General features: G+C 70.9%; 96 protein-coding genes, 1 tRNA gene and 1 pseudogene (1 of these 98 running past the window's edge). 53 read left to right on the forward strand and 45 right to left on the reverse strand.

What is annotated here, in order from left to right:
* The 3 genes from ACFQV6_RS13580 to ACFQV6_RS13590 all read left to right on the forward strand — a co-directional run.
* The coding region (locus ACFQV6_RS13580) for a sensor histidine kinase (RefSeq protein WP_378027796.1) at positions 1 to 576 on the forward strand (576 nt) is incomplete at its 5' end.
* On the forward strand, positions 573 to 1226 hold the full coding sequence (locus ACFQV6_RS13585) for a response regulator (RefSeq protein WP_378027797.1): 654 nt from the start codon (positions 573 to 575) through the stop codon (positions 1224 to 1226). The genes ACFQV6_RS13580 and ACFQV6_RS13585, both read left to right, overlap by 4 nt.
* A gap of 8 nt (positions 1227 to 1234) precedes the next feature.
* The gene (locus ACFQV6_RS13590; RefSeq protein ID WP_378027798.1) at positions 1235 to 2134 is read left to right on the forward strand and encodes an aminotransferase class IV; all 900 of its coding nucleotides are present in this window, start codon (positions 1235 to 1237) and stop codon (positions 2132 to 2134) included.
* Positions 2135 to 2284: 150 nt separating this feature from the next.
* Here the strand turns inward: ACFQV6_RS13590 and ACFQV6_RS13595 are convergent, their stop codons facing one another.
* Positions 2285 to 2929: an HAD family hydrolase gene (locus ACFQV6_RS13595; protein ID WP_378027799.1), complete on the reverse strand. Its 645-nt coding sequence runs from the start codon at positions 2927 to 2929 to the stop codon at positions 2285 to 2287.
* A 10-nt stretch (positions 2930 to 2939) separates the two neighbouring features.
* Here ACFQV6_RS13595 and lexA point away from each other — a divergent pair, with 10 nt between their 5' ends.
* The 4 genes from lexA to ACFQV6_RS13615 are packed head-to-tail and all read left to right on the forward strand — an operon-like array spanning position 2940 to position 6889.
* The gene (gene lexA, locus ACFQV6_RS13600) at positions 2940 to 3701 is read left to right on the forward strand and encodes a transcriptional repressor LexA (protein WP_378027906.1); all 762 of its coding nucleotides are present in this window, start codon (positions 2940 to 2942) and stop codon (positions 3699 to 3701) included.
* 47 nt (positions 3702 to 3748) lie between these two features.
* Positions 3749 to 4903, forward strand: a complete 1155-nt coding sequence (locus tag ACFQV6_RS13605; protein ID WP_378027800.1) for a TetR family transcriptional regulator — start codon at positions 3749 to 3751, stop codon at positions 4901 to 4903.
* Positions 4896 to 5465, forward strand: a complete 570-nt coding sequence (locus ACFQV6_RS13610) for a transcriptional regulator (protein WP_378027801.1) — start codon at positions 4896 to 4898, stop codon at positions 5463 to 5465. The genes ACFQV6_RS13605 and ACFQV6_RS13610 overlap by 8 nt, the downstream gene beginning before the upstream one ends.
* Positions 5462 to 6889 carry a PEP/pyruvate-binding domain-containing protein gene (locus ACFQV6_RS13615; RefSeq protein WP_378027802.1) on the forward strand — a complete coding sequence of 476 codons (1428 nt, stop codon included), beginning with the start codon at positions 5462 to 5464 and terminating at the stop codon, positions 6887 to 6889. The genes ACFQV6_RS13610 and ACFQV6_RS13615 overlap by 4 nt, the downstream gene beginning before the upstream one ends.
* Before the next feature lie 2 nt (positions 6890 to 6891).
* Here ACFQV6_RS13615 and ACFQV6_RS13620 read toward each other — a convergent pair whose 3' ends face one another.
* Together ACFQV6_RS13620 and ACFQV6_RS13625 are read right to left on the reverse strand one after the other, a co-directional pair.
* Positions 6892 to 7551 (reverse strand): response regulator, encoded by a 660-nt coding sequence (locus ACFQV6_RS13620; RefSeq protein WP_378027803.1) that lies wholly within the window; start codon positions 7549 to 7551, stop codon positions 6892 to 6894.
* Between the two features lie 155 nt (positions 7552 to 7706).
* Entirely contained in the window at positions 7707 to 8942 is a 1236-nt protein-coding gene (locus tag ACFQV6_RS13625; RefSeq protein WP_378027804.1) for a sensor histidine kinase, read from the reverse strand.
* Between the two features lie 120 nt (positions 8943 to 9062).
* Between ACFQV6_RS13625 and ACFQV6_RS13630 the strand changes: the two genes are divergently transcribed.
* Positions 9063 to 9779, forward strand: coding sequence for a GAP family protein (locus tag ACFQV6_RS13630; protein ID WP_378027805.1), 717 nt, complete (start codon positions 9063 to 9065; stop codon positions 9777 to 9779).
* Between the two features lie 297 nt (positions 9780 to 10076).
* On the opposite strand, the gene ACFQV6_RS13635 is transcribed toward ACFQV6_RS13630, so the two are convergent.
* Positions 10077 to 10484 carry a VOC family protein gene (locus ACFQV6_RS13635; RefSeq protein WP_378027806.1) on the reverse strand — a complete coding sequence of 136 codons (408 nt, stop codon included), beginning with the start codon at positions 10482 to 10484 and terminating at the stop codon, positions 10077 to 10079.
* 17 nt (positions 10485 to 10501) lie between these two features.
* On the opposite strand from ACFQV6_RS13635, the gene ACFQV6_RS13640 reads away from it, so the two are divergent.
* Positions 10502 to 10879 (forward strand): VOC family protein, encoded by a 378-nt coding sequence (locus tag ACFQV6_RS13640; RefSeq protein WP_378027807.1) that lies wholly within the window; start codon positions 10502 to 10504, stop codon positions 10877 to 10879.
* Positions 10880 to 11295: 416 nt separating this feature from the next.
* Here ACFQV6_RS13640 and ACFQV6_RS13645 read toward each other — a convergent pair whose 3' ends face one another.
* Positions 11296 to 11538 carry a hypothetical protein gene (locus tag ACFQV6_RS13645; protein ID WP_378027808.1) on the reverse strand — a complete coding sequence of 81 codons (243 nt, stop codon included), beginning with the start codon at positions 11536 to 11538 and terminating at the stop codon, positions 11296 to 11298.
* Between ACFQV6_RS13645 and ACFQV6_RS13650 the strand changes: the two genes are divergently transcribed.
* On the forward strand, positions 11537 to 14590 hold the full coding sequence (locus ACFQV6_RS13650; RefSeq protein WP_378027809.1) for a discoidin domain-containing protein: 3054 nt from the start codon (positions 11537 to 11539) through the stop codon (positions 14588 to 14590). The genes ACFQV6_RS13645 and ACFQV6_RS13650 overlap by 2 nt on opposite strands.
* On the opposite strand, the gene ACFQV6_RS13655 is transcribed toward ACFQV6_RS13650, so the two are convergent.
* Positions 14587 to 15561: a DUF5937 family protein gene (locus ACFQV6_RS13655; RefSeq protein WP_378027810.1), complete on the reverse strand. Its 975-nt coding sequence runs from the start codon at positions 15559 to 15561 to the stop codon at positions 14587 to 14589. The two genes, ACFQV6_RS13650 and ACFQV6_RS13655, sit on opposite strands and share 4 nt — an antisense overlap.
* Positions 15562 to 15637: 76 nt before the next feature.
* Between ACFQV6_RS13655 and ACFQV6_RS13660 the strand changes: the two genes are divergently transcribed.
* A complete protein-coding gene (locus ACFQV6_RS13660; protein ID WP_378027811.1) occupies positions 15638 to 16936 on the forward strand; it encodes an MFS transporter in 1299 nt (432 codons plus the stop codon).
* Positions 16937 to 17063: 127 nt separating this feature from the next.
* Here the strand turns inward: ACFQV6_RS13660 and ACFQV6_RS13665 are convergent.
* Both ACFQV6_RS13665 and ACFQV6_RS13670 read right to left on the reverse strand, forming a co-directional pair.
* A pseudogene (locus ACFQV6_RS13665) lies at positions 17064 to 17429 on the reverse strand (NAD(P)H-dependent oxidoreductase); the annotation flags it as partial.
* Positions 17430 to 17469: 40 nt separating this feature from the next.
* The gene (locus ACFQV6_RS13670; RefSeq protein ID WP_378027812.1) at positions 17470 to 17625 is read right to left on the reverse strand and encodes an NAD(P)H-dependent oxidoreductase; all 156 of its coding nucleotides are present in this window, start codon (positions 17623 to 17625) and stop codon (positions 17470 to 17472) included.
* An 819-nt stretch (positions 17626 to 18444) separates the two neighbouring features.
* Here ACFQV6_RS13670 and ACFQV6_RS13675 point away from each other — a divergent pair.
* Positions 18445 to 18846 carry a hypothetical protein gene (locus ACFQV6_RS13675; protein ID WP_378027813.1) on the forward strand — a complete coding sequence of 134 codons (402 nt, stop codon included), beginning with the start codon at positions 18445 to 18447 and terminating at the stop codon, positions 18844 to 18846.
* Between the two features lie 113 nt (positions 18847 to 18959).
* Here ACFQV6_RS13675 and ACFQV6_RS13680 read toward each other — a convergent pair whose 3' ends face one another.
* On the reverse strand, positions 18960 to 22784 hold the full coding sequence (locus ACFQV6_RS13680; RefSeq protein ID WP_378027814.1) for a SpoIIE family protein phosphatase: 3825 nt from the start codon (positions 22782 to 22784) through the stop codon (positions 18960 to 18962).
* Between the two features lie 149 nt (positions 22785 to 22933).
* Between ACFQV6_RS13680 and ACFQV6_RS13685 the strand changes: the two genes are divergently transcribed.
* Positions 22934 to 24718 carry a GAF domain-containing SpoIIE family protein phosphatase gene (locus ACFQV6_RS13685; RefSeq protein ID WP_378027815.1) on the forward strand — a complete coding sequence of 595 codons (1785 nt, stop codon included), beginning with the start codon at positions 22934 to 22936 and terminating at the stop codon, positions 24716 to 24718.
* Positions 24719 to 25317: 599 nt separating this feature from the next.
* Here the strand turns inward: ACFQV6_RS13685 and ACFQV6_RS13690 are convergent.
* The 4 genes from ACFQV6_RS13690 to ACFQV6_RS13705 are packed head-to-tail and all read right to left on the reverse strand — an operon-like array spanning position 25318 to position 29227.
* Entirely contained in the window at positions 25318 to 26130 is an 813-nt protein-coding gene (locus ACFQV6_RS13690; RefSeq protein WP_378027816.1) for an ABC transporter permease, read from the reverse strand.
* A gap of 28 nt (positions 26131 to 26158) precedes the next feature.
* Positions 26159 to 27007, reverse strand: a complete 849-nt coding sequence (locus ACFQV6_RS13695; protein ID WP_378027817.1) for an ABC transporter permease — start codon at positions 27005 to 27007, stop codon at positions 26159 to 26161.
* A complete protein-coding gene (locus ACFQV6_RS13700) occupies positions 27004 to 28206 on the reverse strand; it encodes an ABC transporter substrate-binding protein (protein ID WP_378027818.1) in 1203 nt (400 codons plus the stop codon). The genes ACFQV6_RS13695 and ACFQV6_RS13700 overlap by 4 nt, the downstream gene beginning before the upstream one ends.
* Positions 28199 to 29227 carry an ABC transporter ATP-binding protein gene (locus ACFQV6_RS13705; protein ID WP_378027819.1) on the reverse strand — a complete coding sequence of 343 codons (1029 nt, stop codon included), beginning with the start codon at positions 29225 to 29227 and terminating at the stop codon, positions 28199 to 28201. Before ACFQV6_RS13705 ends, ACFQV6_RS13700 begins: the two co-directional genes overlap by 8 nt.
* 84 nt (positions 29228 to 29311) lie before the next feature.
* Between ACFQV6_RS13705 and ACFQV6_RS13710 the strand changes: the two genes are divergently transcribed.
* Genes ACFQV6_RS13710 through nrfD form a run of 6 tightly spaced genes read left to right on the forward strand, consistent with a single transcriptional unit; the run spans position 29312 to position 37353 of the window.
* Entirely contained in the window at positions 29312 to 30043 is a 732-nt protein-coding gene (locus ACFQV6_RS13710; protein ID WP_378027820.1) for a FadR/GntR family transcriptional regulator, read from the forward strand.
* A gap of 31 nt (positions 30044 to 30074) precedes the next feature.
* Positions 30075 to 30851 (forward strand): cache domain-containing protein, encoded by a 777-nt coding sequence (locus ACFQV6_RS13715; protein ID WP_378027821.1) that lies wholly within the window; start codon positions 30075 to 30077, stop codon positions 30849 to 30851.
* Between the two features lie 33 nt (positions 30852 to 30884).
* Positions 30885 to 32102, forward strand: a complete 1218-nt coding sequence (locus ACFQV6_RS13720) for an MFS transporter (protein WP_378027822.1) — start codon at positions 30885 to 30887, stop codon at positions 32100 to 32102.
* Positions 32103 to 32112: 10 nt separating this feature from the next.
* Complete coding sequence (fdh, locus tag ACFQV6_RS13725; RefSeq protein ID WP_378027823.1) at positions 32113 to 35319, forward strand: formate dehydrogenase; 3207 nt, start codon at positions 32113 to 32115, stop codon at positions 35317 to 35319.
* A complete protein-coding gene (locus ACFQV6_RS13730) occupies positions 35306 to 36361 on the forward strand; it encodes a 4Fe-4S dicluster domain-containing protein (protein WP_378027824.1) in 1056 nt (351 codons plus the stop codon). The genes fdh and ACFQV6_RS13730 overlap by 14 nt, the downstream gene beginning before the upstream one ends.
* On the forward strand, positions 36361 to 37353 hold the full coding sequence (gene nrfD, locus ACFQV6_RS13735; RefSeq protein ID WP_378027825.1) for an NrfD/PsrC family molybdoenzyme membrane anchor subunit: 993 nt from the start codon (positions 36361 to 36363) through the stop codon (positions 37351 to 37353). Before ACFQV6_RS13730 ends, nrfD begins: the two co-directional genes overlap by 1 nt.
* Here nrfD and ACFQV6_RS13740 read toward each other — a convergent pair.
* The 5 genes from ACFQV6_RS13740 to ACFQV6_RS13760 form a co-directional block, all read right to left on the reverse strand.
* A complete protein-coding gene (locus tag ACFQV6_RS13740; RefSeq protein ID WP_378027826.1) occupies positions 37337 to 38281 on the reverse strand; it encodes a hypothetical protein in 945 nt (314 codons plus the stop codon). The two genes, nrfD and ACFQV6_RS13740, sit on opposite strands and share 17 nt — an antisense overlap.
* A gap of 159 nt (positions 38282 to 38440) precedes the next feature.
* A complete protein-coding gene (selD, locus tag ACFQV6_RS13745; protein WP_378027827.1) occupies positions 38441 to 39433 on the reverse strand; it encodes a selenide, water dikinase SelD in 993 nt (330 codons plus the stop codon).
* Positions 39430 to 40689, reverse strand: coding sequence for an RNA polymerase sigma factor (locus tag ACFQV6_RS13750; RefSeq protein WP_378027828.1), 1260 nt, complete (start codon positions 40687 to 40689; stop codon positions 39430 to 39432). The genes selD and ACFQV6_RS13750 overlap by 4 nt, the downstream gene beginning before the upstream one ends.
* On the reverse strand, positions 40686 to 41054 hold the full coding sequence (locus tag ACFQV6_RS13755) for a YciI family protein (RefSeq protein ID WP_378027829.1): 369 nt from the start codon (positions 41052 to 41054) through the stop codon (positions 40686 to 40688). Before ACFQV6_RS13755 ends, ACFQV6_RS13750 begins: the two co-directional genes overlap by 4 nt.
* Position 41055: 1 nt before the next feature.
* Complete coding sequence (locus ACFQV6_RS13760; protein WP_378027830.1) at positions 41056 to 41664, reverse strand: DUF998 domain-containing protein; 609 nt, start codon at positions 41662 to 41664, stop codon at positions 41056 to 41058.
* 114 nt (positions 41665 to 41778) lie between these two features.
* Here ACFQV6_RS13760 and ACFQV6_RS13765 point away from each other — a divergent pair.
* From ACFQV6_RS13765 to ACFQV6_RS13780, 4 genes are all read left to right on the forward strand, one after another.
* Positions 41779 to 41874, forward strand: a tRNA-Sec gene (locus ACFQV6_RS13765).
* Between the two features lie 31 nt (positions 41875 to 41905).
* Complete coding sequence (selA, locus tag ACFQV6_RS13770; RefSeq protein WP_378027831.1) at positions 41906 to 43246, forward strand: L-seryl-tRNA(Sec) selenium transferase; 1341 nt, start codon at positions 41906 to 41908, stop codon at positions 43244 to 43246.
* Between the two features lies 1 nt (position 43247).
* Entirely contained in the window at positions 43248 to 44996 is a 1749-nt protein-coding gene (selB, locus tag ACFQV6_RS13775) for a selenocysteine-specific translation elongation factor (RefSeq protein ID WP_378027832.1), read from the forward strand.
* Positions 44997 to 45269: 273 nt separating this feature from the next.
* Complete coding sequence (locus ACFQV6_RS13780) at positions 45270 to 47156, forward strand: acyl-CoA dehydrogenase family protein (protein ID WP_378027833.1); 1887 nt, start codon at positions 45270 to 45272, stop codon at positions 47154 to 47156.
* A 41-nt stretch (positions 47157 to 47197) separates the two neighbouring features.
* On the opposite strand, the gene ACFQV6_RS13785 is transcribed toward ACFQV6_RS13780, so the two are convergent.
* Positions 47198 to 49663, reverse strand: coding sequence for an NACHT domain-containing protein (locus ACFQV6_RS13785; protein ID WP_378027834.1), 2466 nt, complete (start codon positions 49661 to 49663; stop codon positions 47198 to 47200).
* Positions 49664 to 49733: 70 nt separating this feature from the next.
* A complete protein-coding gene (locus ACFQV6_RS13790; RefSeq protein WP_378027835.1) occupies positions 49734 to 50189 on the reverse strand; it encodes a hypothetical protein in 456 nt (151 codons plus the stop codon).
* Positions 50190 to 50377: 188 nt separating this feature from the next.
* On the opposite strand from ACFQV6_RS13790, the gene uppS reads away from it, so the two are divergent.
* Complete coding sequence (uppS, locus tag ACFQV6_RS13795; protein ID WP_378027836.1) at positions 50378 to 51145, forward strand: polyprenyl diphosphate synthase; 768 nt, start codon at positions 50378 to 50380, stop codon at positions 51143 to 51145.
* Between the two features lie 4 nt (positions 51146 to 51149).
* On the opposite strand, the gene ACFQV6_RS13800 is transcribed toward uppS, so the two are convergent.
* Positions 51150 to 52277, reverse strand: coding sequence for an oxygenase MpaB family protein (locus tag ACFQV6_RS13800; RefSeq protein WP_378027837.1), 1128 nt, complete (start codon positions 52275 to 52277; stop codon positions 51150 to 51152).
* Positions 52278 to 52306: 29 nt separating this feature from the next.
* On the opposite strand from ACFQV6_RS13800, the gene ACFQV6_RS13805 reads away from it, so the two are divergent.
* Positions 52307 to 53488: a cytochrome P450 gene (locus ACFQV6_RS13805; RefSeq protein WP_378027838.1), complete on the forward strand. Its 1182-nt coding sequence runs from the start codon at positions 52307 to 52309 to the stop codon at positions 53486 to 53488.
* Positions 53489 to 53506: 18 nt separating this feature from the next.
* On the opposite strand, the gene ACFQV6_RS13810 is transcribed toward ACFQV6_RS13805, so the two are convergent.
* Positions 53507 to 54268 (reverse strand): TetR/AcrR family transcriptional regulator, encoded by a 762-nt coding sequence (locus ACFQV6_RS13810; RefSeq protein WP_378027907.1) that lies wholly within the window; start codon positions 54266 to 54268, stop codon positions 53507 to 53509.
* A gap of 69 nt (positions 54269 to 54337) precedes the next feature.
* Between ACFQV6_RS13810 and ACFQV6_RS13815 the strand changes: the two genes are divergently transcribed.
* Positions 54338 to 55297, forward strand: a complete 960-nt coding sequence (locus ACFQV6_RS13815; protein WP_378027839.1) for an ATP-binding cassette domain-containing protein — start codon at positions 54338 to 54340, stop codon at positions 55295 to 55297.
* Entirely contained in the window at positions 55294 to 56073 is a 780-nt protein-coding gene (locus ACFQV6_RS13820) for an ABC transporter permease (RefSeq protein ID WP_378027840.1), read from the forward strand. Before ACFQV6_RS13815 ends, ACFQV6_RS13820 begins: the two co-directional genes overlap by 4 nt.
* A gap of 446 nt (positions 56074 to 56519) precedes the next feature.
* Here ACFQV6_RS13820 and ACFQV6_RS13825 read toward each other — a convergent pair whose 3' ends face one another.
* Entirely contained in the window at positions 56520 to 56885 is a 366-nt protein-coding gene (locus tag ACFQV6_RS13825) for a DoxX family protein (RefSeq protein WP_378027841.1), read from the reverse strand.
* Positions 56886 to 56997: 112 nt separating this feature from the next.
* On the opposite strand from ACFQV6_RS13825, the gene ACFQV6_RS13830 reads away from it, so the two are divergent.
* The 3 genes from ACFQV6_RS13830 (at position 56998) to ACFQV6_RS13840 (ending at position 59770) form a co-directional block, all read left to right on the forward strand.
* Positions 56998 to 57393, forward strand: a complete 396-nt coding sequence (locus tag ACFQV6_RS13830; protein ID WP_378027842.1) for a winged helix-turn-helix transcriptional regulator — start codon at positions 56998 to 57000, stop codon at positions 57391 to 57393.
* A gap of 82 nt (positions 57394 to 57475) precedes the next feature.
* Positions 57476 to 58363, forward strand: a complete 888-nt coding sequence (locus ACFQV6_RS13835) for an RNA polymerase sigma-70 factor (RefSeq protein WP_378027843.1) — start codon at positions 57476 to 57478, stop codon at positions 58361 to 58363.
* Between the two features lie 21 nt (positions 58364 to 58384).
* Positions 58385 to 59770: an NAD(P)/FAD-dependent oxidoreductase gene (locus tag ACFQV6_RS13840; protein WP_378027844.1), complete on the forward strand. Its 1386-nt coding sequence runs from the start codon at positions 58385 to 58387 to the stop codon at positions 59768 to 59770.
* A gap of 56 nt (positions 59771 to 59826) precedes the next feature.
* On the opposite strand, the gene ACFQV6_RS13845 is transcribed toward ACFQV6_RS13840, so the two are convergent.
* The 4 genes from ACFQV6_RS13845 to ACFQV6_RS13860 all read right to left on the reverse strand — a co-directional run bounded on the left by ACFQV6_RS13845 (position 59827) and on the right by ACFQV6_RS13860 (position 63985).
* Complete coding sequence (locus ACFQV6_RS13845) at positions 59827 to 60510, reverse strand: hypothetical protein (RefSeq protein WP_378027845.1); 684 nt, start codon at positions 60508 to 60510, stop codon at positions 59827 to 59829.
* Positions 60511 to 60582: 72 nt separating this feature from the next.
* On the reverse strand, positions 60583 to 61317 hold the full coding sequence (locus ACFQV6_RS13850; protein ID WP_378027846.1) for an SDR family oxidoreductase: 735 nt from the start codon (positions 61315 to 61317) through the stop codon (positions 60583 to 60585).
* 100 nt (positions 61318 to 61417) lie between these two features.
* The gene (locus ACFQV6_RS13855) at positions 61418 to 63217 is read right to left on the reverse strand and encodes a flavin-containing monooxygenase (RefSeq protein ID WP_378027847.1); all 1800 of its coding nucleotides are present in this window, start codon (positions 63215 to 63217) and stop codon (positions 61418 to 61420) included.
* A 120-nt stretch (positions 63218 to 63337) separates the two neighbouring features.
* Entirely contained in the window at positions 63338 to 63985 is a 648-nt protein-coding gene (locus tag ACFQV6_RS13860) for a TetR family transcriptional regulator (protein ID WP_378027848.1), read from the reverse strand.
* A 292-nt stretch (positions 63986 to 64277) separates the two neighbouring features.
* On the opposite strand from ACFQV6_RS13860, the gene ACFQV6_RS13865 reads away from it, so the two are divergent.
* Positions 64278 to 67235, forward strand: a complete 2958-nt coding sequence (locus ACFQV6_RS13865) for a glycosyl hydrolase (RefSeq protein WP_378027849.1) — start codon at positions 64278 to 64280, stop codon at positions 67233 to 67235.
* A gap of 174 nt (positions 67236 to 67409) precedes the next feature.
* On the opposite strand, the gene ACFQV6_RS13870 is transcribed toward ACFQV6_RS13865, so the two are convergent.
* Entirely contained in the window at positions 67410 to 68069 is a 660-nt protein-coding gene (locus ACFQV6_RS13870) for a Bax inhibitor-1 family protein (RefSeq protein WP_378027850.1), read from the reverse strand.
* 157 nt (positions 68070 to 68226) lie between these two features.
* On the opposite strand from ACFQV6_RS13870, the gene ACFQV6_RS13875 reads away from it, so the two are divergent.
* The 10 genes from ACFQV6_RS13875 (at position 68227) to ACFQV6_RS13920 (ending at position 77395) form a co-directional block, all read left to right on the forward strand.
* The gene (locus ACFQV6_RS13875) at positions 68227 to 68925 is read left to right on the forward strand and encodes a Crp/Fnr family transcriptional regulator (protein WP_378027851.1); all 699 of its coding nucleotides are present in this window, start codon (positions 68227 to 68229) and stop codon (positions 68923 to 68925) included.
* 75 nt (positions 68926 to 69000) lie between these two features.
* Entirely contained in the window at positions 69001 to 69567 is a 567-nt protein-coding gene (locus ACFQV6_RS13880; protein WP_378027852.1) for a Pycsar system effector family protein, read from the forward strand.
* Positions 69564 to 69830, forward strand: a complete 267-nt coding sequence (locus tag ACFQV6_RS13885) for a helix-turn-helix domain-containing protein (RefSeq protein ID WP_378027853.1) — start codon at positions 69564 to 69566, stop codon at positions 69828 to 69830. The genes ACFQV6_RS13880 and ACFQV6_RS13885 overlap by 4 nt, the downstream gene beginning before the upstream one ends.
* A gap of 91 nt (positions 69831 to 69921) precedes the next feature.
* Positions 69922 to 70998: a hypothetical protein gene (locus ACFQV6_RS13890; protein WP_378027854.1), complete on the forward strand. Its 1077-nt coding sequence runs from the start codon at positions 69922 to 69924 to the stop codon at positions 70996 to 70998.
* Positions 70992 to 74507 carry a CHAT domain-containing protein gene (locus tag ACFQV6_RS13895; RefSeq protein WP_378027855.1) on the forward strand — a complete coding sequence of 1172 codons (3516 nt, stop codon included), beginning with the start codon at positions 70992 to 70994 and terminating at the stop codon, positions 74505 to 74507. Before ACFQV6_RS13890 ends, ACFQV6_RS13895 begins: the two co-directional genes overlap by 7 nt.
* 22 nt (positions 74508 to 74529) lie before the next feature.
* Positions 74530 to 75096, forward strand: coding sequence for a hypothetical protein (locus ACFQV6_RS13900; RefSeq protein ID WP_378027856.1), 567 nt, complete (start codon positions 74530 to 74532; stop codon positions 75094 to 75096).
* Positions 75096 to 75569 carry a hypothetical protein gene (locus ACFQV6_RS13905; protein ID WP_378027857.1) on the forward strand — a complete coding sequence of 158 codons (474 nt, stop codon included), beginning with the start codon at positions 75096 to 75098 and terminating at the stop codon, positions 75567 to 75569. The genes ACFQV6_RS13900 and ACFQV6_RS13905 overlap by 1 nt, the downstream gene beginning before the upstream one ends.
* Positions 75570 to 75579: 10 nt before the next feature.
* Positions 75580 to 76038, forward strand: coding sequence for a hypothetical protein (locus ACFQV6_RS13910; RefSeq protein ID WP_378027858.1), 459 nt, complete (start codon positions 75580 to 75582; stop codon positions 76036 to 76038).
* On the forward strand, positions 76035 to 76376 hold the full coding sequence (locus tag ACFQV6_RS13915) for a hypothetical protein (protein WP_378027859.1): 342 nt from the start codon (positions 76035 to 76037) through the stop codon (positions 76374 to 76376). The genes ACFQV6_RS13910 and ACFQV6_RS13915 overlap by 4 nt, the downstream gene beginning before the upstream one ends.
* 26 nt (positions 76377 to 76402) lie before the next feature.
* The gene (locus ACFQV6_RS13920) at positions 76403 to 77395 is read left to right on the forward strand and encodes an ATP-binding protein (protein WP_378027860.1); all 993 of its coding nucleotides are present in this window, start codon (positions 76403 to 76405) and stop codon (positions 77393 to 77395) included.
* A 336-nt stretch (positions 77396 to 77731) separates the two neighbouring features.
* Here ACFQV6_RS13920 and ACFQV6_RS13925 read toward each other — a convergent pair whose 3' ends face one another.
* Positions 77732 to 78337, reverse strand: a complete 606-nt coding sequence (locus ACFQV6_RS13925) for a TetR/AcrR family transcriptional regulator (protein WP_378027861.1) — start codon at positions 78335 to 78337, stop codon at positions 77732 to 77734.
* 97 nt (positions 78338 to 78434) lie between these two features.
* On the opposite strand from ACFQV6_RS13925, the gene ACFQV6_RS13930 reads away from it, so the two are divergent.
* Positions 78435 to 78830, forward strand: a complete 396-nt coding sequence (locus ACFQV6_RS13930; RefSeq protein ID WP_378027862.1) for a hypothetical protein — start codon at positions 78435 to 78437, stop codon at positions 78828 to 78830.
* Positions 78831 to 78832: 2 nt separating this feature from the next.
* Here the strand turns inward: ACFQV6_RS13930 and ACFQV6_RS13935 are convergent, their stop codons facing one another.
* Positions 78833 to 79027: a hypothetical protein gene (locus ACFQV6_RS13935; protein WP_378027863.1), complete on the reverse strand. Its 195-nt coding sequence runs from the start codon at positions 79025 to 79027 to the stop codon at positions 78833 to 78835.
* A 193-nt stretch (positions 79028 to 79220) separates the two neighbouring features.
* Between ACFQV6_RS13935 and ACFQV6_RS13940 the strand changes: the two genes are divergently transcribed.
* Both ACFQV6_RS13940 and ACFQV6_RS13945 read left to right on the forward strand, forming a co-directional pair.
* Positions 79221 to 80078: an RNA polymerase sigma factor gene (locus ACFQV6_RS13940; protein WP_378027864.1), complete on the forward strand. Its 858-nt coding sequence runs from the start codon at positions 79221 to 79223 to the stop codon at positions 80076 to 80078.
* Positions 80071 to 81138: an ATP-binding protein gene (locus ACFQV6_RS13945; RefSeq protein WP_378027865.1), complete on the forward strand. Its 1068-nt coding sequence runs from the start codon at positions 80071 to 80073 to the stop codon at positions 81136 to 81138. Before ACFQV6_RS13940 ends, ACFQV6_RS13945 begins: the two co-directional genes overlap by 8 nt.
* Positions 81139 to 81160: 22 nt before the next feature.
* Here ACFQV6_RS13945 and ACFQV6_RS13950 read toward each other — a convergent pair whose 3' ends face one another.
* Complete coding sequence (locus tag ACFQV6_RS13950; protein ID WP_378027866.1) at positions 81161 to 82192, reverse strand: LacI family DNA-binding transcriptional regulator; 1032 nt, start codon at positions 82190 to 82192, stop codon at positions 81161 to 81163.
* Between the two features lie 232 nt (positions 82193 to 82424).
* On the opposite strand from ACFQV6_RS13950, the gene ACFQV6_RS13955 reads away from it, so the two are divergent.
* On the forward strand, positions 82425 to 83825 hold the full coding sequence (locus tag ACFQV6_RS13955; protein WP_378027867.1) for a DUF1996 domain-containing protein: 1401 nt from the start codon (positions 82425 to 82427) through the stop codon (positions 83823 to 83825).
* A 55-nt stretch (positions 83826 to 83880) separates the two neighbouring features.
* Here the strand turns inward: ACFQV6_RS13955 and ACFQV6_RS13960 are convergent, their stop codons facing one another.
* On the reverse strand, positions 83881 to 84444 hold the full coding sequence (locus tag ACFQV6_RS13960) for a DUF305 domain-containing protein (protein ID WP_378027868.1): 564 nt from the start codon (positions 84442 to 84444) through the stop codon (positions 83881 to 83883).
* Positions 84445 to 84569: 125 nt separating this feature from the next.
* On the opposite strand from ACFQV6_RS13960, the gene ACFQV6_RS13965 reads away from it, so the two are divergent.
* A complete protein-coding gene (locus ACFQV6_RS13965; protein WP_378027869.1) occupies positions 84570 to 87557 on the forward strand; it encodes a discoidin domain-containing protein in 2988 nt (995 codons plus the stop codon).
* Between the two features lie 87 nt (positions 87558 to 87644).
* On the opposite strand, the gene ACFQV6_RS13970 is transcribed toward ACFQV6_RS13965, so the two are convergent.
* Complete coding sequence (locus ACFQV6_RS13970) at positions 87645 to 90929, reverse strand: hypothetical protein (RefSeq protein WP_378027870.1); 3285 nt, start codon at positions 90927 to 90929, stop codon at positions 87645 to 87647.
* Between the two features lie 268 nt (positions 90930 to 91197).
* On the opposite strand from ACFQV6_RS13970, the gene ACFQV6_RS13975 reads away from it, so the two are divergent.
* The 4 genes from ACFQV6_RS13975 (at position 91198) to ACFQV6_RS13990 (ending at position 95817) form a co-directional block, all read left to right on the forward strand.
* Complete coding sequence (locus tag ACFQV6_RS13975) at positions 91198 to 92466, forward strand: DUF1996 domain-containing protein (RefSeq protein WP_378027871.1); 1269 nt, start codon at positions 91198 to 91200, stop codon at positions 92464 to 92466.
* Positions 92467 to 92604: 138 nt separating this feature from the next.
* Positions 92605 to 93711 (forward strand): sensor histidine kinase, encoded by a 1107-nt coding sequence (locus tag ACFQV6_RS13980; protein WP_378027872.1) that lies wholly within the window; start codon positions 92605 to 92607, stop codon positions 93709 to 93711.
* A 22-nt stretch (positions 93712 to 93733) separates the two neighbouring features.
* Positions 93734 to 94771, forward strand: a complete 1038-nt coding sequence (locus ACFQV6_RS13985; protein WP_378027873.1) for a LacI family DNA-binding transcriptional regulator — start codon at positions 93734 to 93736, stop codon at positions 94769 to 94771.
* Between the two features lie 20 nt (positions 94772 to 94791).
* Positions 94792 to 95817: a hypothetical protein gene (locus ACFQV6_RS13990; protein WP_378027874.1), complete on the forward strand. Its 1026-nt coding sequence runs from the start codon at positions 94792 to 94794 to the stop codon at positions 95815 to 95817.
* Here the strand turns inward: ACFQV6_RS13990 and ACFQV6_RS13995 are convergent.
* The 4 genes from ACFQV6_RS13995 to ACFQV6_RS14010 form a co-directional block, all read right to left on the reverse strand.
* Entirely contained in the window at positions 95774 to 97054 is a 1281-nt protein-coding gene (locus tag ACFQV6_RS13995; protein WP_378027875.1) for a lactate 2-monooxygenase, read from the reverse strand. The two genes, ACFQV6_RS13990 and ACFQV6_RS13995, sit on opposite strands and share 44 nt — an antisense overlap.
* A 62-nt stretch (positions 97055 to 97116) precedes the next feature.
* On the reverse strand, positions 97117 to 98301 hold the full coding sequence (locus ACFQV6_RS14000; RefSeq protein ID WP_378027876.1) for a CehA/McbA family metallohydrolase: 1185 nt from the start codon (positions 98299 to 98301) through the stop codon (positions 97117 to 97119).
* A 258-nt stretch (positions 98302 to 98559) separates the two neighbouring features.
* Positions 98560 to 98952 (reverse strand): GNAT family N-acetyltransferase, encoded by a 393-nt coding sequence (locus tag ACFQV6_RS14005; protein ID WP_378027877.1) that lies wholly within the window; start codon positions 98950 to 98952, stop codon positions 98560 to 98562.
* Positions 98949 to 100985: a prolyl oligopeptidase family serine peptidase gene (locus tag ACFQV6_RS14010; protein ID WP_378027878.1), complete on the reverse strand. Its 2037-nt coding sequence runs from the start codon at positions 100983 to 100985 to the stop codon at positions 98949 to 98951. Before ACFQV6_RS14010 ends, ACFQV6_RS14005 begins: the two co-directional genes overlap by 4 nt.
* Between ACFQV6_RS14010 and ACFQV6_RS14015 the strand changes: the two genes are divergently transcribed.
* A complete protein-coding gene (locus ACFQV6_RS14015) occupies positions 100984 to 102198 on the forward strand; it encodes a lycopene cyclase family protein (protein ID WP_378027879.1) in 1215 nt (404 codons plus the stop codon). The genes ACFQV6_RS14010 and ACFQV6_RS14015 overlap by 2 nt on opposite strands.
* A gap of 296 nt (positions 102199 to 102494) precedes the next feature.
* On the opposite strand, the gene ACFQV6_RS14020 is transcribed toward ACFQV6_RS14015, so the two are convergent.
* From ACFQV6_RS14020 to ACFQV6_RS14050, 7 genes are all read right to left on the reverse strand, one after another.
* Positions 102495 to 103874, reverse strand: a complete 1380-nt coding sequence (locus ACFQV6_RS14020) for a glycoside hydrolase family 6 protein (RefSeq protein ID WP_378027880.1) — start codon at positions 103872 to 103874, stop codon at positions 102495 to 102497.
* Positions 103875 to 103950: 76 nt separating this feature from the next.
* A complete protein-coding gene (locus tag ACFQV6_RS14025; protein WP_378027881.1) occupies positions 103951 to 104760 on the reverse strand; it encodes a carbohydrate ABC transporter permease in 810 nt (269 codons plus the stop codon).
* Positions 104757 to 105650: a carbohydrate ABC transporter permease gene (locus ACFQV6_RS14030; protein WP_378027882.1), complete on the reverse strand. Its 894-nt coding sequence runs from the start codon at positions 105648 to 105650 to the stop codon at positions 104757 to 104759. Before ACFQV6_RS14030 ends, ACFQV6_RS14025 begins: the two co-directional genes overlap by 4 nt.
* Positions 105651 to 106967, reverse strand: coding sequence for an ABC transporter substrate-binding protein (locus tag ACFQV6_RS14035; RefSeq protein ID WP_378027883.1), 1317 nt, complete (start codon positions 106965 to 106967; stop codon positions 105651 to 105653).
* 8 nt (positions 106968 to 106975) lie between these two features.
* Positions 106976 to 109048, reverse strand: coding sequence for a glycoside hydrolase family 36 protein (locus ACFQV6_RS14040; protein ID WP_378027884.1), 2073 nt, complete (start codon positions 109046 to 109048; stop codon positions 106976 to 106978).
* Positions 109049 to 109059: 11 nt separating this feature from the next.
* Positions 109060 to 111192, reverse strand: coding sequence for a carbohydrate-binding protein (locus ACFQV6_RS14045; RefSeq protein WP_378027885.1), 2133 nt, complete (start codon positions 111190 to 111192; stop codon positions 109060 to 109062).
* 110 nt (positions 111193 to 111302) lie between these two features.
* Positions 111303 to 112304, reverse strand: coding sequence for a LacI family DNA-binding transcriptional regulator (locus ACFQV6_RS14050; protein ID WP_378027886.1), 1002 nt, complete (start codon positions 112302 to 112304; stop codon positions 111303 to 111305).
* 153 nt (positions 112305 to 112457) lie between these two features.
* Between ACFQV6_RS14050 and ACFQV6_RS14055 the strand changes: the two genes are divergently transcribed.
* Positions 112458 to 113600 (forward strand): alpha/beta hydrolase family protein, encoded by a 1143-nt coding sequence (locus tag ACFQV6_RS14055; RefSeq protein WP_378027887.1) that lies wholly within the window; start codon positions 112458 to 112460, stop codon positions 113598 to 113600.
* A 32-nt stretch (positions 113601 to 113632) separates the two neighbouring features.
* Complete coding sequence (locus ACFQV6_RS14060; RefSeq protein WP_378027888.1) at positions 113633 to 114127, forward strand: hypothetical protein; 495 nt, start codon at positions 113633 to 113635, stop codon at positions 114125 to 114127.
* Between the two features lie 67 nt (positions 114128 to 114194).
* Here the strand turns inward: ACFQV6_RS14060 and ACFQV6_RS14065 are convergent, their stop codons facing one another.
* Positions 114195 to 115343: the 3' portion of a hypothetical protein gene (locus ACFQV6_RS14065; RefSeq protein ID WP_378027889.1), read on the reverse strand. Its footprint extends 1038 nt past the window's final position; the window shows 1149 of its 2187 coding nt (coding positions 1039-2187); its start codon lies beyond the right edge, outside the window — the gene reads right to left on this strand; it ends in the stop codon at positions 114195 to 114197.

Raw genomic sequence — 115343 nt, forward strand, 5'->3', positions numbered from 1 at the left:
AGCGCGCCACCACGCGACTCCGAGAGCGCGCCACCACGCGACTCCGAGAGCGCGCCACCACGCGACTCCGAGAGCGCGCCACCACGCGACTCCGAGAGCGCGTCGCTGGATCGGCCCGAAGGCGCACCACCGAACCGATCCGACGACGCGCCGCTGCGCCAGCCGGCTGACGAGCGGCTGCGCCCCACACCCAGCCTCGCCGACCTGGACGACCTGATCCAGACCACCACGGCAGCCGGCGTTGCCGTCGATATGCGGTGGCTCGGTCACCGCCGATCGCTGCCCGCTGACGTGGAACTCTCCGCATATCGGATCGTCCAGGAATCGCTCACCAACGTGTTGCGGCACGCCGGTGCCGGGGCCTGCCAGGTGTCGGTCGGCTACGGCCCGGGTGAGCTGGCGATCGAGGTGGTCGACTACGGCCACGGGACCACAGCGACCGGGAGCGGGTTCGGCCTGATCGGCCTGCAGGAGCGGGTCGCTCTGCTGAACGGGACGATGACTGCCGGGCCGCGTGACGACGGCGGCTTCCAGGTGGCGGCGCGGCTGCCGGTTGAGCCCGGAGCCGGCGAATGACCGTCCGTGTGCTCCTTGTCGACGATCATGCCCTGATCCGCAGCGCCCTGCACATGGTCCTCACCGACGCGGCCGGCATCGAGGTGGCGGGGGAGGCGGAGACCGGGATCGACGCCGTACGGCTGACTCGCGAACTGCATCCCGACGTGGTCCTGATGGATATCCGGATGCCCGGGCTGGACGGCATCGAGGCCACCCGCCAGATCCTCGCCGAACCCGAGCCACCTCGCGTTCTCGTCCTGACCACATTCCCCGACGACGACTATGTCTACGGAGCCCTGAGTGCCGGCGCCTCGGGTTTCCTGGTCAAGGACATGGCCCTGGAGGACATCGTCTCCGCGATCCGGGTCGTCGCGGCCGGGAACGCCCTGATCGCCCCGAGCGTAACCCGGCGCCTCATCTCCATGGTCATCAAGCAGCCCGCGCCGTCCTCCGATTGCCCGGCGCTGAACGGGGTGACCGGCCGGGAGCGGGAAGTGCTGATCCTGATCGGTCAAGGTGCCACCAACGCCGAGATCGCGGAGCGGCTGCGGATCACGTCCGGCACCGTGAAGAGCTACGTGAACCGGCTGATGACCAAACTCGGGGCTCGTGACCGGGTGCAGCTGGTTATCGTCGCGTACCGGGCCGGGCTGGTGACGCCCTTATGATCGACGGCATGCTCCAGACGTACGACGAGCGCAACGCCGCCATCAAGTACTGGGTGAACGGCCGGTTGCTCGATCGCGACCAGCCCGGGCTCTCGCCTTTCGACTCGGTGGTGCAGGGCGGTGACGGGGTGTGGGAGGGCCTGCGCGTCTACCGCGGAGCCATCTTCGGGCTCACTGCGCACCTTGCCCGGCTGCGCCGCTCGGCGCTGGCGCTGAACTTCGCCGAGATCCCGGGCGACGGCATGATCGTCGAGGCGATAAGGGCCACGCTGCTGGCGAACGACATGCACGACGGGGTGCACATCCGGCTGACGCTGACCCGCGGCGTCAAGGTGACGAGCGGCATGGATCCGCGCCTCAACCAGGCCGGTCCGACTTTGATCGTGCTGGCCGAGTACAAGGCTCCGGTCTACGACACCGGCGGGCTGCGGCTGGCCACGGCGAGCGTGCGGCGGCCGGCGCCCGACGTGCTCGATCCGAAGATCCACCACAACAACCTGCTGAACTCGATCCTCGCCAAGATCGAGGCGAACATGGCCGGTGCCGACGATGCGCTGATGCTGGACCAGCGCGGATTCGTGGCGGAGACCAATGCCACCCATCTGTTCGCGGTGATCGGCGGCGCGCTGGTCACGCCGACCACCGCCGCCTGTCCAGAGGGCATCACCCGGCAGACAGTCCTGGACCTGGCCGCTTTCCATCAGATTCCGGCAGTGGTGCGGGACGTGTCGCTCACCGAGATGTACGCGGCGGACGAGGTCTTCTGCACCGGCACGATGGGCGAGATCGCCGGCGTTACGGAGATCGATGGCCGGACGATCGGAACCGGTCAGGTCGGGCCGTTGACATCCCGGCTCGCCAAGATCTATCAGGAACACGCCGCAGACAAGGGGGTGCCCGTTCTGTAGCTGTCGCAGGGCCCGGTGCATTTGAGGATGGGGGTGCTCGGCCAGCCCTTTCGAAGGCAGTGGTTCCCGGCCGGGCGCGATTCGAGCCAAGCGCGAAAACCGCGCGAACCGGAATCGGCGGATTGGTGGGTGGTACACGGCCCGGCTTGTTCAAAGGCGATGGGCGGCCAGCTCCTCGTAATACGGCTGAGCAGCATCGACCAGCGATTGCAGATGGTCCGGCACCTCGGCAGGCGACGGGTCGTAGGGGGCGAATCCAACAGATGAGTGCACTTCGGCGTACCAGAAAGGTGCCCACACGCCGTCGGTCCTTCTCGGGCCCGGCGCCCAGGAAAGCATTGCCGGCTCGAAGGCTAAGCCGAGAGCGGTGCAGAGGCGGCGCAGCGTGTCCTCGGGGTCCTGCAGTACGTCCGCCGAGTCCACCACCGGCCCGCCGAAGGTTCGGAAGATCTCCAACTGCTGGGGGTAGCCGAGATCCTCCAGCGTCGGTTCGCCGCGGACTCGGGCGTAGGAGGCGACCACGTGTGCCGGGTCGCGGATCAGGAAGGCGTGGGTGAGCGCGCCGAGCCAGTCCCGGCCGATCTCCGGAAGCAGGTGGTGCGCCATGTGCTTCTGATAGTGCACGCCCGTCGCCGGAGCGGTCAGCGCAGCGGCCACATCTTGCCAGCGAGTCGATTGGGAGGCGAGGATCTCGGCCCGTCCTGGATGGTCAAGACCGGTCACCGCGAGGTAGTGGGCGTAGAGCGGCTCGTCGACCACCACGGTGTCCGGCCGGGAGCCGAAGCTGCGCATCATTGCGGTCGAGATGTTGCGCGGCCCCGACCACATCGCCACTCGCACGGTTGTGCTCACCCGGGTGATACTGCCGCAGAGGGGCGCGCCGGATCAGCCCCGTGGCGAATCGGTCTGGCAAGATCCTCAAGTGCCATGGCCTGAGGAACTCGATACGTCCGTCCTGACTCCGCGACAGCGGGGCATTCTCACCGTGATCCGCGACTGGGCGGTGAAACACGGTCACGCCCCTTCGGCCCGCGAGATCGGCGACGCGGTCGGGCTGGCGTCGTCCTCGTCGGTCAGCCGTCACCTGCGCATTCTTGAGGATCTCGGGTTTGTGCGCCGGGGCCGCACGGTGACGCGCCCGATCGACGTGCGGATGTATCTGGAGCCGGCCACGCGCGACACCGGCAACGGTTCGTCCGTCGGTGTGCCGCTGGTCGGGACGATCGCCGCCGGCGCCCCGATCCTCGCCGACGAGGTCACCGACGAGATGCTGACCCTGCCGCGCGATCTCGTCGGGCGCGGCACGCTGTTCTGCCTGCGGGTTCAGGGCGATTCGATGATCGACGCGGCGATCTGCGACGGCGACATCGTGGTGGTCCGTCAGCAGCCGGATGCCTACAACGGCGACATCGTCGCGGCGATGATCGACGAGGAGGCGACGGTCAAGGTGTTCCGCCGGCGCGGCGGGCATTTGCTGCTCGAACCGCGGAACCCGGCCTACGAACCGATCGACGGGGACCGCGCCGTCGTACTCGGCAAGGTCGTCTCAGTGCTGCGCCGGATGTAGCCATTCAGATGTTCTGAACATTCGGATGGTGCGAGTATCCTGATGCGGTGAGGTTGACCCGTGCGCAACAGCAGGAGCGAACCCGCGCGTCGGTGCTTGTCGCCGCCGCCGCGGAGTTCGCCGAGCATGGTTATGCGGAAGCGAAGATTGACCGCATCGCCGAGCGGGCCGAGCTGACCCGCGGTGCGGTGTACTCGAACTTTCCTGGCAAACGCTCGCTCTACCTGGCCGTCCTCCTCGACGCGTTACCAAGCCGAGCCGCCTTCCCGAGCCGCGCCGCCTTTCCGAGTCATGCCCCCTTTCCGAACCGTGCCGCCCTACCGGGTCAGGCCTCCGCGCCGCCGGCCGACGTCGCCGAGGCGGCCGAGGCCTTCGCCCGCATCTGGCTCGAGCGCCTTCCGCTGACCGGCGACTCGGCCGCTGCGGCCCGATTCCGATCACTCTCCGTGACTGGCGTATTCGACGATCAAGCTGGACGTGCCGTCCAATCCGAGCTTCTGCGGCTGGAGACCTTGCTGCTGGCGTTGCGGTTGGAGGGTTCACGACCTCGAGCAGATCGTCGGGTACGCCTCGCCGAGCTCATCCTGACGTTACTCAACGGAGCCGACCACCTGGCGCAGACGGCAGCCGGTTTCGGTGACCCGTTCGAGGTCGCCCGCGCCTGCCGCTACCTGGCGGCGATGGAGGGCGCCGACGAGTGGGATCCGCCGCACCTGCCGTACATTCCGCCGGCGCAACCGTGCCAGGAGGAGTGGTCGCCGCCCGCCGAGATGACCGACGCGATCATCGACGGACCGGTCAGTATGCACGGCGACGGCATCGTGGTGATCCTCGGCTCGCGCCGGTTGGGCGCGGCAGAGGAAGCCGTCCGCGCCGCCCGGCCCGGCGACCTGATCACCGTGGCGGCCGTGACCGCCGACCCCGCCGAGACCGGTGCGCTGGTCCGGCTGCGAGTGACCGATCTTGCCGGCTGCCTGCAGCGGGTGTTCGGCCCCGCCGGGATGCCGGTGCGGGTCATCCTCGATGAGAACGGGCTGCTCGCCGCCTCGGCCGGGGTGAACGCCGCGGAGGACACCGAGGCCGCGGTCCGCATCCGCGCCGGGAAGATCATCGCGAGGGCGATCGGGCGGGGCGCCGGCCATGCGGCCGCTGTCGCATCCCGGCCCGGTCTCGCTCCCACGGAGGAAGACGTCAATGAGTGACACCACGGTCCTGCACACTTTGCGCTGCATCGGGTATGCCGAACTCGCCCGCCTCGCCGGCATCAGCGAACTTCCCGAGGACGAGACGGAGTCGCACCTGATCGATCTTGCCGTCGACGGCTTCGTCCACCGGACGCCGCCGCCGTTTCCCACCTGGGGCCTGACCGAGGCGGGGAAGGCCGAGGACGCTCGCCGGATCACCGCCGAACTCGAGGACGCCGGCGCCCGCACGGCCGTGACCAGCGCCTATGACCGCTTCATGGTGCTGAACCCGGAGCTGCTCGACCTCTGCTCGGCCGCGCTCGACGACCACGCCGATGCCGCGCGCGACGCCCGCGTCCTGGCCCGATTCGTCAACCTCGACGAGCGCGCCGGCCCCGTCTGTGCAGATCTAGGAGCGGCGCTTCCGCGTTTCAACCGCTATCGGGTACGCCTGACGAGCGCTTTGGATCAAGCAAAGTCGGGTTCCCGGGACCACCTGGCCACGACCACCGACTCGTACCACGGGGTCTGGTTCCAACTCCACGAAGACCTGCTGGCAACCCTCGGCATACCGCGATGACCCACGTCCACCGGTTGTCCGCGACTCTCGACGAACCCGCCTCTGTGATCGGCGGCAAGGCACATGGCCTGGTCACGCTGATGCGCCTCGGCCTGCCGGTACCGCCAGGCTTCGTGATCGACACCGCGGCGTGCCGCACCTTTCTGCACACCGGCCGGTTTCCGTCCAGCGTGGACCAGGCTCTGCGCGAACTGGGTGTGGTGGCCGTATCGGTGCGCTCGGGCGCGGCCGTGTCGATGCCGGGCATGATGGACACCGTCCTGAATGTCGGGCCGCCCGCTGATGCCCGTGACGCAGCTGATGCCCGTGACGCAGCTGATGTCGGTGACGCAGCTGATGTCGGTGACGCAGCTCATGTGCCTGACGCAGCCGATGTGCGCGCGGCCGTCGAGAGGGTTTTCGTCTCGTGGAACACACCGCGAGCCGTCACCTACCGCGAACTGCACGACATCCCGCACGACCTCGGAACCGCCGTGATCGTCCAAACCATGGTCTTCGGCAACCGCGACGACCAGCGAAGCGCGTCCGGCGTCGCCTTCAGCCGTGACCCCGGCACCGGGGAGAAGGTCCTCTTCGGCGAGGTGCTGTTCGGTCAGCAGGGCGATGCCGTCGTCTCCGGTTCGTCGGTAACTCAGCCGCTCGCGGCCCTCGCCGACCGTGAACCCACGGTATGGGCTGACCTGACGGACGCCCTGAACATCCTCGAACAGCACTACCACGACGTCTGCCACGTCGAATTCACTGTCGAATCCGGCCGGCTGTGGTTCCTCCAGGTACGCCCGGGCGGCCTGACCGGACGAGCCGCCGTCCGAGCCGCCGTCGACCTGGCAGACGAAGGCCTCATCGATCGCCGCACCGCCGTCTCCCGGGTCTCGGCGCGCGATGTGCACCTGGCCCGTACGCCAAGAATCTCCCTGACAACCGCCCCAGACACGCTCGGTGACGGCTTGGGCCCGCCCGACGGCGGGTCGGACGTGATCGCCAGCGGCTCCCAAGTGCTCGCCCGGGGTCAGGGTGCCAGCCCCGGCGTGGCCGCCGGCCGCCTCGCTGTCACTGCCGACCGTGCCGCGCGCATGGCCGCCGCAGGTCCGGTCGTGCTGGTCCGCCCTCACACCTCCCCGCTCGACATGCACGGCCTCGCCGCCGCGGCCGGCGTGGTCGCCACCCGAGGCGGACCCACCAGCCACGCCGCCGTGGTCGCCCGCTCCATGGGCAAACCCGCCGTCGTGTCAGCGACCACCCTTCTGGTCGACGAGGCCGCAGCCTGCGTCCGGGTCGGCGATCGGCTGATCCCCGAAGGCACGTTCCTCACCATCGACGGCACCGGGGGAGACGTGGTACTCGGCGCTCCCGGCACCATCCCCGGCGCGGACGACCCCCACCTGATCCGCCTGCTCGAGTGGGGTTCGGCGGCGGACGTCTAGTCTCAAGCCATACCCGCCTCCTTGGCCAGGATTGCCGCCTGGACGCGTGACGTGCAGCGGAGCTTGGCGAGGACCCTGCTGACGTGCGTCTTCGCGGTCGCCTCGGTGATGCTCAGCGTCGACGCCAGCTCCGCGTTGGAGAGGCCGCGACCCAGTGCGGCGAGCACGTCGCGTTCCCGGTCGGTGAGGTTGTCGAGCACCGTGGAAGCCGGCGGCGCTGCGGATGCGGCATCAGCGGCGACGAAGGCTGTGAGCAACCGCCGGGTAACCTCGGGCGCCAGGAAACCGTCGCCGGCGGCAACCCGGCGCACCGCGTCGACAAGCGCGGAAGGCTCGACCGACTTGAGCAGGAAACCCGCCGCACCGGCGCGCAGGGCACCGAACAGGTAGTCGTCGAAGTCGAACGTCGTGAGGATCAGAACGTCGGCCAGGCCCGCCGAAGTGATCTCCCTGGTCGCGCTGATCCCGTCGGTCCCGGGCATCCGGATGTCCATGAGAACCACGTCGGGCCGCAGAGCCGTTGCCTGCTGAACCGCCACCGCCCCGTCGGAGGCCTCACCCACCACAGCGATGTCAGGTGCCTGTTCCAACATCAGCCGCATCCCGGCCCGGATCGCAGCGTGATCATCCGCAACCAGGACGCGGATCTGTTGATCAGTCACGGCCGGCTCCAGGCGCTTGGCGTGGCCGAGTCGCTGGTGCGTGGGACGGTGACGCTCGGCCTCGGACGCTTGATGTGATCGGGCGGTGGGTGCGTTGGACGGTCACGATCGGCCTCGGACGCTCGGCATGGGTGAGGCGTGGGCTCGTTGGTCAGTCACGGTTGGCTCCGGGTGGAGGTGGAGGTGGAGGTGGACGTAGAGGTGGAGGTGGACGTAGAGGTGGGGGCGGCTGGGTGCAGGGGCAGTGTCGCGCGGACTCGGAAGTGATCGTTGTCGGTGTCGGCGGTGAGGTCGCCGCCCAAGAGGGTGGCTCGCTCACGCAGCGAAACCAGGCCGGTGCCGGAGCTGAGCGCGTGATGGTCGAGGCCATGGCGGTGGGTCAGGGTGTTGGCGACCGTCACCGTCAGCCTGTCGCCGAGATGTACGAGGTCGAGGTTGACCTTCGAGCCGGGCGCATGTTTACCGGCGTTGGTCAGGGCTTCCCGGACTATCCGGTAGACCGTGTGGGACACGACTGCCGGCACCCCCGGGACCTCGGCGGTGTTCGTCTCGATCCGCAGGCCGCCGGCCGAAGCCTCGGCGACCAGGTCGGACAGCCGGTCGAGGCCGCCGGGGAGCGTGGGGTCAGCCGCGCCCGGGTCGTCGGCCCGCAGCAGCATGATCATGGCGCGCATCTCCTCGAGGGCGGCCAGGCTGCTCGTGCGGACGGCCCGGAGGGTGGCCCGGTCACGGTCGGCGTCGGGTGGCATGGACAGCGCCGCACCCGAGTGAATCGCGGTGGTGGACAGGTGGGCGGCGATCACGTCGTGCAGGTCGCCGGCCATTGCCGCACGCTCGGCCAGGACGGCCTCCCGGGCGGTCCGCTCGGCGTCGAGAATGCCCAGCTGACGCTGCTGGCGTATGTTTGCCGCCCACCACAACGGCACGAACAGCAGGGTTGTCAGCTGTAGGCCGATGAAGACGCCGAGCCGCAGCTCGCCGAGTGCGAGGCCACCGACGACGCTCGCCGTGCAGACGATCACGAACACCAGTGTCGTCACCGCGGCCCGGGCCCGGGCGGAGGCGAACAGCCCGGCCGAGAAGAGCAGATCGAACAGAACCAGCACCACGGCGACGCTGCCGCCGAGTGCCAGATCGGCAGCGCCCACGATCACACCGACGCCGAGCGCTGACATCGGGCGACGGCGCTTGAAGAGCATGGCCAGGCAGCCGAACGTCAGCAGGATCGAGTGCCACCACGGTGGCGCCCCGGCGAGGCTGTCGATCTCCGGGGTCGTCCAGACGTCGGTCAGGCCGATGAGGTTGAACGCCAGGCCGGCCGCGAAGGTCCCCGCCGCGGTGGCGACGTCCTGGAAACGTGTGCTGGCCCGCCAGCGTGCTCTCACCTCCATGCCTCACATCCCATCACGGACGGGCGGGGGCGGCGTCAGTCGAAAGATGTATGCGCCGCACAATCCCTGACATCCTTTGGCCGACGCGCTCCGGGCACCTCGTCCCGCACAGTCGTCGGCATGGACATCGCCCTCCTGGGATCGCTCGCCGTTCTGGCGTTGATCGACTCCACCAGCTTCGGGACCCTGCTGATCCCGATCTGGCTGCTGCTGCACCCCGGCCGGCTGCGACCCGGACGCATCCTGGTCTTCCTGGGGACTGTCGCCACCTTCTACTTCGCCGTCGGCATGACCGTGGCGCTGGGCGCCGATGCCTTCATGCCGCAGATCACCAAGATCCTCGACACCCGCGCCGCGATGTGGACCCAGCTGATCATCGGCGTCGCACTCTTCTTCTGGAGCTTTCGCCTCGACCGCAAGAACAAGTCGGCGTCCGGAGGCGGCCGATTGCTCCGCTGGCGCGAACGCGCTCTCTCCGACGACGGCGGCGCTGTGGGCCTCGCCGGTCTCGCCCTCGCCGCGGCAGCCGCCGAGGTGACCACGATGCTGCCCTATCTCGCCGCGATCGGCCTGCTCACCACAGCCGAGCTGCCAGTCGCCCAGGTCGCGCTGGTAATGGTGGGCTACTGCCTACTGATGATCGTCCCGGCGCTGCTCCTGCTGGCGTTACGCCTGGTCGCCGGGACCAGCATCGAACCCCTGCTCACCCGCGTCAGCACGTGGATGGCAAACAGCAACGCCCTCTCCTGGATCGTCGGCATCGTCGGCTTCCTCCTGGCCCGCGACGCCGCCTTCCGCCTGGACCTCCTCAACCTCTGCTTCGGAGACAAATGCTGATGCTTCGGAGACAAATGCTGAACGTTGGACGTTCAAGATTCGGGCGCACGTCCACCGCCGAATCCGCCTGCCGGTGACATCGGCAGTGCCTGCCGCCGGCGGGGAAACTCATTGTGGCGGGTGGCGTGCGCCGGCGGGTGGCGTGATCTGGCGGGCGGCGTGCGCCAGCGGGGTGGCGTGCGCCGGCGGGTGGCGTGATCTGGCGGGCGGCGTGCGCCAGCGGGGTGGCGTGCGCCGGCGGGTGGCGTGATCTGGCGGTTGGTCCCGAGGGGTGCTCGGGGAGGGAGGGCGACTGGATTACTGGAGGCGTTCGGCGGGGGGTTGGAGGATGCAGAACTCGTTGTTGTCGGGGTCGGTGAGTACGTGCCAGACCCAGCCCTCCTCTTTGACGGGAGTGTCCGTCAGGAGGCGGGCACCTGCGGCGACGACGCGGGAGACTTCGGCTTCCAGGTCTGGCACGCGTAGGTCCAGGTGCAGGCGGTTCTTCGAGGTGTCCTTGGGTTCGGGGACTTGCTGGAGGAGCAGTTCGACGCCGTTGCCGCCGGGTGGGAGGAGGCGGCGGTAGGGGCCTGGGCCGGTCGCGGGTGGGTGGTAGCCGAGCACTTCGCACCAGAAGGCTGCGGAGCGGTCGAGGTCGGCGCAGTCGAGCACTACCGCGAGGACTACGTTGTCTCGGCCGCCGAAGCGGGCAGGTCCATCGATCACGGCAGTAGGGTAGTCCGATGCCCGAGGACGTGCGGATGACTTTGGCGGCGACGACGATCAGTTCGCCTGATCCCCGGCGGCTGGCCGGCTTCTACGGGAGGTTGCTGGGCTGGCCGGTCGACGAGGACGCGGACGGGTGGGTCACGCTCAAGGCGCCGGCGGGTGCTGGTCTTTCCTTTCACATGGAGGACGACTACGAGGCGCCGGTCTGGCCGGGGCGTGCGGGGCAGCCACAGATGCAGTCGCATCTGGACATCGAGGTCAGCGATCTGGAGCACGGGGCCGCTCTGGTGGTCGAGCTCGGTGCGACGGTGGCTGAGTTTCAACCCCAGGACGATGTACGGGTGTGCCTCGATCCTGATGGCCACCCGTTCTGCCTCTTCGTGCGGACCTGACGGAGCCGCTTCGGGGTGGGAGCGCACGAAGCCGCTTCGGGGTGGGAGCGCACGAAGCCGCCTCGGGGTGGGAACGCACGAAGCCGCCTCGGGGTGGGAGCGCACAGCGCCGCCTCGGGGTGGGAGCGCACGAAGCCGCCTCGGGGCGGGAGCGCACAGCGCCGCCTCCGGTGGGAGCGGACGGAGCCGCCTCGGGGTGGGAGCCACGAGAAGAACCGTCGATAAAAGCATGGCCGAAAGCGGGCACCGGGAAAACAATTCTGTACCCGGCGCGGGCCGTGGAGATCGAGTCGCCGAGACAGGCATCGATCGGCGTCAGAATTTGCGTTGGGCCTGGTGAGGCTTATGCGAGTCACTTCGAATAAGTCGGATTGGACGGCATCAGCAGAAGTTAATTCCAGGTAAACCACCGTCCTCTATGGCGTGTTGTCATCCCCCTTCGAGAGCCCTAGGGGGAAGGGGACGCCGATGGCGGGTCGGCGGTTCGTGTGCAGGGCAGCCAGGGCAGCCGGGGCAGCCAGGGCAGCCAGGGCAGCCAGGGCAGCCAGGGCAGCGAGGGCGGTCAGCGCGGCCGCGGCGAGGGCGGCCAGGGCAAGGGCAGTCAGCACGGCCAGAGCGGGCACGGCCGGCGTCGCGGTGGGGCTGCTCGTGGGAGTCATGCTTGCCGTCGTCGGGCCGCAGGCGGCGCAGGCGGCGGTTCTGCCCGCCGGGTTTCGGGAGCAGACCGTGCTCACCGGGCTGGACCTGCCGATGAACCTGGAGTTTGCCTCCGACGGGCGGATCTTCGTGGCGGAGAAGGCCGGGCGGATCAAGGTGTTCGACTCGATTGCGGACACCACGCCGACGATCTTCGCCGATCTGCGTACGAATGTGCACAACCAGAACGACCGGGGGCTGCTCGGCCTCGCGCTGCACCCCGACTTCCCCGCCCAGCCGTACGTCTACGTGCTCTACACCTACGACGCTCCGCCGGGGCAGACCGCGCCGGTGTGGAACGACGACTGCTCCTCCGTCGGTGGCGCCAACGCCGGCCGGTGCGTCGTGACGGCGAGGCTGTCCCGGCTCGACGCCGCCGGGAACGAGACGGTCCTGCTGCACGACTGGTGCCAGCAGTATCCGTCCCACTCGATCGGTGACCTGCGGTTCGGCACCGACGGCATGCTGTATCTGAGTGCGGGTGACGGTGCCAGCTACAACACCGTCGACTACGGGCAGCTCGGCAATCCGGTCAACCCGTGCGCCGACCCGCCCGGTGGGTCGATGGCGCCGCCGGGGGCGCAGGGTGGCGCGCTGCGGTCGCAGGATGTGCGCAGCGCCGCCGACCCGACCGGCCTGAGCGGCGCGATCCTGCGGCTCGACCCGGTCACCGGTGCGGCCGCGCCGGGCAACCCGGCGATCGGCTCGACCGACGCGAACACCAGGCGGATCATCGCGTACGGGATGCGGAACCCCTACCGGTTCGCGCTGCGGCCGAACAGCGCGGACATCTGGGTGGCCGACGTCGGGTGGAACACGTGGGAGGAGGTCAATCGGCTGACCGACAGCGCTTCGACCGTACGCAATCTGGGGTGGCCTTGTTTTGAAGGGGCTGATCGGCAGAGCGGTTATGACGGGGCAAACCTGGACCTTTGCGAAAGTCTCTACACCGCGGGTGGGCAGACCGGGCCGCACTATGCCTACAAGCACTCGGATCCGGTGGTGTCAGGAGAGAGCTGCCCGACCGGTGGGTCGAGCATTTCCGGCATGGCGTTCGCGCCGTCGGCCGGTGGGGACTACCCGGCGGCATACCGTGGTGCGCTGTTCTTCGCCGACTACACCCGGGACTGCATCTGGGCGATGATGCCCGCCTCGCCCGGCGGTGTCCCGGTGGCCTCCGACCGGATCACCTTCGTCGCCGGCGCGTCCAATCCGGTTGATCTTGCCATCGGCCCTGGTGGCGACCTCTATTACGCGGACGCGGGCGGCACCGTCAAGCGGATTCGGTACTTCGCCGGTAACCAGCCGCCGACCGCCGCCCTGACCGCGTCACCGACCACCGGGCCGTCGCCGCTGACGGTGAATTTCGACGCGACCCAGTCGAGCGACCCGGATCCGGCCGACGCGGGGCTGCTGAAGTACGAGTGGGACTTCACCAACGACGGCAGCGTTGACGCGCGCACCGCCACGGCGAGTTTCACCTATCCGCCCGGCGGGCCCTACACGGCGCGGCTGCGAGTGCTGGACAGCCTCGACGCGGCCGACACGCAGACCGTGGAGATCCAGTCGGGGAACAGCCCGCCGGTGGCGACGATCGACAGCCCGGGGGCCTCGACGACGTTCACCGTCGGTGAGAACATCACGTTCGGCGGCGGGGCGACCGACCCTGAGCAGGGCAACCTTCCGGCGTCGGCGCTGCGGTGGCGGCTGCTGCAGTACCACTGCTACACGCCCGACAACTGCCACACCCACACCGCGCAGGAGTGGAACGGGGTGGCCGGTGCGACGTTCCCGGCGCCCGACCACGAGTACCCGTCCCATCTGGAACTGGTGCTGACGGCCACCGACGCGGGCGGCCTGTCGACGACCACGACGCGCCGGATCGATCCGCGGACGGTCCAGCTCACCTTCGAGGGCAACCCGGCCGGCACCCAGGTGACGGTGGGCGGGACCATGCAGACAACACCATTCACGCGTACGGTCATCCAAGGCTCGTCGAATTCGGTCAGCGGGGTCACGCCGCAGACCGCCGGTGGGGTTCCGTACGTCTTCGCCGCCTGGTCCGACGCCGGTGCGCAGACGCACACGGTGACCGCGCCCACCGACAACCGCAGCTATACCGCGACGTTCGTCCGGCAGCGGCTGGTGCAGAGCCAGATGACGGTCCGCTCGGTCGACTCGCAGGAGACCGTCAGCCAGAACGGCCGGGGCACCAACGTGCTCGACGGCAACACGGCGACCATGTGGCACACCGTGTGGACCGGCAGCGCCGACCCGAAGCACCCGCACGAGATCCAGCTCGACCTGCGCGGCCAGTACGACGTGACCGGTGTGCACTATCGGCCGCGCCTGGACTCCTACGTGAACGGCCGGATCGCCCGGTACGAGGTCTACGTCTCCGCCGACGGCACGAACTGGGGGAGTGCGGTCGCGACCGGCGCGTGGATCGACAGCACGGCGGAGCAGTCCGCGACGTTCGGCGCGAAGGCCGGCCGGTACGTGAGGTTGCGTGCCCTGTCCGAGGTGAAGGGCCAGGCGTACACGTCCATCGCGGAGCTGAACGTGTCGGTCGCGCCCAAGCTGCCACGGACCGCCCTGACCCTGCGCTCGGTCGACTCGGCGGAGACGGTGAGCCAGCCGGCGCCCGGCAAGAACGCCATCGACGGCAACAACGCCACCATCTGGCACACCCCGTGGACACCGGCGACCGACCCGCCGCACCCGCATGAGATCCAGCTCGACCTGGGCCGGAACCTGAGCGTGAGCTGCGTCTACCAGCAGCCGCGGACGGACTCGTACGTGAACGGGCGGATCGCCCGGTACGAGGTCTACACGTCCACTGACGGGTCGAACTGGGGATCGGCGGCGGCGAGCGGGACCTGGCCCAACACCGCGGCCGAGCAGAACGCCTGCTTCAGCGCGCGGACCGCCCGGTACGTGCGGGTCAGGGCGCTGTCCGAGGTGGCCGGCCAGCCGTGGACGAGCATCGCCGAGATCCGGGTGGGGGGACGTTAGCCTTTGACGAGGGCGTCACCGAGTGCCGTACGCCGGTAGAGCACCGACCGCCCGGACCGCGCCCGGCTCACCAGCCCGGACGCGTGCAGCACGGCGAGATGGTCGCCGACGGCCCCGGTCGCCATGCCGAACGCGCGGGCCAGCTGGCTGGTGCTGGCCGGATCGGCGAGGGTGACGAGCAGCTGTGCCCGGGACCGTCCGACAAGCGCCGCCAGGTGTTCCGGGGCGCCGGGCGGGCCGTGTTCGAGCAGGGTGGCGACGCCGCGCGCCGGGTAGACGATCGCTTTCGGCCACGGGTTGTCGGCGTAGACGGCGAACTCCGGCCAGACGAACACCGACGGCACGAGCAGGAGCCCGGTGCCGCCCAGGGGGATCGTCTCGCCCGTACGCCCGGCCAGGTCGATGCCGCCGGCGCGCCACCGGACCTTGCGATGCAGCCCGGCGAGCGCGGCGGACCAGCCCGACCGGCCCAGCTCACCGGACCGGTGGACCACGTCGCGCTCGCACAGCAGCCGCAGCCGGGGCCAGTCGCCGGCGAGCAGTGCCGTCCACGCGGCGGCGAGGAAGACGGCGAGCCGGTCGAGGACGTCCGGCGAGGTCAGCACGGCGCGGGCGGCGGCGGTGGCGTCCGGGCGCCGCCGCAGGTAGAAGTCGATTTCTTCGCGAGCGACGCTCAACGGTGTCGCGCGCAGGGCGGCGAGGTCGTCCTCGATGGTCTGGCCGAGCCCGTGGGGTGGCGGGCACAGGAAGGTGGCGCCTGATCGAGGCAGGGTCAGCGCGAGGACGGCGTCGAGTGCGGGCTCGGTGAGCAGCGGCTCGAACCGCGGACGGAGCCTGGCCAGCCAGGGCTCGGGAACACCCTGGCGGTCGGGGCCGGTGAGGGCGCGGATCAGGTGCTGCAGTTCGAACAGCGGCGAGAGCGCGAAGCGGGTGCGCAGCAGGTCTTCGGCGCCTACCTCGAACCGCAACACCCCCCGACCCTACCCTGGCCTTACGTTTGAGGGCGTAACATTCGAGTGCCGCGGCGAACCCGGGCACGCTGCTGGCATGACCGTCACCGATCGTCCGGCCTCGTACCGTGAGGTGTTCGCGGAACCGACCTTCCGCACGCTGTTCGTCGCGCGGACCCTCGCGATCGGTGCCAACGCGCTGCAGATCTTCGCGCTGTCCGTGCTGGTCTACGCCGGAACAGGGTCGCCGCTGCTGAGCGCGCTCGCGTTCGGCGCCGGGTTCCTGCCGCAGTTCGTCGGCGGGCTGCTGCTCGGCTCGCTCACCGACCGGCTCCGGGCCCGCCCGCTGATCTCGATCGGCTACGGCATCGAGGCGATCCTCGCCGCCGCACTCGGCCTGCTCGTCCTCCCGGTGTGGGTCAGCCTCGCCCTGGTCGCGGTGGTCGCCTGCTTCACCCCGGTCTTCGCCGGCTCCGCCGCCCGCGTCATCGCCGAACGGCTCAGCGGCGACGCGTACGTCCTCGGCCGCTCCGTCTCCAGCATGTCCTCCTCCGCCGCCCAACTACTCGGCCTCGCCGGCGGCGGCGTCGCTGTCGCAGCCCTCGGCCCCCGCCACGCCCTCCTCTTCGCCGCCGCCTGCCACATCGTGGCTGCCCTGGCCGTCCGCTTCGGCCTCCCCGCCGAACAATCCTCCCCGCAGCCCGTCTCCCCGCAGCCCGTCTCCCCGCAGCCCGTCTCCCCGCAGCCCGTCTCCCCGCAGCCCGTCTCCCCGCCGCCCGCCGCGTCAAAGCTCTCCAGGAAAGGAGGAACCGTCCGCGACAGCTGGGCCGGTGCCACCTTCCTGCTCCGCGACCGCACCATCCGACGCCTGCTCCTCGCCCAATGGCTGCCCTCCGCCTTCGTCGCGGGCGCCGAAGCCCTCCTCGTCGCCTACTCCGCTGTCCGAAACTTCCCCACCGGAGCCGGAGCCCTCCTCATGGGCGCCCCCGCCGCAGGCATGTTCCTCGGCAACTTCGTCGCAGGCCGCTTCCTGCGTCCCTCTCTGCGCGAGCGCTCCACCGCCGCGTTCGTCCTCCTCATGGGTATCCCGCTCCTGCTCCTCCTGACCGCACCACCACTCCCCGTAGTCACCGCCCTCCTCGTCCTCACCGGCATCGGCTTCGCCTACAACCTCGGCCTGCAACGCGAATTCCTCGAGGCCGCCCCCGACGGCCGCACCGGCCAGCTCTTCGCTCTTCTCTCCACCGGCCTGATGGCTCTCCAGGGCCTCGGCCCACTGCTACTCGGCGCCTTCGCGGAGATCACCTCACCCTTGGCGGCCATCGCCGCGGCAGGCGCCGCAACCGTCCTGGTCACCCCACTGGTCCGCCGCCGGCCTCCTCTTCCGTACGGGTAACCGCGCCCCTCGCCGGATCCCCGTCGCGGCCGGCCCTCGTCACGCCGGGCCCTCACTACGCCCGGCCTCACAACGCCCGGCCTCACTACGCCCGGCCTCACTACGCCCGGCCTCACTACGCCCGGCCTCACAGCGCCCGGGCCAGACCGGTGACAAGGGTGAGGTGCCGTGTGCCCGCCTCATCGACCTGGCCTCCGAGGACGTGGAACTCCGCCTCCTCCGCACGTGATCCGATCCGGTCAACCAGCATCGTCGTCCGCATGGCCGCGTAACGCTCCTCCATCTGCTCGACGCCGTACCCCGCCGTGCACAGCACCAGAACCTTCCGCGCCGGGCGCACAGTCATCGGCTTGTAGGCGAAACCGGCCGTCCACACCCGGTCGAACCAGCCCTTGAGTACGGCCGGGCAGTCGTTCCACCACACCGGATAGACGAACGCCCACGCCTGGGCGGCGGCGAGCCGCGCATGCTCATCCGCCACGTCGCCGGGAACCGGAGTGTCCGGGGCGCGTCCGGACTCGCGGTCGTACTCCTCAGCGGTGAGCTCCGGCCGGAAACTTCATGGCATAGAGGTCGGAGACTGTCGCCGTGTGCCCGGCATCGGCGAGCCCGCTCAGAAACGCATCAAGGACCTCGTGCGTGAAGCTGTTCGGACTCGGATGGGCGTAGACGACATGAACCTGGGTCATGCGCCCATTGTGGTCGGCCAGGCTCGGACGATGGCATGCCACGGGTGACAACCAGCCCAGGACCTCTTATCCGCGTGTTAAGAATTGGTCTTCGAGAAATCCGTTGCTCAGTTGATGAAGGAAGCGATTCAGGACTTCCTCGCCGAATTCCGGAAAACCGATCAGCATTGGTGTGCAAGGTTAAGGGGCGTTCCGCAGTTGGGAGCCTGGCCGCCTTCTCGACTACGTTCACGGCAGCCTCGACTGAGCCCGCGGCAGCCTTGGCGGCGACCGGCTCGGTTGTCTCCGTGACCATCGGCTCGGTTGCCTCCACGATCGTCGGCCGGGCTGAGTCCACAGGCTTCGAAACAACATCGCTTGGCGGTCCTGAGCTGGCAATAAACTGGGATCCGATCGCACGCTGTTCTGAGGCCGCCTCTACGCCGCGCGAGGCGCACGAGGCACCGCGGATGTGACGCAAGCGCTCGGCGTGGCGGCGCTTCAATCCCCACGCGCGGCGGCGCTCGTGATCCCGGCGAAACTCCTCGCGCTCGGGAGAATAATCGCGGCGAGCGGTGCGGTCACGCATTTCCGCCAATTTTGCCGAGGTGAACATCTGTAGCTGTCGCATACAGAAATTGTCCCACCGGCCGAACCCGCCCGCTAATGGTCGATCATGCCAGAATCGAGCAAGATTCTATCCTGAGAATACACGGGCGAAGGGCTGAGAATTTCCTGAGACGCGGCATTTCCGTGTGGCATTGGTGTCGACGACACCTATCGGACTGCGTTGGGCTCGGCCTTCTCCGGCTGGGCCAGGCGCGAGGCGCCGAGCGGCAGGTGCCGTTCCTCGCGGCCATGACCGGTCAGCTCGCGGGTTTCGCCGCGACGGTGGACGCCGGTTCGTACGAGGGGGAGGGGCAGAGCCTGCGCTTCACCGAGACCGCGCTGGCCGCGCTGATCACGGCCACCACGGATCAGGGTGTCACCGCCGAAACTCTGCGGCCGATCCACAACCTCGTGCGCCGCCAGATCGCCACCGGCCACGGCGACCAGGGCACGGCCCGAATCTACAAAGAACTCAGAGGAGCCGAAGAGCTGAAGAACGCCGAAGAGCTGAAGAACGCCGAAGAGCTGAAGAACGCCGAGGAGCTGAAGAACGCCGAAGAGCTGAAGAACGCCGAAGAGCTGAAGAACGCCGAAGAGCTGAAAAACGCCGCAGACCTGAGGAGCACCCGCTGACAGCCACCCCCGCCACCGTCATCGGAATCGAGCCGATGGGCCAGGCAATGGCCACCGCCCTCTACGAAGTGATCGCCCAACAGCAAAGAAAGCAAGAGTGAAAGAACGAGCGATCAGGACCAGCGCCGCTCGATCGTGACCAACGTCCCGGTAGAGGTCGCGGTGACACGCACATCGCCGTACGCGTTCATCAGAATCGCGCCGCGCCCCCGGTCCCGGGCCGGCGGCCGGGCACGCCAGCCCCCGAAATCCTGCACCTCTACACGAACCAGCCCGCCGGTCACCCGCAGATGTACCCGGACCTCGGGACGACTGGGCCGCTGCGCGTGCTCGACCGCGTTGTTGATCGCCTCGGTGGCGGCGACCTGGAGGTCGTAGAGCAGGTCCGGGTCGACGGGCTCACCCTGCTGGAGTACGGCTTTCAGGTCGCGCCGGGCCGACGCCGCCGCGCCGGGTTCGAGGGGATAGGCCCAGGTGGCGGACACGTCGACCGGGTCGATGGCGGCCGGGGCCTCGGGCAGCGGCAGGCGGCGGACCGCGACCACCGCGATGTCGTCGCGCTGCGGCTGGGGCACGTCGGCCAGCACGGCGTCGACGATCGCCCCGGCCGGTGCCCCGGCGGAGAACTCGTCGTCGCAGCGCTGCTGGACCCGGTCGAGGCCGACGTCGATCGACTCGGGGAAGTCCTCCACGAGCCCGTCGGTGTAGAGCAGGAGCTGGTCGCCGTGCCCGAGGACGCCCTCGTTCTGCCGGTACCGCGCGCTGGTCAGGCCGAGTGGCGGGCTCACCGCGCCGGTGAGCAGCCGGGAGGGCAGGCCGGGGGCGGAGTGCACCGGGGTGGGATGGCCGGCGCTGCACCACTCGTACCGGCCGGTGCGCGGGTCGAGGCCGATCACCAGCAGGGTGGCCACGAACGGGGTGTGCAGCCGGCCGACGAGCGTGGCGACCCGGCTCACGATGTGTGCGGGCACCGCGTCCTCGACGGCGTACGCCCGGACCGCGTTGCGCACCTGCCCCGCCGTGACCGCCGCGCCCAGGCCGTGCCCGGCCACGTCACCGATACTGATCACCAGGGTGCCGCCGGGCCCCTCCTCGACGTCGTACCAGTCACCGCCGACCCGCCCCGACGCCGGCCGGTACGCCGCGTGCAGGTTCCACCCGTCGATCACCGGCAGGCTCTCCGGCAGCACACCCTGCTGGAGGGTGAGCGTCATCTGCTTCTCGTGCTCCAGCTGCCAGTTGCTCTCCGCCAGCGACGCGAGCATGTCGGTCATCGGGATCAGGATGGCGCGGGCCTGGTCGGTCGGCGGGCGTTCGGGATCGGTGAACACCGTGATGCTCCCGAGCCGCCTGCCATGCCGGCCGAGAATCTCCGCCTCGACAGCACCGCCCTCAAAGCCGCCGCCGGAAGGGCCAGCGGAAGGGCCAGCGGAAGGGCCAGCGGAAGGGCCAGCGGCAGAGCCAGCGGTAGGCGACGTGCTGAACCGCAGCGCCGCCCGCTGACCACCCCCATCCAAAACGGTCATCGCCGAGATGCCACCCAGCAGCGCCCTCGCCTGATCGGTGGCAACCTGAAACGCCTCCTCCAGCGCACGACCGGAAGCGATCACCGCAGCCGTGTCCGCGAGCACTGTCAGCTGGCGGGTGTGCGTAGCCCGTACCCGAGAAAGCTCCAAGGTGTTGCGCACCCTGGCAATCAGCTCGCCGGCGCTGAAGGGCTTGACGACATAGTCGTCGGCGCCCGCCGCCAGACCCTCGACGCCCGACTCCTGACCGGCGCGGGCGGAGAGCATCACGATCGGCAGGCCACGCGTCTCCTCGTCACCGCGCAGCGTGCGAACCAGGGCAAAACCGTCAAGGCGCGGCATCATCACGTCGGTGACCAGCAGGTCCGGCAGGCTGCGGCGAACCGACTGCAGCGCGGCCTCGCCGTCGGCCACGGTCTCCACCCGCCAGCCCTCATCGGTCAGCAGCCGGGCCAGGTAGGCGCGCATGTCACCGTTGTCGTCCGCGACCAGGATGCGGGCACCGGAAAGGGCAGCCCGCGGCGGGACGGACGCGTCGTTCCAGCCGGCGGTCACGGCCGCGGCACCCTGGGCCGCGGACAGATCATCGGGTACGGAATCCCGCACGACCTCCCCGGATGGCCGCACCACGGCCCACGGCAGCACGACGGTGAACGTCGTCCCCCGCCCGGGAACGCTGCTCACCTCGACGTCGCCACCCTCCAGCCGGGCCAGTTCACGGACCAGCGCGAGGCCGATGCCGGTGCCCTCGTGTGTCCGCGATCGCACACCGCGCACCCGGTGGAACCGGTCGAAGAGCCGCGGCAACTCCGCCTCGTCGATGCCGATGCCGTCGTCGGAAACGGTCAGCCGGATCGCCGTGCTGTCGGACTCCAGCCGCACCCGGATCTCACCGACGAAGGTGAACTTCAGCGCGTTGGAGATCAGGTTGGTGACGATCTTCTCCCAGTTGCGCGGGTCCACCGCCGCCGGGCCGGGCAGCGGCGGGCAGTCCACCACCAGGCGCAGGCCGGTGCGCTCGATCGCCGCGCGGAACACCCCGGCGAGTTCCGTGGTGAACTGGGCGAGGTCCAGCGATCGAGGTGCCGTCGCGGCCGTGCCCGCGCCCAGGCTGGAGAACGTCAGCAGCTCGTTGACCAGGGTCAGCAGGCGGGTGGCGTTGCGCCAGGCGGTGTCGACCCGGGCTCGCTGCGCCTCGCCCAGAGGCTGCGCGCGGTCGGCCAGGGCGTCCGACAACGGGCCCAACATCAAGGTCAATGGGGTACGGAACTCGTGGCTGACGTTCGTGAAGAAGTCCGTCTTCACCCGGTCGAGTTCGGCCAGCGCCGCCGCACGGTCACGTTCCTCCTGGTACGCCTGCGCGTTCCGCACCGCCACCCCGGCCTGCTGCGCCAGCAGTTGCAGGAACGATCGGTAGGTCTCGTCGAGCGCCCGGCTCGGGCTGACCCCGGTGAGCAGGACTCCGCCCGGCAGCGGCTGGACCATCGCGGTGTGCACCGGATCGCCCCACGGGCCGCCGGTCAGCTTCAGCCGCGCGCCGACATCGCCGATCTCGGCGGTGTCGCCGCCGGCCGCCACCCGCAGCCGCCACGGGTCCTCACCGGTCGTGTCGAGGGTGACCTCCGCCGGCAGGGCGGTCGCGTCGGCGCCCACTGTGGCGCACCGCCGGAGAAGGCCGCCGTCGCGCAGGTAGACGGCGGCGAACGGCACGTCCAGGGGGTGCTCGCCGATGACCTCGGCCAGCCGGGTGCACGTCTGCTCCACACCGGCCGGACGGCTTCCGCCGGGCATACCCAGGTCCCGCAACAACCGTAGCCGCCGCTCGCCGACGATCTGGTCCGTCACCTCACTGCACACGGTGAGCACTCCCACCGTGACGCCGTCGTCGTCGCGGGCGGGCGCGTGCGAGACGCTGAAGTAGGCCTCCTCGCGGTAGCCGGAGCGGTCCAGGAGCAGCTGGAGGGCGGGCACCCAGCTGGCTACGCCGGTCGCCATCGCGTCCTCGATCAGCGGGCGCAGCACGTCCCAGCCCTCGGCGAGCGTGATCCGCACGTCCAGGCCGAGCGCCGCGGGATGCTTGTCGCCGATCAGGGCCGAGTACGCGTCGTTGTAGAGCTGGATCAGGTCCGGGCCCCACAGGAGCAGCATCGGGTAGCGGGAGGACAGCACGATTCGTACCGCTGCCTTGAGGCTCTGAGGCCAGTCACGCACCGGGCCGAGACCGGTGGCAGCCCAGTCCAGGTCGGCCATCAGGCGCCCGGTCCCGCTGCCCGCCGCCGGCCCGCCGCTGCCCGCCGCTGTCCCGCTGCCCGCCGCTGTCCCGCTGCCTGCCGCTGTCCCGCTGCCTGCCGCTGTCTCGCCGCCCGCGGCCTTCCCGCCGCCGGCCGCAAAAAGGTCATCTGGGTGTGCCACTCATCTCCCGCCCGAGACGATGTCGGAAACACCGTGCCGATACCCAGCAGATGAGTCTTTGCACATCGTGAGGTTTCCTGGGTATGACATCGTCGCCTGTTCGCTTAGGGTGGCCCCGGCACACGAGCAGAACACATCGAGAGGCGCGGATGACGCAGGGCGGTACCGGAATCGGCGGCGAGGGACAGCGCCTGGCTGCCCTGCTGCGCACCGGTCTGGACGCGGTCGCCGATCCGATGTTCGACAGGTTCGCCGCCATGGTCCGCACCGTCCTCGGCGTGCCGGTGGCGCTGGTCTCGCTGGTCGACGCCGACCGGCAGTTCTTCCCCGGCGCCTGCGGGCTCGGCGACCCGTGGCAGCAGCAGCGGCAGACCCCACTGAGTCACTCGTTCTGCAAGCACGTCGTCGACACCGCCCAGCCGCTGATCGTCACCGACGCCCGCGAGGACCTCCGGGTCCGCGGCAACCTCGCCATCGAGGAGCTCGGCGTGATCGGCTACGCGGGCATGCCGGTCCACGACGCCGACGGCCGGGTCCTCGGCTCGCTCTGCGCGATCGACAACGAGCCGCGCCACTGGAGCGAGCAGGAGATCTCGCTGCTGACCGACCTGGCGGCCGCCTGCTCGGACAGCCTTCAGCTGCGGATCGCCACGCATCACGCCGAGCAGAGGCGGCAGGCGGAGTCCGACCGGGCCCAGCTGGCGGCCGAGCGCAACCTGCTGCTGCTGCGCGCCAGTGCCGCGCTGGGTGGGGCGTCCACCTCCGACGACGTCATCGACACGGTTCGGGACCTGGTCATCGGCAACCTCGACCCGGCGTACGTGGGTGTGTCCCGGGTGGGGGCGGAGGGCATGATCCAGCTGGCCTCGGGGCGGTTGCTGCCGCCGCATCTCGCCGAGCACTGGGCCACCTACGGCGGGGACGTCCGTACGCCGTCGGGGCTGGCGGCGCGCACCGGCCGTACGGTGATCCTGCCCGACCTGGCCGCGGTGACCGAGGAGACACCCGACGCGCTGGCCACCTTCCACGAGATGAACTGGCAGGCGGCGGTGAGCGTGCCGCTGCCCGGGCCGCACGGGCCGATCGGGGCGCTGACGTTCTGCTGGAAGCAGCGGTACTCGCCGGGCGAGGCGGAGCAGGCGGTGCTGACCGCGCTCTCCGGATATGTCGCGCAGGCACTGCTGCGGGCCGGTGCGTACGACGATCGGCGTACCGCCGCCGAGACCATGCAGAAAGCCCTGCTCAGCCCGCTCCCCGAGACCGGCCACGTGCGCATGACCGCCCGTTACGCCCCGGCGGTCCGCGCCGACCTGGTCGGCGGTGACTGGTACGACGCCGTTCGCCTCGACGACACCCGGCTGGCCGTGGTGATCGGCGACGTGGCCGGCCACGGCGTCACCTCCGCCGCGACGATGGGCCACTACCGCAGCATGCTCCGGGCCCTGCTCGTCGACCGCTACGACTACCCTTCGGCGCTGCTGGCCCGCTTCGAGCGGGCCGCCCGGGTCCTCGGCATCTCCGACGTGGCCACCGTCCTGGTCGCCTACCTCACCGCCGACCCCACCGGCGGCCACACCCTGACCTGGGCGAACGCCGGCCACATGCCACCCGCCCTGCTCCTTCCGGACGGCACGATCCAGCAGTTGCCCGGCGGCGGCCCGCTGCTCGGCGCCCTGCGTGGCGTCACTCGGCGCACCCACGTCCGCAAGATCCCGGTCGGCAGCCGCCTGGCCCTCTACACCGACGGCCTCATCGAGACCCGCACCTGCCCGATCGACGACGGGATCGACCGCCTCCACAGTGTCCTCGTCGACAACCCCGGCGCGCCCCTGGACGCCCTCGCGGACCTTCTGATGGAGATCACCCCCGCTGCCGCCCGCGAAGACGACGCCACCCTCCTCCTGCTCGACACCCTCCCCACCCCACCCCCTTAACCCCCGCAGCGATCCCGTGAAGTTCCGGCCCCCCACCCCGAGCTGAGTCCCCAAGATCGCGGAGGGTGCCCGGCGGGCGAGGGCCGCCCCGCGCGAGGGCCGCCTCGGGCGAGGGCCGCCTCGGGCGAGGGCCGCCTCGGGCGAGGGCCGCCCCGGGCGAGGGCCGCCCCGCGCGAGGGCGTCGGGTCGACTGCTGGCCGGGGTCCCGCGATCTTGTGGACTTCGGGCCTACCGTTCTTGGGCAACTTCACAAGATCGCGGGTAGGGCCGTCGGAGCGAGGCCGCTCGGGGCGTCTGTCGGCGAGAGTCCGCGATCTTGTGGACTTCGCGCTCACCGTTCCGGGGCAACTTCACAAGATCGCGGACGCAGCGGGGCGCGCGGGCAGCGGGGCGCGCGGCGGCGGGCCGCGGGGCGCGCGGCGGCGGGCCGCGGGGCGCGCGGCGGCGGGCCGCAGGCCGCGGGGCGCGAGGCGGCGGGGCGCGGGGCGGCGGGCGCGGGCGGCGGGGCGCAGGCCGCGGGGCGCGAGGCGGCGGGGCGCGGGGCGGCGGCGTGCGGGCAGTGAGGTGCCGGGCAGCGGGCCGGGGCGGATCGCGGCCGATCAGGTGCGGGTGGCGGCTTCGGGGCCGGCGAGGCGCTGGGCGAGCCAGACGGGGAGGACGGAGAGGACGATCAGGACGGCGGCCACGACGTTGACGATGGGGGCCTGGTTGGGGCGGAAGAGGTTGTTGAAGATCCAGATGGGGAGCGTGGTGACGCCGGGGCCCGCCGTGAAGGTGGTGACGATGATCTCGTCGAAGGAGAGGGCGAAGGCGAGCAGGCCGCCGGCGAGCAGGGCGGAGCGGATCATCGGGAACGTGATGAAGCGGAAGGTCTGCCAGGGTGAGGCGCCGAGGTCGGAGGAGGCGTCCTCGAGGTTGGTGCCGGTGCGGCGGATCCGGGCGAGCACGTTGTTGTAGACGGTGACCACGCAGAACGTGGCGTGCCCGACGATCACCGAGAACAGGCCCTTGCTGATGCCGAGGTCGCCCATCACCGAGCGCCAGGCGCTGTCCAGGGCGATGCCGGTGACGATGCCGGGCAGAGCGATCGGCAGGATGATCAGCAGCGAGACGGTGTCGCGGCCGAAGAAGGCGAACCGCTGCACGGCGAACGCCACCATCGTGCCCAGGACCAGGGCGATCGCCGTCGCGCCGAGGGCCGCCTGTACCGAGGTGATCAGCGCTTGGCGGGCTCCGTCGTTGGCCCAGGCGGCCGCCCACCAGCGGGTGGTGAGGTCGCGCGGCGGCCAGGCGAAGGTGCGGTCGCCGTTGAAGGAGTTGACCAGCACGAGCAGCAGCGGCACGTAGATGAAGGTCAGGCCGAGCCCCATGGCGGCACGCAACGCCCACCGCGCCGGTGCGGACAGCGTCACAACGCCTCCAAGACGGAGCCAACAGCGGTCACAACTCCTCCAAAGCGCCGGAGCGCCGCACCGCGAGCAGGTAGATGACCATGACGACGACCGGGATGGTGGCGACCGCGGCGGCGAACGGCAGGTTGTTCGCGGCGCCGATGTTGGCGTAGACGACGTTGCCGAGGAGCTGGGTCTTGCCGCCGACGATCTGGACGGTGATGTAGTCGCCGAGCGACAGCGAGAACGTGAAGATCGAGCCGGCGAAGATCGACGGGACCAGGATCGGGAGGACAATCGATCGAAACGTACGGCCGGCGCGCGCGCCGAGGTCCGCGGAGGCTTCGAGGAACGAGTCCGGCAGGCGTTCCAGCCCGGCGTAGATCGGCAGGATCATGTACGGCAGCCACAGGTAGGACAGGACGAGGACGGTCGCGAACAACCCGTAGCCCGGACCGTTTCCCGGGCCGCCGAGCAGCGTGTCGACCGGCCCGCCGTTGGCCAGCAGGATCCGCCAGGCGTAGGCCTTGACGAGGTAGCTGGCCCACAGCGGGGTGAGGATCGCGATGACCAGCCAATGCCGCGAGCCCGCCGACGCCACCTTGGCCATGAAGAAGGCCATCGGCAGCGCCAGCACCACGCAGATCACGGTGACCGCCGCCGCCACCCCGAGGCTGCGCAGGGTGACGGCACGGTAGACCTCCTCGGTGAGGATGGTCCGGAAGTTCGCCAGGGAGAACTCCCGAACCGTCTCGCCGGTGAACCCGTTGACGGTCCAGAACGCTGACACCAGCAGCACCGCGAGCGCACCGAGGTAGGCGACGACCAGCCAGAGCAGCGGTGCGGAGAGCAGCCCGGCCAGGCGCAGGCGCGGGTGCCGGTACAGGAAGGAGCTCATCCCTTGATGCTGGTCCAGGCCTGGGTCCAGGCCGCGTAGTCCTTGCACGTCACGTCGGTACGCCCGTCGATGCACTGGGCGAGGGGAGTGGTCCAGTACCAGACCTGGTCGAAGTAGGACTCGTCCTCGGCGTGGAACGTGGTGCAGTGCTGCGGGTCCTTGGTCTCGGCGCAGGACAGCCTGTTCGACGGTGCCTCACCGAACCACTCGGCCACTCCGGCGTTGGCGGCCGGGCTGATGATGTGGTTCATCCAGAGGTACGCGCAGTTCGGGTGCTTGGACTTGGCCGAGATCATCCAGGTGTCGGACCAGCCGGTTGCGCCCTCGCTCGGCAGGACCACCTCGACCGGTGCCTTGTCGGCCTTGGTGAGGTTGGCGATGACCTGCCAGGTGGTGCCGAGCACCGAGTTGCCGGCCTTGAACGCCTGCACCTCCTTGGTGTAGTCGGACCAGTACTCGCCGATCAGCTCGTTCTGCTGCTTGAGCAGGCCGACCGCCGCCTGGAACTGGGTGTCGTCAAGCGCGTACGGATTCTTGATGCCCAGGTCCGGCTTGGTCTTCATCAGGTAGAGAGCCGCGTCCGCGATGTAGATCGGCGAGTCGTACGCCGTGATCTTGCCCTTGTACGGCGAAGCCGGGTCGAACACCGCCGCCCACGACGTGGGTGCCGGGGTCACGACGTCGGTCCGGTACATCAGCAGGTTCGCACCACGCCCGTGCGGCACCCCGTACGCCGCACCGCCGACCGAGTTCCACGTCTTGTTCTTCAGTCCCTCGAAGACGTCCTTGTAGTTGGCGATCAGCGAGGTGTTGACCGGCGCCACGTCCCCGCCGTAGATCAGCCGCAGCGACGCGTCCCCGGAGGCGGACACCACGTCATACTCCCCGGTCTTCATCAGGGTGACCATCTCGTCGGAGGTGCCGGCCACCTTGTTGTTGACCTGACAGCCGGTCTCCTTCTCGAAGCCGGTCACCCAGTCGACGGTCTTGTCGGTGGAGCCGTCCTCGACATATCCCGCCCACGAGACGACGTTGACCTCGCCCTCACCGGCACCGATCGACGCCAGCTGGTCGATTTTCGGAACGGTGAGCCCGCCCGGCCCGGAACCGGTGCCCCCGCTGTCCCCGCCGCCGCACCCGGCGAGCGTGAGCACACCCGCCGCCAGCGCCGCCGTCACCATTTTGCCGCTGTTACGCATCCGCGGTCTCCTTTGCCGAGGTGGGAATCTCGACGACGTGCTCGTCGCGCCAGCTCAGGTGGACCCGGTGGGCACGTTCGACGAGGGCGGCGCCGCTGTGGCGGTTGGGTGCGACGACGACCACGCGGTTGCCCGCGTCGAGGTCGACCACGTATCGGGTGACGGGGCCCGCGTAGATCACCTCGGCCACGGTGCCGGGCACCCCGGCGGGACCGATCTCGATCTTCTCGGGGCGCACCGAGAAGGTGCCGGCGCGACCGAACACGGTCCGGGCGGCGTCACCGGTGAACAGGTTGGACGTGCCGACGAAACCGGCGACGAACGGGCTGGCCGGTCTCTCGTACACCTGCTCGGGGGTGCCGACCTGGGCGATGCGCCCGGCGTCGAAGACGGCGACGCGATCACTCATGGTGAGTGCCTCGTCCTGATCGTGGGTGACGAAGACGAAGGTGATCCCGACCTCGCGCTGGATGGCCTTGAGCTCGACCTGCATCTGCTCGCGCAGCTTGAGGTCGAGCGCGCCGAGGGGCTCGTCGAGCAGCAGCACCTTGGGGCGGTTGACCAGGGCGCGGGCCAGGGCGACGCGCTGCCGCTGACCGCCGGACATCGCCGCCGGCCGGCGGTCGCCGAAGCCCTCCAGCCGGACCGAGGCGAGTGCCTGCTCGGTACGCTCGCGGCGCTCCCCGCGCGGGACCCCGCGGACCCTCAGCCCGTATTCCACGTTCTGCTGGACGCTCAGGTGAGGGAACAGCGCGTAGTCCTGGAAGACGGTGTTGACGTCGCGCTCGAACGGGGCGAGGCGGGTCACGTCGCGGTCGCCGAGCTCGACGGTGCCGGCGCTCGGCAGGTCGAAGCCGGCGATCATCCGCAGCACCGTGGTCTTGCCGGAGCCGGACGGGCCGAGCATCGAGAAGAACTCGCCGTCGGCGATCTCCAGGCCGATCCCGGCGACCGCCTCGACGGCGCCGAACGACTTGCGCAGGCCGGTGAGCCGGATCGCCGGAGCGGAGTGGTCAGCCACGCAAAAAACGTATGGCGTCAGACTTTAAAGGTCAAGGCCGCCCGGCGACCGCTCGGCGAACTGTCGTGAGGAAGAATCCCGGTCATGGGGACGGAGCGAGCCAGCGCGCGATCCGTGGTGTTCGCACCACTCGACCCGCACAGCCGTGCCGAGACGGTGGTCCGGCGGCTCACCGACGCCATCATGTTCGGGCTGTTCAGCGACGACGAGCAGCTCCCGAGCGAGGCCGACCTGGCGACACAGTTCGGCGTCTCCCGGGTCACCGTGCGGGAGGCGCTCGTCGCCCTGCGCCAGCAGAACCTGCTGGAGACCCGGCGCGGCCGTGGCGGCGGCAGCTTCGTCCGGGCACCGGCCGGTCACGCCGACTCCTCGCTGCGCGACCGGCTCTCCGAGCTGAGCCTGCCCAACCTGCGGGACAGCGCCGACCACTATGCGGCCATCGCGGGCGCCGCCGCCCGGCTGGCCGCCCAGCGCGCCACCGCCGAGGACGCCGAGCGGATCGCCGAGGAGGCCGCCGACCGGGGCCGGCCGCTGCACCGGGTCGAGCGCGCTTTCCACCTGGAGGTCGCGGCGGTCGCGCAGTCCGCCCGGCTGGCCCGCGAAGAAATACGATTCGGTATCGATCTGGGGACCCTGCTCTGGTCGCCGATGGTGCCCGCCACCGCCGTGACCTGCGATCCTCACGCCGAGCACCGGGCCATCACGGCCGCCATCGCGGCGGGCGACGGCGACACCGCCCGCAGGCTCACCGAGGAACACATTGAGAAGGCCGTGGACCGGCTGGTAAACCTGCATCTGACGCTGGTCGACCCGTGACCACGCGCGTCGTAGGAGCCGAGGTGGGTCCGTGGGACAGACGACTACCCGCACCGCAGCACCGAGCGGCACAGCACCGGGCACGGCAGTCGCCGTCCACGTCACCGGCCTCATCGAGCAGACCTTCACTCTCGTGGAGCGGCTGCGCCATGCCGCTGAGACGAGCCTGAGGACCGTACAGGACAAAGAGAAACAGGCCCTCGCAGCCCTCGCCCCGCAGGTTTCTGCCGCTTTGGGCGGCCTCATCACCGGCGCCGGCGTCATCACCACGCCGCTCGCTGACGGTCTCGCCGCCGTGGAATGGTGGATGGTCACCGGCCCCGGCGCGCGCACCCGCCTCGACCTGGATCTCGACCCCGCCAGCGACTCGTTCGTCGACGTCGGGCGCCAGACCTGGTTCGCCGTGCCGCGGGAGACCGGGAAGCGGCACGTCACCGGCCCTTACGTCGACTACGTCTGCGCCGAGCAGTACACGCTGACCTTCAGCGTGCCGCTCATCCGCGACGGCGTTTTCGCCGGGATAGCCGGCGCCGACGTCTTCGTCGGTGACTTCGAGCGGGCGATCAGGCCGATGCTCCGCTCAGCGGGCGTTCCGCTCGCGCTGGTCAACACCCAGGGCCGGATCGTCGCCGGCAACACCGCCCACCACATCACCGGCTCGCTGATCCGCGAGCCGCACATCCGGACCGCCCTTCAGGAAGCCGCCGTGCGGCAGCCCGTCGCGCAAACGCTGACCGGCGGCGTGATCCTCACCCCTTGTGAGAATCTGCCACTGGCCGTCCTCGAGTGGCCGGTGCAAACCCGTTAGAACCGGATCGCGACCCGTGAGAGGCTGACCGCCGTGCCCTCGCGATTCGGTAGTGCCAAGGCCATCCTGATGCTCGCGGCGCTGTCGCTCTCCACCTTCCTCTACGTCACCACCGAGACCCTGCCGATCGGCCTGCTGCCGCTGATCGCCGAGGACCTCGACCGCTCCGCGTCCGCGATCGGCCTGCTGGTGACCGTTTACGGTCTGGTCGTCGTGATCGCCTCGGTGCCGCTCACCAAGCTCACCCAGCGGGTACCGCGCCGCCTCGTGCTGTCGGTCCTGATGGTCGTCTTCGTGCTGGCCACCGCCGGGTCCGCGCTCTCCGACGACTACTGGGTGCTGATGGGCGCCAGGGTGGTCACCGCCCTCGCGCAGGCGCTCTTCTGGTCCGTCGTCACACCCGCGACGGCGGCACTCTTCGCGCCGGAGGTCCGGCCACGTGCACTGTCCTTCCTGTACGCGGGAAGTTCGCTCTCCGCCGTCGTCGGAGTGCCGGCCGGCACCTGGCTCGGTCAGCAGACCGACTGGCGGGTGGCCTTCCTGGCGATCGCCGGGCTCGGCCTGGTGGTGCTCGTCGCCATCCTCGTGCTGCTGCCGAACACCCCGCCGGGCGGCAGCGACGCCGACCGTGGCTGGGCGCCCGACTCGGGCCGGTTCTGGGCGCTGCTCGTCTACATCTCGTTCACGGTCACCGCCTCGTTCTGCGCCTTCACCTACATCGTCCCGTTCCTCACCGACGTCAGCGGCTTCTCGGAGGCCGCCACCGGCCCGCTGCTCGCCGTCCGCGGCGTCTTCGGCCTGGCCGGTGTGGTGCTGGTCGGTGCGCTGATCGGCCGCAACGGCTGGCTCACGATGACCGGTTTCGTCGGTCTGCAACTGGTGGCGCTCACCCTTCAGTGGGCGTTCGGCCCGTCGCAGGCCGTCACGATCATCGCGATCTCGCTCTCCGGCCTGGCGCTCTCCGGTGTCGCCTCCGGTCTCGGCGTCCGCATCCTGGAGGTGGCGCCGCGCGGCTCGGACATGGCCCTGGCCGGCGCCTCGACCGCCTTCAACGTCGGCATCACGGTCGGCGCGCTGCTCGGCGGCGTCCTGCTCCCGGCGACCGGGGTCCGCAGTACCGCTCTGGCCGCCGCCGGCCTGTCCCTGATCGCCTTCGCGGTGGCCCTGCTCGAACCGCGCCTGGCGTCCCGCAAGGGCCACTCCGGCGAAACGGCCGATCCCAGCCCTGCGACTTCCGCCGATCGGGTCTAGGGTCGTTGGCATGGGCGTCCGGACGTGGATCGAGGGGTGGCCGGTCTACCGGCAGCTCACCGGTACCGATCCCCTCGGGCGTGGCGCCGCCGTGCAGTCGGAGCGGTCCCGCAGCCTGGAGGCCCGGACCGAGCACGCCGACTCGATGGCCCGCTCGGTCTGCCCCTACTGTGCCGTCGGCTGCGGCCAGCGGATCTTCGTCAAGGACGGCGAGGTCGTCCAGATCGAGGGTGACCCGGACAGCCCGATCTCCAAGGGCCGGCTGTGCCCGAAGGGCTCGGCGAGCAAGAGCCTGGTGACCAGCCCGCGCCGGGTGCGCACGGTCCTCTACCGCCCGCCCTACGCGGCCGACTGGGAAGAGCTCGACCTCGAGACGGCGATGGACATGATCGCCGACCGGGTGATCGCCGCCCGGGAGCAGACCTGGGAGGACGCCGACGAGCAGGGCCGCCCGCTGAACCGGACGCTCGGCATCTCCAGCCTCGGCGGCGCGACGCTGGACAACGAAGAGAACTACCTGATCAAGAAGTTGTTCACCGCGATGGGCGCCATCCAGATCGAGAACCAGGCGCGTATTTGACACTCCGCCACCGTTCCCGGTCTGGGAACCAGCTTCGGCCGTGGCGGGGCCACCGGATTCCTCCAGGATCTGGCTAACGCGGACTGCATCATCATCCAGGGCTCCAACATGGCCGAGGCGCACCCGGTGGGCTTCCAGTACGTGGTGGAGGCGAAGAACCGCGGCGCGAAGGTGATCCACGTCGACCCGCGCTTCACCCGGACCAGCGCGCTCGCGCACTCCTACGTGCCGGTGCGGGCCGGTGCCGACATCGCGTTCCTGGGTGGCGTGGTCAACTACATCCTCAGCAACGAGAAGGACTTCCGGGAGTACGTGGTCGCGTACACCAACGCGTCCATGATCGTCAGCGAGGACTTCCAGGACACCGAGGACCTCGACGGCCTGTTCTCCGGCTTCGACCCCGAGCTGAACGTGTACGACCAGTCCAGCTGGCAGTACGCGGGACAGCAGGACGAGGGCCAGGAGGAGGGCGAGGCGCACGTCGACCGGGAGACCGCGTCCGGCCTGGAGCAGGAGTCGCACGGTCCGCCGATCCCCGCCGACGTGCCCCGTGACCCGACCCTGCAGGACCCGCGCTGCGTCTACCAGGTGCTCAAGCGGCACTACGCCCGCTACACCCCGGAGGTCGTCGAGCGCGTCTGCGGCGTGCCGCGGGACAAGTTCCTCGAAGTCTGCGAGGCGTGGACCGCCAACTCGGGCCGGGAGCGCACCACCGCGCTGGTCTACTCGGTCGGCTGGACCCAGCACAGCGTCGGCGTGCAATACATCCGGACCGGCGCGATCATCCAGCTGCTGCTGGGCAACATGGGCCGGCCCGGCGGCGGCGTGATGGCGCTGCGCGGGCACGCCAGCATCCAGGGCTCCACCGACATCCCGACCCTGTTCAACCTGCTCCCCGGCTACCTCCCGATGCCGCACCACCAGCAGCACGAGACGTTCCGGCAGTGGATCGACGCGATCCGGCACCCGGAGCAGTCGGGATTCTGGGCCAACGCCGAGGCGTACGCGGTGAGCCTGCTCAAGGCGTACTGGGGTGACGCCGCGACCGCCGAGAACGACTGGGGTTACGGCTGGCTGCCCCGCCTCACCGGCGACCACGGCACCTACCAGCAGGTCCTCAACATGATCGACGGCAAGGTCAAGGGCTACTTCCTCCTCGGCCAGAACCCGGCGGTCGGCTCGGCGCACGGCAAGGCACAGCGGCTCGGCATGGCCAACCTGGACTGGCTGGTGGTCCGCGACCTGTTCATGATCGAGAGCGCCACGTTCTGGAAGGACGGGCCGGAGGTAGCCACCGGCGAGATCGTGCCGGACCAGTGCCGTACCGAAGTCTTCTTCATGCCCGCGGCCTCGCACGCGGAGAAGGAGGGCACGTTCACCCAGACCCAGCGGATGCTCCAGTGGCGCGAGAAGGCCCTCGACCCGCCGGGCGACTGCCGCTCCGAGCTGTGGTTCTTCAACCAGCTCGGCCTGCGGATCCGGGAGAAGCTGGCCGGCTCGACGCTGCCCCGCGACCAGGGCCTGCTCAAGCTCGCCTGGGACTACCCGGTGCACGGTGACGAGCCGAGCGGCGAGGACGTGCTCAAGGAGATCAACGGGTACGACGTGGCCACCGGCGCGCCGCTGCCGAACTTCACCGCGCTCAAGGCCGACGGCAGCACCGCCTGCGGCTGCTGGATCTACTCCGGCGTCTTCAAGGACGGCGTGAACCAGGCGGCCCGCCGCAAACCCGGATCCGAGCAGGACTGGGTGGCCCGCGAGTGGGGCTGGGCGTGGCCGTCGGACCGCCGCACCCTCTACAACCGCGCCTCCGCCGATCCCGAGGGCCGGCCGTGGTCGGAGCGGAAGAAGTACGTGTGGTGGGACGACGAGGCGGGGGAGTGGACCGGGTACGACGTCCCCGACTTCGAGAAGACCAAGCCGCCCTCCTACCGCCCGCCGGACGGCGCGACGGGTGTCGACGCGATCTCCGGCGACGACCCGTTCATCATGCAGGGCGACGGGAAGGGCTGGCTCTACGCGCCGAGCGGGCTGATCGACGGGCCGATGCCGACCCACTACGAGCCGGCCGAGTCGCCGGTCCGCAACCCGCTCTACGGGCAGCAGGCCAACCCGACCCGCAAGACGTACGACCGCCCGGACAACCCCACCAATCCGTCCGGGAGCGAGGTCTACCCGTACGTGTTCAGCACCAGCCGGCTCACCGAGCATCACACCGCCGGCGGCATGAGCCGGCAGCTCGCGTACCTCTCGGAGTTGCAGCCCGAGATGTTCGTCGAGGTCTCACCGGAGGTGGCGGCGGAACGCGGCCTGGAGCACATGGGCTGGGCGCACGTGATCACCAGCCGGGCCGCCATCGAGGCACGGGTGATGGTCACCGACCGGCTCACCCCGCTGCGCATCGACGGCCGGGTGGTGCACCAGATCTGGATGCCCTATCACTGGGGCAGCTCGGGGCTGGTCACCGGCGACTCGGCGAACGACCTGATCGGCATCATCCTCGACCCGAACGTGCTGATCCAGGAGAGCAAAGTCGGTACCTGCGACATCCGGCCCGGCCGCCGGCCGACCGGTCAGGCGCTGCTGGAGTACGTTGCCGGGTACCGGAAGCGAGCGGAGGAAAATGGGCACCAATAGCCTCTACGGCCCGCTCGACCCGGCGCCCGACGCGGGATACACCGGCGCGCCGCCGCGGATGGGCTTCTTCACCGACACCAGCGTCTGCATCGGCTGCAAGGCGTGCGAGGTGGCGTGCAAGGAGTGGAACGCGGTTCCCGACGACGGGTTCAACCTGCTCGGTACGTCGTACGACAACACCGGCGGGCTGACCGCGAACTCGTGGCGGCACGTGGCGTTCATCGAGCAGCCGGTGGCCGGCCGGGGCGGCGGCACCGACACGCCGGGCGCCTTCGCGGGGGTGCCCGCCGGCCCGTCCGCGAGCGCGGACACCGCCGTGACGGCCGCACGGACCGGTGCGGACACCGGCACCTCGCCCGGCATCGAGCCGGCCGTCGACGCGCTGGCGGCCGCGGCGACCATCGGGGCCGGCGGCACGCAGTTCCTCGGTATGCCGGGGCATGACCTGCCCGGCCGTACTATCGACGCGCCCCGCACCGACTTCCGCTGGCTGATGATGTCCAACGTGTGCAAGCACTGCACGCACGCCGGGTGCCTGGACGTGTGCCCGACCGGCGCGCTCTTCCGCACCGAGTTCGGCACCGTCGTCGTGCAGGAGGACATCTGCAACGGCTGCGGTTACTGCATCCCGGCCTGCCCGTACGGTGTCATCGATCAGCGCCAGGACGACGGCCGGGCCTGGAAGTGCACGATGTGTTACGACCGCATCGGCGACGGCCTGACCCCCGCCTGCGCGCAGGCCTGCCCCACCCAGTCCATCCAGTACGGCGAACTCGACGAGCTGCGCGGCCGCGCCCAGCACCGCCTGGAGAACCTGCGGCAGCAGGGTGTCACCGAGGCCCGCCTCTACGGCAACGACCCCGAGGACGGCGTGGGCGGTGACGGCGCGTTCTTCCTGCTGCTCGACGAGCCCGAGGTGTACGGTCTGCCACCCGACCCGGTGGTGCCCACCCGGCACCTGACGGACATGTGGAAGCGTGCCGGGCTGGCCGGCGCCGCGATGGCCGCCGCGGTCGTCGTCTCGTTCCTCGGAGGACGCTGATGGCCCGCGGAGGCAAGGGCAGGGGCGGCGGCGACCGCTCGATGGTGCCGCCCGCCGACTTCCGGTCGTACTACGGCCGCCCGATCGTCCGCCCGCCGGTCTGGCACCACGACATCGCCGCCTACCTGTTCACCGGCGGTCTCGCCGCCGGCTCCGCCCTGCTGGCCGCCGGCGGTGACGCCACCGGCCGCCCCGCGCTGCGCCGGGCCGGGCGCACCACGGCCCTCGGCGCCCTGATCGCCAGCACGTACTTCCTGGTCAACGATCTGGGCAGACCGGACCGCTTCCACCACATGCTCCGGGTGGCCAAGCCGACCTCGCCGATGTCGATGGGCACCTGGATCCTCAGCGCCTTCGGCGGTGCCGCCGGCGTCGCCGCGGTGGCCGAGGCCGCCCCGCTGCTGCCGTCACCGCTCCGCAAGCTGGTCACGCCGCTCGGCACCGCCGGCCAGTACGGCGCCGCCGCTCTCGCTCCGGCACTCGCCACCTACACCGCTGTGCTCCTCGCTGACACGGCGACACCGAGCTGGCACGCGGCGTACCCCGAACTGCCCTTCGTCTTCGCCGGAAGCGCCCTGGCCAGCGGCGCCGGTGTCGGCCTCCTGGCCGCGCCCACCGCCCAGGCCGGGCCCGCGCGGCGGATGGCCGTCCTCGGTGCGGCCATGGAGCTCTACGGCGCGCACCGGGTGGAGACCAGCAAGGGCATCCTGAGCGAGCCTTACACCCAGGGGCGGCCCGGCAGGCTGCTGCGGGCCGGCCGGGCGCTGACCGTCGCCGGGGTGGCGGGTGCGCTGGTCGGGCGCCGCAGCCGGGTGGTTTCCGGGCTCTCCGGGATATCGCTGCTGGCCGCGTCGCTGGCCACCCGCTTCGGCATCTTCGAAGGCGGCGTCGCCTCGGCGAAGGACCCGAAGTACACGGTCGTGCCGCAGCGCGAGCGACTGGCCCGGCGTGAACCGGGCCAGTCGCAGGATCCGCTCAGCAGCTCAGCTTGACCCAGCCCCGGTCACCGTCGGGCTCGTTCTCGCTGTGGTGGTCGAGCTCCAGGAAGGCCGCCTTGTCGTTCAGGCCGACCACCTGCGCCCAGTCGACCCGGACCCGCATGCGGTACGAGTCGACACCCTTGCGGCAGGCGCCCGTCAGGGTCTGGTTGCGGACGCCGCTCGACGGGAGCCGCTCCTTGTCCGTCCTGGCGATGGTCCGCGCCTTGCAGAGGTGACCGAAGCGGTTGCAGACCTTCGTCTCCAGGACGAACTGGACGGTCGCGCTGCAGTTGATCCGGGAGACGACGCTGACGGCAGCCGACCCCTCGATCCGGCGCTGCCCGTTGACCTTCGGCTCGTGCGTGGAGGCCACGTAAGCGGGACTGCCGATGATGCCGCCGGCGAACTTCCCTGGTGAACAGCCGGTGGACCGGACGGACGCGGGGTCGATGACACCCGCACCGCTGAGGAAGATGTTCGAGTTCCCCTTGATGTCGCCGCACTGGTCCCGCAGGGCGAAACTCACCGTGTTCAGCCCGGAATAGAGCCACTTGTTCACGTCGAGGAACGTCCGCGGTCTCGGCGCCGGCAGCGTACATTTGTTGCCGAAGTCGATCTTGACCGACTTCCGTTGTCCCTTCGAGCCGGTGATCGTCATGATCAGTAGGTCGTCGACGACGAACGGGCCGTTGGCGTCACGGAACCCGCTCAGGAACGAGTTGGTGACGCCGCTGCGCCACACCGCGAACTCGGGGGACCGGTGAAAGGTCTCACCCTGCTGCCCGACGCGCGTGCTGGCGAGGGCGGACGCCACCTGCAGGCTGGGCAGGGCTGCTGCCCGGGCCGACGCGGGCGGTGCGGGAGCTGCCGCGGCGGCTGGTGAGATCGGTGGACCGACGATGACCGCGAAGGCCATGGTGAGAAGCGCAGTACGGCGCATGAGACGACTCCGATGAACGGGATCCGGAAGTGCTGGGGTGGCGCGCCGGAAATGACGTTACGGAGGCGGCTTTCGTCTGACCATTACGCGGATGGGCCGACCGAAAGGGTCATCGGGTAATAAGACCGGCGGACCGGCCTAATCCGTACGAGGAGCTCGTTATCGGACGAGAACGGTGACACCCTCCCGGCCGGGCAACAGCTCGCCGATCACCGGATAGCCCGGGACCTCACCGGCCACCAGCAGGCCGCCGGAGGTCTGCGCGTCCGCGAGCAGCAGCAACTCGTCCTCGTCGACGCTGCCGGTGTCGGCGTGCGGGCGGACCCAGTCCAGGTTGCGGCGGGTGCCGCCACTGACGTACCCGTCGGCGAGGGCCTTGCGGGCACCCTCCAGATAGGGCACCGCGGCGGCCTCGATCCTGGCCGTCACGCCGCTGGCCCGGGCCAGCTTGTGCAGGTGGCCGAGCAGCCCGAAGCCCGTCACGTCGGTGGCGCAGACCGCGCCGGCGGCGAGCGCGGCCTCGGCGGCGGCCCGGTTCAGCGTGGTCATCGCCTCGACGGCCTGCGGGAACACCTCGGCGGTGTTCTTGTGCCGGCTGTTGAGCACGCCGATGCCGAGCGGCTTGGTCAGCGTCAGCGGGACACCGGCGGTGCCGGCGTCGTTGCGCATCAGGCGGGCCGGGTCGGCGACGCCGGTGACCGCCATGCCGTACTTGGGCTCCGGGTCGTCGACGCTGTGCCCGCCCGCGACGTGGCAGCCGGCCTCCCGGGCGACGTCGAGGCCGCCGCGCAGCACCTCGGCGGCCAGCTCCATCGGGAGCACGTCGCGGGGCCAGCCGAGCAGGTTGACCGCGACGACGGGGGCGCCGCCCATCGCGTAGACGTCGGACAGCGCGTTCGCCGCGGCGATCCGGCCCCAGTCGTAGGCGTCGTCGACCACCGGCGTGAAGAAGTCCGCGGTGGCCACGATCGCGGTGCCGGCGGCGATCCGCACGACCGCGGCGTCGTCACCGTCGTCCAGGCCGACCAGCAACTCGCCCGGCCCGGCCGGCAGCGACTCACCGACCAGCCCGGCGACCATCTGCTCGAGCTCGCCGGGCGGGATCTTGCAGGCGCAGCCGCCGCCGTGCGCGTACTGGGTGAGTCGGATCATTCCAGCACTCTCGCACGAGCCTGGAACAGCTGCCTCTCGGCGTCGTTGCGGGTGAGCCCGGCGGCCCGCCCGAACTCCGCCCGGGCCTCGTCCACCCGGCCCAGTTGCGCCAGCAGCTCACCGCGTACCGCCGGAAGCTGCGGATAGTCGCGCAGCGAGCGTTCCGCGCCGAGCGCGTCGGTGATGGCCAGCCCGCGGACCGGGTCACCCGCCTTGCCGACCGCGACCGCCTGGTTGAGCCGGACCACCGGCGACGGCTGGAGGTAGGCGAGGACCTCGTAGAGCGCCGCGATCCGGGTCCAGTCCGTCTCCGCGGCGGTGTGCGCGCGGGCGTGGCAGGCCGCGATGGCCGCCTGGATCGTGTACGGCCCGCCGCCCAGCTCCTCCGCACGCTCCAGAGCGGCCAGCCCGTGCCGGATCAGCAGCCGGTCCCAGCGGCGCCGGTCCTGATCGCCGAGCAGCACCGGCCGGCCGTCACCGCCGGTACGCGCGGCCAGCCGGGACGCCTGCAACTCCATCAGCGCGACCAGGCCGTGTACCTCCGGCTCGCCGGGGAGCAGCCCGGCCAGGACACGTCCGAGCCGCATCGCCTCCCGGCAGAGCGCCGGCTGGGTCCAGCCCGTACCGGCGGTCGCCGCGTAGCCCTCGTTGAAGATCAGGTAGAGGACGCCGAGGACCGTGCCCACCCGCTCGGCGGTCTCGGCCGGCGTCGGCATGGTGAACCGCACCCCGGCCGCGGCCAGGGTCTTCTTGGCCCGGACGATCCGCTGGGCCGCGGTGGCCTCCGGGATGAGGAAGGCGCGCGCGATCTCCGTGGTGCTCAGGCCGCCCAGCAGGCGCAGCGTGAGCGCGACCCGGGCCTCGGTCGACAGCACCGGGTGGGCGGCGGTGAAGATCAGCCGGAGCAGGTCGTCGCCGATGTGGTCGTCGAGGGAGTCGACCAGGTCGTCCGCGCCGTCGGCCTCCTTGAGCGTGACGTCGCGGCCGAGCACGGCGAGCTTCCCGGCGTACCGGCCGCGGCGCCGCAGCAGGTCGACGGCCCGGTGCTTGGCGGTCGCGCGCAGCCACGGGCCCGGCTCCCGCGGCACACCGTCGCGCGGCCACTGCTCGAGGGCGACGACGAAGGTGTCCTGGGCCAGCTCCTCGGCCAGGCCGACGTCCTGGACGAGCCGGGCGAGGCTCGCGACGAGCCTCGCCGACTCGATCCGCCACACCGCTTCCAGGGTGCGGCGGACGCTGTCCGGATCGGTGGTCACGGCGCCGGGAAGTCTTCCGGGCCGAACAGCTTCAGCACGTCCACGTCACCCTCCCATCCCGGCCAGAGATCACGGTGCGCCGCGAGGAACCGCGACGCCCACTCGACGGCCTCCTCCTTCGACTGCACCTCGTAGATCGCATAGCTGATGACCTCCTTCGACTCCGCGAACGGCCCGTCGGTGGCGGTCAGCTCACCGCCGGTGAGGCTCACCCGGGCGCCGCTCGCGCTGGGGGCCAGGCCGGAGGTGTCGAGCAGGCTGCCGGACCTGGTGGCCTCCTCGCCGAGCGTCATGATCGCGGCCATCAGTTCGGGTGGCGGGGGAGTGGTGGAGTGGTTCGCGTGGAGCAGCGTGAGGTAGCGCATGTCAGTTTCCCTTCGGGCCGGCGGCGCGGTAGTGGGCGAAGATCACGGTCAGCCAGCCGGACGCGAGGATCACAGCGCCGGTGAAGCCGAGCAGGCCCCAGGCACTGCCGGCCGAGGCGGCCATGGCCACAAAACCGATCAAGAACACAACACCGATGATGTACGAGGAAAGCGCCAAGCCCCGGCGATCCTCCTCCCGCAGACGGCGCCCGAGCAGCAGGCACGCCGCCACCAGGCTGAGGAAGCCGATGCCGCCGAGCGCGAAGTGCAGGGTGCCGTGGGAGCTGATCGGCACCACCTCGGGCGTACCGGCGGGGAATCCACGGCCCGGGTCGGCGGCGAAGAAGCCCGACCCGACCATGCCCAGCCCGTAGATCGCCAGCAGCACGGCCGGTGTCCCACTCCGGATCTTTTGATGCAGGCCCACCGCCCCGGCGGCGACAAGAAGGCCCGAGACGATCAGGTTGAGGCTGTGGATCCACCCGAAGTCGCCGTTGGCCAGCATGCTCCAGGCGTGCCGGGTGGGGTCGAAACCGTCCCGGACCAGGATCTCCAGCAGCGACACGACGACGTAGAGCGGTCCGGCGACCATACCGGCGAGCAACAGCATGACTGTCTCCCTTGAGTTCCTCGAGTGCCTTTCAGCAAGAGCTCGAACGGGAACCGCCCGGATCGACATCACCGCCGAAGTTTCTTGTCGGGGGGATCGGATAACGTGATCCACGGAGGCGTTCAGGAAGCTGGTGCTCCTCGCGGTCTTCAACACCGTTGTGACGCGGTATCCGGGTCAGGCGGGTTCGATTCCCGTCCGCCTCCGCCAGCTATTCCGCCCGAGCCGGGAAGGTGGGACTGTGGATCCGCGGCGGCGCGTTCCCCGTACCGATGCGGTGCTCGAAGATCCACGACTGGTGGCCGCTGCCGACCGCCTGGGCCGCGCACCCGTCAAGGCCGCGGTGGTTGCCGCGCAGCAGCGCGTGCGGGCCGGTGAGCTCGAGCCCGCGGCCGTCGCTGACGCTGCCGTCGCGGCACTCCCGGCGACTGCGGGCGGCCTGCGCCGGGTCCTCAACGCGACGGGCGTCGTCCTGCACACCAACCTGGGCCGCGCGGCGCTGTCCCCGGCCGCCGTCGACGCCGTCGTCGCAGCCAGCGGCCCCACCGACGTCGAGCTCGACCTCGCCACCGGCCGCCGGGCCCGGCGCGGCCGCGACGCGATGGCCGCCCTCGCGGCTGCCGTGCCCGATGCCGGCGCGGTGCACGTGGTCAACAACGGCGCGGCGGCGCTGGTGCTGGTCGCGACGGTGCTCGCGGCCGGGCGGGAGATCGTGGTCAGCCGCGGCGAGATGGTGGAGATCGGCGACGGGTTCCGCCTGCCGGACCTGTTGCAGTCGACAGGTGCGCGGCTGCGCGAGGTGGGCACGACGAACCGCACGTCGGTGACCGATTATGCCCAGGTGGTCGGGCCGCAGACCGGGTTCGTCCTCAAGGTGCACCCGTCCAACTTCGTGGTGCGCGGCTTCACCAGCGAGGCGGGGATCGGTGAGCTGACCGGCCTGGGCGTGCCGGTCGTCGCGGACATCGGGTCCGGCCTGCTGGCGCCCGATCCGCTGCTGCCCTCCGAGCCCGACGCCGCCGGCACCCTGCGCGCGGGTGCTGATCTGGTCGTGGCGAGCGGGGACAAGCTGCTCGGCGGGCCGCAGGCGGGACTGCTGCTGGGTGATGCCGGCCTGGTGGAGCGGTTGCGGCGGCATCCGCTGGCCCGGGCGTTGCGGGTGGACAAATTGACGCTCGCCGCCCTGCAGGCGACCCTCGCCGGGCCGGTGACGCCGACCTGGCAGGCGCTGCGGTGGGATCCGGGTGCGCTGCGCGAGCGGACGGAGCGGTTGCGCGCGCTCCTCGCCACCGGCGGCGTGGAGGCCGAGCTGGCGGCTTCGGCAGCGGTGGTGGGTGGCGGTGGGGCGCCCGAGCTGGAGCTGGCGTCCTGGTCGTTGTCGCTCCCTGAAGGGTATGCGGAGACGCTCCGCCGCGGTTCTCCTCCCGTGGTCGGCAGGGTCGAGCGCGGACGGCTGCTGCTCGATCTGCGCTGTGTCCCTCCCGCTTCCGACACCGAGTTGGCGCGGGCGGTGATCGCGGCAGCTTCCCTCGGTCCCACGTCACCCCCTTCCGCCTCGCCGACTTCGGCTTTCGAGGGCTGACATGCACGTCGTCGCGACCGCCGGGCATGTTGATCACGGGAAGTCGACGCTGGTCCGGGCGCTGACCGGGATGGAACCGGACCGCTGGGCCGAGGAACGCCGCCGCGGCATGACCATCGACCTCGGGTTCGCCTGGACGAGCCTGGAGTCCGGTGCCACCGTCGCCTTCGTGGACGTTCCCGGCCACGAACGCTTCGTGCCCAACATGCTCGCCGGCATCGGCCCGGTGCCCGCCGCGATGATCGTGGTCGCCGCCGACGAGGGCTGGATGCCGCAGTCCGCCGAGCACCTGGCCGCCCTGCACGCCCTCGACGTGCGGCACGGGCTCCTCGTGGTCACCCGCTCCGATCTGGCCGGCCCCGGACCGGCCCTCGCCGCCGCCACCGCCGAGATCGCCGCGACGTCGCTGGGCAGCGTGGAATCGGTCGCCGTCAGCGGCACCACCGGCGCCGGCCTCGACCATCTGCGGGCGGCCCTCGACCGCCTGGTGCACGGCCTGCCACCACCGGAAACCGATGCGGCCGTCCGTCTCTGGATCGACCGATCCTTCACCATCAGGGGCGCGGGCACCGTTGTCACCGGCACGCTGGGTGCGGGATTTTTGCGTACGGGGGACGAGCTCGAACTCACCGGCTCCCCCTCACCCGTCCGGATCCGCGGCCTCCACAGCCTCGGCGAACCGGCGGCACAGGTCGACGCCGTCGCCCGGGTGGCCGTCAACCTGCGCGGCCTCGACCGGGACGCCGTCACCCGTGGCGCCGCCCTCCTCACACCCGGCCGGTTCCACTCCACCGGCCTCATCGACGTACGGGTCCACGGCGACCCGGCGGCCGGCCTTCCCCGCACCATCACCCTGCACATCGGATCGGCAGCGGTGCCGGCCCGGGTCCGCCCGCTCGGCCCCGACACCGCCCGCCTGCGCCTGTCCCGCCCGCTACCGCTGCACATCGGCGACCGCGCCCTGCTCCGCGACCCCGGCCTGCACCGCGTTACCGGCGGCGTCACCGTCCTCGACGTGTCCCCACCCGCCCTGACGCGCCGCGGATCAGCCGCCGCCCGGGCCGCGGACCTGGCCGCCATGACCGGCCTACCATCCCTCCCCGCCGAACTCCACCGCCGCCACCTCATCCGCCGCGACGAGTTGCAGCGCATGGGCGTACCGGACGAGGGCACCCCCGTGGCCGGCCCCTGGCTCGCCGACCCGTCCTACTGGTCGTCCCTGCGCCAGCGCCTGGCCGACGAGGTGTCCCGGCACGCCGCCGCCCATCCGCTCGAACCCGGCATCCCCCTCGAGGCCCTCCGCCACCTCCTCGGCCTGCCCGACCGCGCCCTGGTCGAAGCCCTGATCCACCCACCCCTGGCGATCCGCTCCGGCCGGGTCACCGCGGGCACCCCCGGCGTGCCGCCCGAGCTGGAGTCCGCCGTACTCGAAGCCTTCGACGGCCCCCCGTTCCAGGCCCCCGAGACCCACCGCCTCACCGAGCTGAACCTGGGCCCCCGCCAGATCGCCGCCGCCGTCCGCGCCGGCCTGGCCCTCCAGATCGCCCCCAACGTGCTGCTCCCGGTCGACACCCCGTCCCGCGCGGTGGACGTGCTGGCCCGCCTACCACAACCGTTCACCCTGAGCGAGGCCCGCCAGGCCCTCGACACCACCCGCCGGGTCGCCGTCCCCCTCCTCGAACTCCTCGACCGCACCGGCGCCACCCACCGCCTCCCCGACAACCGCCGCCTCATCCCCCCACCCTCGTAAACCCCGCGCAGCTGGTCGTGGGTGCTGCTTCAACCGGCGCGAGGCGGCCCTGGGAGCCAGCTGCGGGGCTCGGCTGGTCGTGGGTGCTGCTTCAACCGGCGCGAGGCAGCACTGGCAACCAGCTTGTCGGGCGGCGGGAGGGCTTCGACCGTACGGAAAAAGGAAGGGTGAGTGAAACGCCTGGGCCGCGGCAGGCGAAAATGTTCACGCGGGGCTACCGTTCGGTAACAGTCGTGGGTAGCGTGGCGGGCAAACCGGTCAAGGGGGCGTGCCATGACCACGACGCATCGCAAGAGTGCGGATGTCTCGGAGAAGCAGGCGCGGCAGACAGCCGAGGCCGCTCGTGAATCCGAGTGGCGGCAGCCGAGTTTCGGCAAGGAGCTGTTCCTGGGGCGGTTCCGGCTGGATCTGATCGATCCGCGGCCCGATGCCGAGCCGGAGCCGGCGTTCCTCGCCGACCTGGCCGCCTACCTGCGCACCGTCGACGGCGCGGCGATCGAGCGGGACGCCCGCATCCCGGACGAGGTGTTCCAGGGACTGGCGCGGCTCGGCGCGTTCGGCATGAAGATCGACAAGGAGTACGGCGGTCTCGGCCTCTCCAACCTGCACTACTGCAAGGCCCTGACGATGGTCGGCTCGGTGAACGCCGCCCTCGGCGCGCTGCTCTCCGCGCACCAGTCGATCGGCGTGCCGCAGCCGCTCAAATCGTTCGGCAGTCCCGAGCAGAAGAAGAAGTTCCTGCCGCGCCTCGCCGCCGGTGAGGTGTCCGCCTTCCTGCTCACCGAGCCCGACGTCGGCTCCGACCCGGCCCGCCTGGGCACGGTCGCCGAGCCGGTCGACGGCGGGTACCGGCTCAACGGCGTCAAGCTGTGGGCGACGAACGGCACGGTGGCGACGCTGCTGGTGGTGATGGCGCGGGTCCCGGAGAAGGGGATCACCGCGTTCGTGGTGGAGGCCGACAGCGAGGGGATCACTGTCGAGCGGCGCAACGAGTTCCTCGGGCTGCGCGGCCTGGAGAACAGCGTGACCCGCTTCCACGACGTGTTCGTACCCGCCGAGAACGTGATCGGCAGCGCCGGCAAGGGCCTTCGCATCGCGCTGACCACCCTGAACACCGGCCGGCTGTCCCTGCCCGCGATGTGCGTCGCCGCCGGCAAGCGCTCGCTGGCGATTGTCCGCGAATGGTCAGCGGAGCGCGTGCAGTGGGGCCGCCCGGTCGGCGAGCACGAGGCGGTCGCCAAGAAGATCGCGTTCATCGCGGCGACGACGTACGCGATGGAGTCCACCCTCGACCTCTGCTGCCTGATCGCCGACGACGAGCGCAACGACATCCGGATCGAGGCCGCGCTGATCAAGCTGTTCGCCAGCGAGATGGCCTGCAAGGTCGCCGACGAGCTGATCCAGATCCGCGGCGGCCGCGGCTACGAGACCGCCGACTCGCTGCGCGCCCGCGGCGAGCGCCCGTCCGAGGCCGAGCAGATCCTCCGCGACCTGCGCATCAACCGGATCTTCGAGGGCAGCACCGAGATCATGCACCTGCTGATCGCCCGCGAGGCGGTCGACGCCCACCTGTCGGTCGCCGGCGACATCATCGACCCCGACGCCGGCCTGGGACGCAAGGCCCGCGCCGGTGCCCGAGCGGGTGCCTTCTACGCACGCTGGCTGCCCACCCTGGCGGTGGGTCAAGGCCAAAATCCCGCGGGGTACGGCGAATACGGCCCCCTCTCCTCCCACCTCCGCTATGTGGAACGCGCGTCACGCCGGCTGGCCCGGTCCACCTTCTACGCGATGTCCCGCTGGCAGGGAAGACTCGAACGCAAGCAGGGCTTCCTGGGCCGCGTCGTCGACATCGGGGCGGAACTGTTCGCGATGTCGGCGGTCTGCGTGCGAGCCCGTACGGAACCGGAGGGCGCCCAGCTCGCGGACCTGTTCTGCCGGCAGTCGCGGCTGCGGGCGGAGGAGCTGTTCCGCGGCCTGTGGGACAACACCGACTCCATCGATGTGCGGGCGGCGAAAGCGGTGCTCGGCGGGCGGTACGGGTTCCTGGAAGAAGGCGTGATCCACCCGCCGGCCAGCGCTGACGAGGCGTGGGTGGCGGCTTGGGCACCGGGCCCGGCAACCGTCGACGACGTGCGCCGCCGCATCCCGCCCGCCGGGTGACGAGTCGGTCAGAGCTGCGGTAAGCAACCGCGGCCGGGGCGTCACCGTGATTCCTGTACCGGCCGGCTCGCCGCTGGGAGGAGGTGTTCACGGATGACCTCGTGGCGGAACTCGTAGCCGCGGCCGAGGCGTTTCAGCAGGCCGCGGTTCTCGGCGTCGTCGAGGAAGCTGAGCAGGTCGCGAGGCAAGGTCTTCTCCCTGCTCAGCAGGATCCGGATGCTGTGCTGCCGGAGCCAGGCCGAGCCGCCACCGCGCAGCGCCAGTGCGATGCAGACCGCCAGCAGCAGGGTGACCATCAGATACATCAACTGGTTGCGGTTCGCGTCGGGCCGGAGCAGCCGGACGATCAGTGTCAGCGAGTAGGACGTGAGAAGTGTCCCGGCCGGGCGTGCGAGCAACCGGTCCCGTGCACCGGCCCGGGCCGCCGCCCAGCCCAGCGACGTCAGGACCACGACGAGCACCAGGTTGCCGAGCCACGCCGGGATTCGCAGTGGGGTCAGGGCGGTGAGCAGTACGAAGTCCAGCAAGGGGCCCGCCGGGAGTGCGATCAGCACCAGCAGGGCGAGCAGTACCGGCCGGCATCGGCGAGTGATCCGCGCGAGGTGCCAGTTCACCCTGGCCGGCCACGTGGCGTGCCTGCTCGGACGCGGATGGTCCTGCGTCACCCAGCCGGTCCGCTTCGGTGCGAACAGCACCGCGAGCCCCGACACCACGCCACCCACGAGGGCGCCGTAGGTCAGGATGATGACGGCGCTGTCGGCCCCGACGAGCCAGGCCCTCGAAACGAACCCGTTGACGGCTGCGTTGACTCCGACGATCACCAGAGCGAAGGCGGCGACGCCTGCCAGGGCGAACATCCACACGCGCCCCGCGTTCCGGCGTGACACCCGCAGCGCGCTGTCCGGTGCCGCCTCTTCGCTGCCGCCGGTCGTCACGAGACCACGCCCCATCACCAGCGCGGCCGCGAGCAGAACGAACGCGGGCCCGCTTCCGAACGTCACCGGCTTCCACAGGGCGAGACCCACGAAGACGGCAACCACGCCTCCCACGGTCACGGCGGCCAAGCCCTGGAACCACTCCAGGGCCCGCGACCAGCTCCACTCGAGGCGCTGGCCGACCGGGTGGGCGCGCCGGCAGATCCCGTCGACGACCAGCCCGGCGATCAGGCCCATGAGAAGCGCGAAGACGTACGTCCCGGTGATCCAGGGCGGAATGAAGGAGGTCAGGGTGCCAACGGTGACGACCGTGCCGGTGACGCACCCCGCGAGAATGGGTAGCCCGCGGTCCAGCCGCGACCGGTTCGCGGTGCTGCGGAAGACCGTGGAGTCGAGCTCGTCGGGGACGAACAGGGCGCCGTGCGGTTTCGGCAGTCCGGCCAGTGCCGCGAGCCAGCCGCGCAGCTGCGGGTCCCGAAATCGGGGCCGGCCGGCGCGATTCTCCACCTGCCGCTGGCCGAACAGCTTGTCCACGTAACTGGTGACGATCTCGTCGGCCGTCATGACCGGCGCCGCCTGTCCCGGGTGGTCGACAGCCACCTCCAAGGCCAGCTGGAGGAACAGCGGGGTGCGGAGCAGGCCACGGGCCACCGGGTCTTCGCGGTACGCGGTGAGCAGCGCTTTCGTCCCGGGCTGCGCGGCCAGCCGTTCCTCGGCCTGCGCGCCGGTCAGCGGTTCGATCAGAATGGCACCGAGAAGGCGAAGAGGGCTCTGCGGGTCGTAGTCGTCGATGCGGCACGTGACCACCAGCGGCGGCGGGCCACCGGACAGGTCGGTGAAGTTGTTGATCTCCTGTACGCACTCGGCCCGCAGGCCCCCGGCCACCTCGTCGAGCCCGTCCAGCATGGGGAGCACCATGCCGTGCGAGACGAGAACGCGGGCCACCTTGCGGTCGATGTTGTAGATCGAGGACAGCTCACCGGCCATCCATTGCCCGAACGGGCGGCGGTTGTCCGTCCACCGGGAGAGGCGGAGGATCACCGGCACACGTTTGCCGCGGATCAGAATCCGTCCGTCCGGACCGGGCCCGGTGATGGCGAGCCACAGGTGTCTCGCGAGCAGCGTCAGGGCTGTGGTCTTGCCGGCGCCGACGCCGCCGACGATCAGCAGCCGTCGTGAGGCGGCGGCGAACCTGGACTCCAGCGTGGTGTCTGGCGGGAGGGGACCGCCGGCCCGCTCCGACCGGACCCGGTCAGCGTTGCGGACCAGCGACGGCGAGTCCGTGAGCGTGAACGGCAGCGGGCCCGGCCCGGTCGAGTCGGCCAGGACGGCGAAGTCCTCGCGTTCCAGGGCCGCGGACAGGAGCTGCAGCTGCTCCTCGGCCCTGCGCCGTTCGTCCGGAGTGAGCCGGCTCGGATCACCGGCGCGCCCGCGACCCAGGCGAACCCTGATGGTCTTCGTGAAGGTGTTCCAGACCCGGTTACCGTCGCCGACGACCAGCCCCTGGCTGTTTCGTGCGTCGATGTGGTGCACCGGGCGTTCAGCGGCTTCGTCGCTGTCGTCGTGCGGCATTCGACCCTCCCCACCAGACACACGAATCCGTGGCCTGATGGGTTCGACGAAATCGCCGGGCGAGGGACGACTAAGCGGCGCAGGCTGCCTGGAGGTCCTTGACCGCGGCGTTCAGGCCCGCCTTGCTCGGGGCCTTGTCCGGGTTCTTGTTCCAGGCCTCGTCGAGCTTGGACATCTCGTCGCCGACTTTCTCGGCGGCCGCGCCGACCTCGTTGTTGGCGCCGATCGAGCCGGCGGCGATCGCGGCGGAGCCGGCGATGTACTGGGTGGAGACGGCGATGTAGCCCGCGGGCCCGCCGATCTTCTCTGCCGAGGCCACCTCCTTGGCGTTGCTCTTGATGTCCTTCAGGAGCTGTCCGCAGGCCTTCTTGGTGGCGGCGTCCATGGCGGCGACGGTGCTGGTGGGCTCCGCGCTGGGCGCCGCGGGCGCGGAGGCCGCCGACGCCGGTGCGGCCGGTGTGGCCGGTGCGGCGGTGCCGGTGTCGGAGGTGGCGGAATCACAGCCGGTCAGGGCGGCGAGAGCCACGATGGATGAAACGATTACCCCGTAAGTGCGACGCACGGTATTCCTCACGCTCTATGACAGTTGCGAGCGGAAGCTACCAGATCATCCGCGTCCGCCGGCAACCCGTTTGAATCCCGCGACGTGAAGGTTCGGTGAGGATTGTGTGCAGGCCAGGCGCCGAAAGGGTTGCGGCTGCTTGGATCCCGGGCATGAACCCGGCCTACTCGTTGTACATGCGGCGGCTCAAGCGGCAGCTCGCCGGCGCCGATCTGCCACGGCACATCGCGATGGTGATGGACGGCAACCGGCGGTGGGCGAGGCAGCGGGGGTACGAGGACGCGCGCATCGGCCACCGGTACGGCGCCGAGCATCTCGACGAGGTGCTGGGCTGGTGTACGGAGATGGGCGTCGGGCACGTGACGGTGTTCCTGGCCTCGGTGGACAACGTGACGAAGCGGGACGCCGGTGAGGTCGGCAACCTGATGCGCATGATCGAAGAGGTGGTCGCGGCCCGGCTGCGGCGGCCGGGGAGCCGCTGGCAGGTGCACCTGGCGGGACGGCTGGACGTGCTTCCGGACTCGACCCGGCACGCGCTGAAGCTGGCCGAGGAGGAGACCCGGGACAACGGCGGGGCGTTCCACCTGACCATCGCCATCGGTTACGACGGACGGGACGAGATCGTCGAGGCGATCCGCTCGCTGCTCGACGAGGCGGACCGGGACGGGCTCAGCGTCGCCGAGGTGGCCGGCCGGATCTCCGCGGACGAGGTGGCGCGGCATCTCTACACGAGTGGGCAGCCCGATCCGGACCTGGTGATCCGCACCAGCGGGGAGCGGCGGATGTCCGGTTTCCTGCTGTGGCAGGCGGCGTACTCTGAACTGCATTTCTGTGATGTCTACTGGCCGGGATTCCGGAAGGTCGACTTCCTGCGGGCGCTGCGGTCCTATGCGGAGCGGCATCGCCGGTTCGGCGCCTGAGGGCTCACAGCTCCCGGCCCCAGCGTGCGAACTGATCGTGGGCCTGGCGCTCGCTGCGGGCGAGGAGCCTGGCCCGGCCCCCGGGGAGGCGGCCGAGGCCGTGGCTGACCAGCAGGTTGGCCGCCACGCGGGCGAGGCCGTACCAGCCGGGGCGGTACGGCAGGCCCAGATCGCGCATGGCCGCGCGGCCGAGAAGCCAGGTGCTGACCGAAAGTGCACGCTCGCGCTCGTAGCCGCGGCGCCAGCCGGTGAGGACGTCGTCGGTCATCGTGATCAGGGCGCGGGCGAGGGCGACGCTGTTCGCGTCCGGCGGTGGATCGTGGGAGAGGAAGTGGTAGAGCAGGCGGCGGCCCCGGCGCTCGGTGTGCGGCAGCCACTGTTCGTCGACGCCCATGAGCCAGCCGATGTAGGACCAGAGGTGCATGACCGCGCGGGAGTCGGAGCGGCTGACACGGACGCCGAGCAGGCGAAGGTGCAGCAGGAAGCTGGTGCTGAAGACGCCGAGGGTGCTGGCCTGGTCGTACTGGTTGATCGGCAGCCCGCGGCCGGCGATGTCCCACGACGGTTCCAGGCGGGCGTTGACGAGGGCGTGCATCGCGCGGACGTGCAGCGTCAGGCGGAAGCCCTCGGCGCCGGGTTCCAGGCCGCCGGGAGCCGTCACGGCGCGCCACCACAGCGACGTCTCCTGGATCCGGCGCAGGGTTTCGCCGCCGGCCAGACGACCGGTTCTGACCAGTGGTTCGAGGGCGGCGGCGGTGCGGTAGCCGCCGAGCAGGGAGCCGTACGCGAGGACCAGGCCGGCGTCCATCCCGAAGGCGCGGCAGGCTTGCGCACCCTGCGACAACAACTGGTCGTCGACCCAGGCGGGGCGTCGGGTGACGGCGGCGTAGAAGGCACGGACCGGCTCGGGGTGGTCGCCGGACGGGCCGGCGGCGAGAGCACGATGCAGGTCCCGGGGTTCGACGGCCCGGATCAGTGCGGCTGCCAGCTCGTCGCGGCGCATCAGGCCGTCGCGCAGCGCCGCCAGATCGGCGGGGGACGGCCGCGCGTCCGGGCCGGCCACCCACCGCAGCGGGCGGGCGGCGCGCTCGGCCCAGGCCCGGTCGGCGGCGAACCTCGCGGGCACGGTCATCCCTCGACAATAGAGGGCATGATGGTCTGATGGATTTCGAGAGCGCGCTCGGATCGCTGTTTCAGCCGGCGGGTCGCGACGATCCCTATCCCGCCTATGACGTGCTCCGGGAGCACGCTCCGATGTTCCCGGCGATCGACGGGCGCTGGTTCGTGACGACCCACGCGCTGACCAGCCGGCTGCTGCGGGAGCCGAGCCTGCGCGTCTCGGACGCGAACGACTACGACGGCTTCTGGCCGGACTGGCGGGAGAACCGCGGCGTCGCCTCGATCGTGCTCTCCATGCTCCAGAACAATCCGCCGGACCACACCCGGGTGCGCCGGGCGGCCGCCGCCACCTTCACCGCCCGCCGGGTCGCCGGGATGCGCGACGTGATCACCGCTCAGGCCCAGGACCTGATCAAGGAGATGCCGGCGAGAGCCGACTTCATGACCGCGTTTGCCTACCCGCTGCCGATCGGCGTGATCTGCGCGCTGCTGGGCGTGCCCGAAACGGATCGGCCCTGGTTCCGGTCCCGCGCGGCCGACCTGACCGTCGTGCTGGAGCCGATCAGCACCGACGAGGAGATGCGGCTCGCCGACGTGGCCGGCCGCGAGCTCGAGGACTACTTCATCGGCCTGATCGCGGAGCGGCAGCGCACCCCGCAGGAGGACCTGACCAGCGCCCTCGCCGCCGCCGGGTCGGGCCTGACCGGCGCGGAGCTGCTGGCCAACCTGGTGCTGCTGCTGGTGGCTGGTTTCGAGACCACCACCAACCTGCTCGGCACCGGCCTCAAGATCGTTCTGGACCACCCCGAGCAGGCTGATCGGTTGCGGTCTGATCCGGGGCTCGCGCCCGCGTTCGTCGAGGAGATGCTCCGATACGACTCACCGGTGCAACTGACATCGCGGTTCGCCACCACGGCGCTGGAGGTCGAGGGGATCGAGCTGCCCGCCGGCGCCGCGCTGAACCTGCTGCTCGGCGCCGCCAACCGGGACCCGTCACGCTATGCCGACCCGCACCGCTTCGACCCCGACCGGCAGGGGATCCAGCCGGTCTCGTTCGGCGGCGGCGCCCACTACTGCCTCGGCGCGCCGCTGGCCAGGCTCGAGGCGCAGGTGGCCTTCCCGCTGCTGCTCACCATGCTCCCGGAGCTGGCACTGGCCGGCGCCCCGGAACGTCGCGATCGCCTCGTCCTGCGCGGCTATTCAGCCCTGCCGATCTCGCATTGAGGCGAGCTCAGGACGAGCTCAGGGCGAGCTCTGCCGGTCTCGCATCAGTACGTCGATGCCGTCCAGCAGGCGGTCCAGGCCGAACCGGAACGACCGCTGCGGATCGCCGAGCGCGTTGTACTCCACGCTCGCGGCGGTGCCGACCCGCCCCGAGATCGGATAGGCCTCAGCCGGCATCACCCGCTCCAGCACCGGAGCGTTGATCGCCCACCACTCCGCGTCCGACATCCCGGACTCCTCGGCGGTCCGGCGCGTCTTGATCGACGTCCGGGCCGCCCCGGCGGTGAAGTCGCTGATCAGCGTCACCACCTGGTCCATCTCGACGTCGGGCAGCCCGGCACCCTCGATCGCCGCGAGCTGCCACTCGTAGCGGTCGGAGCCGTTCGGCCCGATCCACGGCCGGCTGTTCTCCACCTGCAGCAGCCACGGATGCCGGTGGAACTCGTCCCACAGCTGCCCGGCGACGCGGGTGAGCCTCTGCCGTACGCCGCCCTCGTGCGGTGACATGTCCTGCTCACCCGCCACCTCGTCGACCATCAATCCGATCAGTTCGGAGCGGCCCGGCACATACGTGTAGATCGACATCAGTTTGAGCCCGAGCCGGTCGGCGACCTTGCGCATCGAGAAGGCGGGCAGTCCCTCCTCGTCGGCCACCGCGATCGCGGCCCGGATCACCTCGTCGACGCTGACCCGCTGTTTCGGCCCGCGGGTGCCCTGGGGCGTGCCGAGGGTGCGCCGCCAGAGCAGTTGCAAAGTGCGATCGACGTCCATGTGCAAAATCTACCCCGTGAGGTGTACGGTGTTGCCCGCTACAATTTCCGTAAGGTATACGGAGTTAGGAGCTGTCCCGTGACCACCCTGTTCGCAGAAGGACTACGGAAGAGGTACGGCGATCTCGCCGCCCTGGACGGCTTCGACCTGGCGGTCCCGGCCGGCGTCATCTCCGGGCTGCTCGGTCCCAACGGAGCGGGCAAGACCACGGCCGTCCGCGCCATGGCGACCCTCATCGACCTGGACGGGGGCAGTGCGAGCGTCGAGGGGTTCGACGTGCGTACGCAGGCCCCGCAGGTCCGCCGCCGGATCGGCCTGGTCGGGCAGAACGCCGCCGTCGACGAAATCCTGAGCGGCCGGCAGAACCTGGTGATGTTCGGCCGGCTCTTCGGCCTGACCAGGTCCGATGCCCGGGCCCGTGCGGTCCGCCTGCTCGACATGTTTGGCCTCACCGAGGCGGCGGACCGGCCGGTCTCCACCTACAGCGGCGGGATGCGGCGGCGCCTCGACATCGCCGCGGCGCTGGTCCTGACACCCGCCGTCCTCTTCCTCGACGAGCCGACGACCGGGCTCGACCCGCGCGGCCGCAACGAGGTGTGGGACACCGTCCGGGAGGCCGCCGCGGGCGGCACCGCGGTCCTGCTCACCACGCAGTACCTCGACGAGGCCGACCAGCTGGCCTCGCAGATCTCGGTGATGGACCACGGCCGGGTCATCGCCTCGGACACCCCGGCGGCCCTGAAACGGCAGGTCGGCCGCGATCGGGTGACCGTCACGCTGGCCACGCCGGAGGACCTCGACCGGCTCGGGGCGAGGCTGCCGGGTGTCCGCGACGACGAGTCCCGCTCGCTGACGTTCGACGTTGGTGTCAGCGAGGTGGTCCGTGCCCTGGACGAGCTGGGGCTGACCGCCGAGGACCTGGTTCTGCGCCGCCCCACCCTCGACGAGGTGTTCCTGACCCTGACCGCCTCCTCGTCCTCGCCCTCGCCTTCGCCCTCGCCCTCGTCCTCGTCCTCGTCGAAGGAGAACGCCCGATGATGACTCTGCGTGCGGGCTGGATCCTCACCCAGCGGGAGCTGGCCCACTGGGCCCGCGAACCGTGGGGCCCGATCTTCAACCTGCTCTTCTCGATCATGCTGCTGCTCGTTTTCGGATTCCTGTTCGGCGGGGCGATCGTGGTGCCGGGCGGCGGCGACTACCTGGCCTTCCTGGTGCCCGGCATGCTGGCGCTGAGCATGATGTTCGGCGTGGAGCGGACGGCGCTCGCGATGGCCGCCGACGCCCGCAAAGGTGTCACCGACCGCTTCCGGTCGATGCCGATCGGCAGTGCCTCGGTGGCGCTGGGACGGGTCGGTGCGGACATGGCGAACTCCGCTGTCGAGCTGCTCGTCCTGATCCTCGGCGGACTGCTCGTCGGCTGGCGGATCACGGGACAGCCCGGTGCGGGTGCTCTCGCCGTACTCCTGCTGTTGCTCCTCAGGTTTGCCATGCTGTGGATCGGGATCTTTCTCGGTCTGTCCTTCCCGGGTGAGGGCGCGACCTCGGCGGTGCAGGTGCTCGTCTGGCCGATCGGCTTCCTGTCCACAGCGATCGTCTCGGCGGAGACGATGCCGGCCTGGCTCGGCGCGATCGCCGCGTGGAACCCGCTGTCGGCCACCGCAACCGCGGCGCGTCAACTGTTCGGCAACCCGACCGGCGTGACCGAGGGCGTGCTGGCCGACTGGGCGGTGTGGCTGGCCCTCGGCTGGCCGATAGTGCTCATCGCGGTGTTCGTGCCGCTGTCCGCTCGTGCCTACCGCAAGCTCCGAACCTGACCCACCCGCCCGCCGCGTCGGCTTTCACGCCCCGGACCACCGCTGAGCCCCAGCCGCCTCACTCGGCTGGGCGCCAGCGGTGGTTCTCGCGGCTCGGGCCCCCGCTGAGCGCCAGCCGGTTTGCTCGGCTGGGCGTGAGCGGTGGTTTTCGGGGCTCGGACCCCCGCTGAGCGCCAGCTGGTTCGCTCGGCTGGTGGTGAGCGGTCGTTTTCGGGGCCGGAGGCCCCGCTGAGCGCCAGCCGCCTCACGCGGCTGGGCGTGGGAGGGGGGTTTCGGGGCTCGGGCCCCCGCTGAGCGCCAGCCGGTTCGCTCGGCTGGGCGTGAGCGGTGGTTTTCGGGGCCGGAGGCCCCGCTGAGCGCCAGCCGGTTTGCTCGGCTGGCGCTCAGTGCTGTCTCCGCGCGATCGAAGCAGCACTGGGCGCCGGCCGAGTAAGGGTGCGGGTGGGTCAGAGGAAGGTGGTGGCCAGGTAGGCGGCTGTGGTGGAGGCGAGGAGGAGGGTGAGGTTCAGGCCGATGACGCGGGACTCGTTGCGGGAGAGGTGGAGGGCTGTTCCGCCCACCTGGATCAGGGAGAGCCCGATTGCCGCGGCGACCGCCAAGGCGGGGGCGATGCCGGTGAGCGGGGGCAGGATCAGGCCGGCGGCGCCGGCGACCTCCAGGGCGCCGATGGTGCGGACGACGGGCATCGGGACGCGATCCACCCAGCCCATCATCGGCTGGAGCTGCTCCCGGGTCTGGATGAGCTTCTTCCCTCCGGCGTAGAGGTAGAAGACCGCCAGGAGGGCAGCGAGAATCCAGTAGGCGAGCTCCATGAATAGCCCCTTCACCAGGATGGTTACCGGTCGTAAGTAGCATCATGATGGGGTACCTGGGACAGGCTTACAAAAGGCACACGCATGTGCCTCAGGCACAGGGAGGGGCGGCATGGAGTACGAGCACACCTGCATGATCCGCGGCGACGGCGGCCGGACGCTGCGGGCGATCCTCGACCAGATCTGCAACAAGTGGACACTGCTCGTCGTCGCCACCCTCGACCAGGGAACGGTCCGGTTCACCGAGCTGCACCATCAGATCCCGGGCATCTCGCAGCGCATGCTGACCCTGACCCTGCGCAACCTGGAACGGGACGGCCTGGTCTCCCGCACCGTGTTCGCCGAGGTTCCGCCACGCGTGGAGTACGCGCTGACCGCTATCGGCAAGAGCCTCATCGGACCCGCCCTGGCCCTGGCCGGCTGGGCGATCGAGCACGTACCCGAGATCGAGGCGAGCCGCGAGGCCTACCGCAACACCGGTAACGAAGCCGGCGAAAGAGTTGGATAGCAGCGGGACGCCGCACGATGGGCGGGACACTAGCGATGGGCGGGACACGAGCGATGGGCGGGACACGAGCGATGGGGGCACGGTGGCGGATTCCGCGGACCTGACGGATCTCGACAACGCGGCGGAGGTGTTCACCGCTTGCCGGCCGCGCCTGTTCGGGATCGCGTACCGCATGCTGAGCAGCGCCGCCGAGGCCGAGGATCTGGTGCAGGACGTCTGGCTGCGGTGGCAGTCGGCCGACCGCGGCGTGGTGAAGAACCCGGCGGCGTTCCTGGCCACCACGACGACCCGGCTGGCGATCAACGCGCTGCAGTCGGCGCGGGCGCGGCGGGAGACGTACATCGGGCCGTGGCTGCCGGAGCCGGTGGACACGAGCGCCGACCCGTATCTGGGTGCGGAGCGGGGTGAGGCGCTGGAGTTCGCGGCGCTGATGCTGATGGAGAAGCTGACGCCGAACGAGCGGGCGGCGTACGTGCTGCGGGAGGCGTTCGACTACTCCTACGGGCAGATCGCCGAGGTCCTGCAGTCGACCGAGCCGGCGGTGCGGCAGCTGGTCAGCCGGGCGCGCAAGCACGTGACCGGTGAGCGGCGGGCCGCGGTGAGCGCCGGGGCGCAGAAGGAACTGCTGGCGACGTTCATCACCGCCGCGCGTTCCGGTGACATGGGCGCGCTGGAGAAGCTGTTCGCGGTCGGCGTCGCCAGCGTCTCCGACGGTAACGGTGCCTACCAGGTCTCCCGTCAGCCGGTGGTCGGCGCTGCGAAGGTCGCCCGGTTCCTCAGCACGATCTCCGGCTGGTTCTGGGACGACGTGGAGATCGAGTGGGTGGAGATCAACGGGCAGACCGCTGTGGTGCTCCGCAAGGGTGGCGAGAAGTATGGCGTACTTACCATTTCGGCCACTGCCGACGGCATCGAGCAGCTGCTGTGGGTGCTGAATCCGGACAAGACCCGGGCGCTGTCACAAAACTGAGTGCTGTCCGGTCTACCTGATGTGAAGACGATTCTGGTGGTGGGCGGCGGCTATGCCGGCTTTTACACGGCCTGGGGGCTGGAGAAGAAACTCCGGCGCGACGAGGCGCGGGTCATCGTTGTCGATCCGCGCCCGTACATGACGTATCAACCATTTCTGCCCGAGGTGGTCGCGGGGTCGGTCGAGGCGCGGCACGCCGCGGTCTCACTGCGCGGGCACCTTCGCAAGACCACGATCATTTCCGGTACGGTCGAAGCAGTCGACCACGCACACCGGAAAGCCACCGTTCGTCCCGCCGACGCGCCGGAGTTCGTCCTCGACTACGACATCCTCGTGGTCACGGCCGGTGCGGTCACCCGGAAACTGTCGGTGCCCGGCGTGTCCGAGTGGGCGATCGGCATGAAGCACGTCGAGGAAGCGGTGGCCATCCGCGACCGGCTGCTCACCGCGTTCGACCGCGCGTCGACCCTCGAACCCGGTCCGCTGCGGCAGCGCCTGCTCACCGTGACGTTCGTCGGCGGTGGCTTCTCCGGCGTCGAGGGCTTCGGTGAGCTGTTGTCGCTGGCCACCGCGCTGATCCGAAGATATCCCGAGCTGCACCGGGACGAACTCCGGTTCCACCTGGTGGAGGCGCAGGGCCGGATCCTTCCCGAGGTCACCGAGGAGCCGGGCCGCTGGGTGGTGCGGACGCTGGAGGAGCGCGGGGCACGAGTACACCTGAATGCGCAGTTGATCTCTGCGACTGACGGCCTGGTGAAGCTCTCGACCGGCGAGGAGTTCGGCTCGGAACTGATCGTCTGGACCGTCGGCAACGCGGCGACCTCGATGGTGCGCGGCCACACCGACCTGCCGATCAACGAGCGCGGCCAGGTGATCGTCCGGGCCGATCTGCGGGTCGGCACCGAGGACGAGCCGGTGGACGGCGCCTGGGCGGCCGGCGACGACGCGGCCGTCCCGGACCTCGCGGTGGGCCGGCCCGGTGCCGCCACGGTGCCCAACGCCCAGCACGCGGTCCGCCAGGGCAAACTGCTCGCCGGTAACCTGGTGGCGACCCTGCGCGGCCGGGGAACGAAGCAGTACGTGCACCACAGCCTCGGTACGGTCGCCACGCTCGGCCTGGGCCGCGGCATCTTCCAGTATCGCGGGATCGTCATCAAGGGCCTGCTCGCCTGGCTCATGCACCGCGGCTATCACGTGCTGGCCGTGCCGACCTGGGAGCGCAAGGTCCGCGTCCTCGCGGTGTGGCTGACGGCGGTGCTGTTCGGCCGGGACATCGTCTCGCTGGCGGCCGTGCAGGACCCGCGCCGCGCCTTCGTCACGGGCGACTCCCCGTCGCCGGAGCAGGAGCCCGGCCGCCGCCCGTCGCCGGAGCCCGACCACCGCCCGGAGCCTGTCCGATCAGCATGACAGGCGCCCGGGCCGCATGGTGAGCGACGCGGGCGGTGGAGTCAGTGGCGGTGCGGTCAGCGGCGGCGCGCCCGGGGCGGCAGTTGGACGCCGGCCAGGGTGCGCAGGGCGGCCGGGCCGCGTGAGCGGTTCCGCCGCCGGATGTGGAGAACCGGGGCGAGGTCGATGGTCGGCCTGGCCTCGGCCTCCTTGGGCTCCAAGTCCCGGAAGTCGGCCTCGTCGTCGATCTCCTGGAGCGCCTCGTCCTCACCGGCCACATCGGACTCGGTGAACGGCTCCGCCAGGGGAACGGCAAGCATCCGGTCAGTCTCCGGGCTGCTGTCCTCGGGTGCCTTGACGAAGACACGCGCCGCGCCGACGTTGGCAGCCGCGAACAGGGCCGCGAGCACCGCCAGCCCCGGCGAACTCGCAGCCGACACCACGGCGAGCGCCCCGGTCACCACCGCTGTTCCGGCGGCGGCAGCGGTGCCCGTACGCCGGATCGAGTAGTTGCCGCGCCCGGTCACCCGCATCGTCGCCGCGGTGCACAGCGGGCCGAGCACGCAGGCGATCACCCACACGAGCACCACCTGCCAGAGCCCGCTCCAGCTGGCGAGCTCGTCGCCGAACAGCCACGCCAGGGCCGGCACACCGAGGATCGCGACCAGCAGGAACACCACGGCGTCGACGGTGAGCACGATGGCCGCCACCGTGATCGTGTCGATCCTGCGCGCCGCGGAGAAGCCCTCCTCGATCGTCATGCCGTCTCCCGTTGATCATGGCGTCCCGGAGGGGCACCGTACCGCACTCCGGGGCGCCACGTCGTCCCCGCGTCAGCGCATCAGCCACTCCCGGTAGGAGGTCTTCGCGATGACGGCGTCGTCCCCGGCGATGATCGCGTCGCCCTCGATGGCGGCGAACATGCCGGCGGTGTTGTCGGTGACGACCGTACGGCGGTCACCCTGGGTGGCGAGCGTGACCCGGCCGAGGTCGTCGAGTGTGAACACCTCGGGCCCGGCGACGTTGCGGATGCCCCGCAGCGGGGCGCCCGCGCTCACCTCGGCGACGGCCTGGGCGACGTCGGACGCGGCCATCGGCTGGATCTTGGTGGCTGGCAGCCGTACGACGTTGTCGTCGGCGGTCCAGGACATCACCGCGCTGACGAACTCGAAGAACTGGGTCGCGCGGACGATCGAGTACGGCACCGGGCCGGCCCGGAGGATCTCCTCCTGGAGCAGCTTGGCGCGGTAGTAGTCCAGGTTCGGCACCTGGTCGACGCCGACGATCGACAGGACGACAGCGTGACCGGCACCGGCGTCCGCGGCGGCGGACAGCAGGTTGTCCATGGTGGTGCGGAAGAAGCCGGCCGACGCCTCGTCGAAGGTCGGCGAGTTGGTCAGGTTCACCACGACGTCGGCGCCGGTGAGGGCTTCGGCCAGGCCCTTGCCGCTGATCAGGTCCAGACCGGTCGACGGTGAGTGCGGCACCGCCTCGTGCCCGCCGGCCTTCAGCATGCCGACTACCTGCGAGCCGATCAGCCCGGTGCCACCGATGACTGCGATCTTCATGGTCGTACCTCTCCTCGTGTGCTTGTCACCAGCTATGACCGGAAGCGGCCGGAGTTTGTGACAAGCACACGAGAAAAGAAGACAAGCACACGAGAAGGAATCAGTGCAGGACCTCGTCGATGCTGCTCTCCCGCCACTCGCGCAGCAGCTCGTGGAAGGCGACCGGCCCCGGGCCGAACGAGAAGTTCACCGGCCGCGGTTTGCCCTCGCCGTTGTAGTAGCCGGGGGTGCACTCCGCCTTGAACTTGAAGTTGTCCGGCGCGGTCTCCCGGATCACCGTGCCCCAGTAGTCCTCGGCCTCGGTGGTCGGCTCGATGTAGCGGGCGCCCCGCTTGTCCGCCTCACCGACCACGGCACCGATGTGGGTGGCCTGCTCCTGGAGGACGTGCACGAAGTTGACCGCCGCGGCGTTCTGCATCGAGCCGAGGTGGAACAGGTTCGGGAAGCCGTTGCTGTAGAAGCCGTGCAGCGTACGGGGGCCGTTGCGCCAGTGGCCGAGCAGCGGCATCCCGCCCCGCCCGATGACCGGGAGTGTTCCGGAGAGCACGCCGGAGATGCCGACCTCGAAGCCGGTCGCGAAGATCACGCAGTCGACCTCGTACTCCTCGTCGCCGACCACGATCGACGTGGCGGTCATCCGGGTGATGCCACCGGTGTCGGCGGTGTCCACCAGGGTGACGTTGGGTCGGTTGAAGGCCTGCAGGTAGTAGTCGCTGAACGTGGGCCGCTTGCACATGTAGCGGTACCACGGCTTCAGCTTCTCCGCGGTGGCCGGGTCCTCGACGACCTCGTCGACCCGCGCGCGGATCTCCTCCATGGTCCGGAAGTCCGCGACCTCGTCGAGGTACTCGCGCTCCTCGGCGGTGATGTTCGGGTCGACCGAGCCGGTCAGCATCTGGCGCTGGAGTTTGGCGGTGGCCGTCCACCGGTCACCGATCAGGTCCTCGGCGGTGTGGCCGCCGGTGACGATGGTCAGGAAGTTCTCCATCCGCTCCCGCTGCCACCCGGGCCGCAGCGACGCCGCCCACTCCGGGTCGGTGGGCCGGTTGTCGCGGACGTCGACGGTCGACGGGGTGCGCTGGAAGACGTAGAGCCGCTCGGCGTCGCGGGCCAGGTGCGGGACGATCTGGATGCCGCTGGCGCCGGTGCCGACCACGGCGACCTTCTTGCCGGCGAGCCGGTCCAGGCCACCGGTCTGGTCGCCGCCGGTGTACTCGTAGTCCCAGCGGCTGCTGTGGAAGGTGTGCCCGCGGAACTCCTCGATGCCGGGGATGCCGGGCAGCTTCGGCTGGGTCAGGGTGCCCGAGGAGATCACCACGTACCGGCTGCGGAACTGGTCACCGCGGTCCGTGGTCACGTCCCAGACGGCGTCCTCGGAGTCCCAGCGCAGCTCGGTGACCCGGGTGTGGAACAGCGCGTCGGCGTACAGGTCGAACCGCTCGGCGATCGCGATGGCGTGCTGCCGGATCTCCTCACCGGGCGCGTACCGCCACTTCGGGACGTAACCGACCTCCTCCAGCAGCGGCATGTAGACGGTCGACTCGATGTCACAGTGGATTCCGGGGTAGCGGTTCCAGTACCAGGTGCCCCCGAAGTCACCGCCCTCGTCGATCATCCGGATCCGCTCGACGCCGGCCTGCCGCAGCCGCGCACCGCTGAGCAGGCCGCCGAAGCCGCCGCCGATGACCACCGCGTCGACCTGGTCCCGCACGGGCTCACGATCGGTCCGCTCGGTGTACGGGTCGGCCGCGTAGTACCCGAACTCACCGGCGGCCCGCCGGTACTGGGCGGTGCCGTCGGGCCGGATGCGCCGGTCACGCTCCGCTTTGTACTTCGCGCGCAGCGCTTCGATTTCCTCAGCGCTGAGGCGATGTGGTGGGCGGGGAGAGGTCGGGGACATGGTGTGCCCTTTCGCGGGGATCGTCCGGGGTAACGCGAGCCAACCCAAGCACCCTATTTAAAGCAACTGCTTGACGAAAAGTGTGTCCCAGTGCACTGCTGTCCGAATCGTGACCTTGCGTCAGGCCGTGCTCACACCGGCGCGATACAGCCCCTCGATCGCGTCGATCAGCCCGCTCGCCGCCGCCTCCCAATCGGGCTCAGTGGTCCGCTCGCGCTGCGCGCAGAAGTGCACGATCAGCGTGTGCGCCATCTCGTCGCGCTCCGACAGGACATCGGCCGTCAACTGCGGCAGGCACCGGTGAACCGTCTCGGTCACGGCCCGCAGCATCGGCGCGTCCCGCAACTCGTCCGCCGCGAGCTCCCGCAGGCTCGGCTCGGTCATCACCTGAGCCGCGAACCGCGCATACCAGCTGGGTGTGCCGAGGGCGGCCAGGTGCTCGGTGAACGACCGCACCTCGCAGGTCACCCAGTCACGCAGATCGGTGCTTCCCGCGTACCTTTCAAGAAGCCGCCGCCGAATTCCCTCCATCGGCTCCGCATGCCGTCGCACGATGGCCTTGACGAGTTCGTCGCGCCCGCCGAAGTGGTAATTCACCGCCGCGTTGTTGCCCTGCCCGGCCGCCTCGCTGATCTGCCGATGCGACACCGAGAACACGCCCTGCTCCGCGAACAGTCGCTCCGCGGTCAGCAGAATGGTCGTCCGCGTCTGCTCCACCAGCTCGGTGCGCGGCCGCCGCCCAGCCACATCCCTGTCGGCGCGGCTCATTCCGGCCTCCGTAGGCAGACCAATAGAGACCATCAAGCATAGGGGGCGATCACACCCCAGCGATCAAGAGCTTTGAATGTACGAGAGGCGCACAGCGCTGCCCTCGCGAGTGGACCGGCAGCTGCCCGCTCCGGGCCGCACCCCGCCGCCGGCTCATGCGCCGGGTCCGGCTTGGCACCACAGCTGTCAACAGATCGGAAACATTGACGACATCCGTTGTCACACCTACAGTTCCTGACACGTGAGAGCGCTCTCACGCCCGGTTGCCGCAGGTCAAAACAATGGAGGCGTGATGGGTTCGGTCGTTCGGCGTGTGGGATCAGGTGGTGGTCGCGCCCTTGTCGTGGCGGTTGCCGCGGCTGTCGTGGCCGGGCTCGGAGCGGTGGCTCTGGGTGGCACGGCCGACGCGGCCACCGTCGGCGCGGGCAGCTACACCGAGACGTTGCCGGCCGGTGCGAGCCTGCCGGCCGGCTGTGGAGACCTGGCGACGAACCCGCGGCAGTTTCTGACCGCCAACGCGCCGGCCGGCCCGGTGCCGACGAACGACTGGTGGTCGTCGCTGGTCTACAAGAAGTTCGACTGCTCCTACAGCGAGAACCTGCACGCGCACCCGACGAGCTACGACACCACCTCGGGCGGGCTCGGCTTCTCCTACAACACCACGCCGCAGATCAGTGGCTCGGCCACCGGCGTGGGGGAGTACCACTACATCTACCAGGAGGACTTCACCGCCGGGGTGACCGGGCTGAACGCGCCGCGCACGCTCGTCGACTCGTGGACCGACTGGACCGTCACGCCGTACTGGAGTGACGGCACCCGGACCATGAAGGCGACCATCGGCCACGGCCTGCCGTTCGCCTACTTCCAGGTCACCGGCGGCAACGCCCAGATCACCGCGAAGAGCACGCCGGCCGTCTGGTCCAACAGCGGATCGCGCATCGGGTACTCGGTCGCGGGCAAGGACTACGTCGCGTACGCGCCGGCCGGTGCCACCTGGTCGGTCAGCGGCAGCGTCATCACCTCCACGCTGGCGGGCAAGGGCTACTTCTCGATCGCCGTGCTGCCCACCACGCCGTCCACCAGCACCGCGGACAAGACAGCGCTGGCCGGCAGCTACGGCACCTACGCGCACAACCACGTCACCGGCACCCGGGTGTCGTACTCGTACAACCAGGGCACCAGCCGGGTCGCCACGACGTACACGTACACCACCACCGCCCGTGAGGGTTCCGGCACCGGTACGGTCATCGGCCTCTACCCGCACCAGTGGCGGGCGCTGACCGGCGCGACGCCGATCTCGCAGACCTACGTCACCGCCCGCGGCGCGATGAAGAACCTCGTCGGTGCCTCGTCGTACACCACGTCGGCTGTCTACAACGGGGTGCTGCCCGAGGTGCCCGCTGTCGCCACCAGCTCCGGTGCCGACCTGGCGACGCTCAACGGCTACCTCGACCAGGTCAAGGACAACCCGGTCAACGTCACGAAGAACGACACCTACTGGACCGGCAAGGCCCTCGGCATCGGCGCCCGGATCGCCGAGATCGCCGACCAGCTCGGCCGCACCGATGTGCGGGACACCGCGCTGGCGGCCATCCGTACCCAGCTGACCGACTGGTTCACCGCCTCGCAGGGCAAGACGCAGAAGCTGTTCTACTACGACCGGAACTGGGGCACGCTGATCGGCTACCCCGCGTCGTACGGCTCCGACGCCGAGCTCAACGACCACCACTTCCACTACGGCTACTACATCGCGGCCGCCGCCACGCTCGCCAAGTTCGATCCGGCCTGGGCCACCAGCGCCCGGTACGGCGGCATGGTGGACCTGCTGATCCGCGACGCCAACAACTACGACCGCGGCGACAACCGGTTCCCGTTCCTGCGCGACTTCGACATCTACGCCGGTCACGACTGGGCGGCCGGCCACGGCGCGTTCTTCGCCGGCAACAACCAGGAGTCCTCGTCGGAGGGCATGAACTTCGCCAACGGCCTGATCCAGTGGGGCCAGGCGACCGGCAACACCGCGATCCGCGACGCCGGCATCTTCATCTGGACGACACAGTCGGCCGCGATCAACGAGTACTGGTTCGACACCCGCAACGAGAACTTCCCGTCCGCGTTCGGCCACGGCACGGTCGGCATGGTGTGGGGTGACGGCGGGGCGTACTCCACCTGGTTCGCCTCCGCACCCGAGCAGATCCACGGCATCAACATGCTGCCGGTCACCGGCGGGCACTTCTACATGGGCAACGACCCGGCCTACGTCAAGCGCAACTACGCCGAGATGGTCACCAACGCCGGGCACGAACCGGCGCTCTGGCAGGACATCGCCTGGCAGTATCTGGCGCTCGGCGACGGCGACGCGGCCCTGGCGAAGTTCCGGGCCAACAGCGGCTACACGCCGGAGGAGGGCGAGACCAAGGCGCACACGTTCCACTGGATCCGCAACCTGGCCGCTCTCGGCACGTCCGATCTCAGCGTCACCGCCAACCACCCGCTCTACCGGGTGTTCACCAAGAACGGCGCCAAGACGTACGTCGCCTCCAACATCACCAACGCCGCGCTCACCGTCACCTTCTCCGACGGCAAGGTCCTGACGCTGCCCGCCGGCCGCACGGTCGCCAGCGGCGCGGTCAACTTCTCCGGCGGCAACGCGACGGGCGGCGGCATCAACCCGAGCCCGACCAGCAGCCCCAGCCCGACCGGCAGCTCCAGCCCCACCACCAGCCCGTCGCCGACCTCCAGCAGCAGTCCCACTCCGAGCCCGTCCACCTCCAACCCGCCGGCCGCTGTCCGCTACCTCCAGACCGGCGGTGCGCTGGCCGGCACCGCGGGTAGCGCGGGGACCGCAACGGTGGCCAAGGCCTCGGGCACCAACGACAACCAGCCGCACTCGCCGACCACGTTCACCGCGACCGGCCTGAATCTGGCCTACCGCTCCGGCGCCGCGACAGCCTTCGCCATCTCGGTGGACTCGGGCACCTCGGTCGGCAACGCCTCCCAGGTCCGCGTCTCCTACGACCTGACCGGCAACGGCAGCTTCGACCGCGTCGAAACCTTCCGCTACTTCGCCACCGACCCGGTCCCGGGCTGGGAGCGCTACTCCGACGCGGCCGGCCAGATCACCACCACCGGAGCCTTCGGCAATCTCGCCAACGGCACCGTCAAGGTGGAGATCTGGAGCGCCATCGGCTCCGCACCGAGCACGGTCTCACTCGGCGCCCTCTCCACAGTGACCCTGCCCTACCAGTGACCCTGCCCTACCAGTGACCCTGCCCTACCAGTGACCCTGCCCTACCAGTGACCTGACGACAGGAGCGCCGCGTGGGTCTTCCCGCGCGGCGCTCAGGCGGCCCGGCCTGAGCCGGCGCACCCCGTCAGACCCGGCTTGCTCCTGTTGGGCTTCAGCTGCTGCTCCTGTTGCGGGTCAGCGGCTGCCGCCGCGGAAGATGCGGAGGAAGAAGAGGAAGACGTTGAGGATGTCGAGGAAGATGGACGCGGCGAGCAGCGGCGCGGAGTCGGCGTCGGAGGAGCGGCGCAGGCGCTGGAAGTCGAACATGATGAAGCCTGCGAAGATCACCAGGCCGAGTACGGAGTAGATGAGGGATCCGTACGGGATGTTCACGAAGATCAGCACGATGCCGAAGACGAGCAGGGCGACCAGCGCCCAGAAGCACACCCGGGCCAGCGCCGTGAGGTCGCGGCGGGTCGCGTATCCGGCGGCGCCGAACGCGCCGACGAACAGGGCTGTCGCGGCGCCGGCCTGCCAGAGGGCCTGCGGGTCGGTGCTGGCGTAGTAGACCAGCGTCGGCGCGATCGCCACCCCCATCAGCAGTCCGAACGCCGCGAGCATCGCGACCGTCGCCTGCCGTGACCGGCGGACGGTGAAGTGCATGGCGATCAGGGCGGCGAACGCCGCGAGGTACGCGAGGAAGGCGATGCCGGCCGGAAGATTGCGACCGAGGTAGGCGCCGAGGGCGAACAGGGCGGTGGTCGCCGCGACGTAGCCCATCGTCTGCGCGAACAGGGTGTGGCTGCGGTCGCGGGTGGCGAGCCCGGCGGGGCGGTACGCATAGGTGTCGTCCATCGGGGTCCCCTGACGGTCGAGATGGTGTAGCCACCACTCTGGACCGGAGCGACCACGCGGACACCCTTCGCCAGGGGTGATACTCACCAGCTGCCGCGCCGGATCCAGCGGCGTCCGTGGCATTGGCGTTGCGCGGTGGCACCCCTACAGTTCCAGCATGCATGAGCGCGAGCCGGCGGTTTCCCGCAGTAATCTGCGTACCCCGCTCAGTGACAATGCGAAAAAGCTTCTGGATTCTCTCGGGCGGCCGCTTTCCTATCGCGCCGGAAAGGTGCTCTTCCACCAGGCCGACCCGAGCACTCATGTCGCCTTCCTCATCGCCGGATGGGTGAAGGTCGTTTCCGGGGCGCCCAGCGGGGAGGAGGCGATCATTGCGATCCGGGGACCCGGCGACGTTCTGGGGGAGTTGTCGGCAATCGATGGATCACCGCGTTCCGCCACCGTTGTCGCGCTGGTCGACGTGGACGCCCGGGTCGTGCCCGGTGAGGAATTCGTCAACGCCGTCTGCGGCTCGCCGGAACTCAGCCGGGCGCTGCTGCGGCACCTGGCCGTGAACCTGCGGCAGTCCGACCGCAAGCGGCTGGAGTACCTCAGTACGGACACGTTTCAGCGCCTGATCGCCCTGCTCGTCGAAATGATCGGCAGTTACGGGCACAGCGCGGCGGACGGTGCGGTCGAGATCCGGCTCCCGCTGAGCCAGCAGGACATGGCCACCGCCGCCGCGATGTCCCGGCCGGCGGTGGCTCGAGGGCTCCGCAAACTGCGTGAGCGGGGCCTGGTGGAGACCGGCGGCCGATACCTGGTGATCACCCGGCCGGAGCTGCTGCGAGCGATCCACGAACGGGCAGGCGGGTGAGCTTCGATCGAATGACACGGTGCGGCTGTATCACGTGATGCAACCTCGGCCGGCCCGGCTGTCGATCCTGAATGTATGGCGAATGGGACGCATGTTCGAGGCCGCAACCCCGCTGTCGTGACCCGCCGGGCGGACGCGGCCGGGCGCTCATTGGGGCGCCGCCGCGTCACCGAGGAGCGGGCCCGCGTCCGCCGGGCCGAGCAGCTGCTCGCGGGTGTCCACGCGGAGCTGCGCAAGGCCGACACCAAGGCGACGGGTCTGCTGGCTCTCGCCGGTGCCAGCGCGGTCGGTCTGGCCCAGTTGGTGGTCGCGGACGAGGGTGCCGTTTCGGGCGTACGGATGCTGTTGCGGTGGATCGCCTTTCTCCTCTGGGTGATCGCTGTGGCGCTGCTGGCGACCGCCCTGGCGCCTCGGACGGGTGGACACGACGACGCGCGGCAACTGGCGTTCTTCGGTCACCTGCGGGGACTCGGCGCCGGCCGGATCGCGGCCACGCTGCGCCGTCACCCGCGGCGTCTCCCCGGGCTGATCTCCGAGCTGATGTGGACGAGCCGGGCGGTGACCCGCAAGTACCGGCTGATTTCGATTGCGCTCATCCTCCTGGTGTTCTCGCTCGTCGCCATGATCGGCACGGCGGCGTGACGCCGCGGATCGAGTTGCTCGCGTACTCGGCGCCGAATCGGGTCGTGCGGGCTCTCGCCACCCTTTCCGGCCTGTTCGGGAATGGTACGGGCCGCAGTTCAAAGATCATTTCCGTGAAGCAGACCGACCTTGCCGATCTTGCCGGAACGTCCCGTGAGGTAACTGTCCGGGTACTGCGCGCACTTCGTGAGGCCGGCGTCGTCCGTACCCGTCGATCCAGAATCGAGGTCATTGATTCTGGCGAATTGGTTGACCGTGACTGACCGAAAGTCCAATTCAGTTTTTGTGGGTACGCGGACACATCCACGGCCGGGCGCCTGCCGTATCAAGGGCAGCAACCACGAGGAGGATTTGGTGATCGAAAACGGCCTGGCCGAGACGCTGCGAGAAAGAGGCGTACGGCGCGACGCGGTGTACCAGGCCGCGCGTCTCTATGTGGCCGACCGGCTCGGATACCCGGACCCGCGGCACCTGGCCGAAGCGTTCGGGCACCTCGGTGACGACGCGCTGTCGTTGCCCGCGGAGATCTCCGGCGACGCCCGTCAACTGCTCGACCTGGCCCGGTGCGTGCTCGCCGAGGCGTGGGACGACCCGGCGGAACGCCCGCGCGTGATCCGGGCGCTGGACGGAGCCTCCGGCCGGCTGCCCGCCGCCGATACGCTGATGATCGCGTTGACGGCGCTCGCCGGGCTGCACCTGCTCAGCCGCGACAGCCACCGGGTCGAGAAGTCCGAACACGACGCCGAGGGCCGCCTGGTCAGCCGGACGGTCGAGACCGAGAACCTGCTCGCGCTGTGGATGCGCCGCAACCGGGTCCGGACGCCGGCGGCCACAGCGCCCGCCGCGCCGATGGTGTCGAGCGAGCCGGGCGAGCCGGCGGACCGGATGTTCAGCATCGTCACGATCGACATCCAGGGCTCCAGCGGCGTGGTCGAACGACCGGCCATCGAGCGGCGCGCGTTCGTCCGGGACCTGTTGACGTCCACGCTGCGCCGGGCCGGGATGGATCCGGGCCGTCTCCAGTTCGACGACCGCGGCGACGGCCACCACGTCGCGATACCGGACGAGCCGTACGGGCTCACGAATCTCGTGGTGGAACTCCCCGGCCTGGTCGCCGAGGCGCTGCGGCGGCACCGGCGGCAACCGGGCGAGCCGCCGCTGCGGGCGCGGATGTATCTCGGCACCGCACGGCTGCGCCGGACCGCGGACGGATGGGACGGCAAGGGCTTCGAGTTCGCCGCCCGGTTCGTCGACGCGCCCGCCGCACGGGACGCCCTGGAGGCTGCGCCGGACGCCGTGCTGGCCGCCGTTCTCGCGCCGCTTGTCTACTACGACATCTACTGGCAGCAGCACGCCGCCCCGGACGGCTACCGGCGGATCCCGGTGGACGTCAAGGACTTCCACAGCAACGCGTACCTGAGGCTGTGGTAGGCCCCCCGGCCTGCCCGGAGTGCGACGCGCCGGCACCCGGGCTGGCCGCGCCCGGGCCGATCGTGGTGCTCGCCGACGACCGGTACGAGCCGCTGTTCCGGCTGCTCACCGGCGGGCTGGACACGAGCGCCTGCCCGATCTGCGGCACCGATCAGGGTGCACCGACGGTTGCCGTGCGCACCGCGGAAGGTGTCGTCCACTATGTTCCCGGACCGCTGCTGCCCGAGCCGGAGACCGGCCGGTGGGTACCGGCCGCCGGCACACCGCACCTGGTGCGATACCCATCGGCGGGTGCGCTGCGCGAGGGCGTCCTGCAGCTGCTGTCCGACCGCCTGCCCGCCGTCGCCGGCCTGCTGACCGCCGTCGCCGAGCAGCGCTGGGTCGATCACCTGCTGGACCGCTGGCGCCTGCTCACACCTGACGTCATCACGGCGCTGTCGCTGGCCGTCACCGTCGGCGACGACCGGCTCCGCGTACCCCGGCCGTGCCCGGCCGCTGACGCGTTCGAGCCGCCGCCCGGCCTCGCGGCGCTGTTCGACCCGCGGGCGCCGGTGGAGTCGGCCGCCACCGCGGTGGCCGCCCTCCAGGTGCAGATCTGGCTGATGCTCGGCGCCGAGTGGGCGGCCAGGGTGCCGTCCGATCCGGGCGCCACGCTGGCGGGCGACCTCGGGACGTACGTGTCCGGCGAGACGGTCGCGCCGGACGCGCTCCCGGTCCTGCTCGGCGTCCTCGACGAGGACATGACGGCCCGCCTCGACCCGTACGTCAGGTATGCCCTCGGTGCGTCCGCAGCCCGGGCGCTGCGCATCCCGGACCCTCGAGCGGCGCGGTGGGCCGAGCTCTACTTCGCGGTCGAGATGGCCTGCCGCCTCGACCTCGGCGAAGCGCGCGCGAGCATGACGGGACTGCGGGTGCCGGACGTCTTCGCCCGGGCCACCGTGCCGTACCGGGAGGCCTGGCAGGCGGCCGGCCGGACCCTGGCCACGCTCTACGCGGACCGGCCCGGGCCGCTCGGCGGCCGGACGCTGCCGGAGGCGGTGAGCGTCGTCCACGAGATCGCCGTGGCGGCGGGCTGGCCCCAGCTCGTACCGGCGCTGCTCGAAACGGTCCTCGGCAGCGCCCTGGACGAGGCGGCCGGCCCGGACGAGATCCTCGCCGCCGCCCTGCCCGCCGGAGCCGCGACCCCCGTCGGCGCGGCGGTCGCCGCCGTCGGCCTGCACCTGGACGCCCGTACGCCGGACGCCCGCGCGGAGCTGACCGACGTCCTTGCCCAGCGGCTGCTGGCCCTCTACGGGACGGACGGCGAGGCCGAGGTGGTCGTCTGGTGGGCCAACCGGCTGGACCGCGACGGCCGGGTGGACGACGCGGCCGAGGTGCTGCGGGACTGGCCGCTGCCGGACGCCGAACCGGTACCGCCGGAGGTCCGCGCCCGGCGGCTCGGCGCCGAAGCACGGGTGTGCGCCGGGCGTGGCCGGCCGGACGAGGCGATCGCCCGGTGGCGCGCCGCAGCCGGCCTCCCGGTCGGCGAGACGCAGCGCGACTGGGCCCGGACCAACCTCGCGCTGCAGCTGGCGCAGGCCGGCGCCCCCGACGAGGCGCTGACCATTTTGGAGGCGGTCACCGGCGGGCGCGGTCGGCTGGGACTCGATCCCGAGCTGCTGGCGCACCAGGCCGCCCTGCACGTCCGGTTCGGCAACCACGATCGCGCGCTCGCCGACCTCGACGAGGCGCACCGGCTGGCCGGCGCCTCCTCCGGTGCCTACCGCTACCTGCTGAGCCGATGCCAGCTGCTGGTCGCCGGCGATCGGTACGACGAGGCCGTCGCCGGCCTGCTCGACGTCGCGTCCCGCGGCCGGCCGCCGGACGTCACGGCCCTGCTCGCCGAGTCCGCCGCCTGGGTGCTGTTGCTGCGGCGTGCCGCCGGGCTGCCGCCGCCGGCCGTGGCCCGGGCGGAGTCGATGCCGGCGATCCTGCGCGCGAACGCCGGCCGCGCCGCGGAGATCGGCAACGTCGCCGACCACCTGCGGCTGACGTTCGCCCTCGCCGACGTGCTGGAGGCCGCCGGGGACACCGGGGAGGCGGACCCGCACCGGTTGTGGGCGTTGCGCGAGGCCGCTGACCGGTCGATTCCGGTGGAGCCGCTGGAACTGGTCCGGGGGGCCGCGGCGGCCTGGCGTACCGGTGACCCGGAGACGATGCGGCGGCTGCTCGCCGAGGCACCGGACGCGATGATCCGCCGGTACGGCGCGGTGGCCGACATCTCGCTGCTGGTGCACGAGCCGCGGGCACAGCTGCGGGTACTGGCCGGCCTGGCGGAAGCGCTGCTCACCGGCGACGCCCCCGCGGGCGACCTGCGCCTGATAGCAGAGCTGCAACGCGACGCCCTCGGCCGAGCCCGCGCCGCGCACCGGGATGCCCGCGGCGCGGGCGCCGAGCCGCCGCGCCGGTGGTACGGCGAGGTCGCCGAACGGATTCCGGCCGATGCCGCCCCGGTCGTGGTGGTCGAGTGGCTGCGCGTCGGCGACGACCGGATCCGCTGCCTGGCCACCCGGGTCGCGGACGGGCAGTCGCGCCCGGTATGGCTGGCCCTGCCGCCGGTGCCCCCGGACGAGGCCCGCGCCGAGATCGCCGGCCGGCTGTACAACTGGCTCCCGGGCGGCGCGGACTCGCCGTTCGGCGCGCCCGGCTGGCAGGAACTCGCGACCGGAATGGTGGCGCTGCTGGGCGAGCTGGCCGGTGAGGACGACCACATCGTGTTCCTGCACAGCGACGTCTACTCGAACCTGCCATGGCAGGCCGCGATCCGCGGGCGGTGGAGCATGTCCTACGCGGCCGGATGGGCGCACCTGTTCGCGGTCCTCGGCCGCCCGCCGGCACCGCGGAACCGGGTCGGTGTGTGCCTGGTCCCCGCCGCTCAGGACGCCGGGCCGGTCGTCGAACGGCTGCGGTCGAGTCGTGACCGCGTCGCCGGGTGGGCCGGTTCAGGTTTGCACGCGGTAGGCGTACCCGAAAGATCTGATCGCGGCTATCTGACCACGATGCTGGCCGCGACCGATGTGGCCGTGCTGCTCTGCCACGGCCGCAAGACGGACGCCGGCAGTGAGGTCGGTCTGATGCTCGCCCATGGCGGGCTGCTTCCGCCCAGCGACTCGGTGGCCGCGGGCCTGGTACCCGGCCATTTCTTCGGGTGGCGCGACGCGCTGCGGCTGGATCGGGCCTCGCGCACCGTGCTGTCCGCCGCCTGCTCCAGCGGGCACGGCTTCGGCGCCGGCCTGGGCGACCGCCTCGGCCTGGCAACGGCGCTGCGGCAGGCCGGCACGACCGCGATGGTGGCGCCCGCCTGGGAGATCGACGCCGCCGAGATCCTGCCGCTGCTGGACGACATCACCGAACGCTACCTGCGCGGTGAGCCCCTCGGCCGCGCACTGCGCGACGCCACCCGCGACGCGGACGGCACGGGACCGGACTGGGTGGTCTGGTCCCTGGCACTTGACGGCGACTACCGCTGACACAGCGGCAACAGGAGGACAGATGAGTGATCAGTTGATGGATGCCGGCCTGCGGTCGGCTCAGGATCAGCTCAGGAAGTTACTGGCGAGCCCGGCGGGAACGGGCCGGCCGGGCCGTTCCGCCCTGATCCGGGCGGGTCTGCTGGTGGCCGTCGAGGCCATCGACAAGGTCCGGGCGCACCTCGACGACGACGAGTCCGACGAGGAGCACGCGGTCTACGCCATCGTCGCCGCCTCGGTCGCGGCCGACCTGGCACTGCCCGAGCCCGCGGTGGCCGGCGCGGTCCTGGAGCTGTGCGGCGACCCTGCGAACGACGTCTCCGCGGCGACGCCGGCCAAGGCCGACCCGGCGGTCGTCGAGGCGGTACGCGCCTGGCTGTTGCGGGTCACCGTCCACTACACGCTGCCGAAGTCGGGACCGGTCACCCGCACTGTGCAGCTCTATTACGGCGCCGACGAGACCGGGGCGCGGTCTCGCGAGGTGCGCGACGAGATCTCCCGGGACGACGTGCCCGAGGACGCCCGCGAACGGGCCATCCGGCGCGGCATCGAGGAAGCCACCTACCAGATCTATCCGAGGAGAGCATGATGCCGTTTTTCCTTCCGCTGCTGTACGCCGCCTTCTTCGTGGCGAGCGCCGCGGTGATCGTCTTCTGGGAGCAGGTGCTCGGCTGGGCCGAGAAGGTCATCACTCCCTGGTTCGAGGACCACCTGCCGTCGCTGGTGCCCTACCTGCGCAACGCCTACGTCGGCATCGACAAGGCGGTGGTCGGCGTCCGGCGGGCGGCGAAGAAGGCCTGGCAGGAGGTCCGCCGGGTGCTGCTGAAGCAGTTCGTCGAATATGCGCAGCAGCCGGACGGCAGCTGGCTGGTCCGGCTCGTCTCGTGGCTGATCGGGCCGGACGAGAGCCGGCGCACCACCAAGATCACGAGCGAGCAGTCCGTCCCGTACCACGACCTGCCGGATGCGGTCCGCGCCGAGATCCTCAAACGTGGCAAGACCTCGCACCAGGTGGACCTGACCGAGCTGCGCGACGCGCAGGTACTGACCAATGAGGACTAGGAGCGCACCGATGTTGAAGATCTTTTTGGGTACGGTCGCGGTGCTCGCGATGGCGACGGCTGTCGTGGTGGCGGTCGCGGGACGGCTGGGCCGGCGTCCGGACGCGACGGGCGAACTGTCGGAACTCATCCTGGACGCGTTCGCGGCGGACTGGGCCGAGCGGTTCGAGGCAGACGAAGAGGCGATCCGGCGCGCGGTCACCGAGTCCGGTACGGACGACGAGAGCCTGCGTGCCCGGATCACCGAGGAGATCGGCGTGGTCGACGTGAAGCTGGCCGGTGGCCCGCGCTCCGGAGAGGCGATCGCCGCGTCGGTGATCTGCGACTACCCGCGCAGGGGCGAGCGGGCCACCGCCGAGTTCTCGCTCGCCTGGCTGGAGACACCGGCCGACGTACGCGAGGAGATGCTCCGCTCCGGGCGCTCCGAGGTGTTCCGGAAGTGGAGCCTGGCCGATGCGGTAGTCCGATGATCTTCCTCGCGGTCTGGGCGGTCGCGGCCGTCGTCTCAGCGGCGACGGCGGCCGTGGTCGTCGTGAAGTTCTGGCCGGACATCGCCCGGCGGGGCTTCGAGTGGCTTCGCGCCCGCAACCTCGAAGGATCCGACCTGGCCTCCGCCTGGTTGCGCCTCGACCGAACCGCCGCGCGGGTGGCCGCCCGGCTGACCTTCCGTACGCGTCAGGGCTCGATCGTCACGGCCCCGCTGGCGCAGGACTACGACCTGAACCAGATCGAGGACCCGCGGGTGCTCGAAGAACTGCGCCTGCGCGATTCGTACCACTGCGATGTCCTGGAACTTTTCGTCGAATGAACTCCCGAAACGGCAGGAATCACAACGTGCCCAACAGCTGGAGCTACATCCCGGAGGCCCCGGCAGCGGCCGAGCAGGCCCGTCGCACCATGCCCGCGGTCCCGCCCGCGCCCGCACTCCCGTCCGCGCCGTCGCCCGCGCCGGCGCAGCGCCCGCCGGTCGCCGCTCCGGAGTTCCCGGTGCGCCGACCGGTCCGGACCCTCGCCGACCTGATCGTGCCGGGCCCGGTCGGGGAGCGACTGCGCAACGCCCTGCGCCAGGTCCAGTACCACGACGTGCTGTTCCAGCAGTGGAACCTGAGGCGGATCGATCCGCACCGGGCGGGTGTCGCCCTCAACCTGTACGGCCCGCCCGGCACCGGCAAGACGATGGCCGCCGAGGCGCTGGCGGCGCACCTCGGCAAGGGCTTCATCGACGTCAACTACGCGGAGATCGAATCCCGGTACGTCGGCGACACCCCGAAGAACATCGTGCGGTGCTTCGAGGCCGCCGAGAAGGCCGGCGCCGTCCTGGTCTTCAACGAGGCGGACTCGATCCTGGGCAGCCGGCTCAGCAGCGTGACCCAGAGCGCGGACCACTCGGTCAACCTCACCCGCTCGGTGATGCTGAACCAGCTGGACGCGTTCACCGGCGTCGTGGTGTTCACCACCAACTTCGCCGCGAACTACGACTCCGCGTTCGTCCGGCGGATCCTCGCCCACGTCCACTTCGACCTGCCCGACCGCGAGACGCTCGCCCGTCTGTGGGCCACGCTGCTGCCCGACGAGCTGCCCCGGGCCGACGACGTCGACGCGGACGTTCTGGCCGCCGCCTCCACCGGGCTCGCCGGCGGCGATCTGGTCAACGTGATCGTCGCGGCCGCGGCGCGGGCGGTGGAGCGGACCGGGGCATCGCGCCGTGTCACGGCTGACGATCTGTTCGCGGAGCTGGTCACGGTGCGGGCGGCCCAGGCCGCGGTGGGGCGCCCGTCGGCGCGCCAGGAGCTGCTGGTGGAGCAGGTGGAGGTGCCTACCGACTGACACCCGTGCGGGAGGCGACGCGGCTGGCTCCCGGTGCTGCCTCGCGGCGCGCGAGACAGCGCTGGGCGCCAGCCGAGCCGGCCGGCTGGGCGTGAGGGGTGGGTTGGAGCGCGAAAAGGGCCGCTCAGTGCCAGCCGAGCCGGCCGGCTGGGCGTGGGGGGTGGGTTGGAGCGCGAAAAGGGCCGCTCGGTGCCAGCCGAGCCGGCCGGCTGGGCGTGGGGGGTGGTTTGGAGCGCGAAAGGCGCCGCTCAGTGCCAGCTGAGCCGGCCGGCTGGCGCTGAGGGGCGAGCAACTCCTTCAGGGCGAGTTCGCTGCTGTCCTGGGTGAAGGTGACGGTCATCCGGGCGGGCCCGCGGCTGTCAGGCGGGTGCGGATAGCGGTCCGTCCCCGCTCGTACGGCCCGGCGTCGTCATGTAGCAGCGACGTGGCGTTCGCCGTCTCCAGGAAGGCGATCAGCTCGAAGGCGAGCTGGTCGGCGTCGGTGTCGCCGGCCAGCTCGCCGAGCTGGCGGGCGTCCTCGATGGTGCGGGCGACCAGGCCGCGCCACTCGAGGCTGGCGGCGGCGACGGCGTCGCGCACCCGGCCCGGCCGGGCGTCGAACTCGGCCGTGACCGAGAAGAAGAAGCAACCGCCGGGGAAGACGCGCCGCTGCGAATACACCAGCCAGCTGTCGCAGAGCCGGCGGACCCGCTCCAGGCCCGGCTGCACGGTCAGCGCGGGGCGGACGACCTCGTCGAGGTAGACGGCCGCCGCGGTGCGGATCGTGGCGAGTTGCAGCTCCTCCTTCGAGCCGAAGTAGCCGAACAGGCCGCTCTTGCTCACGCCCAGGTCAGCGGCCAGCCGTCCGATCGACAGGCCCTCCAGCCCGTCCTGGGAGGCGATGTCCGCGGCCCGTCGCAGGATCGCCTGCCGCGCCCGGTCGTCCCGTGGCCGTCCCGCCATTGATGTGGATCCTTCCGTACGAACGTTCGGTCAATAGTAGCGACCGTGCTACGGTGCATTTTACGCACGATCGTTCGTACAGGAAATGAGGCGAGCAATGCTGCGCACCCGATGGATTCCCGGACCCGCCGTGACCGGCGGCCCGGTGCTGATCAGCGTTACCGACTTCCGCGCCGATCGGCGGCGCGACCTGCCCCGCATCTATCAGGCGGGTCTCCAACTCCGCCGCGACTGGCCGCTGCTGGAAGGCGCGGTGGGCATGTGGCTGTGGACCGCTCCCGGGCAGGGCCGGTGCGGTTCCGTGTCGGTCTGGAGCGGCGAGACGGCGATGTACCAGTTCGTCGCCCGCCCCGACCACGTCCGGATCATGCGGCGCTACCGCGACCGTGGGAACGTCCGGGCCACCACCTGGACCGACCCGCAGCCCGATCGCGACGCGATCTGGTCCCGCGCCCGGCTGTACCTGTCCGGCGTCGAGATCCAGCAGGGGTGAGGTCATTTCGTGGCGATGATCGTGTGGAACGTCATCAGCGCGGCTCCCGCCGCCCCGCCGCCCCATAACGCCGCGGAGGGAACCGACCTGTCGGCCAGGTAGGACAGAGCGCCCGCGAGGATGCCGATGACGAGTGCCAGCAGCAGGACGACGGCAGCGCGCACGGTCAGCAGCGGGCCCGGCGAAGACGGAGTCATGGTCTACCTCAATCGGTCGATCGTGAACGGTTGCCGCTCCTAGGTGCGCCGACGACCCGGACCCCATGTCCGCCGCCGGATCCGGCTGATGGGTCACCCTCGGCGGGAAAACCTCGGCGGAACCGTGGGGTGCACCGGGCGGCCACACCTACCACGGGTGATCCGAGGAGGCAGAAAGGCGGGAAGGGTAACCGTGATGGTTGGCGGCGGCACGGCGGGCGCACGGCACGCGGGCTCGGCGCACACGTCCGCGGTACAACCCGGCGGCAAGCCCGGGGACGAACTCGGCAAGCCGATCCCGTGGCGCGATGTGCTGGCCACCATCAAGCCGGAGCTGGTCGACGAGACACGACGGCAGCAGGAGGACCTGCAGCGGCGAGAGGGTGACCGGCTGCTGCTCGCCGAACTCGCCTCCCGCAACTTCGCCGGCCCTTCCTACCTGCGGTTCGAGGAGGAGCTGGCGGCCTACGCCATCTCGGTGCTCCGGGGATGGATGCACTCCGGCTTCATCTTCCAGCTCACCGCGGCCCGCGGATTCGCGCTGAACCCTTCCGCGGCCGAGCTGGAGGAGTTGCATCACGACAGCGATGTCCGTGACGAACTCGCGATCATGACGGTGGCGCTGGCGCTCCCGCGGTTCCGCGAGCAGGCGCTGGTCGGGCGGGGCTGGCGGTTCGAAGGAGGTGCGAGCCTGTCCACGTACTTCATGGGGACCTGCCTCTACGTGTTCCCGAACGAACTGCGGAAACTGCGTGCGCAGCGGAGGAAGTGGCGCCTGCAGGACGAGGGGGACCCTCGGCTCACCGCGTCGCGGCACGACCCGGGGAACGACCCGTGCCTGATAACGATGGGCAACCAGCAGGTCCTCGAGAATCTCGGCCGGGCCGGTGTGCGGACCCGGGCAGTGGTGGCGCTGACGATCGACGGCTACAGCCAGGAGGAGATCGTCGAGTTGCTCGCGGAGACCTCGGTGCGGGCGGTCGAGGGCGTCCTGCACCGGTGGCGGGCGAAGGAGCGATCCCGGCGGCGGGGAGGTGCGTCCGATGAGTGATCCTGACGAGGCTCTGGATGGTTTCGAGGCGCTGCTCGAACGCTCGTCGCTGGGGGCACCGGGTGCCCGCGAGCTACGACGGCGGACGTCGGGCGCCCACCTGATGGCGGCGCAGCGGATCGGCGGCCTGCGCGAGCGGCTCGCGCGGGCCCAGGGCGACGAGGCTGCGGCAGCGGCGGATGCTCTCGTCGCCTACCTGCGGCAACTCGGCTTCCGGGAACAGGCTGACGAGGTACAGCGCACCCGGACGGTGGAGCGGAAGGTGGCGCGGCCGTCCGCGCGCCCGGCACCCGGCGCGTCCGGAGACCTGCGAGAACGTGTCAGCGTCGCCCTGGACGTCGAGAGCTCGGTGCTGGCGTTGTCGGTGCACGGCGCCTGGGACCGCGAGCTGCACCGGGACACGACAACCGCAGTGCGAAAGGGTCTGAGTCAGGTTCCCCGCACTCTCATCCTCGACCTCACCGACTTGGCCGACCGGCACGCCGCCAGCGTGCCGACCTGGGTGACGGCCGCGGTGAAGGGACGCTCGATGGATCCGGCGGTCCAGGTCATGGCCTGCGTCCCCGCGGACACCGCGCTCCGGATCCGGCTGGACCGTACGGGCGCGAGCAGGCATCTCCGGGCGTTTCCCAGCCTCGATCAGGCCCGCGCGGCGGCGGCGGAGAGCTCACCCTCGCAGGACCGGCTACAGCTGGACCTGACTCCGGACTTCAAAGCCCCACCGCTGGCGCGCGCCCTCGTGGCCGAGGCGTGCGCCGCCTGGGGCACGCCGGCGCTTCTGGATCGTGGGCGGCTGGTCATCTCCGAACTCGTGGTCAACGCCGTCGAACACGCCGGCAGCAGGGTCAGGGTCCGGGTCCACCACCGTGGCGGTGGCCTGCACATCGCGGTGCAGGACGGGAATTCGACGATGCCCCGGCTCAGCGCCGCCGTCTCCGGCAGCCTGAGTATGTCGCCGGCGCGACTGCAGCAGGGTCTGCGCATCGTTCATGCGACGGCAAGCGCGTGGGGCGCACTACCGACCGGGGACGGCAAGATCGTCTGGGCGATGATCAGATAGCGGACGTGGGTGACCGAGGGCATCAGGCCGTCTGGCGGGTCACCAGGGTCGGTTCGTAGATCACTGAGGTGATGCGGGCGTCCGGGTCGTCGACGCGGGCCAGCAGCATGCGGGCCGCCTCGGCGGCCATGTCCTCCAGCGGATGCCGGACCGTGGTCAGGGCCGGCCGGGCGGCCACGGCGGCGCTGCTGTCGTCGAAGCCGATGACGGCGACGTCGTCCGGGACGTGGCGGTCGGCGTCGCGCAGGACCAGGAGGGCGCCGAGGGCCATCAGGTCGTTGGCGACGAAGACGCCGTCGAGGCGGGGCTGCTCGGCGAGAAGTTCCTTCATCGCCAGCTCGCCGCTGTCCTGGGTGAAGTTGCCGGTGGTGAGGGGCACCCAGGCGTGGCCGTGCCGGGCCATGGCGCGGCGGAAGCCGGCGACGCGGTCGGCGCTGGCGGGGACGTCGGGCGGGCCGGAGATCATGCCGATCTGGCGGCAGCCACGGGCGACGAGGAGTTCGGCGGCGAGGGCGGCGCCGGTCTCGTTGGCCAGGTCGACATAGCTGATCGGGACCGGTTCGGGTGGGCGGCCGATCAGGACGGCGGGGATGCGCGCCTCGGCCAGCAGGCCGGGCAGGGCGTCGTGTGCGGGCAGCGAGAGGACCACAGCGCCGTCGGCCTGGCCGTTGCGGAGGTCGCCGACCAGGCGTTTGTGGCCGTCGGTGCCGACCATCTGCAGGGCCAGCTGGACGCCGGCGGGGCGCAGCACGCTCATCAGGCCGCCCACGACCCGGCCGAAATAGGGGTCGGCGAAGAACCGGCTCATGAACGGGTCGTCGTTGTGGGTCTCGGAGTCGGAGACGACCAGCGCCACGGTGCCGGAGCGGCGGGTGACCAGGGAGCGGGCGAGCCTGTTCGGCACGTAACCCGTCTGGTCGACGGCGCTCCAGACCAGCTCGTGCAACTGGGGATCGACGTTGCGGATGCCGTTGACCACGCGCGACACGGTCGCCCGGGAGACACCCGCCACGCGGGCCACGTCTTCGAGCGTGGGCAGCCGGTGGCTCTGCATGCCCGATGTTATAGCACGGAAAGCGCTCTCCGTCGGTCCCGGCGCGGGCGACCATGCGGCGCGCAGAGCAGCGGCGTGGGTGCATCAGGCAGCGGTCAGGGCGCGCCGGGCCGGTTCCGCAATGGCCCCGAGCGTTCCGGAACCCCAAATCATTGACGTACGTAACAGATGAGAACCACGATGGGAAAGCGCTCTCCAACCGTAGAACCGTCCTCATCCCCTTGGAGACCTGGTGCGGAAGACACAGCTCAGACGGATCCTGGCGCCAGTGGGCGCCACCGTGCTCGCCGGTGCGTTGTTGCTGGCCGGCGTCCAGTCCGCCAGCGCGGCGGACACCCTGCTCTCCCAGGGCCGCCCCGCCCTGGCCTCGTCGCTGGAAAACGGCGAGTCACCCGCCATCGCGGCCTTCGACGGCCGCTCCGACACCCGCTGGGGCAGCCAGTGGGCCGATCCCCAGTGGCTCCGCGTCGACCTCGGTGCCACGGCCACCGTCAATCGGGTCGTCCTCGAGTGGGAGGCCGCGTACGCCAAAGCCTTCCAGATCCAGACCTCGCCCGACGGCACCGCCTGGACCACGATCTACAGCACCACCAGCGCCGCCGGCGGCAAGCAGACCCTGACCGTCAACGGCTCCGGGCGCTACGTCCGGATGTACGGCACCCAGCGCGGCACCGGCTACGGATACTCCCTCTACGAGTTCCAGGTCTACGGCACCTCGACGGCCACACCCCAGCCCACCGGGGGCGCCGGCTATGTCAACGCGAACCCGCAGGTCACCGGCGTGGTCCCGTCCACGCAGACCCCGCCCGCCCAGAACCCGCCGGTCACACACCGCGAGTTCCAGGCGAACTGCTCGGTGAGCCGGTCGAACCTGAACGACGACCCGATCGTCTTCCCGAACCTGCCGGGCGCCTCGCACTCGCACACGTTCATGGGCAACCGCACCACGAACGCCAACTCGACGCTGAGCAGCCTCCAGGCCGGTGGCACGTCGTGCATCACGCCCGGTGACAAGACCGGGTACTGGATGCCGACGCTGCTCAACGGCAACACGGCCGTGCAGCCGGACGGCCCGCAGGTGATCTACTACAAGAGCGGCGTCATCGACTACCGCAGTGTCCGGCCGTTCCCGCCCGGCCTGCGCTACGTCGTCGGCAGCCCGAACGCCACCCTCGACGAGTTCCGGTACGCGCCGGGTGCGGTCGAGGGCTTCGAGTGCGGTAACAGCTCGTTCAACTGGGACATCCCGGCGAACTGCCCGGCGGGCACCCAGCTGAACGCCCGCTACCAGGCGCCGAGCTGCTGGAACGGCCTGCACCTGGACACGCCGGACCACAAGAGCCACATGTCGTACCCGGTGAACGGTGTCTGCCCGGCCTCGCACCCGGTGGCCGTGCCGATGATCGAGTTCAAGATGGCCTGGCCGGTCAGCGGTGACATGTCGCAGGTGCGGTTCTCCAGCGGGCGGGGTTACTCGTTCCACTACGACGTCTACAACGTCTGGGACCCGCCGACCCTGGCGGCCCTGGTGCGGCACTGCATCAACGGCGGGCTGCAGTGCAACCCGCGCGGCTTCGACCTGTACAAGCCGGAGCGGGGTGCGGCCCTGAACGAGAACTATGAACTGCCGTAATTGACGGAAGGCCCGGGTGCCGACGGCATCCGGGCCTTCCGATAACACTTTTTCGTCATTGTTTTCCGAGCTTTTCCAGCGCCGGTTCGCGGCTCGCCAGAATGCTTTCGGCGAGCGCGACGGTGCGGGCCTCGGTTCCGGAACTCCGCTCGCCGGTGGCCAGCCGGGTGCCCTGCTCGAGGTGCTCCCGGAGGCAGTCGCGGAGCAGCGTGTCGAAGCGCGCGCCGCGCAGGCCGGCCGCCTCGGCGACCTTCTCCGGGGTCACCATGCCGGGCATCGGCATGCCCTTGTGCGGGTTCGCCGAGGGCAGGCCGGCCTCGCCGTGCAGCATCCGCAGCGTGGCCAGTTCCTGCTCGGTGAGGGCCCTGACCTGGGCGGCAACCTGCTGAAGGCCGGGGTCCGCGCTGTTGGCCGGCACCAGGTCGAGCAGCGGGAGCAGCTCCTCGGCCATCGCGATGTTGATCTCGATCCACGGGCGGTCGGTGCCGCTGAAGGCGGCGGACGACGTGGTGGGCGGCCGGCTCGGTGCCGTGGGGGCCGGCGGCGTGCCGCACCCGGCGGAAACGAGCAGGGTGGCGGTGACCGCGCATGCGATTAGGAGCCGGGGATTCGCATTCACAGGCGCAGTCTCCGGCCGGTGATCCGGTCGTGTCAATCCTCGGTATTGACGGGCGGCAACATGCGCGTAACAATCGGCGTCGCTTGGAGAGCGCTTTCCATAGTCCCCGGAACAAGGGCGTGATCATGAACAAGAAACGTGGGCCCACCGTTACCGCGGTGGTCCTGGCTGTGCTTCTCGGCCTCACCGCCATGTCCGTCACGACGGCCGCCAGCGCCGCCGACACGCTGCTGTCCCAGGGGAAGCCCGCCCTCGCCTCATCGATCGAGGGCAACGACGTGACCGCGGACAAGGCGTTCGACGGCAACGCGGGCACCCGCTGGTCGAGCCAGTTCGCCGATCCCCAGTGGATCCGCGTCGACCTGGGTGCCACCGCCACGATCAGCCAGGTGGTCCTGCAGTGGGAGGGTGCGTTCGCAAAGGCGTACCAGATCCAGGTCTCGCCCGACGGCAACGCCTGGACCAGCGTCCACTCCACCAGCAATGGTGCCGGAGGCACCGAGACGCTCACCGTCTCGGGCACCGGGCGCTATGTGCGGCTGTACGGGACGGCCCGATCCTCGGGTTACGGCTACTCGCTGTGGGAGTTCAAGGTCTACGGCTCCTCCGGCACCACGGAACCGACGCCCGACGTGCCCGGGAACTTCACCACGATCTGGACCGACACCTTCGACGGCGCGGCGAACACCTCGCCGAGCGGAGCGAACTGGCTGCTGCGCACCGGTACGCAATATCCCGGCGGCGCGGCCAACTGGGGCACCGGCTCGGTCGAGACGGCCAGCAACTCCACCGCCAACGTCTCCCTCGACGGCGCCGGGAAGCTGAACCTCAAGGCGATCCGTGACGGCGCCGGCAAGTGGACCTCCGGCCGGATCGAGACGCAGCGCACCGACTTCACACCGCAGCGGGGTGAGCAGCTCAAGTTCACCGCGGTGCTCAAGCAGCCGGACGTGGCGAACGGCCTCGGTTACTGGCCGGGCTTTCGTGCCACCGGCGCCGCCTACCGCGGCAACTACACCAACTGGCCCGGCGTCGGCGAGACCGACATCATGACCGGCGTCAACGGGCGCAGCCAGCTCTCACAGACACTGCACTGCGGCACCGCGCCGGGCGGGCCGTGCAACGAGTACGACGGCCGGTCCTCCGGCCTCGCCTCCTGCACCGGCTGCCAGACCGGCTACCACGAGTACACGCAGGTCATCGACCGGACCAAGACCGACGAGGAGATCCGTTTCTACCTCGACGGGCGGCAGACCTGGGTCGTTCGTGAGTCGCAGGTGGGTGTCGCCGCGTGGGAGGCGGCCGTGCACCACGGCTTCTTCCTCCGCTTCGACCTGGCCGTCGGTGGCTCGCTGCCGAACGCGATCGCCGGCTTCACCACGCCCACCGCGGACACCACCTCGGGCGGGGTGCTGAGCATCGACTCGGTCACCGTCGCGCGGTCGGCCGGCACCACCGCACCGGCGATGACCGACCCGCCGATCCCTGCCGGGCCGAGCATCGTCAAGGTCACCGGTACGCAGGGCAACTGGCAACTCACCGTCAACGGCACCCCTTGGGAGATCAAGGGCATGACGTACGGTCCTCCGCAGGCCGCCGCCGACGGCTACATGCGGGACCTGCGCACCATGGGCGTCAACACGATCCGCATCTGGGGCCCGGACGCGGCCACACCGATGCTCCTCGACACCGCGGCCCGGCACGGCGTCAAGGTGATCGTCGGGCTCTGGCTCAACCACGGCACCGACTACGTGAACGACACGGCGTACAAGACCGCGGTGAAGGCCGAGATCGTCGCGAAGGTGAACGAGCTCAAGGGCCGCTCGGGAGTGCTGCTCTGGGACGTCGGCAACGAGGTCATCCTGGAGATGCAGAACTACGGCCTGTCCGCCGACGTGGTCGAGGCGCGGCGCGTCGCGTACGCCAAGTTCGTCAACGAGGTGGCGGTGGCCATCCACGCCGCCGATCCGAACCACCCGGTCACCTCGACCGACGCGTACACCCACGCCTGGACGTACTACAAGCCGCACGCCCCGGCGCTCGACCTGCTCGCCGTCAACTCGTACGGTGCGATCGACACCGTGAAACGGGACTGGCTGGCCGGCGGTTACACCAAGCCGTACATCCTCACCGAGGGTGGTCCGGCGGGGGAGTGGGAGGTGCCCAACGACGTCAACGGGGTGCCGAACGAGCCGTCCGACCTGCAGAAGAAGGCCGGGTACACGTACAGCTGGAACGCGATCAAGGGGCATCCGGGCGTCGCGCTCGGCGCCACCGAGTTCCACTACGGCTTGGAGAACGACTTCGGCGGTGTGTGGCTGAACACCACCACGGGCGGCTGGCGGAGGCTGGGGTATCACGCGATGCGCCAGGCGTACACCGGCCAGGCCGCACCCAACACCCCGCCGGAGATCACCGCGATGACCGTCGGGTCGCAGACGGCGGTGCCGGCGGGCGGCACCTTCACGGTGAACGCGACCGCGTCCGACCCGCAGGGCGATCTGATCCGCTACAACCTGATGGCCGGCGACAAGCACATCACCGGCAATCGGGGGCTGAGCCATCTGGCTTTCAGCCAGACCGGGAACGGGCAGTTCACCGTACGGGCGCCGGAGGCTCTCGGCGTGTGGAAAATCTATGTGTACGCCTACGACGGCCACGGCAACGTCGGCATCGAACAGCGCTCGTTCCGCGTCGTTCCGCCGACCGTACCGGGCACGAACCTGGCCCGCGGCAGGACCGTCACCGCGTCGACGTACCAGCCGACCGGCACGAACGGGCCGCAGCTGCCGGCCTACGCGGTCGACGGTGACTACGGCACACGGTGGGCCAGCGAGTGGACCGACACCGCCTGGATCCAGGTGGATCTGGGCTCGGTGCAGAGCTTCAACCACGTGCAGCTGGCGTGGGAGGCGGCGTACGCGAAGACGTACGCCGTCCAGACCTCGAACGACGGCTCGAACTGGACCACGATCCACTCGACCACGACCGGCAACGGCGGCTTCGACGCCCTGAACGTCTCGGGCTCCGGCCGGTACGTGCGGGTCAACGCCTCCGCCCGCGCCACCACGTACGGCTATTCCCTCTACGAGTTCGGTGTCTACCGCAGCTGACCTCGTGGTCCGCGGCGCCCCGGCTCTTTCGAGAGCCGGGGCGCCGTTGCATCCCAGGCCAGGGTTCGTCTCAGGCCAGGGTTCGTCTCAGGCCAGGGCGAGGCCCATCAGGACCGCGGCGCCGAGAACGCCCGCCCCCGCGACCAGGCCGGCCTTGCTGAGCTGGGCGCCGTCCAACGGCGTGACCGGCACGAGCACCGAGGCGACCATGACCAGGGCAGCGGTGGCCAGGGCGCGGATCACCGGGACGCCGAAGGCGGCGGTCTCGAGGAAGAGGAGCAAGCCGATCAGGCCGACCGTGATCGGCGCGGCCGTGTGCACCCGGGGCGCGGCGGAAGCGGGCCGGGTCACCGGTAGCGGTGCCCAGGGGGCGAACGCCGCGGTGACCGCGCCGAACGCGAGACCGGGGCCCCAGCTCTGCTGCTCGGCGACGGCGCCGGCGCGGCGGGCGGCGAGGGCCCGCGCGCGCAGGACCACAGTGGCCAGCAACGACACGCCGAGGGCGAGCACCATCGTCTCGGTCACCGAGTCGCGGGAGCGCAGCAGCGCCGAGACCACGAAGACCAGGACCGTGGCGGCGAGGGCCCACGCCGGATGGCGGAGCCTGTTCAGCGGGAGCAGGCGGTCCACGTGATCCACCAGGTTCTCCAGCCACTGCTGCGCGGAGCTCTGCGCACCCGCGCCGGCCGCCCGGGCCAGAGTGAGCCCGAGGACCAGGACCGCGAGCAGGCCGGTCGCCGGTGCGGGTGATCCCGGCGGGAGACCGGCCAGGCTCCACCGGGGTGGCACCGGTTTGGAGAGGTCGATGCCGGTCTTGTAGGTCCGGATGTCCGTGGTGGGCTCGCGCGGGGCGTCGCGCAGCGACTCGTCCAGATCGAACGCGCGGGCGAGGGCGCCTTGGGCGGCCAGGAAGTGCAGCGGGCCGCGCTCGGCGTGCACCACGCCGAGGTTGAACCAGCCCAGGGCGTAGTCACGGCGGGCGCCGACGGCGCGCCGCAACGCGTCGATCGCCTCGTCGTGGCGGCCCAGGCGGGCGTACGCGACACCGAGGTCGTTCGCCGCCGGATAGGCGCCCGGGTCGGCGGCGAGGGCGTCGGTGTCGTACCGGGCGGCGGTGCGGTAGAGGCCGGCGCGGTCGGCGGCGAACCCGGCGGTCATCAGGAAGGCCGGATTCCGCGGGTCGGCGCTCAGCGCGCGGGCCGCGGTGCCGGCGGCGGCGGTGAAGTCGCCGAGACCGAGTTCGGCGAGCGCCTGGTTGGCATCGAGGCGGTCCGCCCGCAGGCTCGCGGGGTCCTGTACGTCGAGGTGGGGCAGCAACTCCCGGGCGGCCGCGTAGTTCTCGGCCGCGGCCCGGAGCGCGCCGGCCTCGCGATCCGCGTCGGCGATCTGCGCCCGCGCGTGATACGCGACCACGGCGAACCCGCGCGCGACCTCCCCGGTCGCCCAGCCCGGTTTCCCCTCCTGCCGCTGATAGGCGGTGCCCCGCTCGGAGCTCTCCGCGATGTCGAGCAACAGCGCCCGGCCCTCCGCCGCCCGCGAGGTCCGCAACAGCGCCGCACCCTGGCCGAGCCGCGCCTGGTCGACGCCCAGGTCGTTGTCCCACTGCTCGGCGCGGGTGCGCCGGGCCGCTGCCGCGAACGCGCCGGCTGCCTCCTCGTGACGCCCTTGGAGGAAGAGCACCTCGGCGAGGCGGAGCATCGGCAGGGACGCCGCCGGGTCACCGCCGTTCACCCAGGCGCGGGCCGCCTTCTCGGCGCGGGGGAGATCTCCCGCCCACCGGAACACGTTCTGCCACTCGTCGCCGACCCACTCCCGCCGGCTCGGCTCCACCGGCCGCCCGGTCTCGAGGTGGATCACGTCGTGCAGGACGTCGGCGCGCAGCCGGCAGGCCCCGCCGGGCCGGGCCGCCGAGAACTGCCACCCGCCGGGATCCGGCAGGCCGGCCGCCGCGGCCTCGTTGTGGCCGGCCAGCAGCGCGTCGCGACGCCAGCCGAGGTCGGGGCAGTCCGGGTCGGGGCCGACGAGGCCGCCGCCGCTGCGGTAGGCCGGGACGAACGAGGTGTCGTCGACAGCGCCGCCGGCACCGCCGGGGATCACCTGCAGATCCACGGTGAACGGCACGTGGGTGACGGCGCCCGCGGACAGCGGACCGGACGGGTCCTGGTCCAGCGTCTCCTCCATGTTCCCCGGCTGGGGGAACAGCAGGTCGCCGGTGGGGTAGGCGGCGGCGCCGCGGGCGGCGAGCTCCCGGCCGGTCGCCTCGGCCCGGTCGAAATGGTGGCCGGCCTCCTGCGCGGTGGTCAGCAGCTCCAGCAGGGGACCCGGCCTGCGGGCGGTGGCCGCGGCCTCACCGGCGAGGGCGGCGGCGCGGTCCGGTTCGCCGAGCGCGGTCAGGGCGGCGATCAGGCCGGGCACGGCTGATCCGGGGTCGACGTCGCGGGCGGCCAGATAGTGCTCGGCGGCGGTACGCAGGTGGTGCCGCGCGGTGAACGGACGGCTGCGGGTCAGGCGCAGACCGGCGCGCAGGTGACCGTCGGCGACGCCGGTGAGCGCGGGTACGGAGCCGGGGAACTGTTCGGCGAGGCGGGCGAACACGGCCTCGGACTGCTCGGTGGCGTCGGCCGGGATCGGGTCGCCCACGTCGAACTCGATGACCCGGGCGGCGCGCTGGGAGAGGTATTGCCCGTAGAGCCAGAGGGGAGTCGGGTCGCCGGGGCACGCCCGCTCGGCGCGGCCGGCTTCGTCGCGGACCACCCGGTCGCGGGGGAGCATGTCGGCGGCGACGAGCAGGAGCAGGTTGAGCTGGGCGGTGCATCCGCCGGTGCCGCGGGCCCGCTCCAGGACGGCGAAGGAGGCGGCCGCGGCGTTCGAGCGTACGGAATCAAAACGCGAACCGGCCGGTTGCCCGGCCACGGACATCAGCCCCGCGCCCAGGCGGGCGGCCTCCTCGGTGCGACCGGCACCGGGCGCGCGGTCCAGCAGGCGGGTGATCGCCACATATCGGTACGGATAGATGCCCTTGCCGTCGTTGTCCCGCGGCGTCGCGTCCTGCAGGTGCGACTCGTTCTTGAGCAGGGTCAGCAGGTCACGGGCGCCGGCCGTCCCGAGGGCCGCCGCGGCGACCGGCTCCAGGATCCCGATCCCGATGCCGCCCGGCCGGCCGTCGGGCAGCGGCCGCAGCACCGCTGCCGACGCGTTCGCGGGCCGGGGCTGAGCCACTAGACCGGAGTGGGGCGGCACGGGCTGGACCGCGGCGGCGAGCGCCGTGGCCGGGACGAAGAGCACCAGCGCCAGAACGCCCAGCAGCACGGCCATGTCGCCGGTGGTGAGCATCCGGCCGGTGGGGCTCTGCGGTTGCTCGGGCTCGGTCACCGCGTACCCCTCCCAGGTTTCCCGATTGTCCCGCCGCCCGGCGGATGAGCCCGGCTTTCGTCGCCTTGCCGACCGCTCCAGGTTCCGGAACCTCGCGCCGCTGTCCCCGCCGAGGGCCGGATTGACCAGGGCGAATGTGCTGGGGAAGCGCTTCCCCGGCGTTGACCAGTCATTGACAGCGGTAATGAGCGGGGTTCACTCTCGTGCCGAGAGAGCGCTTTCACGCTCGCTCCCGTTCCCCATCCCCGGACGGAAAGGCTCATCCACCGTGCGAAAACGTTCCCTGCTGACCGGCGTCGTGGCCGCCGTACTGACCACCTACGTCCTCGCCGTGGCCAACCAGGCCAGCGCCGCCGACGGCCTGATCTCCCAGGGCAAGGCGGCGACCGCGTCGTCCACCGAGTCGGCCGCCTTCCCCGCCTCCAACGCCGTCGACGGCAACAACGGAACCCGCTGGTCCAGCGCGTTCAGTGACCCACAGTGGCTCCAGGTCGACCTCGGCGCGAGCGCCACGGTCAGCTCGGTGGTCCTCGACTGGGAGTCGGCCTACGCCCGGGCCTTCAGCGTCCGGATCTCCGCGAACGGCTCCAGCTGGACCAGCCTCTACAGCACCACCTCCGGCACCGGCGGGAAGCAGACGCTCACCGTGAGCGGGACCGGGCGTTACGTCCGGCTGGAGACGACGGCGCGGTCGACCCAGTGGGGTGTCTCGCTCACCGAGTTCCAGGTCTTCGGCTCCGGCGGCGGCGGTGGCGGCACGCCGACCATCCCGCCCGGCGCGGTACGCGTGGCCGAGTTCCTCGCCGACTGCCCGTTCAGCCACCGGCTGCCCGACGACCCGATCATCTTCCCGAACCTGCCGGGCGCCTCGCACATGCACAGCTTCTTCGGCAGCACGGTGACGAACGCGAGCAGCACCGTGGACACGCTGCTCAACGCGAACAGCAACTGCAACCCGTCGATCGACAAGTCGTCGTACTGGATCCCGACCCTGTACCAGAACGACGTCCCGGTCGAGCCGGTCACCGGCATCTTCTACTACCTGGGCGAGGGCGTCCGCGACGACCTGATCGCACAGACCCAGCCGTTCCCGCTGGGGCTGCGGATCGTCGCCGGCAACGCCAAGGCGACCGGGCCGGCCGACAACACCATCTCCCGCTGGTCCTGCCTGCACGCCGGGCACGTCGGGTCGTCGCCGGACTTCGTCAACTGTCCGGCCGGGACGATGCTGGAGTCGTACCTCGACTTCCCGCACTGCTGGGACGGGCGCAACCTCGATTCGGCGGACCACAAGAGCCACATGGCGTACCCGGTGAACAACGCCTGCCCGCCCACCCACCCGGTGGTGGTGCCGAAGCTGCGCCAGGTCATGCGGTACCCGGTCTCCGGTGACCCGGCCCGCTTGCGGCTGGCGTCCGGGCGCGGTTTCACGATGCATGGCGACTTCTTCAACGCCTGGCCGGTGGACGAGCTGGCGCGCCGGGTGAACGACTGCATCCGCCCGATCATCAAGTGCGGCACCGACGGCCGTCCCTGACGGTGAGCCCGGCCGGCCTCGGCCGGTCGGGTTCCCTTAACGGGACAATTCACCAGATATAGAATCTGGATCATTGACCGGTTCAGAGCTGTACGCCTACTGGGCACCGGGCCGCGAGCCGCGGCCCGGCAGTTCGCCGTGCTCATCCTGGTGGCCGGCCTGCTCGCCCTGCTCGGCATCCTGAACGATCCCGGCCACGCCGGGCGGCTGGTCACTGTCGCCGGGTGCGACCTCGCCCTCGCGGCTGCCGCCCTGCTCTTTCCCTGGCGGCGCACCGGACGCCACGCCCCGGCCCTGCTCGGCCTGGCCGGATTCGCCGTCATCGGCCTCTCCACCTGGTCCTTCGGCGGGATTGCGGCCGGCACCGGACCGTTCCTGGTGCTGCTCTACGCCTGGGCCGCCCTGCACTTCCCCCGCTGGATCCTGCTGGCCTATCTGGCACCGGCAACCGCCGCGTACCTCGTGCCGCTGATCCTGACCCGCCAGCCGGACATGGTGCTCGGCAGCGCCGCCATCCTGATGCCGATCGCGCTGGCCGTCGCCCTGTTGATCGAGGCGCAGGCGCGGTACCTGCGGGACGAGCGTGAACGGCTGGCCCGCATCGAGCAGTGGCGCACCGCGATGGTCAACACCCTGGCGCACGACGTCCGCTCGCCGCTGACGAACGTCGAGGGCGTGCTGGAGCTGCTGAAAGACACCGCCGACGGGCGTACCGGCCGCCTGCTGGACGCGGCGCTGCGCCAGACCGCCCGCATCCTGCGGCTGGCCGACGGGCTGCTCGACCTCCAGCGCATCGACAGCTCCGGGCACCTGAGGCTCGACCGGGAGACGCACCCGGCGCGCAAGCTGGTCCTGGAGGCGCTGACCTACGTCCGGGCCGACGCCGAGGTGCGGGTCGAGATCGACGAGGACCTGGCGATCCACGTCGACAAGCAGCGGTTCGAGCAGATCCTGCTCAACCTCATCACCAACGCGCTGCGGTACGGCGAGCCACCCGTCGTCGTCAGCATCACCCGCGACGCTGGATTCGACCGTCTCGAGGTGCGCGACCACGGGCCGGGCGTACCGGACAGCCTGCGGGCGAACCTGTTCGGCCAGTTCGCCGTCGGCAGCAAGGAGGGCGTCGGGCTCGGCCTCTGGATCGTCCGCCAGCTCGCCACGGCACACGGCGGCCGGGCGGTCGCCGAGGCCCGCGATCCCGGCGTCGCCATGGTGGTGACCTTTCCCAGCCCCACCGCGGGCTGAGGCCTGTGGTAAGACATACGCGATGATCTCTCGACCCGGCCGCGGCGGGCAGCACCCCACCATGGATGACGTCGCCGCGGCAGCCGGCGTCTCCCGCGCCACCGTCTCCCGCGTGATGAACGGCGCGGCCACCGTCGCGCCCGAGATCCGGGACGCGGTCCGGCGTGCGATCGCCGAGACCGGGTACGTCCCGAACGTCGCCGCCCGCAGCCTGGTGACCCGCCGCTCCAACTCGGTGGCCCTGGTCATCAGCGAACCGGACCGGCCCGACGACCACTCCTTCCTGAACCGGATCTTCACCGACCCGTACTTCGGCCGGGTCACCGCCGGTGCGACAGGTGCGCTGCGGCCGTACGACATCCACCTCGTGGTCGTGCCCACCGACTCGGCCGACCACCATCAGGTGGTCCGCTACCTGGGCCAGGGTCACGTCGACGGGGTGCTGCTGATCAGCAGCAACGAGCACGACCCGCTGCCCGGCCAGGTGCACGCGCTGGGCATCCCGGCGGTGCTGTCGGCCCGCCCGCCGGGCCCGCTGCCGGTCAGCTTCGTCGACGTGGACCAGCGCCTCGGAGCCCGCCTCGCCGCCGGGCACCTGCTCGCCCGCGGCTGCCGCCGGCCCGCCACGATCGCCGGGCCGCAGGACATCCCGGCGGGCGCCGAGCGCCTGGAGGGCTTCGTGTCCGTGCTCGGCGACCGGGAGGTGCCCGCCGTGATCGGCGACTTCACCCGGGCCGGCGGTGAGGCGGCGGCACACCGGCTGCTGGACGAGCACCCGGACATCGACGGCCTCTTCGTCGCGAGCGACCTGATGGCCGAGGGCGCGCTGCGCGCGGTGCAGGACCGGGGCCGCCGCGTGCCGGACGACATCGCCGTCGTCGGCTTCGACGACAGCAGCGCCGCCCTCGAGTGCCGCCCGCTGCTGACCACGGTCCGCCAGCCGGTGGAGGAGATGGCCGCCGAGATGGCCGAGCTGCTGATCGCCCAGATAGACACACCCGGCCGGCTGCCGCGCTCGGTGATCTTCCAGCCCACCCTCGTCGTTCGCGACTCCGCCTGACCCGCTTCTATGATCTTGCGATGTTCTCGCGCCTGTTCCGCTCCGCACCCGCCAGGCCCGCCGGGCCCGCCGCGCCGCCGCTCGACCTCGACCCGGCGCTCGACGACCACCAGCTCCGGGCCGCGATCAGCCGCGCGGCGGCCGGCGACTGGACCGCCGCCCGTGACGTGGTAGCCGCAGCCGGCAGCGACTGGGAGCTGCGGGGCCGCCGGATCGGCCTGCTCGGCGGCGCCGCGACGGACGGCGACGCCTGGCTCTACGACTGGCTGCGGGCCGCACCCGAGGACCCGGCGGCGGTGTCGATCCAGGCCTCGATGCTGAACAGCCGGGCCGGCGACGCCCGTGGGTCCGCCCCGGCCGACCAGACGAGCGCCGAGCAGTTCCAGGCGTTCGCCGCCCTCTCCGACGCCGCCGCCGAGGTCAGCCGGCGGGCCGTCGCCCTGGCCGGACCGTACGACCCGACGCCGTACGTGGAACTGCTCGACGCCATGTTCGCCGACGGCCGCGTGCAGAGTCCCGAGTTCCGCGACGTGCTGGCCGAGGCGCGGCGGCGCGACCCGTTCCACTTCGACCTGCACGTCACCCTGGTGAGCCTGCTCTGCGAGAAGTGGTACGGCTCCCACGAGCAGATGTTCCAGGCCGCCCGCGAGGTGTCGGCAGCCGCACCGGCCGGCTCGAACACGGTGATGATGCCGTTCCTCGCCCACTTCGAGTACGCGATGCGCGAGTTCAGCTGGAACAAGTCCACCGGGCAGTCCGTTGCCGACACCGCGATGTACTTCCAGCGCCCCGAGGTGCAGCGGGAGCTCGACGCCTGCGCGGCCAAGTGGCGCGCCGGCCCGCACGGACCGTCCCGCGCGATGACCTGCCGCAACTGGCTGGCCCTGTACTACTTCCTGTCCAACCGCCCCGAGGAGGGCCGGCAGATGTTCGCCGAGATCGGCCCGTACGCCGGCTCGACGATCGTCTGGGCCTACTTCCTCGGCACCGTGGAGAACGGCTTCAGCGCGGCCTGGCGGTTCTGTCATCGAGCAGTTCCCGGGTGATGCCCGCGAGGTCGCTCACGCCGGTCAGTGCCATGGTCAGGTCGAGCTCGGCGACGATGTCGGTGATCACCTGCTCCACGCCGCGCTGCCCGGCGATGGCCAGCCCGTACATGTAGGGGCGCCCGAGAAGCACGGCGTCCGCACCGAGCGCGAGCGCCGTGAACACGTCGGCGCCGCTGCGGATGCCGCTGTCCATCAGCACGGCCGGCTCCGGGCCGACCGCCTCGCGGACCCGCACCAGCGCGTCGAGCGAGGCGATCGCGCCGTCCACCTGCCGGCCGCCGTGGTTGGAGACGACCACCGCGTCCACGCCCAGCTCGAAGGCGCGGCGGGCGTCGTCCGGGTGCAGGATGCCCTTGAGGACCACCGGCAGCCGCGTACGGTCGCGGACCGTGGCGATGTGATCCCAGCTCAGCCGCGGGTTCGAGTAGATGTCGAGGAACGTCTCGACCGAGGCGCGGGGCCGCGGCGAGCGCAGGTTCGCCCAGAACGAGCCCGGGTGGTTGCGCACGATGGAGAGCAGCGACCGGATCGCCGCCAGGGTCACCTGCGGTCGCGGGCCGGTCGAGGCCGGGCGCGCGTCGACCAGCTCCCGGAACCGGGGATCCGACGTGTACTGCCCGATGCCCAGCCCCTGCGCGAACGGCAGCGAGCCCAGGTTCAGGTCCTGCGGGCGCCAGCCCAGCACTGTCGTGTCCAGCGTGATCACCAGGGCGCCGGCGCCGATCGCCTCGGCCCGCTGGATCAGGCTGTCGACCAGGCCCTCGTCGGTGCTCCAGTAGAGCTGGAACCAGCGAGGCGTGTCACCCATCGCGGCGGCGGTCTGCTCCATCGGGGTGCCGCCCTGGTTGGTGAACACGTACGGGATCCCGGTCGCCGCCGCCGCCCTGGCCGTGTGCAGGTCGCTGTCCCGGTCGACCAGCTGCCCGGCACCGACCGGGGCGAGCAGGATCGGCGCGGGCAGCCGGGTGCCGAGCAGGTCGCGGGAGAGGTCACGCTCGGCGGCGCCGCCCAGCATCCTCGGCACGATCGCCCACCTGTCGAACGCCTCACGATTGTTGCGCATGGTCCGGCCCAGCCCCGCGCCGCCGGCCACGTACGCCCAAGCCTTGGCACTTGATGCCTTGCGCGCCTGGCGCTCGAGCTCGGTGAAGTCGGTCGGAACCGCGGGGCGCCGCCCGAGCACACCGGCCCGGTAGATCTGGTTCTGACGGAGGCGTCCGGGCCCTGCCGACATCGTGGTCTCCTCTCACCCTGTCCTGGGGAGGCACCAGTCTGTCACCGCAGCCGATCAAGGTGCTACGCGCTGAGCCACCAGGGGCTCGAGTAGGCCACACCCCAGTCGTTGCAGGGGTGGCCGGCCGGACCAGGCGACGCGTTCGCCTGACTCGGATCGGACACCCGCAGCACCACCCACGGCCCGTCCTCCAGATCCAGCGGCACGGTGAACTCGGTGACCCGCCCCGCCTGCGTCTCGATCACGTCGGCCACCGACGGTGCGGTCGTCCCCGGCCGCAGCACCTGGATGTTCAGCGGCTTGCCCGCCCACTCCGGGCCACGGTCCAGGTCCACCACGAACCGCACGTCACCCCTGGCGAACGGCAGGCTGCCACCCATCCGTACGCCCGACGCGCTCGCATCCAGCCGCAGCCCACTGACCCGGGTGGCGAAGAACCGCCGGTCCCGCAGCGCCGCCAGCACCCCGTTGCGGGTGTTCTCGACCGCCCACACCCCGGTCCGGCCCTTGCCCTCCGGGTAACCCCACTCGGTGCCGTGCTCGTCGGTCACGCCGGTCAGCCCGGTGCGCCAGCCGGCGTTCAGGCACGCGGTCAGTGGCGAGCTCTGCCCGCTCGACCAGCCGTCGAACAGGTAGTCGTCGCCGCGGTTGAACATCTCGAGGCCGACCATCTGCTCGCGCAGCGCGGCGTCGTACCTGAAGTTGTTGAACCGCAGCAGCTCCCGCCCGGGATGGTTGAAGCCGCCGATGCCGCCGGTCCGGCTGATCCAGTCGTACAGCTTGGACATGCTGCTGGAGCCGCCCAGGTCGGTGAAGCCGCCGGTGTACCAGACGTTCACGTGGCCCAGCAGCGGATGCGACCACTCGAACCCGCGCAGCGCGGTGTAGACACCCGGCACGTTGGCGGCGTCGGCGAGCTGCCCGGTGCGGTTCCACTCGGACTGCGAGAGGCCCTCGATCGCGAAGAGCGTGGTGTGGTCGGTGAGCGCCGCCACGTCCAGGCCGGCGTCGCGCATCGAGGCGAACGCCCTGGCTGGGTCGCCGTCGCCGTCCGACATCAGGGTGTGGTTGTGCAGGTCGGCGTGCACCAGGGCGGTGCCCTGGCTGATCGCCGAGGTGCGGGAGGCGCCGGTAGCGCCGGCACCGGCGACGGTGGTCGCCGCCGCCGATGCGGTTCCGGGTGTGGTGGCCAGCATCAGGAGGCCGCCGCTCCCGGCCAGGAGGGAACGCCTGCTCAGTTCGTTCATCCATACATTTGACTATCGATCCAGCACGATCGAATCGAAATTCTTCGAGAAGTCCTGCTGTTCTTCCGCTGTCCCGAAACCGGCTGATGAGCGGCGGCGCGCTCGGCCGGCCGTGGGTGCTGTGGCCGGGGGCCGCTGAACCCACGGGCCGGGAGGCGGCACTGCCAACCAGCTGGGTGGAGTGGCTGGCTGTGGGTGCTGTGCAGCACCCGGAGCCAGCCGGGTGGAGCGGGGCGGTGGCAGCCGGGCGGGAACGGGTCAGAGGGGCTTGGTGCACAGGACGTCGGGCATCGGGAGGTAGCCGAGGGTCTGCCAGAAGTGCAGGCCGGCGGTGTTGTCCGGCAGGACGAGCAGGTTGACGCGGGGGCAGCCGATCCGGCGGAAGCGCTCCTCGAGTTCGCTGACCAGGCGGGTCGCTATGCCCCGGCGGCGGTGGGCGGGGTGCACGGCGAGGCGGAGGATCCAGCCGCGCCGCCCGTCGTAGGTGCCCATGACCACCCCGGAGAGATCGCCGGAGACCAGGAACAGTTCCGGGTCGCGGGTCAGTTTGGCCTCCAGCTCGGCGCGCGGGACGACCTCGCGCCCGGCCGCCGCCCACACCGCCGCGACAGCCTCGTAGTCGTCCCACCGGAACGCACGGACGTCGGTCACGGGAGGGACCTGCGGAGGAAGTCGAGTTCGAACTCCCAGAGGTGGTCCAGGCCTGCGCCCATGTGGGTGGCGGCGGGCAGCGGCAGCACCGTGTGCGGGCGGCCGGCGGCCAGCAGCGCGGCGGAGAGTTTCATCGTGTGGACGGGGAGGACGTTGTCGTCGAGCATGCCGTGCACGAGGAGCAGCGGGCGGCGCAGGTGGGGAGCGTCGTCGATCAGGGAGCCTCGTGCGTACCCGTCAGGGTTTTCGTCAGGAAGGCCGAGCGTGCGCTCCTGCCAGTGTGTGCTGTAGAGCAGCTGGTCGGTGACCGGCGCACCGGCGACGGCGGCGTGGAAGACGTCGGGGCGGCGCAGCACGGCGAGGGCCGCCAGGTAGCCGCCCGCCGACCAGCCGCGGATGCCGACGCGGCCGAGGTCGAGGTCGGTGAACCGTTCGGCGGCGGCGTGCAGGGCGTCGACCTGGTCCTGCAGGCGCGGGCCGGCGTGGTCGTCGCCGCGGGCGCGTTCCCAGCGGGGCCCGCGGCCGGGGGTGCCGCGACCGTCGGCGACGACGACGGCGAAGCCCTGGTCGGCGAACCACTGTGACGCCCAGTAGCGGGAGCGGGCGGCGACGGCACGCTGGGCGGCCGTGCCACCGTACGGGTCCATCAGCACCGGGAGCCGCCCGGAACCCGGCTCGTACCCGGTGGGAAAGAGGACCGCGGTACGCAGGTCGCGCTCGCCCAGCCGCAGCAGGTGCACGACCGGGTGGATCGGTGGCAGCGCGGCCAGGCTGCGCAGCTCACGGCCGTCGACGGTGACGGTCTCGCCGGTCATCGTGTGCGAGGTGAGCACGGTGACACCCGCGGTACGGCTACCGGTGTGCAAGCCGGGCTCCGAGGTGATCCGAACCGGACCCGCCGCCGCGGACCAGGTCCACACATGCCGCTCGGCCGGATCCTCGCGCCCGGCGAACAGCACGGTGTCACCGTCGACGGCGAGCAGCTCCTCCATCTGCAGGCCGGGCGGGGTGACCGGAACGCCGCCGACGGTCAGCCGCCGGGTCTCGCCGTCGTCGGCGGTCCAGAGCAGCGCACCCGAAGAGGTGTGCGCGGGCACGCCCTCGACGATCGTGGTCCACCGCGAATCGGTGTCCTCCCTGACCAGCGTGGTCTGCCCGGTCGCCGGGTCGGCGGCGAGGATCCGCATCGCGGTCTGCCGGCGGTTCTGCACCACGACCAGCAGGCCGTGGCCGTCCCACTCGACCCGGGTCACGTACTCGAACGCGGCCCGGTCCCACACGATCGGCGCCCGGCTGCCGTCCAGGCCCAGTACGTGCAGGCTGACGTCGGCGTTCGGTGTGCCCGCGGACGGATAGCGCAACGCGGTCGGCGGGCGTTCCGGATGGGCGGGATCGGACACGTACCAGATCTGCACCGGACTGTTGTCGACCCGCGCGGCGAGCAGGCTGCGCCCGTCCGGCGCCCACCAGTAGCCCTCGAAACGGTCCATCGACTCGGACGCCTCGTGCTCGGGCAGGCCCCAGGTCACCTCCGGGCCGTCCGGTGCGGCGAGCAGCCGGTCGTCCTTGCCGTCGCGGCCGATCAGGCGCAGCTCGGCGTCACACACGTACGCCACTGTCGTACCGGACGGGTCGATCCTCGCCTCGGCGGCGGGCTCCCGAGCGCCCAGTTCGGTGACCTCGGCGGTGGCGACATCCACCGCGTACAGCCGGCCGGCGAGGGTGAAGACCGCCGTGCGAGCGGCGGCGTCGACGGCGTAGGAGCCGATGCCCGCTGATCGATCCCGGGCACGCTCGCGCCGTGCCTTCTCCCGCTCGGTCAGCTCCCCGCCCGGGCCCAGCAGCCCCGGATCGACCAGCCGGCGCTCCTCACCGCCTGCCACGTCATAGGACCAGAGGTGGCCGACCGGGTCCTCCCCGCCCTCCGTGCGCAGGAACAGCACCCGCGCGCCGTCCGGGGTGACCGTCAGCCGGCGCGGGAGCCCGAGCGTGAAACCTTGGGTGCGGGCGACCAGCCCGGGGAACGAGGTCATGCCCCTACTCTTTCGCAGCGGCGCCGGGGCCGGAAGCGATAATGGCGCGGTGGACGTCGACCTGGCACTGATCGGATTCGGCGGTGCCACGTCACTGCTGCTCACCGCCCTGGACCGGCACGGTGTGCGCGGGCTGCGCATCGCCGTCGTCGATCCGTCGCCGACGCGCGCGCATCGCACGTGGGCGTTCTGGACCGGGCCCGCCGACGACCTCGATCCGGTGCTGGACGCCGCCTGGCCGGCCGTCGACCTCTACGGGCCGTCCGGTCTGCGGCGGCTCGATCTGGGGCCCATGCGCTATGCCATGGTCCGATCAGATCCGGTCTTCGACCTTGCTGCCGAGGCAGCGCAAAGACTCCGGGCCGAGGTCGTCGTGGCGCAGGCCGCGTCGCTCACCGACGACGGGACGTCGGTCACGGTCCGTGACCCCACAGGGGCTTTGATCGTACGATCGAAGTGGGCTCTCGACTCCCGGCCGGCCCGGCCCGCACGCCCCGGGCGGACGTTCTGGCTTCAGCATTTCCGCGGGTGGTGGGTGCGCGCCGACAGCGACGTGTTCGATCCGGCGTCCGCGATCCTGATGGACTTCCGCACACCGCAGCCGGAGCGCGGGGTGTCGTTCGGATACGTGCTGCCGACCGGGCCGCGGACCGCGCTGATCGAGTACACGGAGTTCTCGCCGGAGCGGCTTGACGACGATGGTTATGACGGTGCGCTCAGGGCGTACGAAAAGCTCCTGGGCCTGAAGAATGTGACCGTCACCCAGGTCGAGGACGGTGCGATTCCGATGACCGACGCGCCGTTCGACCGGAGGCCGTCGGCGCGTGTGGTGCGCCTCGGTACTGCTGGTGGTGCGACCCGGCCGTCGACCGGCTACACGTTCTCGGCCATGCGGCGGCAGGCTGATCAGATCGCTGCTTCGCTGGCGGGGGGTGGTGCGCCGGTTCCCGCTGCTGCCTATCCGCGGCGGCATCTGTGGATGGATGCGGTGGCTTTGCGGGCCTGGGATCGGGGGCTGGTGGGTGCGCCGGCGTTTTTCGAGCGGTTGTTCACGCGGAATCCGCCGGGGCGGGTGCTGAGGTTTCTCGACGGGTTGACCACGCCGGGGGAGGAGGCGGCGTTGATGGCGTCCACGCCGCTGGTGCCGATGACGCGGGCGGCGGCTGGGGATCTGGTGGCTCGTTTCGGTCGCGGGTCGTTACCGCGGCGGTGAACCGTGCGATGTGGTTGCGGGCTGCGGCCTCGGTCCTGATCGTGCCGCTCGGCTGGCCCGCTCGGCTGGCCCGCTCGGCTTCCGCTCGGCTTCCGCTCGGCTGGTCCGCTCAGCTGGGCGTCAGCGGGGTGTTCGGCGGGATTTGGCACCGCTGAGGGCCAGCTGGGTTGGTGGGCTGGGCGTGAGCGGGGTGTTCGGCGGGATTTGGCACCGCTGAGGGCCAGCTGGGTTGGTGGGCTGGGCGAGGGAGGGGTGGGCTGGGGCGCGGTGGGGGCCGCGCCCCAGCTGGGGGATGGCTACGGGGAGGTGCAGGTGAGGGTCGGGGAACCGGGGGTGCCCGAGGCGATGAAGCCGAAGGTGGTGGAGCCGTCCGCGGGCAGGTTGCCGTTCCAGGAGACGTTGCGGACGCTGGCGGTGGAGCCGGAGCTGGTCAGGGTGCCGTTCCAGACCTGGCTGATCGTGGAGCCGGACGGGAGGGTCCAGGAGACCGTCCAGCCGCTGGGCGTGCCGTTGCCGGCCCGCACTCTCACCTCACCCTGGTAGCCGCCGTTCCATGTGCTCACCGCGGTCAGGGTCGCACCGCAGGCCCCGGCCGGGAAAGACGGCGACGACGACGGGGACGAGGACGGTGACGACGACGGCGAGGAGGACGGGGACGAGGAGGGGGAGGACGACGGGGACGATGACGGGGAGGAGGAGGGCGACGGCGGGTTGGTGGCGCTGCTGGCCAGGCTGTAGGCGAGGTCCGGCTGGAAGGAGCCGGCCGCGTACCGGCAGCCGTCCGCCTCGCCGGGCGGCTTGATCCACAGGTAGGCGTCGATGTTCGCGTCGCCGGTGCTGACGGTCGGGTACTGGCCGATCCGCCGGTCGGTGTTGTCGTCGCCGCACCAGTCGCCGCTGGCGCCGCCGTTACGGCTGGTGTCGATCACCTGGCGCTTGCCGCTGGCGCCCTGGCCGTTGAGGGCGTTGATGATGCCGCGCCCGAAGTTGGCCTCCGCGCTCGTCGGCTGGAAGTTGGAGGCGTTGGTGTAGAAGCCGTCGGCCGAGGCGATGCCGGCCGCGACGAGGCGGCTGGCCTGCTCGGAGGCGCTGTTCCAGGCGGAGTGGCCACCGTCGAGGTAGACTTTGGCGTTCGGGTTGCCGGACTTCAGCGTCTGGGTGGCGGTGCGCAGCGCCTGGTTCCGGGCGGCGATCTCGCTGCTGCTCAGGCAGGTGAGCAGCGCGATCGAGTCGGGTTCCAGGTTGATGATGACGGTCCGGTTGCCCAGGTTGCCGGCGATGTTGGTGATCCACTGCTGGTACTGGTTCAGGTCGGGCGCGCCGCCGGAGCTGGCGCCGCCGCAGTCACGGTTGGTGATGCCGTAAACGGTCAGGGCCGGGATCTGCCCCGCGGCATTGGCGCCCGCGATGTAGGTGGCGGTCTCGCCGCCGATGGTGGAGATGTTGAAGTTGGACAGCCAGCGGCTGGCCGGCTGGCTGGCGACCCGGTCGCGGATCACCGTGGCGCGCGAGTCGCCCGAGTTGGACTGGAGCCAGCGGGCGACGGGGGTGTTCGGGTCACGGTAGAGGGTTCCGGAGATCGTGCCGGCGGAGGCGGTGCCGGTGACGATCATGACACTGGCGGCCGCCACGGTGGTACAGGCCGCAGCGACAGCCATAACGCGGGATCGAGACATGTGGCTCTCCTGGGAACGGGAAGTGGGAGCGCTCCCAAGTTAACTGTATCGATGTCTCGGGGCAACATTTACGACATCACTTCACGGCTCCGCTGGTGATTCCGGAGATCAGTTGGCGCTGGGCGACGGCCAGGACGGCCAGCAGCGGCAGGCTCATCAGCACGACGTAGGCGAAGATCAGGTGCCAGTTGTTCAGGTAGAGCCCGGCGCTCGCCACCTGGAACAGGTTGAGCGGCAGCGTGTCCATCCGCCCGCCCACCACGAAGAACGCGTAGAACACGTCGTTCCAGACGTAGAGGCAGACCAGGATCGTGACGGTGGCCAGCACGGGCCGCAGCATCGGCAGCACCACCCGGCGGAAGACCAGCATCGGGCCGGCGCCGTCGATCCGGGCCGCCTCCTCGACCGAGGTGGGGATCGTGCGGACGAAGCCGGTCACGAAGAAGATCACTGTGGACATGTAGATGCCGAGGTAGACGCCGATCATCCCGGTCACGGTGCCGGCCAGCCCGAGCTGGCGCAGCAGCAGGACCACGGTGACGACCGCCGGCGGCAGGACGATCCCGCTGATCGCGAAGGCGTAGCAGACGGCTGTCCACCGGGAGCTGCGCCGGGCCAGCACCCACGCCGCCATCGAGCCGACGACCAGGGCGATGAGCACGGTGGGTACCACGATCAGCAGGCTGCCGAGGAACGCCGCCGGTACCCGGCCCTCGGTCCACACCTGGCCGAGGTTCGCCAGCAGTTGCCAGTCCGACGGGGGTGAGAGGTCCGGGGTCAGGGCCTCGCCCTGTGACTTGCCCGCGGTGGCCACCACCAGCCACAGCGGCAGGCCCAGGACGAGCAGCGCCAGGAGGACCGCGAACCAGGGCTGGAAACGTCTCACAGGACTTCCTCTCGCCGGCGCAGCATGGCGATGACCGGGAAGGCCAGCAGCGCCACCAGCAGGAACAGGACCAGGCTCATCGTGGTGGCCTGGGCGAACAGGCCCTGGCCGAAGGTCCGGTAGATGAAGATGTTGAGGATCTCGGTGGTGCGGGCCGGACCGCCGCCGGTGGTGGCCTGCACGATGTCGAAGCCGTTCATCGAGCCGAGCAGGGCGGTGGCCACGTTGAACGTGACGGCGGGGGCGAGCAGCGGGAACCGTACGGACCAGAAGGACCGCCACCGGGACGCCCCGTCGATGCGGGCCGCCTCGATCACGTCCTCCGGGATGGTCTTGAGCCCGGCCAGGTAGATGAGCATGGACAGTCCCATCCACTTCCAGGCGTGGATCACGGCGACCACCACGATCGTCCACGTCGTGTCGCCGAGCAGCGCGTGCTCCAGGCCCAGGCCGCCGCCCGGCTTGAGCAGCGCCTGGAAGATGTAGCCGACGGCCAGCGCGGACATCAGGACCGGGATCAGGAACGCCACCCGCAGGATCCGGTTGACCACGGTGTCGCGTTCGAGCAGCACGGCCAGCCCGAACCCGAACACGTTCTGGAAGATCGCAACCAGCACCGCGTACACGAGGGTGATTCTGACCGCGCGCAGCAGCGTGCCGTCACTGGTCAGGCCGGTGAAGTTGGCGAAGCCGACCGGGTTGATGGCGGCCTTGAAGCTGGACCAGTCGGTGAACGCGTAGATGAAGTTGAACAGTGTCGGCAGCAGGAAGAAGACGCCGAGCAGCACGAACGCGGGAATGAGGAACCACAGCGGGTGGTCGTGCCGCTGGATCCTCGCCCGGGGGGCCGCAACGGCCGGCGGGGCCGGCCGTTGCAGGACGGCTGTCATCTATGCTCCGGGGATCTTGTAACCGGCGGCCGTCGCGAGCTGGACGAACTGCTTCTGCGTCGCGGTAGCCACCTGCTCGGGCGTCATCGTGCCGTTGATCATGTCGGCGAGGTTCAGGTAGAGGTCCGGGTTGGCGACCGCCAGGGCCTGCATGGAGCCGACCGAGGTGGGCAGCGCGGCGTGCACGTCGACGAGGGCCGTCGGGACACCGGCCGGGTTGGGCACGGCCGGCTGCAGCGACACGGTCTTGCGGTCGGCGACGAACGCGGCGTAGTTCGGCCCGAGCCAGAACGCGAGCAGCTGGCGGGCCGCCGACTCGCGCTTGTCGTCGCCGGTGCGGAAGGCGACGAGCGCGTTCGACTGGTCCGGGATGAACGTGCCGATGTTGCCGGACGGCGCGATCGGGAAGAAGCCGATCTTCTTGTCCAGCTCGGCGGTGTCCGCCTTGGCCTGGAGCTGACCGAAGAACGAGTTGACCTGCACCGCCATCGCCGCCTTGCCGCTGAGCAGCGCGGCGCCCTGGTCGTCGAAGGTGGCGGTCTTGATGTCGCTGTTGAACAGGCCCTCTTTGATCAGGTCCTGGTAGCGGGTGATCGTCCGGACCACCTCGGGACTGGAGAACGTGGCGGCACCACTGTTGATCCGGTCCCACAGGCCGTTCTTGGCCTCGTCGGCGAGCTGCACCTGCACCCACCACTGGGTGGCCCACCGGTCCCCGCCCATCTCGAAGAACGGCGTCACGCCCTTCTTCTTCAGGCCCTGGGCGACCGTGATCATCTCGTCGAAGGAACCGGGCAGTTCGGTGATCCCGTTGGCCGCGAAGACCTCCTTGTTGTAGTAGACGCCCTGGACCGCGGGGCTGGTGACCAGGGCCGCGTACCGGGTGTCGTCGAGGATGCCGGTGATGTCGCGCAGCGCCGGGTCGACCTGCGGGAGCCACGGAGCGCCGGTGAGCGGCTGAAGGTTGGTGCGGGCGTTCAGTGCGGTCAGCATCGAGGCGGTGGGCTGCCAGAACGCCAGGTCCGGCTTGTCGCCGGTGGCGACCTTGGTCTGCACGCCCTGCTCATAGGGGTCGGGGATGGTGACGACCTTGACGGTCGCGCCGGTCGCCTCCTGGAACGCCGTGATCACCTGGTCGGGCACGGTGTTGCTGTTCTGGGCGGACCAGATGGTCAGGTTGACGCCGTCGAGCTTGGTCGCCGGGTCCGGCCAGCCGGTGGACGCCCCGGTGGGGCCCTCCGCCGAGGGGTCGCTGCACGCTCCGAGGCCGAGCGTCAAGGCCGTCGCCAACGCGACGGCGCGGGTCCACTTGCGCATGGTGGCTCCTATCGATCTTGCGGGGAGAGGGTGAACAGACGCGCCGCCGGCCCGGTGTCGCCGGCATCTATTTCGAGAACGCCTGCCGCCGGGTCCCAAGAACAGGACCACGACCGCAGATGTACGGGGTAAAGCACTTCGATCCGCACGGACGAGTCCTTCAGGTGCGGCAGATCGAGCCGGGTCACCGCCGGCCCGCCGCGCTTCCAGACGCCGAGGTGGGTCGTGCCGCCCGTGACCAGGCCGAGGCTGATCCACGGGTCGTCCCAGCCCGGGAGCCCCGACGGCCAGATCGGCACCGCCTGTTTGAGGCCGGCCCGGATCCGCTGGTAGGCCGTCACGGCGGCGCGTACCGAGGCGAGTTGCGGTGCGCTCATCGCGTCCAGCCGGCCGGAGAGGTAGAGACGTCCGAGCATTCCGGTGCACAGGGCGTACGCCATCTGCTCGTCGCTCATCTCCGGTTGGGGATAGGCCCAGTTCGCGGCCTGCTCCGGCAGGATCGACAGCGGCGCGGCAGCGGCGATGGGCGGGTAGCGTAACCAGTCCTGCTGATCACTTGTGGACTGCAGCTGCATGCGGGACAGCAGCGCGTAGTCCATCCGCATCGCGCCTGACGCACAGTTCTCCAGGGTGAGGCCGGGGTGCCGCTCGGCGAGCCGGTCCAGCCAGGCCAGGTGGGCGCGGTTGTGGCCGAGCAGCCCGGCGCCGGCGCTTGCCGCGTCGTGGTCGGTGCCGGCGCCCGGGTCGACGTTGTAGTCCAGCTTGAGATAGCCGACACCCAGCTGCTCGACGAGGCGGTCGACCACCTCGTCGAGATGCGCGACAGCGGCCGGATGCCGCAGGTCGAGGTGGTAGCGGTCGTGCTCGACGACCCGTTCGCCGTGCCGGCGCAGGAAGGCCTCCGCCGGCAGCTTGTCGGCGGCCGGGCTGCGCACGCCGATCACCTCCGGCTCGAGCCAGAGCCCGGGCCGCAGGCCGCGCTCGCGGATCCGGGCGAGCACCTCCTCGATCCCGCGCGGGAACCGGGACTCCGAGGGCTGCCACTCGCCGACGCTGTCCCACCAGTCGGTGCCGTTGTCGTACCAGCCGGCGTCGACGCAGAACACCTCGGCGCCGGCGGCCGCGGCGGCGTCGATCAGCGGGAGCAGCTTGGCCGTGGTCGGGTCGCCCATCAGCGTGTTCATGTAGTCGTTGAAGACCACCGGCAGTTCACGCCGGTCCGGGTGGTCGCGGACCAGCGTGCGGCGGTGCGCGGTCAGGGCCGCGGCGGCACCGGCCAGGCCGCCGCGGTCACTGACGGCGATCGAGACGGGTACGGTCTCGAACTCCTCGCCGGGCACCAGCAGATGCTGCCACTGGTGATCGGCATCGGTCGGCCCGAGCAGCGCGACGTAGACGCCGCCGAGCTGTTCGCCGGTCTCCCAGCGCCACGGGCCGTTGTGTTCCACCTGCCAGAGCAGCCCCCGGCCGTCGTCGCCGAGCAGCCCGCCGGTCGGCAGCCGGCGCCCGGTCGACCAGGTGCCGGTGCTGACCGCCCGGAACCCGCCCCGGCCGTCCTGACCGTGCAGGGCCAGGTTCAGGTCGGGCGCCGCGCTGTCCCGGAGCCGCCGCCGCTGCCAGCGGCCCTCGCCCAGCCATTCGCTGTCGGCGTGCACCAGGTCCAGGGAACCGGCGCGATCGGGTACGGCCATCGCGAACGACGTGACCCCGAGCAGCAGCACGGGCTCGGGGCCGTCGTTGCGTACCGTCGTCGTCACCCGGAAAGCGGGAACACCGTCGGCCGAGGAGAACCGCAGGCGTACGGCCAGGCCGGTGACCGGATCACGCAGATCGAGCTCCAAACGGTGCTCGCCGCCGGCGGCGTGCCGGGTGTGCCCGGCGTAGGCCAGCCGGCGGCCGATCGCGGTGCCGACGGCCCGCTGCGAAACCTGCGCCCGCCCCTGACCGGGAGTGATCAATTCGGCCAGCGGCTGCCCGGACCGGGACGAGGCCCCGTCGTCACCGGCGGTCAGGCTCCGGACGGTGACCGGAGCGCCGGTGTCGATGACCAGGCACAGCGAACGGTGTCCCCAGGTGATCAAAGTGAGTCTCCTCAGCCCAGTGGGGCGGCGATCTTGATGTAGTCGATGTTCGGGACGTAGCCGGCCGAGGCGTTCGAGAACCGGATCGTGTTGGCGCCGGCCGTCAGGGTCACGTCGACGACCTTGGTGCGATAGATCGACCAGCCGAGCGTGTTGCGGTAGTAGGCGCGGCCGGCACCGGCGCCGTTCACGGTCAGGTCGGCGTAGCGGTCGACGATGTTGGAGTTGTAGTTCGTCGCGCCGGGGCCGAGCTCACCGTTGGCGTAACCGACGATCAGCCGGTAGCGGCCCGCGGCCGGGGCGGTGACATTGGTGAAGGTCAGCGTGTTGTTCGCGCCCGCACCGAGCCAGCCGACGTACTTCCCGCCGGACGCGGCCGCGTCGTTGACCACCGCCGCCGCACCGGCGAGCTGGTTGCCGCTCGCCTCGGCCTGGTAGGTGGTGATCGTCCCGGTCGCCGGCGTCACGTCCAGGTAGTCGACGTTGACGGCGTCCCGGTCGTCGGTGGCGTAGGCGCCCACGTCGATCCGGTTGATGCCGGCCTTGAGGAAGACCTTGGCGGTGACCGTGTTCCAGGTGTTCCAGTCGGCCGTGCCGGGCAGGGCAAGATCGGTCAGCGTGCTGCCGTTCAGCGTGATCCGCGCCGACCGGTTCGCCGGGGCGCCGGTGTACGGGCCGGCCGAGTACCGCAGGCCGACGTTGTAGTAGCCGTCGTCCGCCGCGGTCACCACGAACTTGGTGCTCGCGTTCGTGCTGCCGCCGTAGCCCTCGGTGAAGTAGGTCCCGGAGTAGCCGGTGCCCGTCCCGTAGGTGACCCGGGCCGACCCGCCGAGCGCCGCGTACTCCGCCTCGTAGCGCGAGGAGCTGCCGACGGTGGTGCGGTCGGTGTCCGGCGTGACGATCAGCTGGTACGCGCTCGAGCCCTTCAGCCCGCTGAGCGGCACGGTGATCTGCCCGCCGCTCGCCGTGTAGTCACCCTCGGTCAGCAGGTAGGGCCCGGGAGCCGGGTTGAGCCCGGAGCTGTCCACGCCCCACACGCTCACGTGCACCCGGCTGCCCTGGACGTTGCGGACCACGACATCGGTGGCGTAGGTGCCGCTCGCCGTCGTGTTGCCGCCGAAGATCAGCCGGCCCTGCTTCTTGGCCGGGTCCCAGGCCGCGACCCCCTGCAGCGAGCCGTTACGGGTGGGCGGGGTGACCGCGACGGTGGTGCCGGTCAGGTCGCCGTACCACTTGTAGAGCCACCACGCGCCGGTCGCCTGGTTGTTGCGGGTGACCAGGTCGTTGAGGCCGCCGGCCGTCGTCCAGTAGGCGAGGCAGCCGTCCACCTTGCTGTTCTCGAACCGGCTCACGTACTGCACCAGGTTGCCGGGGACACCGAGGTCACCCGACGACCTGCCGTACTCGTTGATGCTGATCGGGCGGGCGCTGATACCCAGGTCCGACTCGATCCGGCGGTAGTCGGCGAGGTGGTCGTACCAGCCGGTGAAGAAGTCGTTGCCGAGCTCGTGCCAGGTGGTGACGTCGGGCAGCACGCCGTTGGACCGCGCGGCGGTGTAGAACGTGCGCATGTCGGCGGCCCGGTAGCTCGCGAAGTTCGGCCCGGCGATGCGAGCCTGCGAGTCGATCGAGCGGATGCGCTGGTAGACCGTACGCCAGTCGGCGATCAGCCCGTTGAGGTTGTTCTGGTACCAGATCAGGTCGGGCTCGTTGAACGGCACGTACACGTAGGACGACCGGTTCGGGTCGGCGACCACCTTGCGGGTCATCGTGTCGACCTTCGCCAGGTAGTCGTTGATGCCGAGGTTCTCGTACGGCCACTGCTGGTAGATGTCCTGCATGTAGATCTGGATGTCGCGCCCGCCGGTGCGCTTGAACAGCGGCGCGATCTTCAGGGCGTCGCCGTTCGGATGCTGCAGCCCGTCCGGCGCCTTCTGCGCGGTGACCTGCGGCTTCAGGGCGGCGAGCATGTTCTCGTCGGGGATGCCCTCGTCACCGAGTCCGTAGAGGAAGCCGGTGGCGCCGTACTTCAGGGCGCCGGTCGGCGCGGCGAGGTCGACGGCGAGCTGGGGGTTGGCGGCCGCCGCGGGGACAGCGGGCGCCAGGACGGCCAAGAGGGTGAGTACGGCTAGCGGAGCTCTCATGACACAGATACCTCCGGGGGATGATGTGACCGGTCACACGCTGGGCTGAGTGTGACCGGTCACACCGGGGTTTGAGTAGCCCCCGTTACCGTTCCGTTACAGGTGGATGTCTACTTCGGCCGGCCGGTGGACTCGCGGACCACCAGATGCGGTTCGTCGAGAACCGCCTCCGGGCCGGGCAGGCCGCTGATCTCGGCGGCGATCGCCGCCACACAGGCCCGGCCGAGGCCGACGAAGTTCTGCCGGACCGTGGTCAGCGCCGGCGTCCAGTACGCGCACCCCGGCACGTCGTCGAAGCCCACGATGCTCACCTCGCCCGGCACGTCGCGCCCGGCCTCGTGCAGGGCCCGGCGCACGGCCAGCGCGATGTCGTCGTTGCCGCACAGGATCGCGGTCACCCCCGGGTCGGCGGCCAGCTCCTGCCCGGCGCGGAAGGCGGACGCGACGTCCCAGCCGGCCGTGACCACCGGCGGTGCTGCCAGCCCCGCCTCCGAGAGGGCGTCGCGCCAGCCGGCCTGGCGGCCCATGGCGCCGGTCTCGGACGGGATGGCCACGTGGTGCACGGTGGCGTGCCCCAGGTCGAGCAGGTGCCGGGTGGCCTCCCGGGCCGCCGGGCGCTCGTCCAGGAAGATCATGCGCCGGTCCACCCCGGCCAGGCCGCCGGCTTCGGTGGCGGCGACCGCGGGCACCTCGGCGGGCAGGGCCCGGAGCACCGCAGCCCCGGCCGGGTCGAAGGCCACCACGATCACGCCGCCCGCGCTGGCGTCGCTCACGTAGTCGGCGGCGGACCGCACGTCGGCGGGGTCGCCGGACTCGATCACCCGGATGCCGACCGGCAGGCCCTCGACCCGGGCGGCCTCCTCGACGCCCTGCAGCACGCGGGCGTAGCCGTAGAGCACGGTGTCGGAGGTGAGCACGGTGACCGCGCCGGCCCGGCCCAGGTTCAGCGCCCGCGCCGCCCGGTTCGGCCGGTAGCCCAGCCTGCTGATCACGTCGAGGACGTGCTGCCGGGTCTCGGGACGCACCCGGGGCGACTCGTTGAGCACCCGGGAAACGGTCTGGTACGACACTCCCGCCATCGCCGCCACGTCACGGATGCTCGGCTGACTCACCCCGCCATCGTGGTTCCCCGCCGACACCGAGGTCAAATGCGGGTCGTACACCCCGCGGATGACGGGCCGCCGGAAAATCCATCCTGCGCCCGAGGCGTCCCACCGCGGCGCGCTCCTAGCATCGGCTCACTTCTATGGAAGGGAGTTGAGGTCATGGGGGAGAAACGAGTCTGGGGATGCGCCCTCGTCGCGGCCCTGGTCACCCTGGTGGCGGCCGGCAGCCCGGCGCGGGCGAGCGAGCCGCTGCACCTGACGGCACCGACCGGTCCGCACCGGGTCGGCGCCACCGACCTGTATGTGAAGGACACGTCCCGCAGCGATCCGTGGGTGCCGTCGCAGAATTACCGGGAGCTGATGGTCACGGTCTGGTACCCGACCGATGCCCGTCGCGGCACGGCCACCGAGTATCTGTCGGCCGAGGAGTCCCGGCTCATGGTGACCGGTAAGGGGCTGGAGGGCGTACCTCCGGAAATCTTCAGCACAGTGCGGACGTACGCCCTCGCCGGCGCGCCACCGGCCGGACGGGCGCGCAGCCTTCCGCTGGTCGTGCTGTCGCCGGGATACACCCAGCCGCGGGCCACGCTCACGGCCCTGGCCGAGGACCTGGCCAGCCACGGCTATGTGGTGGCGGGCGTGGACCACACCTACGAGAACCACGCGATCACCTTCCCGGACGGTCGCATCGCCGGGTGTGTGGCCTGTGAACAGGACAGCGAACGGCCGTTCTTCGGCAAGCTCTACCAGAGCCGCGCCGCCGACGTCTCGTTCGTGATCGACCGGCTGACCGGCCGTCACCCCGCCTGGCGCGGCAGCCGGCTGATCGACGCCACGCGCATCGGCATGTCCGGCCACTCGGCCGGCGGCGCGAGCGCGATCGCGGCGATGGTGCGTGATCCGCGCATCGACGCCGGGATCAACATGGACGGCACCACGGACACCGGAGGCGCGAGCATGATCCCGCCGGCCGGCTTCCCGCGGCCGTTCCTGTGGTTCGGCGCGCCGCACCACGCGCCCACGCCGGAGGGCCAGGACCCGTGGTGGGACCGGGATCACGCGGCGATGACCGGGTGGAAGCGCTGGATGACGGTGGCCGGCACCGTGCACGCGTCCACCAGTGATCTCGCGCTCTTCGCCGACCAGCTCGGCATCGACATCGGCGCCACCACGTCGGGGGAGCGGGCCGTCGAGATCATGCGCCGCTACAACCTGGCGATGTTCGACCAGCATCTGCGGCACCACCCGCAGCCGCTGCTGGACGCGCCGTCCTCCCGCTATCCGGAGGTCGTCTTCGCTTGACCCGATCCGCGGGCTGTCCGAAAGTAGAGCTCATGTCTTGGTTGCGGCGATCGCATCACACCGTTCCCGGCGTCCCGTCCGTCAAGTCGAGCGGCGGCTGGGACGCTTTCCGGGCGACCGATCTCGCCGATCAGGCGGTGGTGGCCGAGGCGCTGGCGCGGGCGCCGAAGACCTTCGCCGACCTGGTCTTCGAGCCGGGCAGCCCGGAGCTGGCGCTGTCACACCGGCAGTTGCTGGCGGACATCGGGATCGCCACCAGGGACGGGTCGCACTGGTCGCTGGGCGTCGGTGACGAGAGCAAGGCGGTCATCGACACCGGTCCGGACGTCTTCGACGACGACCTGGTGGTGGAGGCGCTCACCGCACAGCCCGGCGTGGTCGGGGTCTCGCACCCGGACCGCGAGGAGTACGAGATCCGGGTGGCCGAGCCGGTCCGCGCCGACCAGGCCCTCGCGCTGTTCCTGGACGCGATCAGTCAGGCGCACCGGGAGCTGGCCCGGCGGTTGCGGGTCGACATCGCCGAGTGACTCCATCGCTGCATGACACGAACGGCCCGGGACGCGACTCGCATCCCGGGCCGTTCGGGTCATCGCCTCAGTCCGCGTTCGGCGGGTGGATCTGGAACGGGATCTTCTGGTCTCGCAGGCACTGGAGCAGGTCGGCGTCCGGGCCGAGCCCCTCGTCCGGCATGGCCGGGTTGGTCGAGCTGAACGGCAGGAAGTGCCAGACGTAGTCGCCGAACAGGCCCTGCGCCAGCAGGTACCCGTCCTTACGGCACTGCCGAAGCAGCGCGTCCGGCTCCGACGACCTCGGCTTCGGCACGCCCGTCTTGATCTCGTGCGCGACGTCGACGCCGTCCGGCCGCTCCTCGATGTAGTCCGGGTGGCGGGCGCCGTCCGGTGTCTCGGTGCGGGTGTCCGGCGGCCGGGCGCCGAAGCGGCCCTCGGACCGCATCTGGCCGGCGAACCAGTCCTCGCCGCGCTTTCCGCTGTTGAGCCACGGCGCGGGTGCGCCGCCGGCCCGGTGCAGGCCGTCGCTGAGTGCCTCGGCCAGCTTGGGCAGGCTGGTCCGCGAGCCCTTCGCCAACCGGACGATCATGGCGTCGGAGAGCCCGCCGGCGATCAGCTTGTTGTAGTTGCCGAGCATGATGGCCCGGAACACGGCGGTCTTCACGCTCGCCGGGATCTTGTCCCACTTGGCCACCATCCGGATCACGCCGTCCAGGCGGTGCAGGTACTTCAGGACGAACTTGGCGGCCTTGCCGGGGATCGCCACCGCGTCCCCGCCGTAGGGGATCAGGCCGACGCCGCTGAGCCCGGCGCCGATCCAGTCCTGGTGGATCAGGCCGGCGATGACGTCGCGCAGGTCGGCCGCGCCGCCGAGGACCCAGCCCACCACCGGGATGAGGCTGAGACCGCCGGAGGCCAGGTTGCCGGCCAGCCACGCGTAGGAGTCGCGCGGCACGAAGTCGCCCGCGAAGAAACCCAGGGCGAAATCGCTGGCGTACGACCACTTGCTGACCTGCTCGTCGGCGATGGCCGGGTGCACGCCCTGGTCCGCGCCGTGCTGGACCTCGTAGTCGTCGCGCAGGCCGTCACCGTCGGTGTCCGGCCGGGTCGGGTCGATGTTGTACTGGTCGACCTCGGCGAAGTCGGAGAGACCGTCGCTGTCGGTGTCGACCAGGGCCGGGTCGGAGCCGTTCTCCTCCTCGAAGATGTCCTCGAGGCCGTCACCGTCGGTGTC

Origin of the sequence: Actinoplanes sp. GCM10030250, assembly GCF_042666575.1 — a bacterium.
Lineage (GTDB): Bacteria > Actinomycetota > Actinomycetes > Mycobacteriales > Micromonosporaceae > Actinoplanes.

Coding starts and splice junctions, on each gene's coding strand:
- ACFQV6_RS13610 (WP_378027801.1), top strand. CDS start 4,896: ATGAGTGACACCACGGTCCTGCACACTTTGCGCTGCATCGGGTATGCC.
- ACFQV6_RS13800 (WP_378027837.1), bottom strand. CDS start 52,277: ATGACCGTGCCCGCGAGGTTCGCCGCCGACCGGGCCTGGGCCGAGCGC.
- ACFQV6_RS13780 (WP_378027833.1), top strand. CDS start 45,270: ATGACCACGACGCATCGCAAGAGTGCGGATGTCTCGGAGAAGCAGGCG.
- ACFQV6_RS14045 (WP_378027885.1), bottom strand. CDS start 111,192: ATGAGAGCTCCGCTAGCCGTACTCACCCTCTTGGCCGTCCTGGCGCCC.
- ACFQV6_RS13850 (WP_378027846.1), bottom strand. CDS start 61,317: ATGAAGATCGCAGTCATCGGTGGCACCGGGCTGATCGGCTCGCAGGTA.
- ACFQV6_RS13875 (WP_378027851.1), top strand. CDS start 68,227: ATGCATGAGCGCGAGCCGGCGGTTTCCCGCAGTAATCTGCGTACCCCG.
- ACFQV6_RS13860 (WP_378027848.1), bottom strand. CDS start 63,985: ATGAGCCGCGCCGACAGGGATGTGGCTGGGCGGCGGCCGCGCACCGAG.
- ACFQV6_RS13830 (WP_378027842.1), top strand. CDS start 56,998: ATGGAGTACGAGCACACCTGCATGATCCGCGGCGACGGCGGCCGGACG.
- lexA (WP_378027906.1), top strand. CDS start 2,940: ATGTTGCGCGGCCCCGACCACATCGCCACTCGCACGGTTGTGCTCACC.
- ACFQV6_RS13590 (WP_378027798.1), top strand. CDS start 1,235: ATGCTCCAGACGTACGACGAGCGCAACGCCGCCATCAAGTACTGGGTG.
- ACFQV6_RS13645 (WP_378027808.1), bottom strand. CDS start 11,538: ATGACTCCCACGAGCAGCCCCACCGCGACGCCGGCCGTGCCCGCTCTG.
- ACFQV6_RS13585 (WP_378027797.1), top strand. CDS start 573: ATGACCGTCCGTGTGCTCCTTGTCGACGATCATGCCCTGATCCGCAGC.
- ACFQV6_RS13900 (WP_378027856.1), top strand. CDS start 74,530: ATGAGTGATCAGTTGATGGATGCCGGCCTGCGGTCGGCTCAGGATCAG.
- ACFQV6_RS13785 (WP_378027834.1), bottom strand. CDS start 49,663: ATGCCGCACGACGACAGCGACGAAGCCGCTGAACGCCCGGTGCACCAC.
- ACFQV6_RS13935 (WP_378027863.1), bottom strand. CDS start 79,027: ATGACTCCGTCTTCGCCGGGCCCGCTGCTGACCGTGCGCGCTGCCGTC.
- ACFQV6_RS13595 (WP_378027799.1), bottom strand. CDS start 2,929: ATGATGCGCAGCTTCGGCTCCCGGCCGGACACCGTGGTGGTCGACGAG.
- ACFQV6_RS13870 (WP_378027850.1), bottom strand. CDS start 68,069: ATGGACGACACCTATGCGTACCGCCCCGCCGGGCTCGCCACCCGCGAC.
- nrfD (WP_378027825.1), top strand. CDS start 36,361: ATGGCCCGCGGAGGCAAGGGCAGGGGCGGCGGCGACCGCTCGATGGTG.
- ACFQV6_RS13700 (WP_378027818.1), bottom strand. CDS start 28,206: ATGCGTAACAGCGGCAAAATGGTGACGGCGGCGCTGGCGGCGGGTGTG.
- ACFQV6_RS13915 (WP_378027859.1), top strand. CDS start 76,035: ATGATCTTCCTCGCGGTCTGGGCGGTCGCGGCCGTCGTCTCAGCGGCG.
- ACFQV6_RS13990 (WP_378027874.1), top strand. CDS start 94,792: ATGTTCTCGCGCCTGTTCCGCTCCGCACCCGCCAGGCCCGCCGGGCCC.
- ACFQV6_RS14035 (WP_378027883.1), bottom strand. CDS start 106,967: ATGCGCAAGTGGACCCGCGCCGTCGCGTTGGCGACGGCCTTGACGCTC.
- ACFQV6_RS13650 (WP_378027809.1), top strand. CDS start 11,537: ATGCTTGCCGTCGTCGGGCCGCAGGCGGCGCAGGCGGCGGTTCTGCCC.
- ACFQV6_RS13865 (WP_378027849.1), top strand. CDS start 64,278: ATGGGTTCGGTCGTTCGGCGTGTGGGATCAGGTGGTGGTCGCGCCCTT.
- ACFQV6_RS14000 (WP_378027876.1), bottom strand. CDS start 98,301: ATGAACGAACTGAGCAGGCGTTCCCTCCTGGCCGGGAGCGGCGGCCTC.
- ACFQV6_RS13945 (WP_378027865.1), top strand. CDS start 80,071: ATGAGTGATCCTGACGAGGCTCTGGATGGTTTCGAGGCGCTGCTCGAA.
- uppS (WP_378027836.1), top strand. CDS start 50,378: ATGAACCCGGCCTACTCGTTGTACATGCGGCGGCTCAAGCGGCAGCTC.
- ACFQV6_RS14060 (WP_378027888.1), top strand. CDS start 113,633: ATGTCTTGGTTGCGGCGATCGCATCACACCGTTCCCGGCGTCCCGTCC.
- selD (WP_378027827.1), bottom strand. CDS start 39,433: ATGATCCGACTCACCCAGTACGCGCACGGCGGCGGCTGCGCCTGCAAG.
- ACFQV6_RS13880 (WP_378027852.1), top strand. CDS start 69,001: ATGGCGAATGGGACGCATGTTCGAGGCCGCAACCCCGCTGTCGTGACC.
- ACFQV6_RS13950 (WP_378027866.1), bottom strand. CDS start 82,192: ATGCAGAGCCACCGGCTGCCCACGCTCGAAGACGTGGCCCGCGTGGCG.
- ACFQV6_RS14015 (WP_378027879.1), top strand. CDS start 100,984: ATGCCCCTACTCTTTCGCAGCGGCGCCGGGGCCGGAAGCGATAATGGC.
- ACFQV6_RS13925 (WP_378027861.1), bottom strand. CDS start 78,337: ATGGCGGGACGGCCACGGGACGACCGGGCGCGGCAGGCGATCCTGCGA.
- ACFQV6_RS14030 (WP_378027882.1), bottom strand. CDS start 105,650: ATGACAGCCGTCCTGCAACGGCCGGCCCCGCCGGCCGTTGCGGCCCCC.
- ACFQV6_RS13855 (WP_378027847.1), bottom strand. CDS start 63,217: ATGTCCCCGACCTCTCCCCGCCCACCACATCGCCTCAGCGCTGAGGAA.
- ACFQV6_RS13630 (WP_378027805.1), top strand. CDS start 9,063: ATGGACATCGCCCTCCTGGGATCGCTCGCCGTTCTGGCGTTGATCGAC.
- ACFQV6_RS13995 (WP_378027875.1), bottom strand. CDS start 97,054: ATGTCGGCAGGGCCCGGACGCCTCCGTCAGAACCAGATCTACCGGGCC.
- ACFQV6_RS13760 (WP_378027830.1), bottom strand. CDS start 41,664: ATGCTGTTGCTCGCCGGTATGGTCGCCGGACCGCTCTACGTCGTCGTG.
- ACFQV6_RS13845 (WP_378027845.1), bottom strand. CDS start 60,510: ATGACGATCGAGGAGGGCTTCTCCGCGGCGCGCAGGATCGACACGATC.
- ACFQV6_RS13670 (WP_378027812.1), bottom strand. CDS start 17,625: ATGACCCAGGTTCATGTCGTCTACGCCCATCCGAGTCCGAACAGCTTC.
- ACFQV6_RS13660 (WP_378027811.1), top strand. CDS start 15,638: ATGACCGTCACCGATCGTCCGGCCTCGTACCGTGAGGTGTTCGCGGAA.
- ACFQV6_RS13710 (WP_378027820.1), top strand. CDS start 29,312: ATGGGGACGGAGCGAGCCAGCGCGCGATCCGTGGTGTTCGCACCACTC.
- ACFQV6_RS13695 (WP_378027817.1), bottom strand. CDS start 27,007: ATGAGCTCCTTCCTGTACCGGCACCCGCGCCTGCGCCTGGCCGGGCTG.
- ACFQV6_RS13905 (WP_378027857.1), top strand. CDS start 75,096: ATGCCGTTTTTCCTTCCGCTGCTGTACGCCGCCTTCTTCGTGGCGAGC.
- ACFQV6_RS13930 (WP_378027862.1), top strand. CDS start 78,435: ATGCTGCGCACCCGATGGATTCCCGGACCCGCCGTGACCGGCGGCCCG.
- ACFQV6_RS13825 (WP_378027841.1), bottom strand. CDS start 56,885: ATGGAGCTCGCCTACTGGATTCTCGCTGCCCTCCTGGCGGTCTTCTAC.
- ACFQV6_RS13625 (WP_378027804.1), bottom strand. CDS start 8,942: ATGGAGGTGAGAGCACGCTGGCGGGCCAGCACACGTTTCCAGGACGTC.
- ACFQV6_RS13820 (WP_378027840.1), top strand. CDS start 55,294: ATGATGACTCTGCGTGCGGGCTGGATCCTCACCCAGCGGGAGCTGGCC.
- ACFQV6_RS13985 (WP_378027873.1), top strand. CDS start 93,734: ATGATCTCTCGACCCGGCCGCGGCGGGCAGCACCCCACCATGGATGAC.
- ACFQV6_RS13740 (WP_378027826.1), bottom strand. CDS start 38,281: ATGCGCCGTACTGCGCTTCTCACCATGGCCTTCGCGGTCATCGTCGGT.
- ACFQV6_RS13685 (WP_378027815.1), top strand. CDS start 22,934: ATGACGCAGGGCGGTACCGGAATCGGCGGCGAGGGACAGCGCCTGGCT.
- selB (WP_378027832.1), top strand. CDS start 43,248: ATGCACGTCGTCGCGACCGCCGGGCATGTTGATCACGGGAAGTCGACG.
- ACFQV6_RS14010 (WP_378027878.1), bottom strand. CDS start 100,985: ATGACCTCGTTCCCCGGGCTGGTCGCCCGCACCCAAGGTTTCACGCTC.
- ACFQV6_RS14055 (WP_378027887.1), top strand. CDS start 112,458: ATGGGGGAGAAACGAGTCTGGGGATGCGCCCTCGTCGCGGCCCTGGTC.
- ACFQV6_RS13640 (WP_378027807.1), top strand. CDS start 10,502: ATGCCCGAGGACGTGCGGATGACTTTGGCGGCGACGACGATCAGTTCG.
- ACFQV6_RS13965 (WP_378027869.1), top strand. CDS start 84,570: ATGAACAAGAAACGTGGGCCCACCGTTACCGCGGTGGTCCTGGCTGTG.
- ACFQV6_RS13730 (WP_378027824.1), top strand. CDS start 35,306: ATGGGCACCAATAGCCTCTACGGCCCGCTCGACCCGGCGCCCGACGCG.
- ACFQV6_RS13755 (WP_378027829.1), bottom strand. CDS start 41,054: ATGCGCTACCTCACGCTGCTCCACGCGAACCACTCCACCACTCCCCCG.
- ACFQV6_RS13615 (WP_378027802.1), top strand. CDS start 5,462: ATGACCCACGTCCACCGGTTGTCCGCGACTCTCGACGAACCCGCCTCT.
- ACFQV6_RS14020 (WP_378027880.1), bottom strand. CDS start 103,874: ATGTCTCGATCCCGCGTTATGGCTGTCGCTGCGGCCTGTACCACCGTG.
- ACFQV6_RS13805 (WP_378027838.1), top strand. CDS start 52,307: ATGGATTTCGAGAGCGCGCTCGGATCGCTGTTTCAGCCGGCGGGTCGC.
- ACFQV6_RS13910 (WP_378027858.1), top strand. CDS start 75,580: ATGTTGAAGATCTTTTTGGGTACGGTCGCGGTGCTCGCGATGGCGACG.